Source organism: Armatimonadota bacterium (genome assembly GCA_031459765.1).
Classification (GTDB): domain Bacteria; phylum Sysuimicrobiota; class Sysuimicrobiia; order Sysuimicrobiales; family Kaftiobacteriaceae; genus Kaftiobacterium; species Kaftiobacterium secundum.
In genome coordinates, this window is the sequence record JAVKHY010000002.1 from 227,206 (window position 1) to 337,964 (window position 110,759).

General features: G+C 70.3%; 121 protein-coding genes and 1 riboswitch (2 of these 122 only partly in view). Of the genes, 48 read left to right on the plus strand and 73 right to left on the minus strand.

Annotated features, from left to right (window positions below):
• The 10 genes in view from QN141_03830 to QN141_03875 are tightly spaced (at most 10 nt apart) and all read left to right on the plus strand, a layout consistent with a single transcriptional unit that may run on beyond the window.
• Positions 1–337: the 3' portion of a hydrogenase iron-sulfur subunit gene (locus QN141_03830; GenBank protein MDR7557597.1), read on the plus strand. Its footprint begins 194 nt before the window's first position; the window shows 337 of its 531 coding nt (coding positions 195–531); its start codon lies beyond the left edge, outside the window; its stop codon occupies positions 335–337.
• Between the two features lie 5 nt (positions 338–342).
• Entirely contained in the window at positions 343–1,356 is a 1,014-nt protein-coding gene (locus tag QN141_03835; GenBank protein ID MDR7557598.1) for an oxidoreductase, read from the plus strand.
• 10 nt (positions 1,357–1,366) lie between these two features.
• Positions 1,367–3,397 (plus strand): cache domain-containing protein, encoded by a 2,031-nt coding sequence (locus tag QN141_03840; protein MDR7557599.1) that lies wholly within the window; start codon positions 1,367–1,369, stop codon positions 3,395–3,397.
• The gene (locus QN141_03845; GenBank protein MDR7557600.1) at positions 3,394–4,551 is read left to right on the plus strand and encodes a response regulator; all 1,158 of its coding nucleotides are present in this window, start codon (positions 3,394–3,396) and stop codon (positions 4,549–4,551) included. The genes QN141_03840 and QN141_03845 overlap by 4 nt, the downstream gene beginning before the upstream one ends.
• A complete protein-coding gene (locus tag QN141_03850) occupies positions 4,548–4,988 on the plus strand; it encodes a response regulator (GenBank protein ID MDR7557601.1) in 441 nt (146 codons plus the stop codon). Before QN141_03845 ends, QN141_03850 begins: the two co-directional genes overlap by 4 nt.
• A gap of 9 nt (positions 4,989–4,997) precedes the next feature.
• Positions 4,998–5,561: a 4Fe-4S dicluster domain-containing protein gene (locus QN141_03855; protein MDR7557602.1), complete on the plus strand. Its 564-nt coding sequence runs from the start codon at positions 4,998–5,000 to the stop codon at positions 5,559–5,561.
• Positions 5,558–6,529: a CoB--CoM heterodisulfide reductase iron-sulfur subunit B family protein gene (locus QN141_03860; protein MDR7557603.1), complete on the plus strand. Its 972-nt coding sequence runs from the start codon at positions 5,558–5,560 to the stop codon at positions 6,527–6,529. Before QN141_03855 ends, QN141_03860 begins: the two co-directional genes overlap by 4 nt.
• A 5-nt stretch (positions 6,530–6,534) precedes the next feature.
• Positions 6,535–8,034, plus strand: coding sequence for a Ni/Fe hydrogenase subunit alpha (locus QN141_03865; GenBank protein MDR7557604.1), 1,500 nt, complete (start codon positions 6,535–6,537; stop codon positions 8,032–8,034).
• Complete coding sequence (locus tag QN141_03870) at positions 8,027–8,638, plus strand: hydrogenase maturation protease (protein ID MDR7557605.1); 612 nt, start codon at positions 8,027–8,029, stop codon at positions 8,636–8,638. Before QN141_03865 ends, QN141_03870 begins: the two co-directional genes overlap by 8 nt.
• Positions 8,589–8,939, plus strand: coding sequence for a hydrogenase maturation nickel metallochaperone HypA (locus tag QN141_03875; GenBank protein MDR7557606.1), 351 nt, complete (start codon positions 8,589–8,591; stop codon positions 8,937–8,939). Before QN141_03870 ends, QN141_03875 begins: the two co-directional genes overlap by 50 nt.
• Before the next feature lie 24 nt (positions 8,940–8,963).
• Here the strand turns inward: QN141_03875 and QN141_03880 are convergent, their stop codons facing one another.
• The 9 genes from QN141_03880 to QN141_03920 all read right to left on the minus strand — a co-directional run bounded on the left by QN141_03880 (position 8,964) and on the right by QN141_03920 (position 16,650).
• Positions 8,964–9,620 carry a response regulator transcription factor gene (locus QN141_03880; GenBank protein ID MDR7557607.1) on the minus strand — a complete coding sequence of 219 codons (657 nt, stop codon included), beginning with the start codon at positions 9,618–9,620 and terminating at the stop codon, positions 8,964–8,966.
• Positions 9,621–9,654: 34 nt separating this feature from the next.
• A complete protein-coding gene (locus tag QN141_03885) occupies positions 9,655–11,565 on the minus strand; it encodes a histidine kinase (protein ID MDR7557608.1) in 1,911 nt (636 codons plus the stop codon).
• An 8-nt stretch (positions 11,566–11,573) separates the two neighbouring features.
• Positions 11,574–12,320, minus strand: coding sequence for a cytochrome C (locus tag QN141_03890; GenBank protein ID MDR7557609.1), 747 nt, complete (start codon positions 12,318–12,320; stop codon positions 11,574–11,576).
• Positions 12,317–13,240 carry a cytochrome c3 family protein gene (locus QN141_03895; protein ID MDR7557610.1) on the minus strand — a complete coding sequence of 308 codons (924 nt, stop codon included), beginning with the start codon at positions 13,238–13,240 and terminating at the stop codon, positions 12,317–12,319. Before QN141_03895 ends, QN141_03890 begins: the two co-directional genes overlap by 4 nt.
• 150 nt (positions 13,241–13,390) lie before the next feature.
• Entirely contained in the window at positions 13,391–13,549 is a 159-nt protein-coding gene (locus QN141_03900; GenBank protein ID MDR7557611.1) for a hypothetical protein, read from the minus strand.
• Positions 13,550–13,555: 6 nt separating this feature from the next.
• Positions 13,556–13,804, minus strand: coding sequence for a hypothetical protein (locus QN141_03905; GenBank protein MDR7557612.1), 249 nt, complete (start codon positions 13,802–13,804; stop codon positions 13,556–13,558).
• A 15-nt stretch (positions 13,805–13,819) separates the two neighbouring features.
• Complete coding sequence (locus QN141_03910; protein ID MDR7557613.1) at positions 13,820–14,182, minus strand: hypothetical protein; 363 nt, start codon at positions 14,180–14,182, stop codon at positions 13,820–13,822.
• 252 nt (positions 14,183–14,434) lie between these two features.
• On the minus strand, positions 14,435–15,088 hold the full coding sequence (locus QN141_03915; protein ID MDR7557614.1) for a response regulator transcription factor: 654 nt from the start codon (positions 15,086–15,088) through the stop codon (positions 14,435–14,437).
• Positions 15,067–16,650 carry a sensor histidine kinase gene (locus QN141_03920; protein MDR7557615.1) on the minus strand — a complete coding sequence of 528 codons (1,584 nt, stop codon included), beginning with the start codon at positions 16,648–16,650 and terminating at the stop codon, positions 15,067–15,069. Before QN141_03920 ends, QN141_03915 begins: the two co-directional genes overlap by 22 nt.
• Before the next feature lie 159 nt (positions 16,651–16,809).
• Between QN141_03920 and QN141_03925 the strand changes: the two genes are divergently transcribed.
• From QN141_03925 to QN141_03935, 3 genes are read left to right on the plus strand one after another with little or no spacing between them, the layout of a single operon-like run.
• Positions 16,810–18,135 carry a citrate synthase gene (locus QN141_03925; GenBank protein MDR7557616.1) on the plus strand — a complete coding sequence of 442 codons (1,326 nt, stop codon included), beginning with the start codon at positions 16,810–16,812 and terminating at the stop codon, positions 18,133–18,135.
• Positions 18,136–18,141: 6 nt separating this feature from the next.
• Entirely contained in the window at positions 18,142–18,654 is a 513-nt protein-coding gene (locus QN141_03930) for a hypothetical protein (protein ID MDR7557617.1), read from the plus strand.
• A 10-nt stretch (positions 18,655–18,664) separates the two neighbouring features.
• On the plus strand, positions 18,665–19,534 hold the full coding sequence (locus QN141_03935; GenBank protein MDR7557618.1) for a cytochrome c3 family protein: 870 nt from the start codon (positions 18,665–18,667) through the stop codon (positions 19,532–19,534).
• 119 nt (positions 19,535–19,653) lie between these two features.
• Here QN141_03935 and QN141_03940 read toward each other — a convergent pair whose 3' ends face one another.
• Together QN141_03940 and QN141_03945 are read right to left on the minus strand one after the other, a co-directional pair.
• A complete protein-coding gene (locus QN141_03940; protein MDR7557619.1) occupies positions 19,654–20,331 on the minus strand; it encodes a CBS domain-containing protein in 678 nt (225 codons plus the stop codon).
• A 13-nt stretch (positions 20,332–20,344) separates the two neighbouring features.
• A complete protein-coding gene (locus tag QN141_03945) occupies positions 20,345–22,621 on the minus strand; it encodes an NADP-dependent malic enzyme (GenBank protein ID MDR7557620.1) in 2,277 nt (758 codons plus the stop codon).
• A 178-nt stretch (positions 22,622–22,799) separates the two neighbouring features.
• Between QN141_03945 and QN141_03950 the strand changes: the two genes are divergently transcribed.
• From QN141_03950 to QN141_03965, 4 genes are all read left to right on the plus strand, one after another.
• Positions 22,800–24,206: an NAD(P)-dependent oxidoreductase gene (locus QN141_03950; protein MDR7557621.1), complete on the plus strand. Its 1,407-nt coding sequence runs from the start codon at positions 22,800–22,802 to the stop codon at positions 24,204–24,206.
• A gap of 94 nt (positions 24,207–24,300) precedes the next feature.
• Complete coding sequence (locus tag QN141_03955) at positions 24,301–24,501, plus strand: hypothetical protein (protein MDR7557622.1); 201 nt, start codon at positions 24,301–24,303, stop codon at positions 24,499–24,501.
• A gap of 45 nt (positions 24,502–24,546) precedes the next feature.
• Positions 24,547–25,602, plus strand: a complete 1,056-nt coding sequence (locus QN141_03960) for a hypothetical protein (protein ID MDR7557623.1) — start codon at positions 24,547–24,549, stop codon at positions 25,600–25,602.
• 14 nt (positions 25,603–25,616) lie between these two features.
• Positions 25,617–26,060, plus strand: coding sequence for a rhodanese-like domain-containing protein (locus tag QN141_03965; GenBank protein MDR7557624.1), 444 nt, complete (start codon positions 25,617–25,619; stop codon positions 26,058–26,060).
• A 94-nt stretch (positions 26,061–26,154) separates the two neighbouring features.
• Here the strand turns inward: QN141_03965 and QN141_03970 are convergent, their stop codons facing one another.
• The 4 genes from QN141_03970 to QN141_03985 are packed head-to-tail and all read right to left on the minus strand — an operon-like array spanning position 26,155 to position 28,915.
• Positions 26,155–27,468, minus strand: a complete 1,314-nt coding sequence (locus QN141_03970; protein MDR7557625.1) for a (Fe-S)-binding protein — start codon at positions 27,466–27,468, stop codon at positions 26,155–26,157.
• Positions 27,461–28,087: a hypothetical protein gene (locus tag QN141_03975; GenBank protein MDR7557626.1), complete on the minus strand. Its 627-nt coding sequence runs from the start codon at positions 28,085–28,087 to the stop codon at positions 27,461–27,463. Before QN141_03975 ends, QN141_03970 begins: the two co-directional genes overlap by 8 nt.
• A gap of 1 nt (position 28,088) precedes the next feature.
• Entirely contained in the window at positions 28,089–28,328 is a 240-nt protein-coding gene (locus QN141_03980; GenBank protein ID MDR7557627.1) for a sulfurtransferase TusA family protein, read from the minus strand.
• Positions 28,329–28,381: 53 nt separating this feature from the next.
• Positions 28,382–28,915 (minus strand): DsrE/DsrF/DrsH-like family protein, encoded by a 534-nt coding sequence (locus tag QN141_03985; GenBank protein ID MDR7557628.1) that lies wholly within the window; start codon positions 28,913–28,915, stop codon positions 28,382–28,384.
• A gap of 208 nt (positions 28,916–29,123) precedes the next feature.
• On the opposite strand from QN141_03985, the gene QN141_03990 reads away from it, so the two are divergent.
• Positions 29,124–29,399 (plus strand): metal-sensitive transcriptional regulator, encoded by a 276-nt coding sequence (locus QN141_03990; GenBank protein MDR7557629.1) that lies wholly within the window; start codon positions 29,124–29,126, stop codon positions 29,397–29,399.
• Positions 29,400–29,425: 26 nt separating this feature from the next.
• Here QN141_03990 and QN141_03995 read toward each other — a convergent pair whose 3' ends face one another.
• Positions 29,426–30,133 carry an HAD family hydrolase gene (locus tag QN141_03995; protein MDR7557630.1) on the minus strand — a complete coding sequence of 236 codons (708 nt, stop codon included), beginning with the start codon at positions 30,131–30,133 and terminating at the stop codon, positions 29,426–29,428.
• Between the two features lie 155 nt (positions 30,134–30,288).
• Positions 30,289–30,403: riboswitch (TPP riboswitch) on the plus strand.
• Positions 30,404–30,469: 66 nt separating this feature from the next.
• Between QN141_03995 and thiW the strand changes: the two genes are divergently transcribed.
• The 7 genes from thiW to QN141_04030 are packed head-to-tail and all read left to right on the plus strand — an operon-like array spanning position 30,470 to position 36,250.
• Positions 30,470–30,973 carry an energy coupling factor transporter S component ThiW gene (gene thiW, locus QN141_04000; GenBank protein MDR7557631.1) on the plus strand — a complete coding sequence of 168 codons (504 nt, stop codon included), beginning with the start codon at positions 30,470–30,472 and terminating at the stop codon, positions 30,971–30,973.
• Between the two features lies 1 nt (position 30,974).
• Positions 30,975–32,411: a putative hydroxymethylpyrimidine transporter CytX gene (gene cytX / locus QN141_04005; protein MDR7557632.1), complete on the plus strand. Its 1,437-nt coding sequence runs from the start codon at positions 30,975–30,977 to the stop codon at positions 32,409–32,411.
• Positions 32,408–33,274 carry a hydroxyethylthiazole kinase gene (gene thiM / locus QN141_04010; GenBank protein ID MDR7557633.1) on the plus strand — a complete coding sequence of 289 codons (867 nt, stop codon included), beginning with the start codon at positions 32,408–32,410 and terminating at the stop codon, positions 33,272–33,274. The genes cytX and thiM overlap by 4 nt, the downstream gene beginning before the upstream one ends.
• The gene (gene thiE, locus QN141_04015; protein MDR7557634.1) at positions 33,261–33,911 is read left to right on the plus strand and encodes a thiamine phosphate synthase; all 651 of its coding nucleotides are present in this window, start codon (positions 33,261–33,263) and stop codon (positions 33,909–33,911) included. Before thiM ends, thiE begins: the two co-directional genes overlap by 14 nt.
• Positions 33,880–34,905 carry a thiamine-phosphate kinase gene (thiL, locus tag QN141_04020; protein ID MDR7557635.1) on the plus strand — a complete coding sequence of 342 codons (1,026 nt, stop codon included), beginning with the start codon at positions 33,880–33,882 and terminating at the stop codon, positions 34,903–34,905. The genes thiE and thiL overlap by 32 nt, the downstream gene beginning before the upstream one ends.
• Positions 34,905–35,753 (plus strand): bifunctional hydroxymethylpyrimidine kinase/phosphomethylpyrimidine kinase, encoded by an 849-nt coding sequence (gene thiD, locus QN141_04025; GenBank protein MDR7557636.1) that lies wholly within the window; start codon positions 34,905–34,907, stop codon positions 35,751–35,753. Before thiL ends, thiD begins: the two co-directional genes overlap by 1 nt.
• The gene (locus QN141_04030; GenBank protein ID MDR7557637.1) at positions 35,753–36,250 is read left to right on the plus strand and encodes an ECF transporter S component; all 498 of its coding nucleotides are present in this window, start codon (positions 35,753–35,755) and stop codon (positions 36,248–36,250) included. The genes thiD and QN141_04030 overlap by 1 nt, the downstream gene beginning before the upstream one ends.
• Positions 36,251–36,269: 19 nt before the next feature.
• Here QN141_04030 and acnA read toward each other — a convergent pair whose 3' ends face one another.
• The 10 genes from acnA to QN141_04080 form a co-directional block, all read right to left on the minus strand.
• Positions 36,270–38,975: an aconitate hydratase AcnA gene (gene acnA / locus QN141_04035; protein MDR7557638.1), complete on the minus strand. Its 2,706-nt coding sequence runs from the start codon at positions 38,973–38,975 to the stop codon at positions 36,270–36,272.
• Between the two features lie 103 nt (positions 38,976–39,078).
• Positions 39,079–39,480, minus strand: coding sequence for a response regulator transcription factor (locus tag QN141_04040; GenBank protein MDR7557639.1), 402 nt, complete (start codon positions 39,478–39,480; stop codon positions 39,079–39,081).
• Positions 39,481–39,740: 260 nt separating this feature from the next.
• Positions 39,741–41,120, minus strand: coding sequence for a tryptophanase (locus tag QN141_04045; protein ID MDR7557640.1), 1,380 nt, complete (start codon positions 41,118–41,120; stop codon positions 39,741–39,743).
• Positions 41,117–41,533, minus strand: coding sequence for a spore germination protein GerW family protein (locus QN141_04050; GenBank protein ID MDR7557641.1), 417 nt, complete (start codon positions 41,531–41,533; stop codon positions 41,117–41,119). Before QN141_04050 ends, QN141_04045 begins: the two co-directional genes overlap by 4 nt.
• A 245-nt stretch (positions 41,534–41,778) precedes the next feature.
• Positions 41,779–45,369 carry a pyruvate:ferredoxin (flavodoxin) oxidoreductase gene (nifJ, locus tag QN141_04055; GenBank protein MDR7557642.1) on the minus strand — a complete coding sequence of 1,197 codons (3,591 nt, stop codon included), beginning with the start codon at positions 45,367–45,369 and terminating at the stop codon, positions 41,779–41,781.
• Between the two features lie 11 nt (positions 45,370–45,380).
• Positions 45,381–46,040, minus strand: a complete 660-nt coding sequence (locus QN141_04060; GenBank protein MDR7557643.1) for a CBS domain-containing protein — start codon at positions 46,038–46,040, stop codon at positions 45,381–45,383.
• A 107-nt stretch (positions 46,041–46,147) separates the two neighbouring features.
• Positions 46,148–46,648 carry an OsmC family protein gene (locus QN141_04065; GenBank protein ID MDR7557644.1) on the minus strand — a complete coding sequence of 167 codons (501 nt, stop codon included), beginning with the start codon at positions 46,646–46,648 and terminating at the stop codon, positions 46,148–46,150.
• 9 nt (positions 46,649–46,657) lie between these two features.
• Positions 46,658–47,329 carry a deoxyribose-phosphate aldolase gene (deoC, locus tag QN141_04070; protein MDR7557645.1) on the minus strand — a complete coding sequence of 224 codons (672 nt, stop codon included), beginning with the start codon at positions 47,327–47,329 and terminating at the stop codon, positions 46,658–46,660.
• Positions 47,330–47,334: 5 nt separating this feature from the next.
• Entirely contained in the window at positions 47,335–48,033 is a 699-nt protein-coding gene (locus tag QN141_04075) for a CBS domain-containing protein (protein MDR7557646.1), read from the minus strand.
• Positions 48,030–48,503: a universal stress protein gene (locus tag QN141_04080; GenBank protein MDR7557647.1), complete on the minus strand. Its 474-nt coding sequence runs from the start codon at positions 48,501–48,503 to the stop codon at positions 48,030–48,032. The genes QN141_04075 and QN141_04080 overlap by 4 nt, the downstream gene beginning before the upstream one ends.
• Before the next feature lie 562 nt (positions 48,504–49,065).
• Here QN141_04080 and QN141_04085 point away from each other — a divergent pair.
• The 4 genes from QN141_04085 to QN141_04100 all read left to right on the plus strand — a co-directional run bounded on the left by QN141_04085 (position 49,066) and on the right by QN141_04100 (position 52,599).
• Positions 49,066–49,614: a GNAT family N-acetyltransferase gene (locus QN141_04085; GenBank protein ID MDR7557648.1), complete on the plus strand. Its 549-nt coding sequence runs from the start codon at positions 49,066–49,068 to the stop codon at positions 49,612–49,614.
• Positions 49,615–49,627: 13 nt separating this feature from the next.
• On the plus strand, positions 49,628–50,086 hold the full coding sequence (locus tag QN141_04090; protein ID MDR7557649.1) for a universal stress protein: 459 nt from the start codon (positions 49,628–49,630) through the stop codon (positions 50,084–50,086).
• 210 nt (positions 50,087–50,296) lie between these two features.
• Positions 50,297–51,286, plus strand: coding sequence for a TerC family protein (locus QN141_04095; protein MDR7557650.1), 990 nt, complete (start codon positions 50,297–50,299; stop codon positions 51,284–51,286).
• A gap of 44 nt (positions 51,287–51,330) precedes the next feature.
• The gene (locus QN141_04100; GenBank protein MDR7557651.1) at positions 51,331–52,599 is read left to right on the plus strand and encodes a Glu/Leu/Phe/Val dehydrogenase; all 1,269 of its coding nucleotides are present in this window, start codon (positions 51,331–51,333) and stop codon (positions 52,597–52,599) included.
• 3 nt (positions 52,600–52,602) lie between these two features.
• On the opposite strand, the gene QN141_04105 is transcribed toward QN141_04100, so the two are convergent.
• A complete protein-coding gene (locus tag QN141_04105; GenBank protein MDR7557652.1) occupies positions 52,603–52,833 on the minus strand; it encodes a DUF2892 domain-containing protein in 231 nt (76 codons plus the stop codon).
• 73 nt (positions 52,834–52,906) lie between these two features.
• Entirely contained in the window at positions 52,907–53,581 is a 675-nt protein-coding gene (locus QN141_04110) for a Crp/Fnr family transcriptional regulator (protein MDR7557653.1), read from the minus strand.
• Between the two features lie 148 nt (positions 53,582–53,729).
• Between QN141_04110 and QN141_04115 the strand changes: the two genes are divergently transcribed.
• The gene (locus QN141_04115) at positions 53,730–54,152 is read left to right on the plus strand and encodes a universal stress protein (GenBank protein ID MDR7557654.1); all 423 of its coding nucleotides are present in this window, start codon (positions 53,730–53,732) and stop codon (positions 54,150–54,152) included.
• 16 nt (positions 54,153–54,168) lie between these two features.
• Here the strand turns inward: QN141_04115 and QN141_04120 are convergent, their stop codons facing one another.
• The 12 genes from QN141_04120 to QN141_04175 form a co-directional block, all read right to left on the minus strand.
• The gene (locus QN141_04120) at positions 54,169–54,552 is read right to left on the minus strand and encodes a FixH family protein (protein ID MDR7557655.1); all 384 of its coding nucleotides are present in this window, start codon (positions 54,550–54,552) and stop codon (positions 54,169–54,171) included.
• A complete protein-coding gene (locus tag QN141_04125) occupies positions 54,549–55,373 on the minus strand; it encodes an ABC transporter permease subunit (GenBank protein MDR7557656.1) in 825 nt (274 codons plus the stop codon). The genes QN141_04120 and QN141_04125 overlap by 4 nt, the downstream gene beginning before the upstream one ends.
• Positions 55,370–56,215 (minus strand): ABC transporter ATP-binding protein, encoded by an 846-nt coding sequence (locus QN141_04130; GenBank protein MDR7557657.1) that lies wholly within the window; start codon positions 56,213–56,215, stop codon positions 55,370–55,372. The genes QN141_04125 and QN141_04130 overlap by 4 nt, the downstream gene beginning before the upstream one ends.
• Complete coding sequence (gene nosD / locus QN141_04135) at positions 56,212–57,576, minus strand: nitrous oxide reductase family maturation protein NosD (protein ID MDR7557658.1); 1,365 nt, start codon at positions 57,574–57,576, stop codon at positions 56,212–56,214. Before nosD ends, QN141_04130 begins: the two co-directional genes overlap by 4 nt.
• The gene (locus QN141_04140; protein MDR7557659.1) at positions 57,573–58,160 is read right to left on the minus strand and encodes a cytochrome C; all 588 of its coding nucleotides are present in this window, start codon (positions 58,158–58,160) and stop codon (positions 57,573–57,575) included. The genes nosD and QN141_04140 overlap by 4 nt, the downstream gene beginning before the upstream one ends.
• A 64-nt stretch (positions 58,161–58,224) precedes the next feature.
• Positions 58,225–60,201, minus strand: a complete 1,977-nt coding sequence (gene nosZ, locus QN141_04145; GenBank protein MDR7557660.1) for a Sec-dependent nitrous-oxide reductase — start codon at positions 60,199–60,201, stop codon at positions 58,225–58,227.
• 26 nt (positions 60,202–60,227) lie between these two features.
• Positions 60,228–60,626, minus strand: coding sequence for a cupredoxin domain-containing protein (locus QN141_04150; protein MDR7557661.1), 399 nt, complete (start codon positions 60,624–60,626; stop codon positions 60,228–60,230).
• Positions 60,627–60,663: 37 nt separating this feature from the next.
• Positions 60,664–61,101, minus strand: a complete 438-nt coding sequence (locus QN141_04155; GenBank protein MDR7557662.1) for an Rrf2 family transcriptional regulator — start codon at positions 61,099–61,101, stop codon at positions 60,664–60,666.
• A gap of 131 nt (positions 61,102–61,232) precedes the next feature.
• Positions 61,233–61,646 carry an aspartyl protease family protein gene (locus QN141_04160; protein ID MDR7557663.1) on the minus strand — a complete coding sequence of 138 codons (414 nt, stop codon included), beginning with the start codon at positions 61,644–61,646 and terminating at the stop codon, positions 61,233–61,235.
• Between the two features lie 39 nt (positions 61,647–61,685).
• Entirely contained in the window at positions 61,686–62,585 is a 900-nt protein-coding gene (locus tag QN141_04165; protein ID MDR7557664.1) for a universal stress protein, read from the minus strand.
• Position 62,586: 1 nt separating this feature from the next.
• On the minus strand, positions 62,587–63,870 hold the full coding sequence (locus QN141_04170) for an Nramp family divalent metal transporter (protein MDR7557665.1): 1,284 nt from the start codon (positions 63,868–63,870) through the stop codon (positions 62,587–62,589).
• 27 nt (positions 63,871–63,897) lie between these two features.
• Positions 63,898–64,536: a helix-turn-helix domain-containing protein gene (locus QN141_04175; protein MDR7557666.1), complete on the minus strand. Its 639-nt coding sequence runs from the start codon at positions 64,534–64,536 to the stop codon at positions 63,898–63,900.
• Between the two features lie 116 nt (positions 64,537–64,652).
• On the opposite strand from QN141_04175, the gene QN141_04180 reads away from it, so the two are divergent.
• Positions 64,653–65,234: a TlpA disulfide reductase family protein gene (locus QN141_04180; GenBank protein MDR7557667.1), complete on the plus strand. Its 582-nt coding sequence runs from the start codon at positions 64,653–64,655 to the stop codon at positions 65,232–65,234.
• Positions 65,235–65,281: 47 nt separating this feature from the next.
• On the opposite strand, the gene QN141_04185 is transcribed toward QN141_04180, so the two are convergent.
• The 15 genes from QN141_04185 to QN141_04255 form a co-directional block, all read right to left on the minus strand.
• Complete coding sequence (locus tag QN141_04185) at positions 65,282–65,671, minus strand: CueP family metal-binding protein (GenBank protein ID MDR7557668.1); 390 nt, start codon at positions 65,669–65,671, stop codon at positions 65,282–65,284.
• A 179-nt stretch (positions 65,672–65,850) separates the two neighbouring features.
• Positions 65,851–66,897, minus strand: a complete 1,047-nt coding sequence (hypE, locus tag QN141_04190; protein MDR7557669.1) for a hydrogenase expression/formation protein HypE — start codon at positions 66,895–66,897, stop codon at positions 65,851–65,853.
• Positions 66,881–67,999 carry a hydrogenase formation protein HypD gene (gene hypD, locus QN141_04195; GenBank protein MDR7557670.1) on the minus strand — a complete coding sequence of 373 codons (1,119 nt, stop codon included), beginning with the start codon at positions 67,997–67,999 and terminating at the stop codon, positions 66,881–66,883. Before hypD ends, hypE begins: the two co-directional genes overlap by 17 nt.
• Complete coding sequence (locus tag QN141_04200) at positions 67,996–68,274, minus strand: HypC/HybG/HupF family hydrogenase formation chaperone (GenBank protein MDR7557671.1); 279 nt, start codon at positions 68,272–68,274, stop codon at positions 67,996–67,998. The genes hypD and QN141_04200 overlap by 4 nt, the downstream gene beginning before the upstream one ends.
• A gap of 5 nt (positions 68,275–68,279) precedes the next feature.
• Entirely contained in the window at positions 68,280–70,562 is a 2,283-nt protein-coding gene (gene hypF / locus QN141_04205) for a carbamoyltransferase HypF (protein MDR7557672.1), read from the minus strand.
• Between the two features lie 260 nt (positions 70,563–70,822).
• Positions 70,823–72,184, minus strand: coding sequence for a hypothetical protein (locus tag QN141_04210; GenBank protein ID MDR7557673.1), 1,362 nt, complete (start codon positions 72,182–72,184; stop codon positions 70,823–70,825).
• 91 nt (positions 72,185–72,275) lie between these two features.
• A complete protein-coding gene (locus QN141_04215) occupies positions 72,276–72,809 on the minus strand; it encodes an Ig-like domain-containing protein (GenBank protein MDR7557674.1) in 534 nt (177 codons plus the stop codon).
• Positions 72,793–74,361, minus strand: coding sequence for an NrfD/PsrC family molybdoenzyme membrane anchor subunit (nrfD, locus tag QN141_04220; GenBank protein ID MDR7557675.1), 1,569 nt, complete (start codon positions 74,359–74,361; stop codon positions 72,793–72,795). Before nrfD ends, QN141_04215 begins: the two co-directional genes overlap by 17 nt.
• The gene (locus QN141_04225; protein MDR7557676.1) at positions 74,358–75,290 is read right to left on the minus strand and encodes a 4Fe-4S dicluster domain-containing protein; all 933 of its coding nucleotides are present in this window, start codon (positions 75,288–75,290) and stop codon (positions 74,358–74,360) included. Before QN141_04225 ends, nrfD begins: the two co-directional genes overlap by 4 nt.
• 4 nt (positions 75,291–75,294) lie before the next feature.
• Positions 75,295–75,741, minus strand: coding sequence for a cupredoxin domain-containing protein (locus QN141_04230; GenBank protein MDR7557677.1), 447 nt, complete (start codon positions 75,739–75,741; stop codon positions 75,295–75,297).
• Positions 75,741–76,208, minus strand: coding sequence for a cupredoxin domain-containing protein (locus QN141_04235; protein MDR7557678.1), 468 nt, complete (start codon positions 76,206–76,208; stop codon positions 75,741–75,743). Before QN141_04235 ends, QN141_04230 begins: the two co-directional genes overlap by 1 nt.
• Before the next feature lie 161 nt (positions 76,209–76,369).
• Positions 76,370–77,011 (minus strand): response regulator transcription factor, encoded by a 642-nt coding sequence (locus tag QN141_04240; protein ID MDR7557679.1) that lies wholly within the window; start codon positions 77,009–77,011, stop codon positions 76,370–76,372.
• A complete protein-coding gene (locus QN141_04245) occupies positions 76,992–78,755 on the minus strand; it encodes a HAMP domain-containing protein (GenBank protein MDR7557680.1) in 1,764 nt (587 codons plus the stop codon). Before QN141_04245 ends, QN141_04240 begins: the two co-directional genes overlap by 20 nt.
• 15 nt (positions 78,756–78,770) lie before the next feature.
• On the minus strand, positions 78,771–79,220 hold the full coding sequence (locus tag QN141_04250) for a cupredoxin domain-containing protein (GenBank protein MDR7557681.1): 450 nt from the start codon (positions 79,218–79,220) through the stop codon (positions 78,771–78,773).
• Positions 79,221–79,224: 4 nt separating this feature from the next.
• Positions 79,225–79,662, minus strand: a complete 438-nt coding sequence (locus QN141_04255; GenBank protein MDR7557682.1) for a hypothetical protein — start codon at positions 79,660–79,662, stop codon at positions 79,225–79,227.
• Positions 79,663–79,912: 250 nt separating this feature from the next.
• Between QN141_04255 and QN141_04260 the strand changes: the two genes are divergently transcribed.
• The 8 genes from QN141_04260 to QN141_04295 all read left to right on the plus strand — a co-directional run bounded on the left by QN141_04260 (position 79,913) and on the right by QN141_04295 (position 86,918).
• Positions 79,913–80,500 (plus strand): DoxX family membrane protein, encoded by a 588-nt coding sequence (locus tag QN141_04260; GenBank protein MDR7557683.1) that lies wholly within the window; start codon positions 79,913–79,915, stop codon positions 80,498–80,500.
• A gap of 155 nt (positions 80,501–80,655) precedes the next feature.
• Complete coding sequence (locus QN141_04265; GenBank protein ID MDR7557684.1) at positions 80,656–80,820, plus strand: hypothetical protein; 165 nt, start codon at positions 80,656–80,658, stop codon at positions 80,818–80,820.
• A 166-nt stretch (positions 80,821–80,986) separates the two neighbouring features.
• Complete coding sequence (locus QN141_04270; GenBank protein ID MDR7557685.1) at positions 80,987–81,337, plus strand: SPW repeat protein; 351 nt, start codon at positions 80,987–80,989, stop codon at positions 81,335–81,337.
• Positions 81,338–81,483: 146 nt separating this feature from the next.
• Complete coding sequence (locus tag QN141_04275; GenBank protein ID MDR7557686.1) at positions 81,484–83,019, plus strand: ABC transporter ATP-binding protein; 1,536 nt, start codon at positions 81,484–81,486, stop codon at positions 83,017–83,019.
• On the plus strand, positions 83,016–84,155 hold the full coding sequence (locus QN141_04280; protein MDR7557687.1) for an ABC transporter permease: 1,140 nt from the start codon (positions 83,016–83,018) through the stop codon (positions 84,153–84,155). Before QN141_04275 ends, QN141_04280 begins: the two co-directional genes overlap by 4 nt.
• On the plus strand, positions 84,155–85,018 hold the full coding sequence (locus tag QN141_04285) for an ABC transporter permease (GenBank protein ID MDR7557688.1): 864 nt from the start codon (positions 84,155–84,157) through the stop codon (positions 85,016–85,018). The genes QN141_04280 and QN141_04285 overlap by 1 nt, the downstream gene beginning before the upstream one ends.
• A gap of 61 nt (positions 85,019–85,079) precedes the next feature.
• Positions 85,080–86,228 (plus strand): BMP family ABC transporter substrate-binding protein, encoded by a 1,149-nt coding sequence (locus QN141_04290; GenBank protein ID MDR7557689.1) that lies wholly within the window; start codon positions 85,080–85,082, stop codon positions 86,226–86,228.
• Positions 86,229–86,282: 54 nt separating this feature from the next.
• Complete coding sequence (locus QN141_04295) at positions 86,283–86,918, plus strand: molybdenum cofactor guanylyltransferase (protein ID MDR7557690.1); 636 nt, start codon at positions 86,283–86,285, stop codon at positions 86,916–86,918.
• Here QN141_04295 and fdhF read toward each other — a convergent pair.
• The 3 genes from fdhF to QN141_04310 are packed head-to-tail and all read right to left on the minus strand — an operon-like array spanning position 86,890 to position 91,582.
• Positions 86,890–89,553, minus strand: a complete 2,664-nt coding sequence (gene fdhF, locus QN141_04300) for a formate dehydrogenase subunit alpha (GenBank protein ID MDR7557691.1) — start codon at positions 89,551–89,553, stop codon at positions 86,890–86,892. The genes QN141_04295 and fdhF overlap by 29 nt on opposite strands.
• Positions 89,535–91,004 carry an NADH-ubiquinone oxidoreductase-F iron-sulfur binding region domain-containing protein gene (locus QN141_04305; GenBank protein ID MDR7557692.1) on the minus strand — a complete coding sequence of 490 codons (1,470 nt, stop codon included), beginning with the start codon at positions 91,002–91,004 and terminating at the stop codon, positions 89,535–89,537. Before QN141_04305 ends, fdhF begins: the two co-directional genes overlap by 19 nt.
• Positions 91,001–91,582, minus strand: coding sequence for an FmdE family protein (locus QN141_04310; GenBank protein MDR7557693.1), 582 nt, complete (start codon positions 91,580–91,582; stop codon positions 91,001–91,003). Before QN141_04310 ends, QN141_04305 begins: the two co-directional genes overlap by 4 nt.
• Positions 91,583–91,682: 100 nt before the next feature.
• On the opposite strand from QN141_04310, the gene QN141_04315 reads away from it, so the two are divergent.
• Both QN141_04315 and QN141_04320 read left to right on the plus strand, forming a co-directional pair.
• Positions 91,683–92,243: a metallophosphoesterase family protein gene (locus tag QN141_04315; GenBank protein MDR7557694.1), complete on the plus strand. Its 561-nt coding sequence runs from the start codon at positions 91,683–91,685 to the stop codon at positions 92,241–92,243.
• Positions 92,243–92,926, plus strand: a complete 684-nt coding sequence (locus QN141_04320; GenBank protein MDR7557695.1) for an endonuclease V — start codon at positions 92,243–92,245, stop codon at positions 92,924–92,926. Before QN141_04315 ends, QN141_04320 begins: the two co-directional genes overlap by 1 nt.
• Before the next feature lie 36 nt (positions 92,927–92,962).
• Here the strand turns inward: QN141_04320 and QN141_04325 are convergent, their stop codons facing one another.
• From QN141_04325 to QN141_04335, 3 genes are all read right to left on the minus strand, one after another.
• Positions 92,963–93,373, minus strand: a complete 411-nt coding sequence (locus tag QN141_04325; GenBank protein MDR7557696.1) for a hypothetical protein — start codon at positions 93,371–93,373, stop codon at positions 92,963–92,965.
• A gap of 70 nt (positions 93,374–93,443) precedes the next feature.
• Positions 93,444–94,379, minus strand: coding sequence for an anion permease (locus tag QN141_04330; protein MDR7557697.1), 936 nt, complete (start codon positions 94,377–94,379; stop codon positions 93,444–93,446).
• Positions 94,380–94,381: 2 nt separating this feature from the next.
• Positions 94,382–95,086: a DUF47 family protein gene (locus QN141_04335; GenBank protein ID MDR7557698.1), complete on the minus strand. Its 705-nt coding sequence runs from the start codon at positions 95,084–95,086 to the stop codon at positions 94,382–94,384.
• A gap of 58 nt (positions 95,087–95,144) precedes the next feature.
• Here QN141_04335 and QN141_04340 point away from each other — a divergent pair, with 58 nt between their 5' ends.
• Both QN141_04340 and QN141_04345 read left to right on the plus strand, forming a co-directional pair.
• Positions 95,145–95,465 (plus strand): hypothetical protein, encoded by a 321-nt coding sequence (locus tag QN141_04340; protein ID MDR7557699.1) that lies wholly within the window; start codon positions 95,145–95,147, stop codon positions 95,463–95,465.
• 9 nt (positions 95,466–95,474) lie between these two features.
• On the plus strand, positions 95,475–96,560 hold the full coding sequence (locus QN141_04345; GenBank protein MDR7557700.1) for a hypothetical protein: 1,086 nt from the start codon (positions 95,475–95,477) through the stop codon (positions 96,558–96,560).
• Here the strand turns inward: QN141_04345 and pyrE are convergent.
• A complete protein-coding gene (gene pyrE, locus QN141_04350) occupies positions 96,557–97,129 on the minus strand; it encodes an orotate phosphoribosyltransferase (protein ID MDR7557701.1) in 573 nt (190 codons plus the stop codon). The genes QN141_04345 and pyrE overlap by 4 nt on opposite strands.
• 286 nt (positions 97,130–97,415) lie before the next feature.
• Between pyrE and QN141_04355 the strand changes: the two genes are divergently transcribed.
• The 5 genes from QN141_04355 to QN141_04375 all read left to right on the plus strand — a co-directional run bounded on the left by QN141_04355 (position 97,416) and on the right by QN141_04375 (position 100,797).
• Positions 97,416–97,937 carry a serine protease gene (locus QN141_04355; protein ID MDR7557702.1) on the plus strand — a complete coding sequence of 174 codons (522 nt, stop codon included), beginning with the start codon at positions 97,416–97,418 and terminating at the stop codon, positions 97,935–97,937.
• A 232-nt stretch (positions 97,938–98,169) separates the two neighbouring features.
• Complete coding sequence (locus tag QN141_04360) at positions 98,170–98,547, plus strand: MBL fold metallo-hydrolase RNA specificity domain-containing protein (protein ID MDR7557703.1); 378 nt, start codon at positions 98,170–98,172, stop codon at positions 98,545–98,547.
• A 62-nt stretch (positions 98,548–98,609) separates the two neighbouring features.
• Positions 98,610–99,122: a hypothetical protein gene (locus tag QN141_04365; GenBank protein MDR7557704.1), complete on the plus strand. Its 513-nt coding sequence runs from the start codon at positions 98,610–98,612 to the stop codon at positions 99,120–99,122.
• A gap of 11 nt (positions 99,123–99,133) precedes the next feature.
• Positions 99,134–99,460, plus strand: coding sequence for a hypothetical protein (locus tag QN141_04370; protein ID MDR7557705.1), 327 nt, complete (start codon positions 99,134–99,136; stop codon positions 99,458–99,460).
• Positions 99,461–99,669: 209 nt separating this feature from the next.
• A complete protein-coding gene (locus QN141_04375; GenBank protein ID MDR7557706.1) occupies positions 99,670–100,797 on the plus strand; it encodes a cytochrome c3 family protein in 1,128 nt (375 codons plus the stop codon).
• Positions 100,798–100,891: 94 nt separating this feature from the next.
• On the opposite strand, the gene QN141_04380 is transcribed toward QN141_04375, so the two are convergent.
• From QN141_04380 to QN141_04430, 11 genes are all read right to left on the minus strand, one after another.
• Complete coding sequence (locus QN141_04380; protein ID MDR7557707.1) at positions 100,892–101,368, minus strand: hypothetical protein; 477 nt, start codon at positions 101,366–101,368, stop codon at positions 100,892–100,894.
• A 209-nt stretch (positions 101,369–101,577) separates the two neighbouring features.
• Entirely contained in the window at positions 101,578–101,700 is a 123-nt protein-coding gene (locus QN141_04385; GenBank protein ID MDR7557708.1) for a hypothetical protein, read from the minus strand.
• A gap of 528 nt (positions 101,701–102,228) precedes the next feature.
• Positions 102,229–102,645 (minus strand): PIN domain-containing protein, encoded by a 417-nt coding sequence (locus QN141_04390; GenBank protein ID MDR7557709.1) that lies wholly within the window; start codon positions 102,643–102,645, stop codon positions 102,229–102,231.
• On the minus strand, positions 102,626–102,916 hold the full coding sequence (locus QN141_04395) for a hypothetical protein (protein ID MDR7557710.1): 291 nt from the start codon (positions 102,914–102,916) through the stop codon (positions 102,626–102,628). The genes QN141_04390 and QN141_04395 overlap by 20 nt, the downstream gene beginning before the upstream one ends.
• Before the next feature lie 52 nt (positions 102,917–102,968).
• Positions 102,969–103,316 carry a winged helix-turn-helix transcriptional regulator gene (locus QN141_04400; protein MDR7557711.1) on the minus strand — a complete coding sequence of 116 codons (348 nt, stop codon included), beginning with the start codon at positions 103,314–103,316 and terminating at the stop codon, positions 102,969–102,971.
• A gap of 63 nt (positions 103,317–103,379) precedes the next feature.
• A complete protein-coding gene (locus QN141_04405) occupies positions 103,380–104,282 on the minus strand; it encodes a DUF882 domain-containing protein (GenBank protein ID MDR7557712.1) in 903 nt (300 codons plus the stop codon).
• A gap of 74 nt (positions 104,283–104,356) precedes the next feature.
• Complete coding sequence (locus tag QN141_04410) at positions 104,357–106,159, minus strand: CocE/NonD family hydrolase (protein ID MDR7557713.1); 1,803 nt, start codon at positions 106,157–106,159, stop codon at positions 104,357–104,359.
• 21 nt (positions 106,160–106,180) lie between these two features.
• Positions 106,181–107,527: a dihydroorotase family protein gene (locus QN141_04415; protein MDR7557714.1), complete on the minus strand. Its 1,347-nt coding sequence runs from the start codon at positions 107,525–107,527 to the stop codon at positions 106,181–106,183.
• Entirely contained in the window at positions 107,527–108,510 is a 984-nt protein-coding gene (locus QN141_04420; GenBank protein MDR7557715.1) for a D-glycerate dehydrogenase, read from the minus strand. The genes QN141_04415 and QN141_04420 overlap by 1 nt, the downstream gene beginning before the upstream one ends.
• A 35-nt stretch (positions 108,511–108,545) precedes the next feature.
• Entirely contained in the window at positions 108,546–109,775 is a 1,230-nt protein-coding gene (locus tag QN141_04425) for a Xaa-Pro peptidase family protein (GenBank protein MDR7557716.1), read from the minus strand.
• Positions 109,775–110,759, minus strand: partial view of an alcohol dehydrogenase catalytic domain-containing protein gene (locus tag QN141_04430; GenBank protein ID MDR7557717.1) — the 3' portion only. Its footprint extends 62 nt past the window's final position; only the last 985 of its 1,047 coding nucleotides appear in the window; its start codon lies beyond the right edge, outside the window — the gene reads right to left on this strand; its stop codon occupies positions 109,775–109,777. The genes QN141_04425 and QN141_04430 overlap by 1 nt, the downstream gene beginning before the upstream one ends.

Below are 110,759 nucleotides of genomic sequence, written 5' to 3' on the forward strand. Positions count from 1 at the left end.
GGTGGAAGCCTTCGCCCGCGGCGCGGACGGGGTGCTCATCGGGGGCTGCCATCCCGGCGACTGCCACTATCAGGAGGGGAACTACAAGACGCTGCGCCGCGTGGCCCTGCTGCGCCGCGTCCTCGGGGAGATGGGGATCGAAGACGGCCGCCTGCGGCTGGAGTGGATCTCCGCCTCCGAAGGGGAGAAGGTGGCGCGGGTGATCACGGAGATGGTCGAGACCCTTCGCGCGCTGGGCCCGCTCGCCCTCCCGGCCCGGCGCGCCGCCTGGGATGCCGAAGTCGCGCCCGGGACCGTCGAGGCCGTGCCGGCGGCGGCCGCCGGAGGAGAGAGGTGAGTCCGATGGCCCAGAGTGGCAAGCCCCGGGTAGCCTTCTACTGGTGCGCCTCCTGCGGCGGGTGTGAGGAGGCCGTCGTCGATCTGGCCGAGGACATCCTCGGGGTCGTCGAGGCCGCGGACATCGCCTTCTGGCCCGTAGCCCTGGACGTCAAGCGCCGCGATCTGGAAGGCCTCGCCGACGGCTCCCTCGCCGCCGCCTTCATCAACGGCGCGATCCGCACCGCCGAACAGGAAGAGATGGCCCACCTCCTCCGGCGGAAGGCGCAACTGCTGATCGCTTTCGGCGCCTGCGCACACCTGGGCGGCGTCCCGGCCCTGGCCAATCTCTGGGACCGCGCCGCGATCTTCCGGAAGGTGTACGAAGACGCGCCGTCGGTGGTCAATGAGCAGGGCACCCGCCCCCAGGAGGTGGTGCCGGTCGACGGGGAGCGTCTCACTCTGCCCGCCTTCCGCGACACCGTGCGTGCCTTGAACCAGGTCGTGGACGTCGACTACTACCTCCCCGGGTGCCCGCCCACGCCGAAAATCATCAAGGAGGCCCTGGAGGCCATCCTCTCCGGCCGTCTGCCGCCCAGGGGCAGCGTGCTGGCCCCCGATGTGGCTTTGTGCGAGCAATGCCCGCTCAAAGACACCAAACCTGAGCAGTTGCTCCTGAAGGAGTTCAGGCGACCGCACGAGGTCCTGATCGATCCGAAGACCTGTTTGCTGGCCCAGGGCATCCTCTGCCTGGGGCCGGCCACGCGCGGCGGCTGCGAGGCGCTGTGCCCCAGAGCGCACATGCCGTGCACAGGCTGCTTCGGCCCGACCTCCCGGGTGGTGGACGTCGGGGCCAAGATGATCTCGGCGGTGGCCTCCATGGTGGACGCCACGGACCCCCAGGCGGCGGAAGCGATCCTGAACACGATCCCCGACCCGGTGGGCACCTTCTACCGGTACTCGCTGGCGGCCTCGCGCCTGCGCCGCCGCATCCAGACCCCACCACCCGAGGCGGTCCGGGCGCAGGCCGCCGGCGGCTAGAACGGTTCCCATGCGCGCGGCCGGACATCCCATCGCCTGGATCGGGTCGATCCGACGCCGCGCGGAACCGGGGGGCGCCGGTCGGAGACCGCGGTTCGTTCCCCTGGCCACGAAACTCGTCCTCAGCCATCTGCTCATCGTGGCGGTGACGGCCGCCCTCTTCGGGCTGGTGGGGACCCGCATGATCGGCGACCTGATCATGTCGGAGGCCCGTTCCACGGTGCGCAACGATTTGAACGCCGCGCGCGAGATTCTCCATGGCCAGCTCAACCACGTCACCTACGCGGTCCGATTCACCGCGGCCCGCTTCTTCCTCCGTGACGCCCTCCTGGCCGGCCGGACGGACCATCTCCTGGCCGAACTCCGACGGGTGCGCGAGCAGGAGGGGTTGGATTTCCTGACCCTCGCCGACGGCACCGGGCATGTGCTGCTGCGCACCACCGGCGGGAACAGACGCGGGGATACGGTCGCCGGCGACCCGGTGATCCGGGAAGCCCTGGGAGCCAGGACGGCGGTGAGTGCGGCGGCGATCATGCCCGAAGAGGCGCTGTGGCTGGAGGCGCCCGCCCTCGCCGAGCGCGCGCGCATTCGGGTCGTCCCGACCCCCCGGGCGCGTCCCGGAGCCGAGCCCGACCTGACCTCGGGTCTGGTCCTGGAAGCCGCCGCGCCGATCCTCGAGGACAGCGGGGCGGTGCTGGGGGTACTGTACGGAGGCATCCTCCTGAATCGCAACTTCGCCCTTGTGGACAAGATCAAGGCAACGGTCTTCCAGGGGGTGCAGCACCAGGGACGGGACATCGGCACGGCCACCGTGTTCCTGGACGACGTGCGGATCACCACCAACGTGACCTATCCGGACGGTTCCCGGGCCATCGGTACCCGCATCGCCGCGGACGTGTACGACCAGGTCGTAGGGCGAGGACGGCCCTGGATCGGTCGGGCCTACGTCGTCAGGGACTGGTACATCGCGGCGTACGAGCCGATCGTCGGCATCGGGAACCGCACCGTCGGCATTCTCTACGTCGGAGTCCTCGAGCAGAAGTACCTGGACATCCGCCGCCGGGCGGTGATCGGGTTCCTGGGGATCATGCTCGGCGGTGCCATCCTGGTCACCGCACTCTCCACCTGGATCACGCACCAGGTGTCCCGGGCCACCCGGGCCCTGGTCTTCGCCGCCCACGACGTGGCCGCGGGCAATCTGAACGCGCGGGTGAAGGTGCGGACGAACGACGAACTGGCCGTCCTGGCCGATACGTTCAACAGGATGGCCACAGCGCTTCGGGAACGTGACGAGCGCCTCAAGGAGGCGGCGCGCAGACGGATGATGGAGTCCGAGCGCCTGGCCGTGATCGGCCAGCTCGCCGCGGGCGTGGCCCACGAACTGAACAACCCTCTGCAGGGGATCGTCACCTACGCGCACCTGCTCCTGGAACGCACTCCTGCCGCGGATCCCGCCAGGGACGCCCTGCAGAAGATCGCCGCGCAGGCCGACCGCTGCCGCGAGATCATCCGCAGCCTGCTGGACTTCTCCCGCCCGCGCAAGCCCCAGCTGCGGCCGACGAATCTCAACACGGTTCTGCGGGAATGTCTGGGGCTGGTGGAACGCCAGGCCCTGTTTCACAACATCACCGTCGTCACCGACTTCGCGCCAGACCTGCCTGAAGCGATCCTGGACCCGGCACAGGTTCAGCAGGTCTTCATGAACCTGATCATCAATGCCGCCGAGGCGATGGGAGGAGCGGGAACGCTGACCCTGGTCACGCGGGCCGACCCCGCCGGCGGGATGGTCGAGGCCCGGGTGACCGATACCGGACACGGGATTGCGCCGGAGGATCTGGACCGCATCTTCGACCCCTTCTTCACGACCAAGGGGATCGGCCACGGCACGGGGCTCGGCCTGTCCATCAGCTACGGCATTGTCAAGGAGCACCGGGGCACCATCGCCGTGGAGAGCGAGGTGGGCCGGGGCACGACGTTCACCGTCCGCTTCCCGGTCACGGTGACGCCGGCGGCAGAGGGAGTCAAGGAGGCGGTGGCGTGATCGAGACCGACGGACGGCCGCGCATTCTGATCATCGACGATGAGGAGGTCGTCCTGGACGCCTGCGCGCAGATCCTCGGCACCCAGGAGTTCGATCTGGCCGTGGCCCGCGACGGGACGACGGGGCTGGATCGGGTTGGGGAGTTCCATCCGGATCTGGTCTTCGTCGATCTGAAGATGCCGGGCATCTCGGGGTTCGAGGTCCTGGAGGGCATCCGGGCCCGTGACCCCTCGATCGTGACCATCGTCATCACAGGCTACGCCACCCTCAGCTCTGCCGTGGAGGCGATGCAGAAAGGGGCCTATGACTTCCTGCCCAAGCCCTTCACCCCCGAGGAGTTCCGCCTGGTCACGCGCCGGGGGCTGGAGAGGCGTCGCCTGGCCCGGGAGGCGGCGCGCCTGCGCGCCGAACGCGATCTGCTGCGCGAGCAGTTCGCCTCAATCGTCTCTCACGAATTGAAGGCGCCGCTGGCCGCCGTCCAGCAGCAGCTGATGCTGCTGGCCCACGAGCTGGCCGGTGTGCTCAGCGAGGCCCAGCAGGAGCGACTGCGGCGCCTGCAGGGGCGGATTGCCGACCTGCTGGCGCTGATCGCCACCTGGCTGCGCGCCATCTCCTCAGACCTGGAGAGCCTCCGGGCATCGTTCCGGCCGGTGCCGATCCCCACCGTTGTGGAGAAGGCCGTGGACAGCATGCGGGTCCTGGCGGAGAGGAAGGACATCACCCTCGAAACCGATGTCCCCACAGCGGTGCCACCGGTCCTTGGCGATGAAGGGACGCTGGTCGAGGCCCTGGTGAACCTCGTCGGCAACGCGATCAAGTACTCGCCTGCGGGATCGCGCGTGATCGTCAGCGCCGGAGCGCGGGAGGGGACGGTGTCCCTTGCCGTCAGGGACTTCGGCGTGGGGATCCCTCCCGAGGATCTGCCTCGCATCCTGGGAGGCCTGAGCCGGGCGGTGGGCACGGCGGGGGAGACCGGCGCGGGATTGGGATTGGTCATCACCAGGCGCATCGTGGAGGTCCACGGCGGGACCTTGACCGTGGCCAGCACGCCGGGAACGGGCACCACCGTCACCATCTCACTGCCGGCCGCGGGCCCCTCCGCTGCGGAGGCGGTCGGAGGAGCGGAACGCCAGAAGGAGGTTGGTGTGCGATGACTGCGGGAAAGCGGCTGCTGATCGTCGACGACGATCCGGAGTTCGTGGAGGGAATCCGCGGGATCCTGGAGGGCGCGGGCTACGCCGTGGAGGCGGCCTACAACCCGGCGGACGGGTTCGTGGCGCTGCGCAAGGGACGCTTCGACCTGCTCCTGCTCGACATCCTGATGGGGCGCGGGGCGGAGGGTGTGATGTTCGCGCGGAAGATGCGCAAGGATCCGGCGTTGCGCGATATCCCCGTGCTGATCATCACCGGCATCCGGGAGCAGATCGCCTTCCTCTTCCCTGGAGAACCCCTGCACCCCCATCTCGTGCCGGTGGACGAACTGATGGAAAAGCCGGTGGAACCCGCCCTGCTGCTGGAGAAGGTCGCCGCGTTGCTCGCGGCCGCGGAACGGCGGAAAGCATCCGGAGGGCAGAAGGCGGCCGGGGCGTAGGAGGGCATGATGGCCGGACCGGTGTCCTTCACGGCGGAGATCCGTCACGCCCTGTACGCCCTGACGCCGAACCCCGTGGAAGCCTGCATCCAGTGCGGGACCTGCTCGGCGAGCTGCCCCCTGGCGGACTTCATGGACCACTCGCCGCGGCAATTGATCGCGATGATCCGCGCCGGCCAGCGCCGGGCGGTCCTGGCCAGCAACACCTTCTGGATCTGCGCCTCGTGCTACCAGTGCACGGTGCGGTGCCCGGCCGAGATCGACGTGGCCCGGATGATGTACGCCCTGAAGCGGTACGCGATCTGGCGGAACCAGTGCGAGCGTGAAGCGGTGACGCGGGACTTCTCACGGCGCTTCATGCGCATGGTCGTGCGCACGGGCCGATCGTGGGAACCGGCGCTGGCGCCCGCTTATCTGGGGCGCCGCGGCCTCCGGGGCGTGCTGGACGAGGCCCGCGTGGCCGCCGGTCTGCTCTGGCACGGACGGCTGCCCCTGTGGCCACGCCGGATCCGCCGGCGCCAGGCGCTGCGCAGGGTGCTGCGCCATATCGTCCCGGTCGGAGGACGCTCGTGAAGACCTACGCGTACTATCCCGGCTGCTCGCTGGAGACGATGGCCCGATCCTACCACTGCTCGGCGGTGGAGACGGCCCGGGTGCTCGGCCTCGAGTTGCAGGAAATCCAGGACTGGAACTGCTGCGGGGCCACCGCCTATTTCCACATCGACGAACTCCTGGCCTACACGCTGTGCGCGAGGACCCTGGCCATCGCCGAGCGGACGGGACTGGACCTGGTGGCCCCCTGCGCCGGATGCTTCAAGAACCTGCACAGCGCCGCCGACGCCCTGCGGAAGGACCCGGATCTGGCGGAGCACATCAACGAGGCGCTGGCCGAAGACGACCTGCACCTGTCCGGGACGACCCGCGTACGGCACCTGATCGAGGTGTTCGTGGAGGACGTGGGGCTGGAGGCGATCCGGGCCCGCGTGACGCGTTCCCTGAGGGGCCTCCGGGTCGCCCCGTACTACGGCTGCCAGGTTGTGCGTCCGCAGAAGACCGGCGAGGCGGCCGAGCGGGTCACGTTCTTCGAGGACCTCATCAGCGCGCTGGGGGCGACGGCGGTGCCGTATCCCGCGCGGCTGCGCTGCTGCGGGGGATCGCTGATCGCCACGCAGCGCGAGGCGGCGCTGGCCCTCGTGCACGACCTGCTGAAAAGCGCGGTCGAGCAGAAGGCGCAGGTCGTCGCCACGCTGTGTCCGCTGTGCCAGACGAATCTGGAGGCCTATCAGGGCCTGGTCCGCCGCGCCTACCCGGACCTGCCGGCGGTGCCCGTCCTGTACTTCACGCAGGTGATGGGCCTGGCCCTGGGGATCTCCCCCCGCCGACTGGGGATCGGCCGGGAACTCGTCAGCGCGGCGCAGGTCGTGCAGTTCTGCCGGCGCGGTACGGCGGCGGACAGTGAACACGCGCCCGGGGAAGCGGCGCGGGCAGGACAGGCGGGTGAGGAAGGCAGCCGCCCGCTGGCGGCGGGAAGGATGCGGTGAGGACCATGACAGAGACGGTGCGTCGGCACGTCGTGATCGATCCGATTACCCGACTCGAGGGGCACGGCAAGATCGACATCATCCTGGACGAGGCGGGGCAGGTCGATCGGGCCTACTTCCAGGTGCCCGAGTTGCGCGGCTTCGAGAAGTTCGCGGAGGGCCGGCCGGCGGAGGAGATGCCGCAGATCACCTCGCGCATCTGCGGGGTCTGCCCCACCGCGCACCATGTGGCCTCGACCAAGACCCTGGACGACCTCTACCGGGTCACCCCGCCTCCGGGGGCGCGCAAGATCCGGGAGCTCCTCTACAACATCTTCATGGTGGAAGACCACGCCCTGCACTTCTACTTCCTGGGCGGTCCGGATTTCGTGGTCGGCCCGCAGGCGCCGGCGGCGGAGCGCAACGTGCTGGGCGTCATTGCCAGGGTCGGGGTGGAGACGGGCCGGCGCGTCATCGCCATGCGCCGCCGGTTGCGCGACCTCATCGCCCTGGTCGGCGGGAAGACCGTCCACCCGGTGTTTGGCCTGCCGGGCGGGGTGGCCCGGGGCATCTCTCCCGACGAGCAGGCGGAGTTCGTCCGCACCGCGGAGGACGCCGTCGAGTTTGCGCGCTTCACCCTGGACCTCTTCCACCAGGTGGTGCTCGCCAACCCCGAGTACGTCAGGCTCATCACCTCGGAAACCTTCACCCACCGCACCCATTACATGGGGCTGGTCGACGACCAGAACCGGGTCAACTTCTACGACGGGATGGTCCGCGTCGTGGGACCCGACGCCCGGGAGGTGGCCCGGTTCTCCGCCCGGGAGTACCTGGACTACGTCGCGGAACACGTGGAACCCTGGAGCTACGTGAAGTTCTGCTACCTGAAACCGCTGGGGTGGCAGGGCTTCACCGACGGCGCCGCCAGCGGCGTGTACTGCGTGGCGCCGCTGGCCCGCCTCAACGCCGCCGACGGCATGGCCACCCCGCTGGCCCAGGCCGCCTACGAGGAGTTCTTCACCGTCCTGGGCGGCCGTCCGGTCCACCACACCCTGGCCAACCACTGGGCCCGGGTGATCGAGCTGCTCTACGCCGCAGAGCGGATGCGGGAGCTGAGCGGTGATCCGGAGATCACCTCCCCGGAGATCCGCGCCCTGCCCACCGCCACCCCGACGGAGGGCATGGGGGTGGTCGAGGCGCCGCGGGGCACGCTCTTCCATCACTACGAGACGGACGACCGCGGGGTCATCCGCAGGGCCAACCTGATCGTGGCCACGCAGAACAACGCGGCGCGCATCGCCATGAGCGTGGAGAAGGCGGCGAAGGGATTGCTCTCCGGCCGCGAGATCTCCCCCGGGCTGCTGAACATGGTGGAGATGGCGTTCCGGGCCTACGACCCCTGCCACGGCTGCGCCACGCACGCCCTGCCGGGCAGCATGCCGCTGCTGGTCCGGCTGCGCGACCATACGGGAAGCGTGGTGGCCACGTTGAGGCGGGATCTCGACGGGAGCCTGCACTATGCCTGAGGGCTTCGCGGCGCCGACGGCCGGGGGGTCGGCGGCGGGGCAGCCCTCCGCGGCGCGTCCCCGCGTCCGGCTGCTCGCGCTGGGCAACGAACTGCTGGCCGACGACGCCTTTGGCCTGCTCGTGGCGCAGGCGGCGCGGGCCGCCCGGCCCGACCTGGAGGTGGCGGACGCCGCGGCGGGCGGATTCGGACTGCTCGACCTGATCCTCGACGTCGATCGTCTCCTCGTCGTGGATACCGTGGCCAGCGGCACCGCCGCCCCCGGGACGATCCACGTCGTGCGCGCGGACGACGTGCTGCCGGCCGCCGGCGGTCCCTCCCCCCACTACGCGGGGCTGGGGGAGGTCCTGGCGCTGGGACGCGCCCTCGGTTTGGCGATGCCCCGGGAGGTCATCATCATCGCCGTGGAGGCCGCCGACGGCGCGACGGTCGGAGGATCGATGCACCCCGCGGTCCGCGCGGCCATTCCTGAGGCCGTCCGCATGATCGGCGACCTCGTCGATGCCGGGTGGTGCAGACCCGGGGCAGACCACCCGGCGGCGGGAGGTGATGGAGATGCACGAACTCGGGCTGACCGAGAGCATCCTGAAGACCGCGCTCGATGAGGCCGCACGGGCCGGGGCCACGGCCGTGCGGGGGCTCCACCTGGTGCTGAGCAGCGCCTCGCACATCGAACCGGAGACGGTCCGCCAGCACTTTGCCGTGATCAGCCGCGGGACGCCGGCGGAAGGCGCCGAACTCTCCTTCACCATCCGGGAGGTGGTGGAAACCTGCCGCATCTGCGGCCGCACCTTCGTCGTCCACCACGACGAGGGCTGTCCGCACTGCGGCACACCGGCTCTGGCGGTCGATCAAGAGGACGAACTCCGCCTGGAAAGCCTCGACCTGGACGTCCCCGCGGCCTGACGTCCGCTCCTGCCGCAGGCGGCCTCAGGCGTCGGCCTCGACGAGGCCCTTGCGGATGGCGTACTTGATGAGCTCGGCCGGCCGGTGCAGATCGAGTTTCTCCATGATGCGCTGGCGGTGGGCGGAGACCGTCTTCACCGAGAGGTGGAGCATCTCGGCGATCTCCGGGCTGGTGTACCCCTCCGCCAGGAGCTTGAGGATCTCGCGTTCCCGCGTGGTCAGCTGCGCGTAGGAGGTGGCCTCCTCTCCCGCTTCGACCCGGCGCAGGTAGTCGCCGACCAGGGACTTGGCCATGGACGGGAAGAGGTAGGTCTCCCCTCGCGAAGCGGCCTCGATGGCGTCCACGAGCTCGGCCGGGCGGGCCTTCTTCAGCACGTAACCGCAGGCCCCGGCGCGCAGCATCTGGAACAGATACTCCTCGTTCTCGTGCACGGTGAGGGCGAGCACCTGGACATCGGGGAACTCCTCCTTGATGCGCCGTGTCGCCTCGACCCCCCCGACCTTCGGCATGGCGATGTCCATGAGGACGACGTCGGGGCGCAGCCGCCGCACCTGCTCCAGCGCCGCCAGTCCGTCCTCCGCTTCACCCACGACTTCCATGTTGGGCGCGGACTCCAGCAGCGCGCGCAGGCCGGCCCGGACCAGGGTGTGGTCATCCACGATCAGCAGACGCAGAGCCATGCGACCCCCTCCCCGGCCGACAACGCCGGCCGGTTCACGCCGCCGCCTCCGCCGGCACGGGCACGGTCATCGCCACCACCGTCCCCCGCCCGGGCGCGGAGGCGATCTCGAGCCGGCCGCCCAGCAGCGTCACGCGCTCCTCCATCCCGGCGATCCCCAGGCGCCGCCGATCCGGGGAGGCGCGCAGGGCCGCGGCCTCGAACCCGACCCCGTCGTCGGCCACCTGCAGGCGTACCGCGCCGCCCTCCAGCGTCAGAGAGATGGCCACGGTCCTGGCGTGGGCATGGCGGGCCACGTTGGTGATCGCCTCCTGGGCCACCCGGAAGACGGTCGTCTCGACGGCGGAGGGGAGGCGGCCCGTGCCGAAGCCCGCCGCCGCGAAGCGCACCTCGATGCCCTGCGCCTCCAGCAGCGTCCTGGCGTAGTGGCGGACGGCCGGCACCAGCCCCAGATCGTCCAGTAGCGTCGGGCGGAGAGCGAAGACGATCTTGCGAACCTCCTCCAGCGTGGACTCGGCGACGGTGCGGATCGTCCCCAGCGCGCGCTGAAGCCGGGCGGGATCCGTCGCGCCCTCATGCTCCACGGCGTTGAGACTCATCATCAGGCTCGTCAGCGACTGGCTGACTTCGTCGTGCAGCTCGCGGGCGATCCGGAAGCGTTCCTCCTCGTGCGCCCGGATAAGGCGGGCCAGCAGCTCGCCGCGCAACCGTTCCTTGTCCCGCAACTCCTCGAAGAGCCTCCGGTTCTCCAGGGCCGTGGCCAGATGGCCGGCCGCGGTGGTGAAGAGCGTCAGATCCGCTTCCTCGAACGCCACGGGCCGCTCGCGGGCGACGATGATCCCGCCGAAGGTCTGCTCCCTGGTCCGCACCGGCACGGCCAGCCCCGCGCCCGGGGGGACGACCTCGCAGCACACCTCGGCGGGACCGACGGGATAGCACAGCGCCCGGCCGGTCTCCGCCGCGCGGACGACGATGCGCGCGCCGGTGGCTTCGAGCAGGGACGTCGCCCCCGCGCCCGCCAGCAACGTGGCCTGCCCCCCGTCCACGCCGTAGATGGCGCAGGCGTCCGCCCCCACGATCTCCATGAAGACCGCCGCCGCCTCCGCCAGTCCCGCGCGCAGATCCGGCGCTTCGATCAGGGTGCGGCTAAAGATGGTGAGCGTGGACAGGCGCCGGGTGAGGTCCTCGATGCGGGCGCGCTGGGCGCGGGTGTACCGCTCGATCCGGCCGCTCATGTCGTTGAAGGCGGCGGCGAGCATCCCCAGTTCGTCCGAGGTCTGCACCGAGGAGCGCGCCCCGTAGTTGCCCCGAGAGATCTCCTTGACGGTGGCGACGATGTCGGAGAGCGGATCCAGCACGAACCGGCCGAGCAGCACGCTCAGCGTGCCCAACGCCAGCAGAAAGGTGAACCCCACCAGTCCCGTCAGGAGCCGCGCGCTGCCCCGCAGGTGCGACTCGACGTGGGCCGTGTCCAGCGAGACGACGGTCGCCCCCAGGATGCGCGGGCCGGCGGTGTGGCAGCCCCGGCACTCTTCCCGGTTGGGGATCGGCGTGAACACCACCAGCTCGCTGTCCTCGGGCCGCTCCTCGGTGCGCGGCGTCCCGGTGGCGATGACCTGGGCCAGCAGCGTCGACGGCTGCAGGGTGCCGATCTCGTCGGGGTTGCTGCTCGCCCACACCCGGCTGTCCGGGGCGTAGATGGCCACCCGTTCGATCATCGGCGCCCGCTCGATGTGCCGGATGATCTGTCGCATCTCGGTGGGGTTGTTGTTCACCATCGTCGTGGTCAGGCTGTGCAGGATGGTCTCCGTCAGCGTCCTGGCCATCGTTTCAAACTGCGCCAGCCCCGCCGCCCGCTGGAAGAGCAGGAGCGCGTAGATCGAGGTCCCCCCCACGCCGAGGAAGATGACCACGATCCAGAGGGTAATCTTGAGGTGGAGGCGCATCGCCGTCGCTACGCCCGGGACGGCGGCTCGGGCAAGGTGTCCTCCGGCCCGCCGACGCCGGCCGCGTCCTCGTCGACGATCAGCCCCGCCTCCAGCAGGCGCAGGTACTCCGCCCGGTGGTCGTGCCGCAGGCGCTCCAGCGGAATGGCGCCGGTCCACATCGCCGGGTCCAGGGGAAAGACGTCCGGACGGAAGTGGGCGTTGTAGAAGTGCCAGATGATCACGGCCAGGACGGCCAGCAGCGCCTCGCCGCCGTGGGCGACCCGGGCGGCCGGCACCAGCACGCCGGGCAGGACGCGGGCCAGGGCCTCCGGAAACCACATGATCAGCCCGCTGGTGGCCATCACCGCCGTGCCCCACACCACGGCCCAGTACTCCAGCTTCTGGCGGTAGTCGAAGCGGGCGAAGGCCGGCTTCGTCGGACGCAGCCCCACCAGGTAGGCGATGTCGCCGACGACGTCGCGCACATCCTGGAAGCTCACGTTCATCTCCCCGCGCTCCCGGCCCCGGCGCCGGGCGACGATGACGGCGCCGACGTGAAAGACGGCCTCGGCGATCAGGATCACGGCGAAGGTGCGGTGGATGAACCGCACCTGCTCGATGCCGCCCAGGACCTGGATGATCCGCTCCGCCCACGCGGCCTGGAAGTACTTCTGAGGCAGACCCGTCAGGGCCAGCACGTTGAAGGAGATGATGAGCACGAAGTGCTCGATCCGCTGGGCCAGGGTGAACCGCGGGACCATCCGGACGCTCACCCCGTCCGCCCCCTTCGCAGCTGGTCGGTGGCCCAGCGGCCCAGGTCCAGGACAGTGAGCACCCCCAGGAACCCCACCGTGGCCGGGATGAGAATCCGGTAGAAGATCTGCACGTAGTAGACGAGCGGCGAAGCGTCCGGCGACGGCGTCCGGTGCTCCGTCCAGGCTGTGGCGAAGAACCGCCCCGCGGTGGGATGGCAGCGGCGGCAGGTGGCCAGAACGTTGGCCGGATGGACCATCGAGGCGGGGTCGGAGGCGGCGCGGATGCCATGCCCCCCGTGGCAGTCGGTACAGATCGCGGCCGGGGTGGGGCTCTGCGGTCTGGTCAGTTTGTACAGGGTCGTGGTCACGCCGTGGAACTCGCTGATGTAGGTGGTGTAGACCGCCCGCAGCCCGTACTTCCCCATGATCGCCGGATCGGCGTGACAGGTCCCGCACAGCTGGGGGATGTTGTTGCGGAAGACCGGGGTCTTCACCCGGGCGGCGTCGTGGGGATTGTGGCAGGTGGTGCAGTTCGGCGTATCCCCGAAGCCCATCCGTCCGGCCCGGCCGTGTACGCTGGCCCCGAAGGTTTCGGCGGCATCGGCATGACAGGTGGCGCAGACCCGGGCCCGCGCCTCGCGGTACTCCCGCATCGTCGTCGCCCGCACCGCCGGATGGGGCACGGCGACGTTGGCGGGGTGGCACGCGGTGCAGGCCAGGGCCCGGCCGTGGGCGGAGGCGTTGAAGCGCGCGGCGTCGATGGTGACGGAGATGACTTCCGTGCTGGGAAGTTGCAGGACCATGCCGGGGGCGGTGTGGCAGGCCAGGCAGGCCTCGTTTTCCTGCCGGGTGTCCTGCGCCAGCACCGCCGGCGGGCGGGCCGCGGCGGCGCCGAGCAGCGTCCCGCCCAAGACGGCGCCGAGAACGATTGGGACCAACCGCGCAGAGCTCACAAGAGGTCCCACTCCCACTATAGGAATCGACCCGAACCTCCTCATCGGGCGGGGAACCGATTTGCCCTCGCGCCCCTGCCGGATCGCCGAACCGGCATCAGGGGCGCGGGGGCGGACAAGATCAGGCGGGGGGTGCTAGCGGCACACGGTGTGGATCAGCGAGACGATGAACGTCGCCACGAACGCCGTGACGAGGATCATCACGATCCCGCTGAGCAGTTCAAGCCTGCTGTTGCGCTCGTCCACGGCCGCCTCCTCCTCGACGTCCGTCTCTGCCGGGTCGCGTCCTGCCACCCGGCCCTACGGGGCGAGCAGGACGACGTACGTCGCGTAGACGCCGGCCGCCACCATGGCCAGCCCGAGCCCTGCGGTCAACAGGTGCAGGGCCGCGGCGACTCCCTGGGCCGGGTCCAGGTGGGCGATCTCGCCCGCCATCCGCCGCACGGCGAGCGTCCGCAGGCGCCGTCCCGCGGAGAGCGCCAGGAACGCCCCGGCCGCGACCAGCGACCAGAACACCAGGAAGGCCAGCGCGATGCCAACCGGATGCATCGATCCTCCTCCTCCTCAACCGGCCCGGGCCAGGGGTGGGTGTTCCACCGCCTCCTCGATCGCCCTGATGATCGAGGTCAGCCTGGCCGCCCCCTGGCCCATGCCGTCGTAGATCCGCATCTCATCCTCGATGAGATCGAGCACCAGGACCCGCACCCGGGCGCTGCCCCGGATGATTTCGGAGATCCCCAGCGGGTGCTCGCGCTCCACGATGCGGTCGGTGAGGACGACGTCGGGACGGGCCGCGAGAATGGCGGGCACGGCCGCGGCGGCGTCCGACGCGATGCCGACGACCTCCATTCCCTCCCGCCTCAGGACCGGCTCCATCACCTTGGCGAAGAGGTGGTGCCCGTACCAGATGAAAACCCGCGGCTTCACCGCTATCGCCTCCGCCTTCACCGTACCTGAGGAGGGAGAGGGCGCCCATCGAGTCTGCGGGCGATCGGGGATGCCCAAAGCCGACCAGAAACCCGCGGCGGGACGGATCAGGCGCGGTAGCCCCGCCGATCAGGATCTCCGGGCCGGGACGGATCAGGCGCGGACGTCCGGACGGCTAGACGCCTCTGGCCCGTTGGGACTAGTGCGGCAGGGTGGAAGACGCGCCGCCTCGGCACCGCGGCGCGGGCGGGCTCAGCGCCGCTCCGGAGGACGGTCGGCCAGGCCCATCCGCACGGCGTAGAGGGCGGCCTGGACGCGGTTCTGCAGGTGCAGCTTCTCGAGGATGTTGCGGAGATGATTCTTCACCGTATTCTCCGAGATCTTCAACTGGAAGGCGATCTCCTTGTTGGCCAGGCCCGCGGCCAGCAGCTCCAGGACCTGCCGTTCCCGTGCGGTGAGCGTCTCCACCGCCGGCTCAGCGGGGGCGGCCAGTTCCCGCAGGATCTTCGCCGCCATCGTCGGCGCGATCGGCACCTCGCCGCGCTGCACCTGCAGGATCGCGGCCACGAGCTGGTCGGGATCGACGTTCTTCAGCAGGTAGCCGGAGGCCCCCGCTTTGATGGCCTCGAAGAGGTCCTCGTCGGTCTCCGAGACCGTCAGCATCATGATGCGGATATAGGGCATCTCCGCCTTGAGCTGCTTCGCCGCGGCCAGGCCGTCCATACCCGGCATCTTGATGTCCATCAACACGACGTCGGGCATCACGTCCCGCGCGCGCTCGATGGCCTCCTTGCCGTTGCCGGCCTCGCCCACCACCTCGAACTGCTCGTGCTCGCGGAGCAACGAGCTCACGCCGCGGCGAAAGAGCTCGTGGTCGTCGACGATCAGAACGCGGATGGGATCCACAACGTCACCCTGGTGCCCTGCCCGGGGGCCGAGGTCACCTCCAGCCTCCCGCCGATGCTCTCCGCGCGTTCCTTCATGGTCAGCAGGCCGAAGTGCATCCCTTTCGCGCCTTCGACGGCGGCCACGTCGAACCCCCTGCCGTCGTCGGCGATGGAGACGACGGCGGTGGCGCCCTCCCGGGAGAAGCGGATCTCCACGGAACGCGCCCGGGCGTGCTTGCGCACGTTGGTCAGCGCCTCCTGCACGATCCGGATGACCTGGGCCTCCACCGCCGGCGGCAGGCGCAACTCCTCCGGGGCCTCCAGGCGGATGGCCAGGCCGGTCTGCTCGCGCAGACGCTGTACGTACTCCTGCAGCCCAGCCACCAGACCCCTGGCCTGCGGTGCGGAGCGCAGGCTGAGGATCGCCTGCCGGACATCCTCATAGGCCTCCTGGACCGCGGCGCGCATCTGGCGCAGCTCCGCACCGGCGTCCTCCGGCCGGCCGCGGGCGATGAGGTCCTCGGCCACCTTGGCCTTGAGGTTGACAAACCCGAGCACCTGGCCGAGGCTGTCGTGCATCTCCCGGGCCAGACGGTCCCGCTCCTCCAGGATGGCCAGACGGCGCACCTGCTGGAACAACTCTTCGGTGCGGTCCCTCACCTTCTCCTCGAGTTCTTCCGCCGCCCGCCGCGCCACTTCCAGGGCTTCGTTCTTGGCCCGCAGCTCTCCCTCGCGCGCCGCGGCCAGGGCGCGCGCGTATTCCAGGTCGAAGACGCGCAGGATGCGCACGCCGAAGAAGGCGATGAGCACGGCCAGGGCGGCGCGGAAGACCTGGGGGGGCAGGCCCACCACGGAAAGGAACTGGTCGTAGTTCAGCCAGCGGGCCAGTCCGGAGTGCGCCGGGGGGACGACCAACCCGGCGACGAGGCCGTTGGCCAGGAAGGCGGCGGCCATCCACCGGCAGTCCCGGGCCGGGCGCTGGTACCCGCTCTTCGCGAACAGCCGCCCCTGGACCCACAGGGCCGCCGTGGCGAAGGCGGAAGCCGGGAGGTAGATCAGGTAGCGGACCCAGATGTCGCCGACGGCCGTCGAGGGGACCCAGGTGATGGCCGCGGCAGCCGGTGCCGCCGTGGACAGGTCGTGGCAGCGCAGGCAGGAGGCCTCGGTGGGCGTCCAGCGCGCCGTGGCCAGGGGATTCAGGTGGGGCCCCACGGCCCAGTAGGCCAGCCAGAAGAGGAAGAGGGCGGCCGGGATCCAGCGGACCCCCCGGTACCGCGGGACCAGGGCGCCCAGGAGCGAGGTGCCGAAGACCGCCAGCAACACGGTGGAGGCGGCGAAGAGCGTCAGGCGGGCGACACGGGCCACCGCGGCCGCCGCCGGTTGCAGGGGCCAGGGCAGGAGCAGCCACATGTCGATCCACTCCACGACGCCGTGCAACAGGCCGAAGCCCGCCAGGTACTTCAGCGAGGCCGCCAGGCGCAGTTCGGTGGTCCGCCGCGCCTCCAGGGCGATGGCCAGGCCCATGGCGAAGAAGGCCAGGCCGTAAACGAAAAACACACCCACCAGCCGCGGCGTGGGCATCGACGCAGTCCACCCGCTCCCATCCTATGGGCGCCCTTCGCCCACCCGCCATAGGCCACGGGACCGAGCGGAATCGGGCGCCTGCCTGATGCCCGTTCCCGCGCGGGGGCGCCTACAATGAGCATACGACCACCGCCTGAGGGGAAAGGGGCGACCAGCGTGCCAAAGGACACCCTGACCATCATTGACAACCGCACGGGCAAGACCTACGAGGTGCCGATCATCTACGGCACCTATGCGAACTACGGGGCCGCCATCCGGACGGCGGACCTGCGCCAGATCAAAGTCAGCGACGACGACTTCGGGCTGATGGGCTACGATCCGGCCTTCGCCAACACGGCGTCGTGCCGCAGCGCCATCACCCACATCGACGGAGAGCGCGGCATCCTGCGCTATCGCGGCTACCCCATCGAGCAGCTGGCGGAATCCTCCACCTACCTGGAAACGGCCTACCTGATCCTGTACGGGGAACTGCCGACGCGGCAGCAGCTCGAGGAGTGGACCTGGGAGATCACGCACCACACCATGATCCACGAATCCATCAAGAAGTTCCTCGACGGCTTCCACTACGACGCCCACCCCATGGGCATGCTCGTGGGCACCGTCGGGGCCCTCTCCACCTTCTATCCCGACGCCAAGAACATCAGGGACAAAGCGGTGCGGCGCAAGCAGGTGGTGCGGCTCATCGCCAAGATGCCCACCCTGGCCGCCTTCGCCTACCGCCACAGCCTGGGCCGGCCCTACGTCTATCCGGACAACGACCTCTCCTACACCGGCAACTTCCTGAACATGCTGTTCAAGACCACGGAGTTGAAGTACAAGCCCAATCCCGTGCTGGAGCGGGCCCTGGACGTCCTGTTCATCCTGCACGCCGACCACGAGCAGAACTGCAGCGCCAACGCCATGCGCAGCATCGGCTCCTCGCATGTCGATCCCTACTCCGCCCTGGCCGGGGCGGCGGCGGCCCTGTACGGCCCGCTCCACGGCGGGGCCAACGAACAGGTCCTGCGCATGCTGACCGAGATCGGCAGCAAGGCCAATGTCCCGGCCTACATCGAGCGGGTGAAGAGGGGCGAGGTCCTGCTCATGGGCTTCGGGCACCGCGTCTACAAGAACTACGACCCGCGGGCCAAGATCATCAAGCGCATCGCCAGCGAGGTCTTCGAGGTCACCGGGACCAACCCGCTGCTGGAGATCGCACTGGAACTGGAGCGCATCGCCCTGCAGGACGAGTATTTCGTGAAGCGCCGGCTCTATCCGAACGTCGACTTCTATTCCGGAATCATCTACCAGGCGATGGGGTTCCCGGTGGAGATGTTCCCGGTGCTCTTCGCCATCCCGCGCACCAGCGGCTGGCTGGCGCAGTGGGAAGAGATGCTGGATGATCCCGAGCAGCGGATCAGCCGGCCGCGCCAGATCTACACCGGCGCGGACGTCCGGGACTACGTGCCGCTGGCGCAGCGGGAGCGCGGCAAGGCGGCGTAGGAGGTGATGGGGACCGGCCGGGTGCTCTCCGGGGCGGGGCTCGCCGCCGTTCTGGCGGCAGTGACGGTGGCTCTCCTCGCCAACACCAGCAATCCCCCGAGTGGGCAGAGCGCCTCCCCAGAGCTCCGCATCCCGGCGGCCCTGGCCGGTACCCCATTGATCTCGACCCTCCGGGGGACGGAGGCCCTCGAGGCGATTGCGCGGCTGCACGGCCGGAAGATCGATGCCGTGGACGCGGCCGTCGTCCGCTATGCCGGCGGGATCACGGTCTGGATCGGCGCTTCCTCCTCTCCGCTCCGGGCGGCCGCGCTCCTGTGGCGCATGAACCGCAGCATGGCCGGCGGCACGCAGGGGTTCAGCGCTCCCCGCCCGCAGCAGCGGAGAGGCCGGACCGTCTTCGTGACGGACGGACTGGACCGGCGGCACGCCTACTACCAGTCCGGGCGATTCGTCCTGTGGATTGCCTCCGCCGCCGACGTCGGTGAGGCGCTGGAGGACCTGCTGGACTTCTACCCTTAGGGCCGAGGAGATGAACAGCGCCAGATCGGGTGGGTGGCGACAACGTTGGCGCACCGTCTGGGCCCGACTGACCGACCTCCCTCGCGGCTGGCTGATCGCGCTCGTCGCCGCGGCAGCCTCGAGCGCCGCGCTGCTGGTCTACGGCGGGGTCACCGTCTACGACTACACCATGAACAACCCGGCCTTCTGCCGGTCGTGCCACACCATGGAGGCGGCGTGGAACCGCTGGGCCACCAGCGAGCACCGGAAGGTGGACTGCCACGCCTGTCATGAGCAGAGCGTCATCGAATCCGCCCGCCAGGTCATCACCTTCGCCCTGCGGCGCCCAGAGCGGGTGGGCAAGCACGCCGTCGTGCCCTCAGCCCGCTGCGCCACCTGCCATACCAGCGGCAATCCGGCCTGGAAGCAAGTGGCGGCCACCGCCGGTCATCAGGTCCATGCCGAGGTCAGGAAGATCGCCTGCGTCACCTGCCACAGCGTGGCTATCCACCGGCTGGTCCGCCCTCCGGAGGTCTGCGGCACCTGCCACGAAGCCCAGGTGGCCGGCCCCCGGGCGATCAAGATCGCGGCCATGGCCGACTTTCACTGCGTGGACTGCCATCAGTTCCTGCGGCCGAACAGCCCCCTGCGGCCGACGGCCCAGACGTGCCTGGAATGTCATCAGGCGCTGCCCGCGAAGACCACCGTGGGTTGGCCGGAGGGCCGCGCCCACAGCGCGCTGAGCTGCGCCGCCTGCCACCGGCCTCATGAGCGCGCCGCCCCCATCGTGAACTGCACCTCCTGCCACGCCGCACCCACGCCGGAGATCCACGCGCCGATCCTGCGGAGCAGGACGGCCTGCACCACGTGCCATCAGCCCCACTACTGGAAGGTGCGGTAGCGGAGAGCCGGGCGCGCCGGCTTCCCCGGGGTCAGGGGGCGCAGGGATCTCCAAGGCCGTGGGGCCCGGTATGTCCGCCGGGCCCCACGGCCTGTCCCGCCGGTCCGCCAGGTTCCGGCCTATTCCCACATCGCCGTTTCGCGCAGGGCCTCGCGCAGGTCATGGTCCTCGATGGCCACGACCCCGTCGATGGTCCACAGCCGGCGCAGCAGCGCCTGCCGACGGCCCGGGCTGCCCACGGTCCCCCGCAGGTGGAGCACGCCCTGCTCCGCAGAGACTCCGACCTCCTCGCCGTGGGCGAGGAAGTCGTCGAGGATCTGGCGCGCCTCCCGCTCCAGGATCTCGTCGCTGCGCTGGAAGACCTTCAGCACGTCGGCCCGGGTGACGATGCCCACCACCTGGCGGCCCCGAACGATCGGAATCCGGTTCACGCCGTAACGCACCATGAGGGCGGCCAGGACCTGCACCGGCGTGTCTTCCTCGGCGGTGATGACGTTGTGGGTCATCACCTCGCCCACGGTGCGTCCTTCCGCCTTGCGGGCGGCACCGGTCAGACGCTCCAGCCACAGCGACCGGCCGAACCACCGCAGCAGCGGCTCAGACGGCTTCGGCGTGGCTTCCTTGTAGAGAAAGTCGGCTTCGGTGACGATGCCCACCAGGCAGCCGTTCTCGTCCACCACCGGCAGGCCGCTGATGTGCCGTTCCACGAGCAGCCGCGCCGCCTCCCGCACGGGCGTCTGCGGCGTCACGGTGATCACCGGCGCGGTCATGATCGTCTTGGCCGGCAGCGGGCTCATCGACACCACCTCCTCAGGCCACCACCCGGGTGCGATCCCGCAGGCGGGCCACCTCCTGGGCATCCACCACGGCGATGGCCGCGATGTTGACGATGTCGGCAACCTCGGCACCGCGGCTGAGCACATGCACGGGCTGGGCCATCCCCATCAGGATGGGCCCGATGGCGGTGGCGCCGCCCAGCCGCTGCAGCAGCTTGTAGGCCGTATTGGCCGCCTCCAGGCTGGGGAAGATCAGCACGTTGGCCTCGCCGACCAGCGTGCTGAAGGGATAGTCGGCCCGCCGCAGATCGGGGTCCAGGGCCACGTCCGCCATCACCTCTCCGTCCACCATCAGGTCGGGCCGGCGGCGCTTGACCAGAGCGGTGGCCTGGGCCACCTTCTCCGTCCGCGGATGACGTGTGCTGCCGAAGTTGCTGAAGGAGAGCATGGCGATGCGCGGCGTGAGGTCGAACTCGCGGGCCTTGTCCGCGGCCATGATGGCGATCTCCGCCAGTTCCTCCGCCGTGGGGTCGATGTTCACCGTAGGATCGGCGATGATGTAGGCTTTGCCGTCCAGCACCATCAGGTACAGCCCGGCGACGCGCGAGACGTCGGGACCGGGGCCGATGACCTGCAGGGCGGGGCGGATCACGTCGGGATAGTGATAGGTCAGGCCGGCGACGAAGGCGTCGGCGTCCCCGGCGCGCACCATCATCGCGCCGAAGTAGTTGGGCTGGCGCAGCAGGGCCCGGGCCTCCCGCTTCGTGATCCCCTTGCGCTGCCGGGCCTCAAAGAGCACGGTGGCGTAGGCCTCCAGCTTCGGCGAGGTCTCCGGGTTGATCACCTCCACAGACAGGGCGAGGTGCATCTCCTCCATCCGCGTGCGGACCACAGGTTCCCGGCCGAGCAGGATCGGCACGGCCAGGCCCTCCCGGGAGAGTTCCGCCGCGGCCCGCAGGATCTTGGGCTCCTCGCCTTCGGAGAAGACCACGCGCCGCGGAGCGGCTCTGGCCTTGCTGAACACCACGCTCATCGCCTCGCGGCCGCGCACCAGCCGGCGGGCCAGTTCTTCGCGATAGGCGGCGAGATCGACGGTGCGCCGGGCGACGCCGCTGGCCATGGCCGCTTCCGCCACGGCCGGCGCCTCCCACAGCGGCACACGGGGGTCGATGGGCTTCGGGATCACGTAATCCGGACCGAAGCGCAGCGACTCCAGGCCGTAGGCCCGGAGGACCACGTCGGGGACCTCCTCCTTGGCCAGGGCGGCCAGGGCGCGGCTGGCGGCGATCTTCATCTCGTCGTTGATGGCCCGGGCGCGGACGTCCAGCGCCCCGCGGAAGATGAAGGGGAACCCCAGCACGTTGTTCACCTGGTTCGGAAAGTCCGACCGCCCCGTGGCGACGATGGCGTCGGGCCGCGCGGCCTTGGCTTCGTCATAGGGGATCTCGGGGTCGGGGTTGGCCATGGCGCAGATGAAGGGCCGCTCCGCCATGGACTGCACCATCTCCCGGCTGACGATGTTGGCCACGGAGAGGCCGATGAACACGTCAACCCCGCGCATCGCCTCGGCCAGGGTGCGGGCCTCGGTGTCCACGGCAAAGCGCGCCTTGTAGGGATTCATCCCCTCGCTGCGGCCCTTGTAGATGACACCCTTGGTGTCCACCAGCATGATGTGCTCGCGGCGCACCCCGAGCTTGACGAAGTGCTCGCCGCTGGCGATGGCGGAGGCTCCGGCGCCGCTGATCACGACCCGCAGGTCCTCCAGGCGCTTGCCCGTCAGCTCGGCGTAGTTGAGCAGTGCCGCGCCCGAGATGATGGCCGTCCCGTGCTGGTCGTCGTGGAAAACCGGAATCTCCATGATTTCCTTCAGCTTCTCCTCGATGTAGAAGCACTCGGGGGCCTTGATGTCCTCGAGGTTGATCCCGCCGAAAGTCGGCTCCAGCGCCTTGACGATGCGTACGATCTCGTCTGGATCGGTGCTGTCCACCTCGATGTCGAAGACGTCGACGTCGGCGAACCGCTTGAACAGCAGGGCCTTGCCTTCCATGACCGGCTTGCTGGCCAGGGCTCCCAGGTTCCCCAGACCCAGGATGGCGGTGCCGTTGCTCACGACGGCAACCAGGTTCCCCCGGGCCGTGTACTTGAAGGCCTCGAAGGGATCGCGGTGGATCTCCCGCACCGGCTCGGCGACCCCCGGCGTATAGGCCAGGGAGAGGTCCCGCTGGGTGACGCAGGGCTTCGTCAGCTGAAGCGCGATCTTTCCCGGCCGGCCTCGGGAGTGGTACTCGAGGGCATCCTCACGCAGGCTCACGGCTCTCACCCCGGTGGCACGATGTCATCCCACAGGCCAGCCTAACACCGGAGGCCGGGGCCTCCATCAGGCCCCCGCCCTATTCAGAACCCCTCCCCCGCCTGATACGGTCGGGCGCGCGGGCGCCGCTATACTGCAGGCGACAACCGACAGTCCGATCCCCGGTGCGGAGGCGCCTATGCCCACCCTGGAGAAGCGCGAGCGGCTGAAGCTCCCTCACATTCCCATTCCCAAGCGCCCGCCAGCCGAGCGGATCCGGGACTTCGGCGAGGTCACGTTGACCTACAGCCCGGAGCAGGCGGTCGCCGAGGCCTCCCGCTGCGTCGAGTGCACCAAACCGCCCTGCGTCAAGGCCTGCCCCCTGCACAACCCCATCAAGGACTGGCTGGTCCTCACCGCCGCGGGCCGGTTCCTGGAGGCGGCCCACCTCTCTCGGACCACGAGCAACATGCCGGAAATCTGCGGCCGGATCTGCCCTCAGGACCGACTCTGCGAGGAGGCCTGCATCGTCGGCGTCAAGCACCCGCCGGTGGCGATCGGCGCCATCGAGAAGTTCATCAACGAGTACGCCATTGCGCAGGAGGGGCTTCCGCTGCCCGAGGTGGCCCCGCCCAACGGGCTCCGCGTGGCCGTCGTGGGGTCGGGGCCGGCGGGGCTGGCCTGCGCCGAGGAACTGGTCCGGCGCGGCTACGGCGTGACCGTGTATGAGGCGGCCCCAAAACCCGGCGGGCTGCTCCGCTACGGCATCCCGGGATTCAAACTGGAGAAGACCGTCGTGGACCGGCGGATCGACTACCTGCGTCGGTTGGGGGTGGAATTCCGTTGCTCCACGAGGGTCGGGGAAGATCCCACGCTGGACGGCCTGCGGCGGGACGGCTTCCGGGCCGTCTTCCTGGCCACGGGGGCGACCGTCCCGAAGCACCCGAAGCTGCCGGGGATGGAGCTGGAGGGGATCGAGGACGCCCTGCCCTTCCTGATCCGCAACAACACCGAAGCAGGCGTGCCGGAAGACGACCTGACCGGCATGCGGGTGGTGGTCCTCGGCGGCGGCGACACCGCCATGGACTGCCTGCGGACGGCCCGGCGCCTGGGGGCGGCGTCGGTCACCTGCGTCTACCGGCGGGACGAAGCGAATATGCCGGGCAGTCGCCGTGAAGTCCAGGCGGCGAAGGAGGAAGGGGTGGTCTTCGAGTGGCTGAAGGCTCCCGTCCGCTTCCTGGACAACGGCGCCGGCGGCGTGCGCGGGATCGAGTGCGTCCACATGGAGCTCGGCGAGCCCGACGAGGAAGGACGGCGCCGGCCCGTGCCCATCGAGGGCAGCAACTTCGAGATCGAGGCCGATCTCGTCATTCTCGCCTTCGGCTTCGACGGGAGCCCGGTCCCCGCCGGCGACGGGCCCAGGGTCACGCCCTGGGGCACCTACGTCGTCGACGAGGATGGGATGACGAGCATTCCCGGCGTCTTCGCCGGCGGCGATGTGGTCCGCGGCGCGGACCTGGTGACGACCGCGCTGGCCGACGGCCGTCGGGCGGCGGAGGCCATCCACCGCTACCTGCAAAGCCGCGTCGGGCAGGACGCCGCCTGAGGATCCCGTAGCCGCATCGGACTACCGGCTTTCCACCTCCGGCCGGATTCCAGAGGGGAGTATCCTCCGGTTGATAATCATCGCTGGGATTCTCATGGCACGTGCGCTCGCTGTGTGCGCAGTGATCGGGGTGATCGCCCTCGTCGGGATCCGGCCGCCGATGACCGCGGCGCCGCCTGCCGCCTCCGCCCCTGCTCCGGCCCAGAATTCCTGTGTGACCTGCCACACCAGCGCCACGGCCCTGGCCCCCCTGGTGCGACCCTTTCCGGCCCTCCCGGCGGAAGGCGAGGGCTGAGCGGGCCCGCTGCCCCCGTCGGGGGCGCCCGATGAGCGGAAGCTGGTGGACCCGAAGTTCCTGACCACGACCCACGGCCAGATCGGCTGCACCACCTGCCACGCCGGCGATGCCTCGGCCGCCGACCCGGCCGGCGCGCACCGCGGGCTGATCGCCCGTCCCTCCGACAACCCGCAGCGGGCCTGCGGGAACTGCCATCCCGACATCGTCGCCACCTTCACCCGGAGCCTGCACTTCACCGCCCGGGGAATGGAGAACGGCCTGCGCGCCCTGATCGGAGCGGCCCGGTGGAGTATGGCCAAGGCGACGTTCCAGAAGGCCTGCGCCTCCTGCCACGCCACCTGCGGGGACTGCCACGTGAGCAAACCGCCCTTCAGCACCAACCCCGTGATCCTCGGCGGGCTCCAGCAGGGCCATCGGTTTGCGAAGACCCCGCCGATGAACCTGACCTGTGCCGGCTGTCACGGCGGGCGGGTGGCGGCGGAGTACACCGGTCAGTACGAAGGCTTCCCGGCCGACGTGCACTTCTCCAAGGCCCGGATGAGCTGCACGGACTGCCACCCCGGCGCCCAGATGCACGGCCAGGGCAGTGTGACCGCTCCCAACCGCTTCGCCGTCGCCGGCGGCCCGTCGTGCCTGGACTGCCACCCGCAGGCGCGGGCCGGGGCCAGCCCCCTCCGGGCGCACAACGTCCACGGCGGCGCCCTGTCCTGCCAGGTCTGCCACGGCGGGGTCAGCAGGTCGTGCCGTAGCTGCCACGCCGGGAGGGGCGCGACCTCCTTCCCGGCCCTGAAGATCGGCCTGAACCTGCGGCCGGAGCGGCCGGAGAAGGTCACGCTCCTGCGGCACGTGCCGACCACGCGGAAGATGATCGACCACCTCACCGGATTGGTCGATACGCTGGTCCACTTCGACCGCGTGCCGACGTGGAAGACGGCGACCCCGCACTCCATCCAGCGTATCACGGCGCGGAATCGGAGTTGCAGCGCCTGTCACAACAATCCGAACCTGTTTCTGCGCCTGAGCGATCTCGATCCGAATGACTCGCAGGCCAACGGAAAGGTCGTGACGGCTCCACCGATGCCGATCCCAACACGATGAGGAGGAGGGAGATTATGAGCCGGCGATGGATTGCCGTGCTGGCCGTGGTCACCGCCCTGGCCGTGGCGGCGCCCGCCCTGGGGCAGGCGCCGGCGGTCGTCCAGGAGGCGCTGCTGAACTACCTGGCCAACATCGCCCAGGACTTCAACAGCATCTCCGTGCAGGCGGTCAAGGCGCGGCTCGATTCCGGGGAGAAGACCTTCATCCTGGACGTGCGGGAGGAGTCGGAGTTCGCCGCCGGGCACATCCCGGGCGCCGTGAACATCCCGATCCGCACCCTGGGGAAGAATCTGGACAGGCTGCCGCCCAAGGATGCGATGATCATCGTGGTGTGCCGGTCGGGGATGCGCGCCGCCTACGTGACGATGACGCTGAACCTGCTGGGCTGGACCACGGTCAAGGATATGGCCTTCGGCATGGCGGAGTGGGAGAAGCAGGGCTTCCCCATGGTCAGGTAGGCGGGCCCCGCCTTTGATGCGGACACGGGAGGGGTCCCCCGCCAGCCCCTCCCGCGCCGCCCCTCCCGACTGAGGGGAGCCCAGGGTCGGGAGGTTATGCCGCCTCCGGCAGCGGCACGGCGTGCCGCCGCCTGGCTTTCAGCAACGCGTTGACGACGAGTTCCATGAGCCCCACCACCTGCACGTTCAGGTCATAGTAGCCGTTCAGATCGGTGAGCTGCAGGTTGCAGTTCTCGCAGGAGGTGGCCACGACGGGCGCGCCCGCGGCGCGGATCTGCTCCGCCTTCTTCCGCCCCGCCCGCATGCGCGTTTCGAACCACTCCGGGATCGCGACCAGTCCCCCGCCTCCGCCGCAGCAGAAGTTCTCCTTCCCGTGCGGATTCATCTCCACGAAGTTCTGCACCGCCGCCCGCAGGACGATCCTGGGCGCCTCGATCAGCCCGCCGTTTCGGGCTAGGTTGCAGGAGTCGTGGTAGGTGACCGGCTCCGGGTTCGCGGTGGGATCGAGTGCCAGCCGGCCGTCCCGCACGTAGTCCGCCAGGACCTCGACGATGCTGCGCACCTTGAAGGGGAACTCGCCGCCGAACCAGTTGGGCGCCTCCCAGCGCAGGGCGGCATAGGCGTGGCCGCACTCGGTCAACACGACTTCTTTGACGCCCAGCCGCACGGCCTCGTCCACGATGCGCCGGGCGATGGCCTTGGCCCTGGCCGGGTCGCCCAGGAACAGGCCGTAGTTGCTGGCCTCGAACATGCTCAGCGTCCAGCTGGCGTTGGCCTCGTGGAAGATGATGGCCGCCGGCAGGATGGTGTGCGCGCCGGAGAGTCCGACGTAGAGGATCTCCGCCCCCTGTTGGTCGAGCGGAATGCGCAGGGTGGGATCGCCCAGGCGCTCCTGCGCCTCATGCTCCAGCCCGGCCACGATCTCCCGGTAGATCTCACGGAACTCCTCGGCGTGCTCTCCGCGCGCGATCGCCGCGTCCGCCAGCATCACCAGCATCTCCGGAGCCCTGTCCGTGGCGGTGAGCATGGCGCGTGCGGCGCGCATGATCAGCGCCGTATCCACGCCGAAGGGGCAGTTGATCGTGCAGCGACGGCACAGCGTGCAGGAGGCAAAGGCGGGCTCGGCCAGCGCGTCGAGGTCCGGTTCGGTGAGGTCTTTGGCGCCGACCAACCAGGGGAAGAGTTTCCCGAGCGGATCGTGCTGCCGCCGGTAGACGGCGCGCACCCGCTCGGCCCGGGCCGCCGGCACGTGCTCCGGCCTGGGATCCGAGGCGTACACGTGGCAGGCCTCGGCACAGATCCCGCATCGGGCACAGACTTCCAGCGCCGCCACCAGCCGCCGATCCAGGACGCGCTCCAGGGCGCCCAGCGCGGTGTTGATCGTCTCCGTCCTCACCGTCTCACTCATGCTGCACGCCTCCGACGACCCCCCGGCGGCCGTAGAACAGTCCAAAAAAGTACCGCGAGAAGAAGAAGTAGAAGCAGTGGCGGATCTTGGTCAGCGGGATCGCCACCAGGGTGAGGGCACCGAGGGCCAGGTACGGGGCCGTCCAGCGCGGCCCCCACCAGGCGCCCGCCCCGGCGCTCAGGAACGCGCTAACCAGAGCCACGGAGAAGAGGTCGTCCGGCGTGCTGACCGCCCGCAGGTTGTGCTCCGTCACGCGGACGAGCAGCCCGCCCCAGCCGGCCACCGCGCCCGCGGCCGCGGCGACGGCGATCGCCCCTTCCCCGGCCGCCGGGACGGCCGCTCTCCAGGGGATTAACGCCAGCCCGGCCAGTCCCGCGGCAATCCCGACGTGGAACACGACGCCCCGCAGGTAGGCCAGGAGGTGGAGCCGGGTGCTCTCCTTGGCCCAGGGCGCCATCCCCCAGGTGAAGGCGTAGATCACGCCGCGCCCGGGTGAGCCCGCTGCGCGGGACAGCTCGGGCCGCCACGGGCGGGCCAGTGTCCGGCGCAGATGCCCCCACAGCCCCCACACCGACACGGCCAGCGCTCCCAGGAGGATGATCGCCCAGGCCGGCGTCACGCTACTTCACCCGCCGCACCGCGAACGAGATGACCCCGTTCTCGCGGGTGATCCGGACCAGCTCCTGGCCGGTGGTCCGGCACCAGGCGGGGATGTCCGCCATCACGCCGGGGTCGGTGGCCGTCGCCTCGATCACCTCGCCCACCGCCACCGTCTTGATCGCCTGGGCCATCTTCACCACCGGGATCGGGCACAGCAACCCCTTGAGGTCCAGCGTCTTGTTCACCTGCACAGCGTCCATCGCGCTCCCCTCCCCGTGGCGTCGGTTCAGCGTCGTCGTTTTCTCCTGCCTGACTAGATGAACAGCGTCGCTTTGGACTGCCGGGCCAGTTCCAGCATGGCGGCGACGCCGACCACGTCCTGGACCTCGTCGATCAGGTCTTCGCGCCTCAGCTCCATCACCTCCAGGCTGGTCTGGCAGGCCTGGAACTTCACGCCCAGATCCACGGCCATCTGGCGCAGCTCGGGCAGTGTGGGCACGCGGTGGGCGCGCATCATCTGCTTGAACATCCACCGCCCCAGGCCGCCCAGGTTCAGCTTGCTGGGCCCGATGCCGTTGATGTCCTTGAGAAACAGCGAAAGCATCCGACCGAACAGACTGCGTCCGGTGCGCCGGGGCTTGCGGATCGCCTGCAGTCCCCAGAAGGTGAAAAACATCGTCACGTCCATCCCGGAGGCGGCGGCACCCGTGGCGATCGTGAAGGCCGCGAAGACCTTGTCCATGTCGCCGCTCAGGACGATCATCGTCAGCTTGTTGGCCGCGGCCGGCTCGCCCGCCGCGGCCGGCTGCTGGGCGGTCTGCGGCGACGGCGTCGTCAGCACTGCCATCTCCCCTCACTCCCCTCGCTCTGCTCGCTCCCGAGAGGACTGTACTCCCGGGAGTATCTTTCGGCTTCACCCTACGGCGAGGAGGTCGCGTTCACAATCAGGCGCTCCTCCGATCCCCATCGGGCGCCCGCCCGATAGGCTCGAGCAGGCAGATCGCCATATACTCCCCGGTAGTATCGATCTCGACGCCGACCCGGGAGGGTGGACGATGGCTCAGTTCGGTCCGGAGGTCGCCCGAGCCGCGGGCCGTCGGCTGCGGCGGATCGAGGGCCAGATCAAGGGGCTCCTGCGCATGCTGGACGAGGAGCGGGACTGCACCGAGATCGTCCAGCAGATCGCTGCGGCGCGGGGCGCCCTCGACCGCGTCGCCCTCGACCTCATTTCAGCCGGCCTGGAGAACTGCCTGCGACAGGAACTGACCGGCCGACCCAACGGTCAGCACACCCTGCAGAAGCTGCAGCGCACCTTCCTCATGCTCAGGTAAAGGGATCCCGAGACAACCTCGCGGCGCTACAGGACAGCGGCGAGGAAATCGGGCAACTCGGCCAGCCCTCCCCTGGCCGCGGTCTCGGCCCGGGCGCTGCCCGGGTTGACGAGGTGGTCGGTGACCAGATAGGTCTGCATCCCCACCTCTGTCGCCACCCTGTCCTCCACGCCGTCGTTCCCCACGAAGAGGCACTCCTGGGGATCGCATCCCACGGCGCGGGCCACCTCCAGAAAGTACTCGCGGTGGGGCTTGCAGAAGTGCGCGGTCTCGTAGGTGGTCACGAGGGCGAAGGGCAGGTCGGCGATGCCCGCCCACGCCATGCGCTGGCGCACCGCCACGTCGGGAAAGATGGGGTTGGTGGCGAGGACGGCCCGGCGGCCGCGGTCCAGGACCACCTGGACCGCGCGTCGCGCCGCCGGGTCCGCCGCGGCCAGCGAGCGCAGCGCGGGATGGGCGCGCTCGTAGAACTGGGCGATGAACGGCGCCATCGCCGCGGCGTCCAGTCCCAGCGCCGGGTAGAAGGCTTCGTCGAAGACCTCCTTGGTCGTCTTGGCGGGGTCGCGGTTGTCGAGCATCCGTCGGGTTGCCGCCAGCAGGCGGGGTACGAAGCGCTCGGGAGGGATGCGGGGAGAGAACCACTGGGCGAGGAGGCGGACGTAGGCCTCGATGAAGCGGCCGGTGTCCAGGCGCAGCAGCGTCCCATCCAGGTCGAATAACACGGCTCGAATCATCTGTTGCTTCCCCTCAGGCGCGGTGACCACGGGCGGAGGCGTCGACACCTGCAGGATGACTGTACCACGAGGATTGTCCCGGCGGCGGCCCGAAGCCGGGAATGCTTCGACCGCCGGGGCGTGTCTGGTATAATCTCTTGGTAGACAACTGCATAGGCATGTCTCCGGGGAGCTCGGGAGAGCCGGGCTGAGAGGGCATCCAGATCCGATGCCGACCCTTCGGACCCGATCCAGGTAATGCTGGCGTGGGGAAGTTGCAGCGATCTCGCCGACCGCCGGCCCGGACTCGGGCCGGCGGTTTCCTTTCCCCGCGACCGACTTCAGGAGGGGAGAGCGATGTCCGCCCGCAGGCTGGTCCTCAGCGCGCTGTTTGCCGCGCTGCCGGTGGTCTTTTCCTTCGTCCCCGGCGCGATCCCCGTGGCCGGGGCCAAGGTGCTTCCCTGGCAACACATGGTCAACGCCATCGCCGGAGTGCTCGTGGGGCCGTGGTACGCAGCGGTGAGCGCCACCATCGCCGCGATCCTGCGCAACGCCCTGGGCGTGGGAACCCTGCTCGCCTTCCCCGGCGGGATCCCCGGGGCGCTGGTCGTGGGTTTCGCCTATCGGTACTGGAAGCGTGAGTGGACGGGGCTGCTGGAGCCCCTCGGCACCGGGCCGGTCGGGGCGACGATCGGTGCCCTCCTGGTCGCACCGGCCCTGATGGGCCGGGCCATCCCGCTGGCGGCGCTGCTGCCGGCATTCCTCGCCAGCTCGATCCCCGGAGCCGTCCTCGGCGTGATCGTCCTGAAGGTCCTGCAGCGGGCCGGCGCGCTCCGCTGGGCCGTTGAGGGAGGACACTAGGGTGGCGGTGCAGACGCGGGCCCGGCCGTGGATTCAGGCCCCGCCGGAGTGGGGGATCGAACCCGTTCCGGCCGTCCACCGCCAACTCGGCCTGCTGGATTACTTCGCGCTGTGGTCGAGCCTCGGCGTGGGCCTGCTCGTCCTGCTGGCCGGGACGCTCCTTGTGCCCGGGCTGGGATTCCGGGACGCGCTGGCCGCGATCGTCGTCGGCACGCTGGCCGGGAACCTCCTGCTGGCGCTGGCCGGCGTCATCGGCAGCGCCACCGCGGTACCCACGATGGTCCTCCTGCGCCCCGCGCTCGGGGTGCGCGGGTCGTACCTGCCGACGGTCCTCAACGTCGTGCAGCTCATCGGCTGGGGATCCTTTGAGGTCTTCATCATGGCCCGCGCCGCCGACGGGATCAGCAGGGCGCTCTTCGGCCTGGAGAACTTCGTGGGCTGGGCCTTCGTCTTCGCCGCCTTCTGCACGCTGCTGGCCATCGGCGGCCCGCTGGTGGTGGTCCGGCGCTGGCTGGAGCGGTTTGCGATCTGGCTGGTGTACCTCAGCACCGGCTACCTCACCTGGTACCTGATCACCCACGCCGACCTGGCCGCGATCCTGGCCCGGCCGGGCGACGGCAGCCTGTCCTTCTGGCTGGCCGTCGATCTGGTGATCGCGATGCCGGTCTCGTGGCTGCCGCTGGTCGCGGACTACAACCGGTTCGCCCGCCGTCCGGGGGCGGCATTCGCGGGGACCTATGCCGGCTATCTGGTGGCGAACGTCTGGTTCTACGCCCTGGGGGCCCTCTTCGTCCTGGCGCTCCACACCACCGACCTCGTCCCGGCGATCATGAGCCTGACCGGCGGGTGGGCGGCCCTGGTGCTGCTGCTGGTGGACGAGACCGACAACGCCTTCGCCAACATCTACTCCACGGCGGTCAGCCTGCAGAACATCTTCCCCCGCGCCCGGCAGCGGTGGCTGGCCGTGCTCGTCGGCGCCCTCTGCTTCCTGCTGGCGATCCGGGTGAACGTCCTGCAGTATGAGAGCTTCCTGTTCCTCATCGGAGCCTTCTTCGTCCCGCTCTTCGGTGTGCTGGCCGCGGACTTCTTCGTGGTGCGCCGGCAGCGTTACGACATCCCCGCCCTGTACCGGGAGCACGGCCCCTACTGGTACCGGACCGGCATCAACGGGTGGGCGCTGGCGGCCTGGCTGGCCGGTTTCGTGGTCTACCAGTGGATCGTGCCCACGGAAATTCCCGGCTGGAAGGCGTTGCTCCAGAGCCTCTTCAGTGCCGTCGGCCTGCCCTTTCCGTTGAGCGCGCGCTATCCGTGGCTCGGGGCGTCGATCCCCGGGTTCCTCCTCGCCGCCGCGCTGTATCTGGTCGCCACACCTGCCGTGCGGCGCCGTGATCTGGTGCAGGCGGCCGCCGCGGGGCCAGATGCGCCGGATTCCCGATGACCCCCTCCCCGTCGCCCGAAGCGGTGTTCGGTGGCCGGCTGCTCGATGAGATCCGCCGCCGCCGTCCCATCATCCACCACCTGGCGAACTTCGTGACGATGAACGATGTGGCCGCGGCCACGCGCGCCGTCGGGGCGATGCCCATCATGGCGATGAGTCCGGCGGAGGTTGAGGAGGTCGCGGGCCGGGCCGACGCGCTGGTCATCAGCCTGGGGACGCCGACCGACGACCGTCTAAAGGCCATCGACCTGGCCGTCACCGTGGCCCGAAGGCGCGGCATCCCCGTGATCATCGACCCCGTGGGCGCGGGGGCGTCCGGACTGCGCACGGAGCGGGCGTTGGCCGTGATCCGCGCCATCCCCCGGCCGATCATCCGGGCCAACCCGGCCGAAGCCGCGGCGCTGGTGGGCGAGGCCGCGGACCTCCGGGGGGTGGAGTCCATCGGTGCGGCCGACCCCGCGGCCCTGGCCCTCAAACTGGTCCGGGAAGGCGGTGTGGCGGTGATCACGGGACGGCGCGACATCATCACCGACGGCAGGCGGACGCTGGCCGTCGACAACGGCCATGCCTGGCTGGCCGCCCTGCCGGGCGCGGGCTGCATGGCCACGGCGGTTGTCGGGGCCTTCGCCGCGGTCGGGAGCGGGGACGCTGTAACCGCGGCCGCCGCGGGGATCGCCTCGTTCGGCCTGGCCGCCGAACAGGCCGCCGGCCGGGCCCGGGGACCGGGGACGCTCAAGCCCGCCCTTCTCGATGCGCTGTTTGCGATGACGGGGAGGGAACTGGCGGCCGGGATGCGGTGCGTGCCCGTGACCTCACCGGCCGCACCTCCTGCTCCGCGGAGGACAACCCGTGCGCCGCGTTGACTACAGCGTCTATGTGATCACCGACCGCAGCATCGGGGGCGGCCGCAGCCACGAGGAGATGGTTGCCGCCGCCATCGCCGGCGGGGCCACGATCGTCCAGGTGCGAGAAAAGCGCCTGCCCACGCGGGCCTTCGTCGAGGCGGTGGCGCGTGCGCGCGCCGTCGCCGTCGCGGCGGGGATCCCCCTGATCGTCAACGACCGGGTCGATGTGGCGCTGGCGGTCGATGCGGACGGCGTCCACGTCGGTCCCGACGACCTCCCGGTGGCGGTGGCACGGCGGCTGCTGGGTCGGCACAAGATCGTGGGCGCCTCGGCGGGGACGGTGGAAGAAGCGGTGGCCGCCGAGCGCGACGGCGCCACCTACCTGGGGGTCGGCAGCGTCTTTGCCACATCGTCGAAACCCGATGCCGGCGCGCCGATCGGCGTCGCCGCGCTGCAGGAGATTGTCCGCGCCGTCCGCATCCCCGTTGTCGGCATCGGCGGGATCACCGCGGCCAATGCTTCCCGGGTGATCGCCGCCGGCGCATCCGGCGTGGCCGTGATCTCGTCGGTCGTGGGTGCAGACGACATCACCGCGGCAACGCGACGGCTCGTGGAGGTGGTCCGTGCGGCCCGACACGCAACTGCGTCTGGCTGAACTGGGGGAAGCAGGAGTGCTGGAGGCGATCCGGCGCATCGCGACCACCACCGATCCCGACGTCATCGTCGGCGTGGGGGACGATGGGGCGGTGGTGCGCTGTCCTGCCGGCCGCCACTTGGTCGCCACCTGCGACATCCAGATCGACGGCGTGCACTTCCGACGGGCCACCGCCGCGGCCTTCGACATCGGCTGGAAGGCGATGGCCATCAACCTCAGCGATGTGGCAGCGATGGGGGGCATCCCGCGGTTCGCCCTGGTCTCGCTGGCCCTGCCGACGGACTTGGCCCTGGCCTGGGTGGAAGAGCTGTACCACGGGTTGACCGGGATCGGCGGCCGGCACGGGGTCTCCGTGATCGGCGGAAACCTCTCCCGCACCGCGGGGCCGCTCACTGTGGACGTGACGGTTCTGGGAGAGGTCGAGCCCCACGCCCTCGTCCGTCGCACCGGGGCGCGGCCCGGGGACGCCGTGCTGGTCACCGGGGATCTGGGGGCCTCCGGAGCGGGACGGCGGCTCGCCGAGCGGGGCCTCCGCTTTCCCGGCAGCGACCGCCTGATCGCCGCGCACCTGCGGCCCTCCCCCCGGATGGACGAAGGGCGGGTGGCCGCGCTGTCGGGGTGGGCCACGGCGATGATCGACCTCTCCGACGGCCTGGCCCTGGACCTGAGCCGACTGTGCGATGCCGGAGGCCTCGGCGTCCGCCTCGACGCCCGGGCCCTCCCCATCGGCGAGGATGTGCGGCGCGCCGCGGCGCTCCTGGGAATGGAGGCCCTTGAGCTCGCGCTGTTCGGCGGGGAGGACTACGAACTGCTCATCGCCTCGCCGCCGACCCGCGCCGCGGATCTGGCCCGACGCATCACCGCGCAGACGGGGACGCCGGTGACGGCCATCGGGACCTTCGTGCCCCCGGAGGACGGACGGCAGCTGATCACCGCCGACGGGCCGACCCCGATCCTCGCCCGGGGCTGGGACCACTTCGGGGAGGCGCGGTGATGGTCATCCCGAGGGCGCTGACGATCGCCGGCTCGGATTCCGGGGGCGGCGCGGGCATCCAGGCCGACCTGAAGACCTTCGCCGCCCTGGGTGTCTTCGGGACCAGCGCCATCACGGCGCTGACGGCGCAGAATACCTGCGCCGTCACGGCGGTCGTGGAACTGGACCCGCAGTTCGTGGCGGCACAGATCGACGCCGTGGCCGGGGACATCGGCGTGGATGCAGCGAAGACCGGGATGCTGGCCAACGCCGCCATCATCGAGACCGTAGCGCAAAAGGTCCGAGAGCACCGCATCGAGCGCCTGGTGGTCGATCCCGTGATGGTGGCGAAGAGCGGCGCCTCCCTCCTGCGTCCGGAGGCGGTGGAGGCCCTCCGTCGGCTGCTGCTGCCGCTGGCCCTGGTGGTCACGCCCAATCTCCCCGAGGCCTCGGTTCTGGTCGGACACCCGATCCGGACCGAGGCGGAGATGGAGGCGGCGGCGCGCCGCATCCTGACGCTGGGACCCCGGACCGTGGTGGTGAAGGGCGGCCACCTGCAGGGAAGCGCCGAGGCGCTGGACCTGTTCTTCGACGGGCAGCGATTCCGCCGCTTCGTCGCCCCGCGCATCCCGACCACGAACACCCACGGGACCGGATGCGTGTTCTCGGCGGCGATCGCCGCAGGGCTGGCGCAGGGACTGGCCCCGGCGGAGGCCGTGGCGCGGGCGAAGCGATTTGTGACCCTGGCGATCAAAGGCGGCCTGCCGCTGGGACGAGGGCACGGCCCGGCCAACCCCATGGCCGGATGGCCGCGAGCCGGTCCCGGACGGCGCCGCGCAAGAAGCGAAAAACCGAAGGAGGCCGGCTGATGAAACCCCGGGAGATTGCCGTCGGCGGGTTGCTCACGGCGCTGGCGCTGCTCATTCCCTTCGCCTTCCGCGGGACGCCGCTGCAGCTGTTCATTCCCACGTTGCAGTACTCCGCGACCTTCGCCTCCCACGTGCCCTCGATGCTGGCCATGCTGGTCGGTCCCGCGGTGGCGGCGATGGTCGGCGTGGGGTCGGCCCTGGGATTCACCATCACATTGAATCCGGTTATCGGCGCGCGCGCCTTCACCCATGCCGTCTGGGGCGTGCTGGGGGCGGTGATGATCCGGCGCCGCGCGTCCTTCTGGCTGGCCCTGCTGGCCGCCCTGCCGGTCCACGCTCTGGGGGAAGGCGCGGTCGTCTGGTGGTTGGGCCCCGGGCTTCAGGCCGGCACCCTGGTCGCCGCCGGCACGGTGGCCCACCACACGATCGATTCCATCATCAGCCTGGCCGTCTTTCGGCTGGTCCTGCCGGCCCTGCGCCCGCAGCCGGCAGAGTGAGCTGGGGGAAGCACCCGCCCTACCCGATCAGCTTCCGCACCACGTAGGGCAGGATGCCGCCGTGCCGGTAGTATTCCACCTCGATCGGGAGATCGAGGCGGGAGAGCACCTGGAAGGTGCGCTCCGCTCCGTCGGCCCGCACCGCGCGCACCGTGAGTTTTTGTCCGGGCCGCAGACCTTCGGCGATCCCCAGGATATCGAAGGTCTCGGTGCCGTCCAGGCCGAGGGCCTCCGGTCCCTCGCCGGGCAGGAACTCCAGGGGCAGGATGCCCATCTGCACCAGGTTGGCGCGGTGAATGCGCTCGAAACTCTGGGCGATCACCGCGCGGACACCCAGCAGCAGCGGCCCCTTGGCCGCCCAGTCGCGTGAGCTGCCCGAGCCGTACTCCCTGCCGGCGAGCACCAGCAGCGGCGTTCCCTCCGCCCGGTAGTGCATCGCGGCGTCGTAGACCGGCAGCACCTCTCCCGAGGGGAGATGGGTCGTCCACCCGCCCTCCCGGCCGCCGGCCAGGCGGTTGCGCAGGCGGACGTTGGCGAAGGTTCCGCGGACCAGCACGTCGTGGGCCCCGCGCCGCGCGCCGTAGGTGTTGAAGTCGGCGGGAGCCACCCCGCGCTCGGTGAGGAAGCGACCGGCCGGCGTGTCTCGGGAGAAGGTTCCGGCCGGAGAGATGTGGTCGGTCGTGACCGAGTCGCCGAGCCAGACCAGCACGCGCGCCCCGCGGATGTCGGCGGGCTCGCCGGGTGTCGCGGCGACCTGCTCGAGGAACGGCGGACGCTGCACATAGGTGGAGTGGGGATCCCACCGATACACGGTACTCGTCGGTACCGGCAGCGTCCGCCAGGTCTCGTCGCCCCGGAACACCTCGCGGTACCGTTCCGCAAACAACTCCGCCGACACGGCGCTGCGGATCACGGCGCGGATCTCCTCCTTCCGCGGCCACAGGTCGCGCAGGAAGACCGGACGGCCGGCACGATCGGTGCCGAGAGGCTCTCGGGTCAGATCAATGTTCACCGTTCCGGCCAGGGCGAAGGCCACGACCAGAGGCGGGGAGGCTAGGTAGCTGGCGCGCACCAGCGGATGAATCCGTCCCTCGAAGTTGCGGTTGCCGCTCAGGACGGCGACGGCCACCAGGTTCTGGGCCTGGATGGCCTCGGCCACAGGCTGCGGCAGCGGCCCGCTGTTTCCGATGCAGGTGGTGCAGCCGTACCCGACGGTGTAGAAGCCCAGCGCCTCCAGGTAGCGCGTCAGCCCGGCGCGCTGGAGGTAGGCGCTGACCACCGCCGATCCCGGCGCCAGGCTCGTCTTCACGGCGGGACTCACCGAGAGGCCGCGTTCCACGGCCTTCTTCGCCAGCAGCCCCGCGGCGATCATCACCTCCGGGTTCGAGGTGTTCGTGCAGGAGGTGATCGCGGCGATCACGACAGAACCGTGCGTGAGTTCCGCGGTGCGATCACCGATGCGCACCTGGGTGGCCGGCGGACGCTCGGCGACGGCGACGCCAGTGCCGGAGGCGCCGGAGGGACCTTCTGGGGCGGCGATCCGGTCGGCGAAGGCGGCGCGAAAGCTCGGGCCGCTGCCGGCCAGCGGCACGCGGTCCTGGGGCCGCCGCGGGCCGGCCAGGCTCGGCTCGACCGTGGCCAGGTCCAGTTCGACCACCTGATCGAATACGGGCTCAGGCCCTCCGGCTGTGCGGAACATCCCCTGGGCGCGGGCGTAGGCTTCCACGAGCCGCACCTGCGGCTCGGGGCGCCCCGTCAGCCGGAGGTAGGCCAGCGTCTCCTCGTCGATGGGGAAGAGGGCGCTGGTGGCCCCGTACTCCGGGCACATGTTGGCGATCGTCGCCCGGTCCGGCAGCGACAGCGCGCGGAGGCCGGGCCCGAAGAACTCCACAAACTTGCCCACCACGCCCACCGAACGCAGCCGTTGTGTGATCGTCAGCACCAGATCGGTGGCGGTCACCCCCTCGGCCAGCTCGCCGACCAGCCGGACGCCGACCACCTCGGGGCGGGTGAGGAAGATCGGCTGGCCCAGCAGCACGGCTTCGGCCTCGATGCCGCCGACTCCCCAGCCCAGCACCCCCAGGCCGTTGATCATCGTGGTGTGCGAGTCCGTCCCGACGACCGTGTCCGGGAATGCGACGAGGGCACCGTCTGCGGCCCGGGTCCCCACGACCGTGGCCAGGTACTCCAGGTTCACCTGATGCACGATGCCCGTTCCGGGGGGGACGACGCGCAGGTTGTCGAAGGCGCTCTGCGCCCACCGCAGCAGCATGTAGCGCTCCCGATTCCGCTCGTATTCCAGGGCCACGTTGCGCTCGAAGGCCAGCGGTGTGCCGTAGACGTCCACCTGGACGGAGTGGTCGATGACCAGGTCGGCGGGGACGACCGGATTCACCCGGGCCGGGTCCCCGCCGAGACGCTGTACGGCATCGCGCATCGCCGCCAGATCGACCACCACCGGTACGCCGGTGAAGTCCTGCAGCAACACCCGCGCGGGCAGGAAGGGAAACTCCCCGTCCAGGGTCCGGCCGGGCTCCCAAGCCGCCAGGCGCGCCGCGTGCCCGGCCGCAAACGCCCCGCTCCCGGCATGGCGCAGGAGGTTCTCCAGCAGCACCTTCACGGTGAAGGGCAGCCGCTCCAGCCCCACCGCAACCCGCCCCTCCAGGGCGGCGAGCGGGACGTACTCGAGCGTTCTATCGTCGAGACGAAGCACCTGACGCGTCACGGACATCCTCCCGGCGGACAGGGATCAACCATCACGAGTATACAACCCGCCGACCGGGACGGTCTGCGGCCGAGCGGATCGGGACCGGGATCCGCCACCGGCCCTACGCGGACCGGTCCAGCGCGGCGTGAATCGCGGCGATGAGGTCCCTGCCGACGCGGTTCTTGGGAACGACCCCGTCGGCGCCCATGGCCCGGGCCGCCTTCACGTAGTCGTCCCCCAGGTCGCCGGGCAGCAGGGCGATAATGACGAGGTTCGGATTGAGTTTCTTCGCCGCGAGGCAGCCGGGCAGTCCCGCGGCGCCGAACAGCCACGGGTCGACGACCAGCACGTCCGGCCGGCGCTCGCGGATCAGGCGGATGGTCTCCTCGATCGTCCCCGCGGTGCCGGCGACTTCAAACCGTTGGTCGCCGACCAGGACCATCCCGATGGCCTCGCGCGCCGCAGCATGCGGGTCGGCGACGAGGACCCGATACGGTCGGGGAGATGCCTGCGCAGCGGACATAGCCACAGTCGATATGGCGGGCACCGCGCATCGGCCCCCTGTAGAAGTCACGCCCCTGCGGGACGTCTGGACGCCCCACGCCTCCGAGGCGGTGCCCGCGCGCCTTTGCAGGCATGGTAGCAGCGAACCGGCCCGGCCACTATCCGCCCCGCGGCTGATTCCCCTCGGGCCTGGGCCCTATGGGCACGAGCAAACTGAATGGCTGAGGCCGAAGGCGTCGAAGCGGTTCGGCTCGGCGGGCCGGCCAGGACACCGGCGAACTACGCCGGCAGCGGCTCGAAGCGGGCCAGGAAATGCCGCAGGGCGGGGGGTTCGGAGACGATCCGCAACCCACGCACCGTCTCGCGGCGGGCAAAAGTCGCGGCGGCGGTGGCGGCGACGACGGCCAAATGCGACTGGGTATAGACGCGGCGGGGAACGGCCAGGCGCACCAGTTCCAGGCGCGGGAAGCGCTCCTCCCCGGTGCGCGGATCCCGGCCGGCCATGACTGCGCCGATCTCGACGCCACGCACCCCGCCGTCTTCGTACAGCGCGCAGGCCAGGGCCTGTCCGGGGTACTGCCGCCGCGGGAGGTGGGGCAGGAAGCGCAGCGCGTCCAGGAAGACGGCGTGTCCGCCGATCGGCTCGACGATGGGAATCCCGCGCTCCAGCATCTGCCCGCCCAGCCACCGGACCTGGCCGATGCGCCAGGCCAGATAGTGCTCGTCGGTGACCTCGCGGAGACCCTGCGCCATCGCCTCCAGGTCCCGTCCGGCCAGCCCCCCATAGGTGGGGAAGCCTTCGAAGAGAACGCCCCAGGGCGCGGCCTGCTCGTAGAGGGCGGGGTGGCGAAGGGCGAGAAAGCCGCCGATGTTGACCAGCGCGTCCTTCTTCCCGCTGAAGGTGCATCCGTCGGCCAGGTCACAGATTTCGCGGATGATCGAGGCCACGGACCGCCCGGCATATCCGGGCTCCTGTTCCTTGATAAAGAAGGCGTTCTCGGCGATCCGGCAGGCGTCCAGGAAGAACGGCAGCCCGTGGCGGTCGGCCAGATTCCGCACCGCGCGCAGGTTGGCCAGCGAGACCGGCTGCCCGCCGCCGCTGTTGCAGGTCACCGTCATGTGGAGGAAGGCCACCTGCTCGCGCCCCACGTCGCCGATCAGGGCCTCGGCCCTGGCGATGTCGAGGTCGCCTTTGAACGGGAGCCGGGCGGTCGGGTCGTGGATGGCTTCCACCGCCAGGTCGTCGGCGATCCCCCCGCGGTGCTCGATGTGGGCCCGGGTGGTGTCGAAATGCATGTTGCCGATGACGTGCTGGCCGGGACGCACCAACAGAATGCAGAGGATGTGTTCCGCGCCGCGGCCCTGGTGGGTGGGCAGGACGTGGGGGAAGCCGAAGAGATCCTCCACGGTCTCGCGCAGACGATAGAAGGAGCGGCTCCCGGCGTAGGCTTCGTCGCCCATCATCAGCGCCGCCCACTGGCGGTCGCTCATCGCGCCGGTCCCGCTGTCCGTGAGGAGGTCGATGCTGACGTCCTCGGCGCGCAGACGGAACAGGTTCCACCCGGCCTCCGCGAGCAGCCGGGCGCGCTCTTCCCGGGTCGTCCACCGGATCGGTTCGACGACCTTGATGCGGTAGGGTTCGGCGGGAGGAATCGTCACCGGCGCGCCGCCATCACCCGCGCTGTGCGTGTCCCCCAGAAGATGGCCCAGGCGGCCAGGAAGGCCACGAGGCCCGCAAGCCGCGTCACGTTGATGATGGGCTGCACCTTGATCTTGCCGTCGACCACCTCGACCAGGGCAATCGGCTCGACGCGCGCCATCCCTCCGCCCCCGCCGCCGCCGGGCACCTGGTCCCCCTCGCCCCTGGCGGGGCCCATGCCCCCGCCCATCCCGAAGGCATAGCGCATGGAGGCCACGGGGATCACGGTGCGGCCGTCGATGGAGATCGGCTCGCCGAAGACGGCGGAGATGCCCGTCCTGGTCTGCATCTCCGCAAACCGCTTCTGGAGCTCATCGAGAAACATCGACCTCCCCCTCTCCTCCCCCACCTTCTCCCGCCTGGGCGTCGGCATGGCTGTTCTCCTCCTGACACCAGGACGTACAGATCGGTCCCCAGGGCTTCCGCCTTCTGCAGATGCCCGTCAGGATCCTCGACACCACAGTGACATCATCTGCACAGATCTCAACGTCTACCCACTGGGTGCGCGGCCGCGGCGGCCATAGACACACGGGGGATCGCCTGGCGCACCGCCGGATCCTTCGATCGCAACAGCCACCCGGCGGCTGGATCGGCGGTGCGCATAGGGTGCGTCGGCAGCTACGCTTCCCCGCTGCCTCCTGCCGCCGCCAGCTCGGCAGGACGGGGCGGCGCGGCCTTGGCCAGCTGCTCGTAGAGCGCGTAGCGCGCCCGGACCTCCCGGCGCGCCGCCTCCAGCAGTGCCTGCGCCCGGTCGGGATCGGCGCGCTGCACCATCTGGAAGCGCGTCTCTTGCGCCAAAAACTCCGCCAGGTCTACCTTGGGCGGGGGCGAGTCCAGCTGCAGGGGCGGCAGTCCGCGCTCGGCCCGGCGCGGGTCGTACCGGAGCAGCGGCCAGTAGCCGGACTCCACAGCGAGCTTCTCATGGTCCGCGCCCAGGCGCAGGTCGTAGCCGTGCTCGATGCACGGGCTGTAGGCGATGATCAGCGAGGTGCCCGGGAAGCTGTCCGCCTCACGGAAAGCCTGAACGGTCTGGAGGTCCTTGGCCCCCAGGGCCACGCGGGCCACATAGACCGAGCCGTAGGTCATGGCCAGCAGGGCCAGGTCCTTCTTCGGGATGGCCTTGCCGGCGATGGCGAACTTCGCCGCGGCCCCCAGCGGCGTGGCCTTGGACTGCTGTCCTCCCGTGTTCGAGTAGACCTCGGTGTCCAGGACCAGGATGTTCACATCCTGCCCCATGGCCAGGACGTGGTCCAGCCCGCCGTAGCCGATGTCGTAGGCCCAGCCGTCGCCGCCGATGATCCAGACGCTGCGCCGGACCAGGAAGTCGGCCAGGAGTTCCAGCCGCCGGGCCTCGGGATCGGGAAGAGCGGCGAGGCGGCGGCGCAGGATCTGCACGCGCTCCCGCTGCGCGGCAATTCCCGCCTCGGTGCTCTGATCGGCGTTGAGGATGGCGTCCACCAGCGGCTCGCCGACCTGGCCGGCGAGGGTCTTCAGCAGGCGACGGGCCTGCTCCGCCTGCATGTCCACCGCCAGGCGGAATCCGAAGCCGAACTCAGCGTTGTCCTCGAACAGCGAGTTGGCCCAGGCCGGGCCCCGGCCGAAGGCATCCACGGTGTAGGGCGTGGTCGGCAGGTTGCCGCCGTAGATCGAGGAGCAGCCGGTGGCGTTGGCGATGAGCAGGCGGTCGCCGTAGAGCTGGGTGAGCAGCTTGATATAGGGGGTCTCCCCGCAGCCGGCGCAGGCCCCGGAAAACTCGAACAGCGGGCGGAGGAACTGGGTGCCCTTGACGTCTGAGCGCACCTTGGTGCGGTCGGGATCCGGGAGCGACATGAAGAAGGCGAAATTCTCCGCCTCGGCCAAGCGCAGCGGCGCCTGGGGCTGCATGTCAATCGCCTTGTGGGAGGGATCCTTCTTGTCCGTCACCGGGCAGACCTCGACGCAGAGACTGCAGCCCGTGCAGTCCTCCGGGGCCACCTGGAGCAGGTAGTGCATCCCCTTGAACTCGGGCCCGCGGTAGGGCGTGGACTTCAGGGTCGGAGGCGCGCCGGCCAGCAGGGCCGGCTCCACCACCTTCGCCCGAATCGCAGCATGGGGGCAGATCAGGGTGCACTTGTTGCACTGGATGCAAAGCTGCGGATCCCACACCGGGATCTGATCGGCGATGTTGCGCTTCTCCCACCGGCTGGTGGCCGTGGGCCAGGTGCCATCCGGCGGGAAGGCGCTGACCGGCAACAGGTCGCCCTTTCGGGCGATCATCACGGCCGTGACCCGCTGGACGAAGTCCGGCGCCTCCGCGCTGACGATCGGCGGGAGCGTCCGAGTGGACGTCGGGGCGCCGGGGACCGGCACCTCGTGCAGGTTGGCCAGCGTGGCGTCCACCGCCTCGAAGTTGGCCCGCACGACGTCCTCGCCCTTGCGGCCATAGGTCTTGCGGATCGCGTCCTTGATCTTGGCGATGGCTTCTTCGCGCGGCAGCACGCCGGAGATGGCGAAGAAAGCCGTCTGCATGATGGAGTTGATGCGGCCGCCCATCCCGGTCTGCTTCGCCACGGCCGCCGCGTCGATCACGTAGACGCGCAGGCGCTTGCGGATGATCTCCTCCTGCACCTCCCGGGCCAGGTGGTCGAAGACCTCGTCCGGTCCGTAGGGCGCGTTCAGGAGGAACACCGCCCCCGGCGCGGCTGTCTCCAGCACGGGGATGCGGTCCATGAACACCCACTGGTGGCAGGCCACGAAGTTGGCCTGCGCGATCAGATAGCTGCTGCGGATCGGGCGCGGCCCGAAGCGGAGGTGCGAGACCGTGACCGCACCCGCCTTCTTCGAGTCGTAGACAAAGTAGCCCTGAGCGTAATAGGGGGTCTCCTCGCCGATAATCTTGATCGAGTTCTTGTTGGCCCCGACCGTCCCGTCGGCCCCCAGGCCGTAGAAGACGCAACGCGTGACGTCGTCGGGTTCGATGGAGAACTCCCGGTCATAGGGCAGCGACGTCCCGGTCACGTCGTCCACGATCCCCACGGTGAAGTGGTTCTTGGGTTGCGGGCAGGCCAGCTGGTCGAAGACGGCCTTGACCATCGCCGGGGTGAACTCCTTGCTGGACAGGCCGTAGCGGCCGCCGATGACCCGCGGCATCCGGGGAAGCGCCCCGCCGTCGGCCATGGCCTCGCCGAGGGCGGTGAGCACGTCCTGGTACAGCGGCTCGCCCGGCGCGCCGGGCTCCTTGGTCCGGTCCAGGACGGCGATGGCCTGCACCGAGGGGGGCAGCGCCCCAATGAAATCGCTCACCGAGAAGGGCCGGTACAGCCGCACCTTGATCACGCCGACGCGCTCCCCGCGCGCGGTCAGCCACTCCACCGTCTCATGGGCGACTTCCGCGCCCGAACCCATGAGCACGATGACCCGTTCCGCCTCTGGGTGACCGACGTAGTCGAACAAGTGATATTGCCGTCCGGTCAGCTCGGCCAAGCGGTCCATCGTCTGCTGCACAATCACCGGCGCGGCCAGGTAGAACGGGTTGGCCGCCTCACGGGCCTGGAAGAAGGTGTCGGGGTTCTGGGCCGTGCCGCGGATGACCGGTCGTTCCGGCGAGAGCGCCCGCTCGCGATGGGCCCGGATCAGGGCCTCGTCCAGCATCGCCCGCAGGTCGTCGTCGGTGAGCTCCTCGATCTTCGCCACCTCGTGGCTGGTCCGGAAGCCGTCGAAGAAGTGCAGGAAGGGGACCCGCGCGGCCAGGGTCGCGGCGTGGGCGATCAGGGCCAGGTCGTGCACCTCCTGCACCGAGCCGCTGGCCAGCAGGGCGAACCCGGTCTGCCGCGCGGCCATGACGTCGGAGTGGTCGCCGAAGATGGACAGGGCGTGAGTGGCCACGGTGCGCGCGGAGACATGCATGGCGAAGGCGGTCAACTCCCCCGCAATTTTGTAGAGATTGGGGATCATGAGGAGCAGACCCTGACTGGCGGTGAAGGTCGTCGTCAGGGCGCCGGCCTGCAGCGCGCCGTGGACCGCCCCCGCCGCGCCGCCCTCGGACTGCATCTCCACGACCCGGGGGACGATCCCCCAGAGGTTGGGGCGCCCGTGCGCCGCCCACTCGTCGGCGAGTTCCCCCATGGGGGAGGAGGGCGTGATGGGGTAGATGGCGATGACCTCGCTGGCCCGATAGGCCACCGAGGCCGCCGCTTCGTTTCCATCGATCGTGATCAACCGCCGTGCCATGCGCCCCCCTCCTACGCCGCGCCCGTCTCCGCCTCAGGCAGCGGAGCCAGGTGCGTCACCTTGATCCCGTGCTCGCTCAGGGTCTGCACCAGGTGCAGCGGATACGGCGTGTCCACGCGGACGACCACCTGCCCGATGCCGTCCAGCGGATAGGCGGCCAGGCTGCGGATGTTGACGTCGCAGTCGCGGATCGTCCGCACCACCTCTTCCAGGGCGCCGATGCGATCCTGGAGTTCGATGGTCAGGCGGGCGCCGCCCCGGCGCAGCCCCATCAAGTCGATAAAGGCGTCGAAGATGTCGCTCTCGGTGATCACGCCGATCACGCTCCCGCCCTCCACCACCGGCATCCCGCCGATCTTGTGCCGGCGCATCAGGACCGCGGCCTCCTCGACCGTCGTGGAGGGGTCCACCGTGATGACGGTCTTCGTCATCACCTCGGCCACCGGCGCCTTCATCAGGAGGTAGGGGATCTCCCAGACCGTCAGCGAGGTGGCCGGCGAGGGCGAGGCGCGCATGAGATCGGTCCAGGTGACGATCCCGACCAGCCGGCGCCCTTTGACGATTGGCAGCCGGCGGATCCGCCGCTCCTTCATCAGCGCCAGCGCGTCATAGATCGAGGTCTTGGGCTCGACGGTGATGGCCGGTGCCGACATCCGGTCGCGCACGAGCATGGCACACCCTCCTCACATCCACCGCTGGCTTCACACTACCCCCGCCCTGCCACGGGAGGCATCGGGCCCAGGCCTTATTTGGCCGTCAGGCCCGGCCTGAGCTGCCTCTAAGCACCGCCGAAAGTCGGCTCCGGGGCTGAGGCCGGGCCCATTCCTCCGGCCAGACGTTCCGCCCGGCCGGCCGGGCGATCGAAGAGGACGATCTCGTAGGTCAGGGCCGCCGTGGGCCGGAGCATCGCGGCCACCGAGCAGTACTTCTCCTGGGAGAGCCGGACGGCGCGTTCCACCTGCCGGGGGGTCAACCCTTTCCCCCGCACCTCATAGCGAAGGTGGATTCTGGTGAAAACCTTGGGATGCGTCTCGGCGCGCTCGCCGGTGACGGTGATCGTGAGCCCTTCCAGCGGCGCGCGCATCTTCTCCAGGATCCCGACCACATCGGCCCCGGTGCACCCGCCCAGGGCGATGAGCAGGGTCTCCATGGGCGTTGGAGCGCTGCCCTCTCCCCCCGCGTCCGGCCGCGTGTCCATCGGCACGACGGCCGGCGTCGGGCTGCACCCCTCGAATCGCCGCCGACCGATCCAGCTGGTCGTGACGGACCACGCACTCACGGCGAGGCGTCAGGCCGCCACCGCCACTCCGGCGTCGCGCAGGATCGCCTCGGTGTGACTCGTCCCGATGACGTCCGCGCCGGCCTGGAGCAGGGCCAGGGCATCGGCGTAGGTCTTGATCCCCCCCGCGGCCTTGATCTTCATTCCCCGGGGCAGGATGCGGCGCAGCAGGGCCACGTCGGCGGCGGTGGCGCCCCTGGGCGCGAACCCCGTGCTGGTCTTCACGTAGGCCGCGCCGGCCCGGGCGGCGAGCCGGCAGGCCAGGCGCTTCTCCGCATCCGTGAGGTAGGCGGTCTCGATGATGGCCTTCACCGGTCGGCCCTCCGCCGCCTCAACCACGCTGCGGAGGTCGAAGAAAACTGTCCCCGTCTGCCGCCCGCGCAGAGCCCCGATGTCGATGACCACGTCGATCTCGTCGGCGCCGTGGGCCACGGCCTGCCGCGTCTCCGCCACCTTGGTGGCCGTCGTGCTCCCTCCGTGGGGGAACCCGACCACGGCGACGGTCTTGATCCCGGTCCCGAAGAGCTGCCGGGCCGCCTCCGCCACGTGGCAGGGTTTCACGACCAGCGCGCGGACCTTCCACCGCGTGGCCACCTGCACCCCTGCCTCCAGGTCCTGCCTCGTGGCCTGCGGGGCCAGCACCGCATGTTCAAGACGGGCGGCCAGCTCGCTGGCATCCATGCCGATCACCTCGCTGGCGGCCAGGGCGCGGCCAGGGTCACGTCGCGGTCGTCGTATTCGAAGGTCAGGCGGTTCTCCACGGCGACGACGCCGTCGAGGGCGGCGACCCACCGGCCGGCGAGTTCGCGCTCCGACCGGCGTTCCACCGTCCCCTCCAGCGTGACGACCCCGTCGCGCACCGCGACCGTAATCCTGTGGACATCCAGCCACAGGTCGTGCAGAAGCGCCTCGCGCACCGCCCGGGCCAGTTCCTCATCGTCCCGGGTGAGGGCGCGCAGGACGTCGGCGCGGCTGACAATGCCGACGAGCCGGCCGTCGCGGATCACCGGCACCCGGTTGATCCTGCGGCGCACCATGAGGGCGGCCACTTCGCGGAGCGGCGTTGCTTCCCCGACGGTGACGACAGGAGCGGTCATGACGTCCTGTGCCCTCACCCCTTCGGCCTTGCGCACCGCCTCGGCCGCGCGCCCGAGGGGAAGCAACCCGCGCCGGGGACGGCCGCCCTCGGATTCGGGGGGTGTCTCCTTGTACAGGAGGTCGGCCTCGGTGACGATGCCGACCAGTTCCCCGGTCAAGGTCACCACGGGCAGGCCGCTGACCCGGTGGGTGAGCATCAGGCCGGCCACCTCTTTGACCGGCGTCTCCGGGCGGACGGTGATCACCTGGCGTGTCATGACGTCGCGCGCGCACAGTCGCCCGATCATGCGGCGTGCACCTCCGTCGTCCTCAGTTCCTCCAGCGCGGCGAGGGGGACGATCAACACCGGCGTGCGGGCGTGGCGGAGGACCTCCTCGGCCACACTGCCCTCAAGCGCCCGGCGCAGCCCCGTGCGCCCGTGTGTGGCCATGACGATCAGCGCGGCCCGCTCCTGCCCGGCACGGTCGAGGATCGCCTCCGGCACCGACCAGCTTTCCGCCACCTCGCAACGCACGCGGCCGGCCGGCAGGCCGGCCCGGTCGGCCTGGAACCGCATCTCGGCTTTCAGGTTGGCCACGTATTGATCCACCGGCATCCCGGTCTCGCGATGGACCTCCAGGTAGTCCTCCGGCGAGTAGACGTGCAGGGCCACGATCTCGGCGTCCGGGCCGCCCAGACGTCGGGCGACCGCGAACAGCCCGGCCGCCTGCGAAGAGAGATCCGTGGCGACGAGAATGGGCCGTCCACCCTCTCCCATACCGGTCACGCTCCCGGTGGCGCGCTCTTGCCCAGTGCCCAGCATACGCCCCCTCCCGGGAGGGGCCCATCGGGCGCGGGCCGGATTGGCCGGTCCGTTTTGGGACTGAACCGGAAATCGGCCCGGGCCGGCGAATCCACTGCGTGGCATGGGGAGGGCCCGGCAGCGGCGATGTCCCTGAAGAAGACGGTCGGCCTGAGTACTACCGGGTTCCGGTCGGAACACCTGCCGCGGCGGGCAGATAAACTGCGGACAGACACGAAGGAGGAGCGCTTGCTTTCTCCAGCTTTTCACCGTCTTCCACCGCGCCGCCGGTTTCTACCGCCTGTTGGTATCCTCCGGGATTACTCCCGGAGTAATCGCGAGGCTCTCGAAGTCCACGTGCGCGGTATTTGAATCGGCTACTTTGCTGTTAGGCTTGCGCTCCTCCTGCTCCTTACCCTACGCGCCTTGGCCCTTCCGGTCAATCCTGAACATCTGTTCACGCCGAAAGCCGGACGCCCCCCTGCCTTGTGTTGTGGCAACCGGGGCCAGGGGACGGTACACTGGGAAGGAGGGTGCCGTGGACCTGCCCCGATTGCTGAAGCGTTATCCGCGCCCCGCCGAGCTCCGCGACGGCACGACCGTCATCCTGCGGCCTCTCGTGGCCGCGGACGAACCGGCGCTGGTGGACCTCTTCAGGGGGATCCCTGCGGACGAGGTCGTCAATCTCCGGGACAACGTGGCCGAACCCGCCGTGATCCGGGCCTGGTGCCGCCACATCAACTACGAACGGGTCCTGCCCATCGTGGCCGAGGCCAACGGCGTCATCGTCGCCGATGCCACCCTCCACCGCCGCCGGGTGGGGCTCCTGCGCGACGTCGGACGGCTGCGCGGCTACGTGCACCCCCGCTACCGCCGGCGGGGCCTGGGCGCCGTCCTCCTGCACGAACTCCTCGAGGTCGGCCGGCTGCTCGGGCTGGCCCAGGTGGTTGTCGAACTGGTTGAGGACCAGCACGTGCTGGTGCAGATGTTCCGGCGCTACGGGTTCCGCATCGACGGGCACCTCCCCGTCTACCACATGGTCATCCTCGTCCGCGATATCGCCCCGGCCCAGCGGGCCACGGCGTGACGGAGGCCAGGTCGTGACGGCCCAGGTCGCTCCCCGGCGCATCCTCGTCCCCACCGACTTCTCCCCCGGGGCGGAAGGCGCGCTGGCCTGGGCCCAGGCGCTGGGATCGGCCTTCGGCGCCGAGGTGGTGCTGTTGCACGTGCTGGACCTCAGCATCGCCGCGCTGGCGGGGTTTCCCAGCAGCCTGGCCATGGTCCCCGCGGCGGGCGAGCTGCTCGACCGCATTCGGGGGGAGACCGCCCGGGAGATGGCCAACCTCGCCGCCCGCCTGCCCGGCGCCCGTTCCATCATCCGGGAGGGGACCCCGCGCACGGTGATCCTCGAGGTGGCCGGCGAAATCCAGGCCGACCTCATCGTGATGGGCACCCACGGACGCACGGGCCTGACCCATCTGTTCTTCGGCAGTGTCGCCGAGCACGTCGTCCGGCACAGCCGCATCCCCGTCCTCATCGTCCGGCAGCGCAGCGATTGACGCGGCGGCCGCGATCCGCTAGGCTCTGTCCCGAAGGGGAGTAGCCGCGGGCGTCTATCCCGCTGGTCGGGCCGTCAGCACGATCACGAAGGTGATCCGGCCCGTCCACCCATGTCCTGCGGGGGCGAGACCTTCGCCTGACCGTCCATCACGGCGAGGGCCTCGCCCCTTTTGTGTCGGCGACCCTCCCCCAGGAGGTTGACGCACTCCATGTCGTCGATCGGCACCCCCCTGTTGTGGGCCGCGTTCCTCCTCTTCGTCGCGGCGATGCTCGCCCTCGACCTCGGCGTCTTCCACCGGCGGGCCCATACTATCCGTCCCCGCGAAGCGCTGGGCTGGAGCATCTTCTGGATCGTCCTGGCCCTGGTGTTCGCCGTCGGGATGTGGCGCTGGTTCGGCCCGCAGCGCGGGCTCGAGTTCCTGACCGGCTACCTGATCGAGAAGGCCCTCAGCGTGGACAACATCTTCGTCTTCCTCGTCATCTTCTCGTACTTCGGGGTGCCCACCGCCTACCAGCACCGCGTCCTGTTCTGGGGCATCGTCGGCGCCGTCGTCTTCCGCCTGGCCTTCATCCTGGCCGGGGCGGCCCTGCTCGCCGCCTTCCACTGGATCATCTATGTCTTCGGAGGCCTGCTCATCGTCACCGGCCTGCGCATGCTGCGCAGCGGCGAGGAGGTCCATCCTGAGCGCAACCGTCTGGTGGGGCTCGCCCGGCGGCTTCTGCCTGTGGTCCCGCGCTATCACGGCGCGGCGTTCTTCGTGCGCGAAGGCGGGCGCCGGGCGGCGACGCCGCTGATGATCGCCCTGCTCACCGTGGAGGCGACCGACATCGTGTTCGCCGTGGACTCCATCCCCGCCATCTTCGCCATCACCACGGACCCGTTCATCGTCTTCACCTCCAACCTCTTCGCCATCCTGGGGTTGCGCGCGCTGTACTTCCTGCTGGCCGGCCTGCTGCACCGCTTCCACTACCTCAAGGTGGGGCTCAGCCTGGTCCTGGTCTTCGTGGGACTGAAGATGCTGATCAGCCCCGTCCTGAGGATCCCGATCGTGCTCTCCCTGGGCGTGGTGGCGTTGCTGATCGGGGTCTCCGTGGCGGCGTCGCTGCTGCGCAGGCCGCCGCTCCCGGGCCCGGTGCCCGTGGGGGAACCCTCTGCGGCGCCCTCGTCATCCTGGACGCCGCAGGACCCCGTCGGGTAGCATCGAAGGTGGCTCGACAACAGAGCGAGACCGCCGGGGGAGCCATGGCCCACGCCAAGATCGCCGTGACGCGGGAGAATCCCTGGGAGATGGCGCTGCGGCAATTCAACCGCGCTGCAGACCACCTCCCCCTCAAGCGCGGCATCCGCGACTTCCTCGTCTATCCCCACCGCGAACTCACCGTCAACTTCCCGGTGAAGATGGACGACGGCTCGGTGCGCATCTTCACCGGCTACCGCGTCCACCACAGCACGGTGCTGGGCCCCACCAAGGGCGGCCTCCGGTACGCCCCCCAGGTGGACCTGGACGAGGTCCGGGCCCTGGCCATGTGGATGACCTGGAAGTGCGCGCTCATGCACCTCCCCTACGGCGGCGCCAAGGGCGGCGTCGCCGTGGACCCGACGGCGCTCTCCCCGGCCGAGCTGGAGCGCCTGACCCGGCGCTTCGCCACCGAGATCAGCGTGGTCATGGGTCCCCAGAGCGACATCCCTGCCCCCGACGTAGGCACCAACGAGCAGATCATGGCCTGGGTCATGGACACCTACAGCATGCACCGCGGCCACTCCGTGCCCGCCGTCGTGACCGGCAAACCGGTCAGCATCGGCGGCTCGGCGGGGCGGCGTGAGGCTACCGGTCGGGGCGTGATGATCGTCGCGCGGGAAGCGGCACGGCGGTGGGAGCGACCCTTCGCCGGCGCCTCCGTGGTCGTGCAGGGCTTCGGCAACGTCGGTTCGGTAGCCGCCACGTTGCTCCACGATCAGGGCTGCCGGATCGTCGCCCTGAGCGACATCCACGGCGGCGTCTACAACCCCCGGGGCCTCGACCCGCGGCGGGTGCTGGCCCACGTCCGGGACACCGGACGCATCGCCGGCTTCCCGGAGGGGGAAGCCGTCACGAACCAGGAACTCCTGGAGCTACCCTGCGACATCCTCGTCCCCGCGGCCATCGAGGGCCAGATCACCCGCGCCAACGCCTCGCGGATCCAGGCGAAGATCGTCGTCGAAGGCGCCAACGGTCCCACCACCCCCGACGCCGACGACATCCTCACCGACCGCGGCGTCCTCGTCGTCCCCGACATCCTGGCCAACGCCGGCGGGGTGATCGTCTCCTACTTCGAGTGGGTCCAGGACCTCAGCTCGCTGTTCTGGAGCGAGGAGGAGATCACCGCGCGCCTGGAACCCATCATGATCAACGCCTTCGACCGCGTCGTCCGCACCGCGCAGGAGCATGAGGTCGATCTGCGCACCGGCGCGATGATCTGCGCCGTGCGCCGTGTCGCCGACGCGCTGATGACGAGGGGCATCTACCCCTGACGGTCACTCCCTCGCGGCCCGGATCTTCGTCCCGCGGAATGGCCCCCCGAACAGCGGGGCGAACAGGCAGACATCGAAGAGACCGGCCAGCAGGGGGACGACCCCGACGACGGTCACCACGATCCCCGCGGTGCCCCTGAGCCCCAGCAGCCCCCAGCCCATCAGCGCCAGACCCGCGACGATGCGGACCAGGCGACCGGCGGCCGAGGCCATGAACCTGACGAACGGATTCATCTTCTCCTCCCCCCTTCAAACCTGCTGCTCATCCTCATGATGGGACAGGGAGGAGTCCCTGTCGGTGACAAGGTCACCGAGCCGCACGCGCCTCCAGCCCCGCGGCGTCCAGCACCCGGATCTCCCTCCGGCCGACCCGCAGCAACCCGGCGCGGGCGAACTCTTCCAGCAGGCGGCTGACAACCTCGCGGGAGCTGCCCAGCTCCGAAGCGATCTGCTGATGGGTCATGCGCACCGGGTTCTGCAGGCGCGCCTGCGCCAGCAGCAGGGCGGCCAGGCGGCTGTCCAGGCGGCGGAAGACCGCCTCGTCCAGGGTCTCCATCACGCGGGCCAACCGCTGCAGGAGCATCTCGAAGACGAAATCCTGCCACAGATCAACATGGCGGACCCAGCGCCGGAAGGTCTCGGCGGGAATGAACAGGGCCTCGGCGTCCTGCTCGACCGTGGCCACGGCAGGGAACGCCCTCCGGTTCAGGATGGCGCCGGCCGTGAGCACGCAGGACTGGCCCGTCCCGAACCGGTAGAGGGTAATCTCCCGGCCGCCCGACCCGATGGCGTAGACGCGGACCACACCCGAGAGGAGCAGCGCGATTCCTTCCACCCGGTCGCCTTCGACGAAGATATCGCGGCCCGCCCGGAGGCGGACAAGGGAGGCGGCCTCGCGGATCTCCTCGGCCAGCCGGGGGTCGGCGCGCCGCAGGAGGGGCAGCGACTGGAGGACCCGGTCGTAGCTCTGCTCGTCAAGCATCGGCGCGTCTATCGTTCCATCCATGGGGACCGCTTCCCTGGAGGCGGCCGGGGTCCGACCCACCCCAGGCGGGAGGGGCCGGAAGACGGCCGAAGAGGAGAAGGCGGCGCGGGCGTCGGATAGCGTCACGTCCTCACGGAGGTGCGGCATGGAGATCGCGTGCATCCTCTACGCCACCGACGGATCGTCCCACGCGCGAAAAGCGCTGGACTGGGTGGTGGACATCGCCCGGCGTCGGCGGGCCCGGGTGATCGTGGTCACGGCCTATGAGCCGATTCCGCGGGAGCTGGGGTCGCCATACCTGGAGGAGTTGATGGCCCGTCGCCCGGCGGAAGCCCGGGCCACCGCGGCGGAGGCCGAGGCCGTGCTGCGCCGCGAAGGGATTGACCATGAGCTGGAAGTGCTGGAGGGACCCGCCGCCGACGCCATCCTGAGGGTGGCACGCACCCGCCGCTGCGACCTCATCGTCATGGGCTCCCGGGGACTGGGACGGCTGGAGGTCGCCCTGCTGGGCTCGGTGAGCCAGCGTGTCGTGCAGGAAGCCCCCTGCCCCGTCCTGATCGTGCGCTGACCTCAGACGCGGCGGGTTACTCTATGCCGACATGGATCGGGATTTGGGCGGCGAACGCCCGCCCTCCGACGACCCCCCGGATCTGCAGTTGCCACACCCCGTCCATGGAGAAGGTGTGCGAGGCCTCGTACCGCCCCGCCCCCGCCGGGTGCAGGACGATGCGCTCCGCGCCGTGGGACATCTCCGGCATCGCGAGGCGTGCCTCGCTGATCCGCACGGCCACGGGGCGGCCGGCGCGATCCCGACAGCGCACCACAAGCGTGACCGGACGCAGCGCCGCGACCGCCCTCGGCACCGTGGATACCTCCACCGTGATGTCGTCGGAGGCCGCGGCCTGCGGGCGGCCGCCGCACCCGGCGGCCAGGACCGCGATCGCGGCGAGCACGACGAGGCGGCTCATCCCTCCACCGCCGCGAGAAACCGGGCCCGTCCGGCCAGGTAGGCGACTGCCGTCCACAGGATCAGGACCAGGACGAGCGCGGCCGCGAGCCCCGCCGACCCGAGACGGTCCACGGCGTAGAGACCCACGGGACCGGTGAGGTCTGCGCTGCCGGTGATTCCGACGATGGCGGCCAGCCGGTAGGCGCCGACCGGGTTCAGGGACCCCAGGATGAGGAGCGCCGGCGCCGGCAGACGCAGCACCATCGCCGTCCCCAGCAGGCCGAGATCGCTGAGGACCACCAGCCCCAGCCACGCGCCCAGCGCCGCTCCGAGCGCGCGGCTCCGCGACGGGGAGGCGGCCGAGATCAAGAAGCCCGTGGCCAGCATGGCCAGCGCCAGCAGGACGGACAGCGCCACCAGCCAGAGGAAGGCCGGGATTCGCTCCGTCCCGGCGCGGAGGGCGAGGAGCAGGCCGGCCGCGCCGAATCCCACGACGACCGCCGCCGTCATGCCCCAGGCCACGCCGCAGAACTTCCCGGAGAAGACGATCCGGCGGTCCACAGGCTGACTGAGGACCAGGGTCAGCGACCCGCTCTCACGCTCGCCGGCGATCCACACCGCCCCGACCGTGAGCCCGATCAGCGGAATGAAGAGCATGCCCAGGTGGATCAGCGTGGCGGCGGCGCGACCGAAGGCCGAAACGCCCAGGACGTCCACGGCGGCCAGGGCGACCAAGGCGGAAGCCAGGACGAGCAGGCCGAAGGCACCGGCCGCCGCCAGGAACCACCGGTCGCGCAGCACGGCGCGCGCCTCCCAGCGGGCAACCGCTGGCAGGCTCATCGGGTCGCCTCCCGCAGCACGTCGAGGAGCGCCGGCTCGTGGATGTCCACGGGACGACGGCCGAGGGCCTCGAGCACGGCGCCCAACGCGCCGTCGCGCACCCGCAGGTGGTGTGTCCCGTTACTGCCGGACACGACGATGACGCCGTCCGGTAGCACCGGCAACGGCCCGGAGGTCGTGAGCTCCAGCCAGCGGGCCGACCGCACCGTCTCCATCGCCGCGTCCGCGCGGACCGCGCCCTCCTCCAGCAGCACGACGCGGTCGACGAGCGACTGGAGGCCGTTCAGGTGATGCGTGGCCACCAGCACGGTGCGCCCCTCGGCCTGCGCCTCTTCGAGCCACGCTCGGAGCAGTCCCTCCCCGCCGGCATCCAGATGGCTGGCCGGCTCGTCCATCAAGATCACGGGGGGATCCCCGACCCGGGCCACGGCCAGCGCCAGTCGTCGTCCCATCCCCCCGGACAGGTGCCCCACGGGCGTGGCCGCCTCCCGATCGAGGCCGACCCTGGCCAGCACCGGCAGCGGATCGGCCGGAAGGCCCCTGATTTCCTGGACGTAGGCGACGACCTCGCCCGTCGTGAGATGGGGCGGGAACGCCGGCGTCTGCGGGACATAGCCCACCAGCGCCCGGGCCCGCAGCCCCTCGGCGCGGGCGTCGTGTCCGCCGATGGCGACCGCGCCCTCGTAAGGGATGAGGGCCAGCAACGCGCGCAGCAGCGTGGTCTTGCCGGCCCCGTTCGGGCCGACCAGGGCCACCCGCTGTCCGGCCGGAACGGTCAGGGTCACAAACCGCAGCGCCTCGCGTTCGCCGAATCGCACCGTCAGGTCACGGACCGTGATCATGCCGCCGACCTCCGGGAAGCCGTCGACCCCCGGAAAGATGAGCGCGCCGCGCCCATCGCCGCCAGGCCGGCGGCGGTCAGGGCCAGCGAGACGAGGGCAAAGGGCAGGCTGGCTCCGGCGCCGCGGAAGGCCCGGGGGACGTCGGGACGCATGAGGGGGGAGGGGTCCTCGAGCAGGACCTCCGGGGCGAAGATCGGCAGCGCCCGCGCGGCGAAGTCCACGGCCGCCGCGGCAATGCTCCCGCGCAGCCAGGCCAGTTCCGGAATGCGGTCGCCCAGCGCTTCGAACCACTGGCGGGCCCGGTAGGGGGTGTCGCCGACGCCGTCACCCCGGAGGTCCAGTCCGGCGTAATCGCTCCAGTAGTTCCCGCGCCCGCCCCGGCTCCAGCGGTGCGCGCCGGACCGGCCGCCGTCGATCCGCACCTGGAGGACGTTCCCGTCCAGAACGTTGCCCGCGACGACGTTCCCTCCGGCGCTGCCCAGCACCTGCAGCCCGATCTCGTTGCCAGCGATGACGTTGTCGATGATCTCGCTCCGCGCGGTGAGCAGGCGGGGCGTGCCGTCGATGTACAGACCGACGTGGTTGCCGGCCAGCAGGTTGGACCGGATCAGCACGTCGTCAGACTCCTTGAGGGCCAGACCGACGCCCGTGCTCCCCCGGTGGCGCAGGAAACGGTTCCCTTCCACCCGCACGCCGGTGCTGTACATGATGTAGGCCCCGACGGCGTTGTCCTCAAAGTGGCCGTCCAGCAGCCGCGCCGCGTCCGCGTACATCAGGTGCACGCCGTAGCGGGAGCGCCGGATGTCGGCGGCGTACAGCGTGGTGCCCCGGGCAAACCACAGCAACAGGTCGCGCACCCGCTCCAGGCGCAGCTCCGACAGCGTCACCCCGTGGCTGTACCAGAGCCGGATGCCGTCGCCGCGGCGGCTGAGGGGAAGGTCGTACCCGCGCACCGCCACTCGCCGGATCACGGCTCCGTGCGCCTGCTTCAGATTCACCCCGAAGAGCACCTCCTCCAGGGCGAGGTCTTCCAGCACGACGCCCGGGGCGCCGACGAAGATCCCGGCATCCTCGGTGTTGAGGTCGCGGCCGCTGCGGCGCAGGGTCAGCCGGCTGAGGACCACATCCGGCGCTTCGATCCGGACGATCGTGCCCCGCCCCCCGCCGTCGATCACCGCGCCGGGTGCCCCGACGATCCGCAGCGGCTTGCGGATGACCACCGGCCCCGCGGCCACGCCGGCGACCACGATCTCGCTCCCGGGCGGCGCCCGATCGATGCGGGCCTGCAGCGCATCGGCGGCGGCGGCCGGAGGGGAGCTGGTCAGGACGCCCAGGATGGCCAGGAGCAGGAGGGGCCTCATCTCCGTCGCCACCGGACCAGGTTGTACAGGGCCAGCAGGGCCGTCGCCGCCGCACAGAGGAAGCCCCAGCTGAACATCGCGTAGGTGGAGAACTGCATCACCGTCCCCCTGCCGACAATCGCCGGCATGAAGGGGTCCACCCGAATGGGCGCGGCGGGATCGAGGGAGTGGCCGAAGGTCCACAACCAGTAGGCCAGATCGCCGACCACGCCCAGGGGAAAGACCACCGCCGGCGCCTGGAGCAGCGGGCCGAGCCGGCCCAGGAACGGCGAGGCGCCCACGGCCAGCACCCCGCCGAGGACGATCGGGACGGCCAGGCGGCGCTCCAGCGGCGCGGCCACCTCGAGAGGCTTCATCCCGATGTAGTGGTTGAGAATGCTGATCTCCGACGATTCGCCGGTCACTCGGGTCAGGTAGACTGAGGCGCGCAGGCCGCCCGGATACTGGGGGGCATACAGGGTGATCCGCCAGTAGGGGAGGATCAGCGACAGGCCCAGCAGCGCCGCCGCCACCCAGGAGCGGAGGTGAAGGCCCGTGGGGCGGCGGGCCTGCGCCAGTTCGCTCCGAACGACGGCGAGTGTCACCACAGTTCGCGTCCTCCCGCCGAAGAAGATTCTGGACAGGGGGCCGGACTCCGGCCCCCTGCCGTCACGGCGCCACTTCCAGGTACCCGGCCATCTCCAGGTGCAGCGCCGAGCAGAACTCGGTGCAGTAGAAGGGGAACACCCCGGGCTTATCCGCGACGAACTTCACCGTTTCGAACTTCCCGGGCTCCAGGCTCAGGTTGATGTTGTAGCGGTCGATGGCGAAGCCGTGGATCGCGTCCTTGGCCCGCTCGATGTTCGTGATGTGCAGAATCACGGTGTCCCCGCGCCTGACCTGGATGCGGTCCGGCGTGAAGTGGCTGCGCATCGCGGTCATCCAGACCTCGACGGTGGTGCCCTTACGCACGATGCGCTCCTTCCCGGCGCCTGTCGTGTTGGGGTCCACCTTCATGGTCAGAGGGTTGGTGCCGACCTCGGGGTAGACCGCCCAGGACTTCACCCTGTCCAGAGGGATGATCTGCGCCAGGTGCGGTTCGGCCAGCCCCACCGGGGTGTCGCTGAGGAGCACCATCTTCTCCCCGCTGATGTCGATGAGCTGGAGGTTCTGCGGGAACAGCGGGCCGACGTTGCTGTACCGGTCCACCGACCACTTGTTCAGGGCTACCAGGTACCTGCCGCCCGGCTTCGCCGTATCCCCGGTCACCGCGGCCAGGTGCCCGATGTTGTAGTGCACGGGCAGCTTGTCCACGAGCTTCCAGGCCTCCCCGCCCTTCTTGTAGGGGGCGCCCAGCGTCCACTTGGCCACCGCGCTGTCCAGGAACAGGCTGGTGTAGGCGTTGCCCTTGTCATCGAACTGGGTGTGCAGCGGCCCCAGGCCGATCTTCACCTGCGCCTCGACGACCCGGTCGAAGGCCAGGATCGGCACCCCGTAGGGGTCGGTCCCGCTGAAGGCCTTGTCCTTGATCGCCTGCTGGATCTTGCGGTGACTGTAGATGGTGACGTTGGGATCGAGCTTGCCGCCGACGACGATGTAGTCTCCCCGCGGGGCGATGTCGTTCCCGTGCGGGCTCTTCGGCTCCGGCGCAAAATAGAGGACCCCGTTGGCCACCGCGTCCTTCAGGGAGAGGACCTTCATCCCGTTGACCACGGTCCCCCGGCCCTGGGCGATGAGCTGGGCGGCCTTCTTGTAGTGGATGATGTGCAGGTAGTCCATGTCCCGGGCCGAGGCCCCGATCTCCACCGGGGGCTGCTTGGCCAGGGTGCCGCCGATGGCGCGCTCCGTGTTGAAGGAGTTCATGTACACCCAGCCGTCGCTCTCGAACTTGCCGAAGTCGGCCAGGTCCTGCCAGTAGGGCGGGAGCTCGATCTGGAAGGACTGGGCCGGGTCGATGCGCCCCCGGGCGCGGTCGAACTTCCAGAAGGTGGCCAGGCCGCGGTAGTGCTGGTTGTAGTTCTCCTGGGTCAGCGGCACGTAGCGGAACGGGAAGGGGGCCGCGTACTGTGTGGCCTCCAGGACGTACTCGGTGTTGGGGCTGACCACCGCCCCGTGGTTGCTGGCGGCGTTGGGGTTGCGCACGATCTGCTTGGTGGAGAAGTCCCGCAGATCGATCACCGCCATCCGGGCGTTGGCCTTATCGTTGATGAACAGGAACTGGCCGTCGTACTCGGCGTTGGTCTCGCTGATCGCCGGGTGGTGCGTGTCCCCCCAGCTCAGGGCGTCGCGGAGCTCCGCCTGCTCGCGGAGGATCTCCGCCGTTTCCTTGCTGAAACCGTAGCCCTGCCAGGATTCGGGGCTGAAGACGCCGATCACGCGCAGGAGGCGCATCGACGGCAACCCGAAGACCAGCACCTGCCCGGACTGCCCGCCGGAACTGAACATGAGGTAGTCGTCGTACTTGCCCGGCGGCACATAGGTCTGGACCGCGGCGCGGACCTGGTCGGGGGTCAGCCCCTTGGCCTTGATCAGTTGCTCCAGGCTCGGCGCCGTCGTGGCCGTGGACACCGTGAACCGCCCCCCCGCGGCCGCCAGGACCAGCAGGACCAGTGCCGCTCCTCCTGCCACCAGCCATCGTCTCCTCATGGTGACCTCCCCTCTCGAGATGCCGGTTACTTTACGACCAGCTGGATGTGCATGCCCGCTTCCTTATGGCCGGCCACCTTGCAGAAGATGGTGTACGTGCCGGGTTTGAGATCCACGGTGAGCGTGGTGGACTGTCCGGGGCGCAGCGCCTCGGTGCCCTTGTCCAGCCCCTCGATCAGGAAGTCGTGCTCCACGGTGCCCACGTTCTCGATCCGGAAGGTGACGGGGCCGGCGGAGACCTCCGTGGGCTGCATCTCGTACTTGAACTCGCTCATCTTCACCGTGACGGTCTGACCGGCCGCCGTGGGCGCGGCCGGGGGCTGCGCGGCCGGCGGGGTCGGCTGCTGGGCCGGCTGCTTTCCTCCGCAGGCCGCCGCCAGCAGGGCGACCATCACCATCAGGATCACCGCACCATACCTCACCATTCCTCACCTCCGTGTTCTGTGCCGTTCCTGCGTGCCGCTACCCCGCCGCGCGCGCCTGAGGCGCCCGCCTGCCGCGGCCGTTCTCCGGCAGCTGCGCGGCCAGCTCCGCGACCGTCACCGCCAGTTCCCGTTCCACCGCGGCCTCGGCGCGCGCCAGGGTCGCCCGCACGGGGCACGGCTGCTGGCACGGGCAGTCCCCCCACAGCGCACACAGGTTGAGGGCCAGCGGGCCCTCGGCCGCCTCCAGCACGGCGCGCAGGGTCAGGCCGGCCGCAGGCCGGGCCAGTTCCACTCCGCCCCGGATCCCCCGGAACGTGCGCAGGATGCCGGCCCGGCCCAGACCCTGGACGACCTTGGCCATGTAGGCCGGCGGGATCCCCTGACGCCGCGCGATCTCCGACGAGCGGGCCCGCCCGTGGCGGGCAAGGTCCAGCACGGTGCGGAAGGCGTAGTGGGCGTTGCGGCTGAGTCGCATGGAGAAATTGGACAAAGTCTCTATCTTTGTCGGATTGAGCCTACAGGAGGCGCGGCCGGGCGGGTATCAGGCGGGCGTCCGAATTGCATCGGGCCTGCGCCCGATAGAACCGATCAGAGCGGGAGGAGGCTTCAAAGGGATTGCAGGCGGCAAAGACGGCGGGGACCGGGATCAGACCGCCGGAGGCCACCCGTAGCGCCGACGAATCCCTCGACGGAAACGAGCCGTTTGGCCACCGGATCGACGGCCAGGAACAGGCTCTCCAGGGCCACGGCTCCCAGCAGCGGCGGGCCAGCCGGAGCTACGAAGCAGGGCGTCGTGACCTCCTGACCGTCCAACGCCAGTCGCACCTCGGCCACCGGCCAGATCTCCCGCCGCCCCCCGGCGATGACAACGGGATGGCGGCGGTGCGGCGCGAGCCCGAGGGCGCTGGCGAGATCCTGAGGCACCACGAGCAAAGTGGCTCCCGTGTCCACCAGGAGTTCGACCTCCTGGCTGGACCCGGTGGGCCCCGTCAGCCGCCCGCGCACGCGAAAGAGACCCATCGCAATCTATCCTACCACGAAGGGTGCGCGGGACGCGGGCTATCGCCGCGGGACGCGGACGAGGAGCACCGGGCGGGTGCTGTGCCCGACGATGCGCGCCGCGACGCTGCCGGCCCACATCGCGTCCACCCCGGAGCGGCCGTGGGTCGCCATCACAATGAGATCCACCGCCCGCCGCGCCGCGACATCCAGCAGGGTCCCGACGGGCTCGCCCCGCTCGACGAGGACCTGGCTCCTCGCCCCGACCGCCTTCGCCGCCGCTGTGGACTGCAGGTAGTCCACGGCATCGGCGGCCTCCGAGTCGAGCAGGGCGGCGGCCGCGGTGGGCATGAGCCGGGTGGAGGCGGCCCGTTCGCCGGAGATGGTCTGCACCGTCGGCACCACCATCACCAGGAGGAGCTCCGCATCGCAGGCCCGCCCGATCTCGACCGCCGCAGGGAGGGCGGCCTCGGCCGTGGGGCTGCCGTCCAGGGGCACCATGATCCGCCGGCAGGCAAAGGGTTGCTCCCGCCCGGCCGGCGTGGGCCGCACCAGGAGGATCGGGATCTGGCCGCGTCGCAGCACCTGTTCGGCGACGCGGCCGAACAACAGGCCGCGCAGCCCGCCGCGGCCGTGCGTGCACAGCACCACCAGGTCGGCGGCCTCCTCGGCGCCGCCGCTCACGATGCTGGCGGCCACGTCGTCCGTGGAGGCATCGAGGTGCGTGCGGACGGCGACGCCGCCTGCGCGCAGCCAGGAGGCCACCTCCGCGAGGTACGCGGCGGCCTCGGCTTCGGCGGTGAGGTGCCGCTGACCGTGGATCGTCACGGGCGCGCCCCGCTCCACGGCATGGAACAGGGTGATCTCCGCCCCCAGATGCCGGGCCAGGGCGAGGGTGGCGGGGAGGGCCGCTTCTGCCAGAGGGGAACCGTCCAGGGGCACCAGCAGGCGCCGGAACATCCTATCCTCCCACCGCCAGCCGTACCAGGAGGAAGATGTTGAGGGCGATGATCACCGTCGTGGCAAAGACGGCCGCCGTCGTCGTGATACGCCGGTTGACCAGCGGCCCCATGATCTCCTTCCGGCTGGTGAACAGGACCAGGGGGACGAGGGCGAAGGGCAGCCCGAAGCTCAACACCACCTGACTGATCACCAGGGTGCGCGTCGGGTCCAGCCCCAGGCCGATCACGATCAGCGCGGGCAGCATGGTCACCAGCCGGCGGATCCAGATCGGAATCTGGCGGTGCAGAAACCCCTGCATGATCACCTGTCCCGACATCGTGCCCACCGTGGAGGAGGAAAGACCCGAAGCCAGCAGCGAGACGGCAAAGACCGTGCTGGACAGGGGGCCCAGCAGCGGCTGGAGCGTCCGGTGCGCTTCCTCGATGCTGGCCACGTGAACCAGCCCGGTGCGGTGAAAGGTGGACGCCGCCATGATCAGCATCGCGGCGTTCACCAGGCCGGCCAGCCCCATGGCGATCACCACGTCGAGCACCTCGTAGCGGAACAGGCGCGCCGCCTGCTCTGGATCCCGGGGAATGATGCGTCGCTGGGTCAGCGCGGAGTGGAGGAAGACCACATGGGGCATGACGGTGGCGCCGAGGATCCCGGTGGCCAGCAGGACGCTCTCCGTGCCGGCAAAACGTGGGACCACCGCGGAGAGGGCCACGGCCCGCCAGTCGGGCCGGTCCAGGATCGTTTCGATGACGTACGAGGCGGCGATGATCCCGACGAAGCCCGTGATGACCGCCTCCACCGGCCGGTAGCCGTACCGTTCCAGGGCCAGGATGACCATCGTCACCACGCCGGTGAGCAGTGCGGCCAGGAACAGCGGCAGGTGGAAGAGCAGGTACAGCCCCAGCGCCGCCCCCAGGAATTCCGCCAGGTCGGTGGCCATGGCGACCAGCTCACTGATCACCCACATCCCCCAGACGACGGGCGGGGAGAATTGTTCCCGGCACATCTCCGCGAGGTTGCGGCCGGTGGCAATGCCCAGTTTGGCGGAGAGGGCCTGCACCAGCATCGCCGTGAGGTTGCTGGCGGCGATCACCCACAGGAGCATGTAGCCGAACTCCGCGCCGCCCTGGATGTTCGTGGCGAAGTTGCCCGGATCGATGTAGGCGACACAGGCGACGAAGGCCGGTCCCAGGAAGGGGAGGATCCGGGCCAGGCCGCGCCGGCCGCGGCCTTCCAGCACCGCCCGGGCGGCTTCCACCGTCGCAGCGGGATCCAGACGATCCTTCATCCCGGAAGGCTCGGGATACCGGAGGGATCAGGCGATCCTGGCCTGCTCGCCGGACGCCGGCGCGCGCAGCTCGAAGGTACAGCGCGGGTCGCCCCGGAGGATCCACTCCGTCTGACCGATCTCGGCACCGGTCATCCGCTCCAGGACGCCCCGGGCCAGGCAGCACAGATCGCGGAACTCCATCGCCACCGCGGCCAGGGGGCAGGTGTACAGGGAGAACTGATAGCCCGCCTCCGTCTGCTCCACCGCGGTGGATTCGGCGTCCGGGAAGAAAATCCGCCGCGCCGCCTCCAGCCGCGCACCCGGGTCGGGCAGGCGGCGGATCTCCGGATGTCGCGCGGCCAGATGCTCGCCCATCTCGTCGAAAACCTCCTCGATGCGCGACCGATCCCCCATGGCCGCGAACAGCGCCCGCAGGAAGGCGGCATAGGTCTGGGGCGCGGCGAGTTCCGCCCTCGGGGTGAGACGGTAGAGCAGCGGCGGTCGTCCGGTGCGCTGCCGGATGAACTGCGCCGTGACCAGTCCGTCACGGGCCAGGACGCTGAGGTGCTGGCGCAGCGTCGAGCGCGACAGGCCCGTCTGCCGGCGCAGCTCGCTCAGGGTGATCCCCCCGCTGCCCCTGATCAGCCTGAGGATGCGCGTTCGCGTGGGATGCATCTCGGCCATGGTCGCCTCCCGCCGGCTTTCGGTGGCCTTTACCGTCAAATCTACCGTACCGCGGTCGGAGGGACCCCGGTATCGGGCCGCTGCCCTATTTCGCCGTCTTCGGGTATAGTAACGGCGTGTCGATCCGCCGCCTCCGGCCCTGGCCGGTCACCGTCCTGCTCCTGACCGCTGCGGCGATTACTTTCGGGCTCTGGACGCGCAGCCCCCAGGCTCCGCGGGGTCCCGGCCCCGGCCCCGGTCCTGCGCCGGCCGTCCCGGCCCCCGCCGCCCGCCCGGCGCCGGAGTTCCGCCTGCGGGGATTCGACAACCGGCTGATCGCCCTCTCCGACTACCGCGGGAAGATCGTGGTGCTGAACTTCTGGGCCTCGTGGTGCGCGCCGTGCCGGCAGGAGATGCCCAATCTCGAACGCGTCTGGCGGGAGTTCCGCGCCCGGGGCGTGGTGGTGCTGGGCGTGGACGTGCTGGACGACCCCGACGAGGCCAGGGCGTTTGTGGAAGCGTTGCGGATCACCTACCCCAACGTCTACGATCCCGAGCAGACCCGGATGACCGCCTACCGCGTCACCGGGCTGCCCACGACGATCTTCATCGACCGACGCGGGCGCATCCGCGGCCGGTTCGTCGGCGGCTACCTCGGCCCGGAGGGCCACGCCGCGCTTCGACGCCAGGTGCTCGAGTTGCTCTCCGAACCTCCCTAACCTCCGCGGGGCGAGACCCTGGAGCCCGATCGGGCGTCATCGTCCGCCTAGTTCACCGGCTTCAGCTGTGTCGTCGTGATACAGGTACGGTCCTTAGGAAAGGTGCTGATGGTGTCCGTGCCCCGCAGAGACCCGAAGGCGAAGGTCACCACGTAGGTCTTGTTGGCGGGCAGCCACCACTCGATGAATCCGTCGGCCCCGGTGCGCGCGAGCCCGGCGCGGTTCACGGTGCCGTCGGTGGAGCGGAGCCAGAATCGGAGGGTGGTGTTCTTCAACTCGGCCTGGCAGGAGCCCTTGACGTGATAGGTGCAGGGATGTGTCGTCGTGATGTATGGGGCGACGGCCACATAGAATTCCTGCCCGGCCGTGGCCGGGACGGCGGGAAGAACGGTCACCAGCAGCAGACTCAGCGCTGCGGTCAACGCCAGACGGGTCATCGAAGGCACCTCCTCGGTGCGGCGACTTTGAGATGAATGCTACCCGCTGCCGCCGACGCCGCGCATCGGGCGGCGGCCCGAATCGGTCTCGGGAAACTGCCGGATGCTTCGGCGGCCGGGGATCCCCCTGCCCCGTCCTGCCGGGCACCGGGGACCGGCGGCGGAGACCCCGCCGACCCTCAGCAGATCCTGGGCAGCTGTTCGCCGCTGGGCAGGTCGATGACGCGGGTGGTCCCCAGCACGCCGGTGGCCACCACCTCCGGCACTCCCGTCACGACGCGCCCGAGGACGACGGCGTCGGCGCTGACGGCGTGGGTGCGCAGCAGTCCCAGGGCGCGGTCGGCGTCCTGGGGCTCGACGAAGGCAATGAAGCGGCCCTCGTTGGCGACATAGAGGGGGTCCAGCCCGAGGAGCTCGCACGCCGCCTGGACCTCCGGCCGCACCGGAATGGCCGCCTCGTCGATCTCGATCCTCTGCCCGGCGCCGCGGGCGATCTCGACGAGCGCCGCGCCCAACCCGCCGCGGGTGAGGTCCCGCAGGCAGTGCACGCGGACGCCTTCCTGCAGCAGATGCAGGACCGGCCCGGTCAGCGGCGCGCAGTCGCTCTCCACCGCCGTCTCGAAGGCCAGCCCCTCGCGGCTGGCCATGATCGCGATGCCGTGGCGGCCGATGTCTCCGCTGAGCAGGACGACGTCGCCCGGTCGCACGCTGGAGGGTCCGATCGGATCCGAAGCCTCGACAATGCCGATGCCGGCGGTGTTGATGAAGATGCCGTCGCCCTTCCCCCGATCCACCACCTTGGTGTCGCCGGTGACGATCACCACCCCCGCCTCCGCGGCGGCGCGACCGAGGGACTGCATGAGCTCCCCGAGCAGGTCCATCCCCAGCCCCTCTTCCAGGATCAGCCCTGCGCTCAGGACCAGCGGGCGGGCCCCGCACATCGCCAGGTCGTTGACGGTGCCGTTGACGGCCAGACGGGCGATGTCGCCGCCCGGGAACTTCAGGGGACGGACGACGTAGGAGTCGGTCGTAAAGGCCAGCCTCGTTCCGCCAACTTCCACCACGGCGCCGTCGTGGAGCGCCGCCAGGATCGGGTTGCCGACCGCAGGGAGGATGAGGTGCTCGATCAGGCGGTGCATCAGGCGCCCCCCGCCCCCGTGGGCCAGGATGACCTGCGAGGCGGCCGGCGCCGGCAGCGGGCAGGTGATCTCATCGATAATCGCCATCGCGACCCCTCCCTTCGGGGGGACCCCGGAAGCGGTAATAGGCGGCGCAGGCCCCCTCCGCAGAAACCATCGGCGCGCCGAGCGGCGTTTCCGGCGTGCAGCGCGTGCCGAAGGCCGGGCACTCCGGCGGGGTGTGCACGCCCTGCAGCACCAGCCCGGCGATGCACTCCGCCGGTTCCGCCGCACACCGGACCGTCAGGCCGAACCGGCGCTCGGCGTCGAACATCCGGTAGGGCGCGCGCAGGGCGAGCCCGCTCTGGGGGATCTCGCCGATCCCGCGCCACTGCCGGTCGCTCACCTCGAAGACCTCGGCCATCACCCGCTGCGCTTCCGTGTTCCCTTCCCGGCGCACCGAGCGGGCGTACTGGTTCTCCACCTCCGCGCGGCCCTCTTCCAGTTGCCGCACGCACATATAGATCCCCTGCAGCAGGTCGAGGGGCTCGAACCCGGTGACGACGATGGGGACGCGATAGGTGCGGGCCAGCCGGTCGTACCCCGCGTACCCGGTCACCGTGCAGACGTGGCCCGCGGCCAGGAAGCCCTGGACGCGGCAGCGCGGGGAGGCCAGGATCGCCTCCATCGCCGGCGGCACCAGGACGTGCGCCACCAGGATCGAGAAGTTCCGCAGCCCCAGGGATCGGGCCCGGAGCACGGCCATGGCGTTGGCCGGCGCGGTCGTCTCGAAGCCGACGGCGAAGAAGACCACCTCGCGTTCGGGGAGACGCTGGGCGAGGGCGACCGCGTCCAGGGGCGAGTAGACGACGCGCACATCGCCTCCTAAGGCCTTCACGCCCTGAAGGTCGCCGGAACTCCCCGGGACGCGCAACATGTCGCCGAAGGAGCAGAACACCACTTCCGGCCGGCGGGCGATGGCCAGCGCCTTGTCGATCAGTTCCAGGGGCGTGACGCAGACCGGGCAGCCCGGGCCGTGAATCAATGTGATCTCGGGCGGCAGGAGCCTGTCGATCCCGAAGCGCAGGATGGCGTGGGTCTGGCCGCCGCAGACCTCCATCAGCGTCCACGGCCGGGTGGTGATCGCCGCGATGGCCCGGGCGTAGCGGCGGGCCGCGCTCCCCTCGCGGAACTCCTGGACGAACTTCATTGCCTTCCCGGCCCCTCCGGTCCTGGCTCCCGGACCTCCAGCTCCCGCAGCCCCTCGATTTCGGTGAGATATTCGAAGACCCGGGCCGCTTCGCGTTCGTCCACGACGGAGAGGGCCACGCCCACATGGACGATCACATAGTCGCCCACCCTCGCCTCCGGCACGAAGGCCAGGCTGACCTCTTTGACGATGCCGCCGAAATCCACCCGCCCGCGCCGCGTGAGCTCGCCGTCGTCGGCGATGGTGAGGATCCGGCCGGGGATGGCCAGGCACATCGCCGCTACCCCCCCTCTCCCGCGGCCAGCGCCTGCCCGACGGCCAGTCCGCCGTCATTGGGCGGGACGCGCCGCGGGCAGAACACCGCGAAGCCGGCACGCCGCAGCTCCGCGGCCGCGGAGCGGACCAGCCGGGCGTTCTGAAAGCACCCGCCGCTGAGGACCACTTGCGATTCGTCCACCATCCGGGCAGCCAGGACGATCATCCGGGCCAGGGTGTTGTGGAACCGGGCGGCGATGGTCGACCGCGGCGTTCCGCAGCGGAGGTCGGCGAGAATTTCCTCAATCATCGGCCCCCAGTCCAGGACGGCCGGCGCCCCCAGGGGCGTCTGCACCGCGAAGGGGTAGATCCCGTCGTCGTCGCACCCGTACGCGGCGTCCTCCACGGCGGCCGCCGCCTGCCCTTCGTAGCCGGCGCGCTGGCGCAGGTCGAGCAGCGAGGCCACAGCGTCGAAGAGCCGCCCGGCGCTGCTGGTCCGCGGCGTGTTGAGCCCGCCCCGTGATCCAGCCCCGCGCAGCAGCGCGGAGAAGATCCGTCGCTCGGCGGCGGAGCAGGCGCGGACCGGCGCCAGGTCGTCGCGGCCCCACACCCCGTCTCCGTATAGCTCATAGAGCATGCCGAGCGCCGCCCGCCGCGGTTCCCGGACCGCCGCCTCGCCGCCGGGGAGGCCGAAGGTCCGCAGGTGCGCCGTCCGCTCGCATCCGCGGCCGGTCAGGCGCAGAAACTCGCCGCCCCAGACCGTTCCGTCCGGCCCGTAGCCCGTCCCATCCCAGGCCACGCCGAAGACCGGCGGCCGCAGGCGGTGCTCGGCCATCACCGCCAGAAGATGCGCCTGATGATGCTGGACCGCATGCCGGGGCAGCCCGGAGGCCTCGGCGACCTGCGTAGAGGCGTAGTCGGGATGCAGGTCGCACACGACCTTTGTCGGGCGGAGGTCATAGAGGGTGGTCAGCGCCTCGAGCGTCCCACGGTGGACCTGGCGGGAGCGGGCGCTGTCCAGGTCGCCCACATGCTGGCTCAGGATGATCTCGCCGCCGCGCGCCACGGCCACGGAGTTCTTCAGGTGCCCGCCGACGGCCACGAGCGGGGAGAGTTCGACTTCGATGGACAGGGACAGGGGGGCGTATCCCCGGGCGGCGCGCAGGACGACGGGCTCGCCGTCCATCACCCGCACCACGGAGTCGTCCACCGGCCGGGCGATGGGCCGGTCGTGGATGAGGAAGAGGTCGGCCACGCCGGCCAGGCGTGCGCACGCTTCGCCGTTGTCGGTGCAGATCGGTTCGTCGGAGAGGTTGCCGCTGGTGGCCACCACCGGAGTCTGCAGCTCCGCCATCAGGAGCACGTGCAGCGGCGTGTAGGGCAGCATGATGCCCAGCGTGGCCCGGCCGGGCGCCACGGAAGGCGCAAGATCGTTGTCCGCCTCCGGCCGCCGACCCAGCAGCACGATCGGCGCCGCGGCCGAGGTGAGGAGGGCCTCCTCCGGCGGCGAGACGACGGCGTGGCGGACGGCCAGCTCGAGCGAGGGGTACATCAGGGCGAACGGTTTCTCCTCGCGTCCCTTGCGGGTCCGCAACCGCCGGACGGCATCCTCATTGCCTGCGTCCACGAGCAGCTGGAAGCCCCCGAGCCCCTTGAGCGCGACAATGAGGCCGTCCCGCACGGCCCGGGCGGCGATGTGAAGAGCCTGGTCGCCTTCGGCCAGGACGGCTCCGCCGGGGTCCCACAGCTCGAGGTGCGGACCGCAGGCCGGGCAGGCGATGGGCTCGGCGTGGAAGCGGCGGTTGCCGGGATCGTCATATTCCGCCCGGCACCGGGCGCACATCACGAAGGCCGCCATCGTGGTGCGCGCGCGGTCGTAGGGCAACGCCGTGATGATGGAGTATCGCGGCCCGCAGCGGGTGCAGTTGATAAAGGGGTAGCGGTAGCGGCGGTCGGCGGGGTCGCGGAGTTCGCGCAGACAGTCGGGACAGACGGCCAGATCCACGGGGACTACGACCGTCGGGGCGCCGTCGCGCTCGCTCGGGGCGATGACGAAGACGCCGTCCCCCACCGCCGGGACGACGGTGCGATCGATCTCCAGGATGCGCGCGTGAGGCGGCGCCTCGCGTATCAGACGCTCGACGAACGCCTCCACAGACTCCGGCTGCCCCTCGACCTCGATGCGTACGCCGGCCGGACCGTTCCGCACCCATCCGGACAGGCCCAACTCGGTGGCCAGCCGATAGACAAAGGGGCGGAAGCCCACCCCCTGCACGGCCCCGCGGACGTCGAGCGCCAGCCGGGTCATGCTTCCGCAACCTCCACCTCGACGCTGTCCGGCCCCACGTCGTAGGCGAAGAGCGCCCGGTCCTCGCGGCGGCGGAGGCGGTAGGTCTCACCCGAGCGCTCACAAGCGTACCGCATCCGAGATTAGCCTACTCTCGGGACGGCAAGCCCTTCATCAGGCCTCCGCCCGATTCGGCACCCCGTAGCGCCTACATTGGACGTACGGCTCGCTCGTGGGCGATGATCGCGGCCGTCATGCCGGCTCTCTCGGCGCGTCCACCTTCACACCGGCTCCTGTTGCACCGCAGCGGCCCGCCGGGCCCGCACCGTGGCCCAGGCCAGGCGGGCGACTAGGCGCGGGTCGACGGCCCGGAGGAAGATGCTGCGGTACGGCGCGCTGCCGGAGAACATGTCCCAGAGGACGCCGCTGAGCCGCGGGTCGCGGTCGCGGCCGGTTTGTTCCGCCGCCGTGGTATGGAGGACCGCTCCGCGGAGAAGGCGGACGGTCTTCAGCAGCCCGGCGAGGAGGAACATCACCCGGCCGAAGCGGTTGTCCCAGGCGATGGAGCGGTAGACGGGTCCGAAGTGTCGGCGGAACGCCCGGGCCGAGATCCCATGGAACACCGCCGTCTGCGCGGCGGCCCGTGCGGTGCGGTAGGCGGCGCCGATGCCGTCCTTGTACAGCCTGGTCACACCGCAGTCCCCTACGAGGACGACCCGGTCGGCGAAGGGCCGGGCGGCCTCCCGCACGTTGATGTTGGGCCGGCAGTGGCAGACGCCTTCGTGGGACGTCCCGGGCGGCAGCCACCGGGTCACGGCCGGATGGGCGAAGAAGACCCGGATCAGCAGGTGGTCGATGTTGCGGCCGAGCAGGCAGACGGTCACGAAGTCGCCCTTGGGGATGATGGCCGCAAACTCCAACCGGGGAATATCGAGGAGAAAGATGTGCATCGCGGCGCCGAAGATGCGCGTCACCGTTTCGAACCCGAGCCGGATCTCCGTGATGTAGGCGCGGCTGGTTTCCGCCGGCCGGTGTCGCAGGCCGAGACCCGCGAAGAGCGGCTCGGAGGCCACGTTGACGCCGGTGGCGACGACGATGAGATCGTAGACCGTCGACGCTCCCCGCACCTGCAGCGACGGCCGTCCCCCCTGCCACCGGGCACCGGTGACGCGGGCGGGGATGACGCGGGCCCCCAGGCGCTGCGCCTCGGAGAGCAGGAAGCCGTCCAGCCCGCCCCAGCGCAGCACGCTCAGATCGCGCGGCCCGCCCCCGCGGTGGAGGGTCGCAATCCGTGCCTCACGCCGCGGGGTGCGGATTCTCACCGACCCCTCGTCGGTGTTCAGGACGTAGGCCGCGATGCCGCGCTGCACGACCGTGGCCGGGAGGTCGATCCCTTCCGCCGCCAAGCCTTGCACCAGCGCCTCGGAGACCACGCCCCCGCACATGTTGCACCCGCGAGGACCGGTCGCCGCGAAGTCTCTGGGTTCGTAGATGTCGACGGCCAGCCGGAGATTCTGCTGCTCGGCGAAACGGAGGAGGAAATACGCAGACAACGATCCGGCGGGGCCGCCCCCGATAACGGCGACGCGGCTCCCGTCCTGCAGGCGCATCGGCCCCCGGGCCGGAGGGGCTCTGGCGATCATCCCCGGTCCTCCCCTGGGCGATTTCTCAGGCTCTTCTCGACCAGCTCGAAGGGCCCTGCCATCGCGCCGCAGGGGCGCCCCGTTCCCCCTGCTACGACGCCCGGCGAATGCCCATGAGCAATGCGACCAGGTAGGCGTACGTCGTCCAGATTCCGCCGAGCAGCACAGCAACGACCAGAATCTGGACAGGGGGATAGGGACTGATGAACCCCGGTTGCGGGCTCATCCCGCGAAGCACATCCAGTCCGGGGCGTCGCTGCGGATCCCGCACTCTGGGCGAGAGGAGCTGGAGGCCGGCCTGGAGGGTCGCGCTCTCGCCGGCGACCGCCCGCACCTCGGTGTAGCGCGGCGGGTCGTTCAGCGTGACGGACGCCGTCCCGGCGGCGTCCGCCTCCACCTCTGCCAGCTCCAGCCATCCGAAGGCCGTCCGGGCCAGGAACGTCACCGCCGTCCCGCCGGCGGGCGCTCCCGCGTCGTCCTGCACGGTAGCCACGACGCGCGTCGAGCCGTCGGCGCGGACCTCCTTGAGCAGTGAGATCCTGGCCGGCTCCGCCCCGTCCGCGGCGGAGGCGCCGCCCGCGACGAGCAACAGGCCCAGGACCGCGAGGCTACGGAACAGGCGCATGCGCCACCTCTCCGGCACTGGCCTCAGTCCCCCGCTCTTCCCGCGTCTCCCAGATCGAGACGATCGGGAACAGTTTGCTGAACAGGATGTAAATGAGTGCAAAGCCCGCCAGGGCCGCCGCCGTGATCGACCACTCCACCCACGTCGGCCGGTAGACCGCCCAGCCCACTGGAGCACGCCGGATCGGTAAGAACGGATACTGAAGGGTGGGCACGATGATGACGAAGCGCTTCAGCCAGGCTCCGACGTTGACCAGGAGCGAGGCCACGACCGCGGCCGCGATCGGGCGCGCTCGGAAAAACGGCAGCAGCGCGACAAAGAGCCAGATGCCAGCGGCGGTCAACACCCACGGCAGCAGCGCACGCAGGGCGGCGACGTCGCCCAGGGCCGCGGCGGGCGACCCCGAGGACGAGACGAAGACGCGCAGGCCGAGGGTGGCGGCCAGCGCGGCCAGCGCCGGTCTGGGCTGAAGCAGGGGGGCGCTCTGCAGGCGCGGCACCCAGGAGATCGTCGGCAGTGTGAGGAGCAGCACGGGGACCAGCAGTCCGCCGATCTGTGTAAACCAGAAGATGCGCGCATAGGGCCCGCTGACCACCGCGCTCAGGTAGCCGCGCTCGTGTGTCGCCAGTTTGTACAGCGGCGTCCAGTACTCGTTGAAGGTGAAGTAGGCGTAGATCAGGCCCAGCGCGATAAGAAGATAGCCCATCCGCTTGAAGTGGCGCACCGTAATGTAGTCCTCCAGATGGTACGCCCACCGGAAGGCGGCCATCGCGGTGATCACGGCGGCTGCGCCGCTGAACAAGGCCCCCGAGACGAAGTACGGCCCGAAGATCGTACTGTTCCATCCCGCGCGCAGCGTCATCGCCATGATCCAGGACACCACCGTGTGCACCGAGATCGCCACGGGGATGATCAGCACCGCCAGCACGCCGATGATCGTTTCCAACTGGTGCTTCTGCCCGGGCGTCCCGCGCCACCCTAGGGCCAGGATCGTGTACAATCGCCGCCGCCACGCCGGCCCCCGCGCATAGTGCTCCCGCAGCAGCGCGATGTCCGGGATCATGGGCACGTACAGGAACAGCGTGCTGCCGGTCAGGTACGTCGTGATCGACATGATGTCCCACAGGATGGGCGACTGCAGCCGGCCGTGCAGGAGGAGATTCAGGATGCGGTCCGGCCGCCCCATGTCCACGAAGGGCATCAGCGCTCCCATCAGCAGCGAGGCGAAGGTAATCGCCTCGGCCATCCGCGTGATCGGCCGCCGCCACTCCGCCCCGGTGAGGCGCAGGATGGCGGACATCAGCGCACCGACGTGGCTGACGCCGATGAAAAAGACGAAGTTGGTGATGTAGACGCCCCACATGAAATTGTCGCGCAGCCCGGTCACGCCCAGCCCGTAACGCAGCTGCACGCCGTAGGCGATGAGCCCCCAGAGGATGATGGCCACGAGCCCGCCGACCAGCGCGTAGTAGCGCGGGCCGGTCGCCTGCAGCGAGTCGAGCAGGCGCTGCTCGCGAGGTGCGAACGCCTGACGGCGGCGCCCGTCGATCACGGGTGGACCCCCCTGGTCGCCGGCTGCGGCTCATCCGGCGGCGCCGGATAGACCCGCTTGCGCGGCGGCAGGTAGTATACGCGCGGCTCGGTGCCCAGCTCTTCCAGGAACCGATAACCGGCGTTCTGGCGGATCAGCTCGGAAAACCGCACCGTCTCCCCCTGGGAGTTGGTTACGGCATCCTCCTCCTGGTCGCCGAAGTAGATGGCGCCCATCGGACAGGCCGCCACACAGGCCGGCAGCCTTCCCTCTTTGACGAGCCCCGGACAGAAGATGCACTTCTCGGTGGTGCCCTTGCGGTGGCGTTGGTTCCATTCGTCGGAGTACGGGAGGCTCTGCTGCGCCTCGGTCTCGGGCGGCTGGACCCAGTTGAAACTCCGTGCCCCGTACGGACAGGCGGCGATGCAGAAGCGGCAGCCGATGCAGCGCGAGGTGTCCTGCATCACGATCCCGTCCTCGCGCTTCCAGGCCGCGCTGACCGGACAGACCTTGACGCACGGCGCGTTGTCGCACTGCATGCAGGGCCGGGGAAACCAGTACGGGGCGGCGACCTCATTGTCCCGCAGCTCGTAGACGCGGATCCACTCCTGCCCGGCGGGGGTGAAGTGCATCCCCTGGCAGGCACGGGTGCACTCCCGGCACCCGTCGCACCTGGCGAGGTCGATAACCATCACCCACCGCCGCCCCGGGATGCCCGGCCCCGTGGGCTGCGGGGGCGATGCGGCGTAGGCCACCGCTGCCGCCCCGGCCCCGCCGGTCAGACCGTTCAGCTCGACCAGCGTGCGGTCCACCGTGGGCGCGGCGACGAGCGCGGGCACCGGCGACCTTCGGCCAAGGGGCAGGCGGCGGAGGAAGCGGCCGCCGCCCAGCGGGACGAGGGTCGCGGCGCCCGCCGCCAGCGTCCGCAGGAAGGTCCGCCGGGTGAGCATGGGCTCACCGGCCGGGCAGGACGACGAACTGCCCGATCTGATCGGGATGATCCCGGGCGCATCCGGCCAGAGTGCACGCATAGTGGTAGATGCCGGGCCGGGCGGCCACAAACCGCAGCGTAACGGTCTCCCCCGGCGCGATGGTCGGAACGGCGACGTTCAACGCCCCCAGACCGAAGCCGTGGGAATCCTCCTCGTCGGTGTTGGTGACCCGCAGGATGACGGTGTCGCCGGCGTTGACGACAATCACATCGGGTATCCAGTGGTGGACTTTCCGCTCGCCCGCCTCGAAGGAGTGCAGGTAGAGGCCGACCTGCCGGACCTCGGGCGTGACCGGCGCCGTGGCCGAGACCGGAGGCACGTAAATCTGGAAGACGACATACGCGCCCCCGATGGCCAGCAGCGCGGCGAGCAGGACCGCCCCGAAGATCGTCCATCCGCCGCTATTCATCACTTCACCACGACCACGCCCTTCATGCCCTGCTCGTAGTGGCCTTCCACCATGCAGCCCATCTCAAAGGTGCCGGTGCGCCTGGGGGTGAACGTCAGCTCGGCCGACCGGCCGGGGCCGACCTCCACCTCGAAGATCTCCTCCCCTTCGACGGCAATGCCGCCACCTTCCACCTCGACCTCAACCCCCTTGAAGTACGAGTGCTCCTCCGCCCAGGCGTGCATCTCGCTCTCGTCCATCTTGCCCGCGGGCGTGTCGTAAACCATGAACTCGTGCTTGACCTTGCCCTTGTTGAGGAGCGTAATCTGCGTCTTGGTCCCGGCCTGCAGCGTGACCCTGGCGGGAGTGAAGCTCATCTCGCGCAGGGTGATGGTCAGCTTCTGCGCCTTCGCCGCGCCCAGCGCGCTGCCCACCGGCAGCGTCGCCAGAAGCACGGTCACCGCCAGGAGACCCGTCCACCACCGCATCGTCCTCACCTCCGCTCGTCGTCACACCACCCCCAGGGTACGATCCGGGCGGACGCCGCGACAACGCACCGGCGGGTAGTCTTGGCGGGGCCGCACCTACCCGTCCGGGTAGGCGGAGACGGGCGGGCAGAACGTTGGCCAGCTCCAAAGACGCGCCGCGGTCAGCCGGGATCCTCCGGCAGCAACCCCCGGCGCGCCGCGTAGGCGATGACCTCGGCGCGGCTGCGGAGGTGGAGCTTGTCCAGGATGTTCTTCATGTGGAACTTGACGGTGTTCTCCGAAATGTGCAGGGCCGCGGCCACCTCGCGGTTGCTGGCCCCCCGGCTCACGGCCTGCAGCACCTCGCGCTCCCGGTCGGTCAGCGCCTCCGGAGGTGGCGCCTGCGGCTGCTGTCCGGCGAACTCCTCGAGGATCCGCGCGGCGAGGGTGCGGGTGATCGGCGCCTCCCCGCGCTCCACCCCGCTCAACAGGTCGAAGAACTCCCCGGCCCGGAGGTTCTTGAGCAGGTAGCCCTGTGCTCCGCTCTTGATCGCTTCGAACACCATCCGGTCTTCATCGGAAACGGTGAGCATGACGATCTTGATTTGCGGGGCCTGGGCCTTGATCAGCCGCGTTGCCTCGAGGCCGCTCATGCGTGGCATGGCGATGTCCATGAGCACGACATCCGGGCGCAGGCGCAGCGCCGCCTCCACCGCCTGCAGGCCGTCGCCGGCCTCGCCCACGACCTCCACTCCCCGCGTGGCCAGCAGGCTGCGCACCCCGTCGCGGAAGAGGGCGTGATCGTCAACCAGCAGCACGCGCACGCCGGCCCTCCTCCATTCCCGGGAGCACCACCTCGACGACGGTGCCTCCGCCAGCTCGGACGCCGACGGTCATCGTGCCGCCGATGGCTTCCGCCCGCTCCCGCATCGTCTGCAAGCCGAACCCTGCGGTCGGGGGCGCGGCCTTCCCGCCAATCCCCACGCCGTCGTCTTCCACGGCGACCACAATCGCCCCGCCCCGCGCCGCCAGCCGGACCACCGCGTGGCGCGCTGCGGCGTGCTTGCGGACGTTGGTCAACGCCTCCTGGACGATGCGAATGAGGTGGACTTCCGTCGTGGGCGGGAATTCGACCTCGTCGATCTCGACGACGAGCCGGGTGTCGACGCCGCTGAGCTCGGTGAACCGCCGGGTGTAATCGGCCAGGACCGGAATCAGGCGGCGATCCGGCCCCGTGGTGGTGCGCAGGCTCAGGATGGCTTCCCGCAGGTCGGCGTAGACCGAGCGCGCAGCCAGCTCCAGCTCCTCCAGGTGGGCCAGGGCCTCCGGGATCTGGCCCTGGCTCACCAGCGCATGGACCGCCTGCACCTTGGTGTTTACGTAGCCCAGCACCTGCCCGACGCTGTCGTGCATCTCCCGGGCAATACGCTCCCGTTCCTCCACCATGGCCACGGATCGCAGGCGCTCCTGCAGACGGGCGTTCTCCTCCAGGGAGCGGAGCAGCCGGAGGCGCATCGTCTCGAAGCTCTGGCCGAGCGCGCCGAGCTCGTCCCCCCGACGCACCTCGATGCGCTGCGCCAGATCGCCTGCGGCGATACGCTCCGCCCCCCGCTGCAGGAGCCGCAGCGGGGCCACCACCGCTCCGGTGTCGAGCCAGGCGAAGAGCAGGGCCACGGCGAGCACGACGACCTCAAAGAGGAGGACGCGGTCGCGCAGACGCCAGAGCGGGCCAAAGGTTTCGGCCTCACTCTGTCCGATCCCAAGCCCCCACGGCGCCGACGCCAGGGGCGCAAAGGCCATGAGGTGAAGGGGACTGCGGCCCTTCGGCTCACGCCGCTCCTCGCTCGCCCCCACCAGCGGCCGGCCCTCGGCGATCAAGCGGGCAAAAAAGTCGGGATGCTCGTTCCGGGAGAACACCTCATCAGGGTCGGTCCCGGCAAGTACGATGCCGTCCGGGCCCACGAGGACGGCATGGCCGGTTTCCCCGATGGGCAATCCCCTGATAAACGTGAACAGCGCCGGTGTGGTGAGGTCGATCGCCCCGAGCAATGCTCCGGCGATCCACTGCGGACCGTCGAAGACTGGCACGGCGAAGAAGACCACAGGCCTGCCGTCGGCCCGCCGGATGAGGCTGCTCGCCTGCGGCCGGCCCGAAGTCAGCACCTGCTGCAGCAGGGGGGAGCGCGCCAGAGGCTCGAACAGGACCGCCTCCTCCGGTTCGGCGACCCGGATCTTCGATCCTCGATCGAGGTAGGCGATCCCCCCGGAGAACAGCGGCATCTGCAGGTAGGAGACCGCCAGCTCGCGCCGGAGGGCCCGGAAGTCGGACCGCGCCAGGTGCGGGCTGAGGCGCGCGCTCAACCCGTTCAGGGACCGCCAGCCCTGGGCCAGTTCCTGATCGATGTGTTCGGCGGTGGTGCGCGCCATGACCAGGCGTTCGGCCAGCACCCGGTCGGTCGCGGCCCGCACCATCGCCAGACCCATCACCCCCAGCGGGGCGGTGGCGACGAGCACCCCCAGCGCCACGAGGAGCATGATGCGGTTGCGCAATCCCACCGCGACCACCACCCTCGCAGACATCATCTAGCGCGGCGGCGCGTCGAGGACGACCAGGTGCCCGATCATTCGCTCATGGTCCGGCGAGCAGGACCCGGCGGCCGGGTCGTAGGGCAGATAGCACCGGTATTCGAAGATCCCCGCGCGGTCCGCGCGGAAGGTCACCTCATCCACGTCCCCGCCGGCCAGGACCTTCGTGCGGACGTTGAGGCCCCTGAACTCGATGGCGTGGCTGAACAGAGACTGGTTCATCACGCGCAGGCGGACCGTGTCGCCCCGGCGCACGACGAGCATCTGGGGATCATAGAGGTGGCTGGTGGCCGGGCCGCCGATGCCCCCCTGCCCGGTGATGAGCATCGCCAGGTCGATGGTCGGGGCGCCGGAGGGGCGCCGTTCCGCCGGGCGAAGCGCGAACAGACCGACCGCGATCGCCGCCGCCGACACCATCGTCGCCGTCCACGCGACCATCTTGCTCATCCCGTCACTCCGTGACGAGGAGATAGCCGCGCATCAGATCGTGATCGGGCGTGCAGTCGCCCGTGGCGGGGTTGTGGGGCAGTGCGCACCGGAAGAGAAACACCCCCGTCCGGTCGGCGACGAAACGCAGAGACCGGCTGCTGCCCGGCCTGAGTTTCCCGGTCCTGAGGTTGTACCCCGTCAGTTCGAAGTCGTGGTTGTACCTGTCGGGGTTGCCGACGGCGAGATCGACGGTGTCCCCGCGGCGCACGACGAGCATCGTCGGGTACCAGCGGTGGGCGGCCACCCCCTGCCCCGAGAAGGTGGCGACAACCATGGACAGGGTCAGCGTGGCGGGGGGCCGGGGGCCGACCGCCTCGGGCGGACCCTGTCCCCGTCCGGCCAGGGCCGCCACACTGACGACCAGCGCCAGGACGCTCAGGACGAGGGCGATCCGCTCCATGGACGCCGCCTCCCCTTGTAGGAATTACTCTACGCGCGCTCTGCGCGCATCGACTATAGGGTGTGGAACGGATTCGACGCCCGGCCGGAGCCCGAGGACAAGATGCCGCCGCAGCCCGATAGCCCCCGGATCATCCGGACCATAGGCTGGCAGTGGACCAAGGAAACGCAGCGTTCAGAGTGAACACGCTGTGTACAGGGTGAACACCGCGGGCGAGACGACCGCCCGGACCCAAAGGAGGGGAGCACAAATGGCGAAGGTAGAGTCGGCGCTGGTCGAGGTCTACAGCGACCCGCCCTTCGCACGGACCCTGTTCAGCACCACCCGGTTCGCCTGGCTGTGGGCGGCCGTCCGGATCTGGCTCGGCTGGCAGTGGATCGAGGCCGCCCGGCACAAGGTCGGGGTGGAGGCCTGGACGGGCACCGGCATGGCCCTGAAGGGATTCTGGGAGCGGGCGATCCAGGTGCCGCCGCCTCCGGCACGGCCGCCGATCGCCTTCGACTGGTACCGCACCTTCATCCAGTACCTGCTGGACACGCAGTCCTACACCTGGTTCGCCAAGCTGGTGGCCTACGGGGAGCTGGCCGTCGGCATCGCCCTCATCGTCGGCGCCTTCGTGGGCATCGCCGCCTTCTTCGGCGCCTTCATGAACTGGAACTTCATGATGGCGGGAACGGCCAGCACCAACCCGCTGCTCTTCACGGCCGCGATGCTGCTGATCCTGTCCTGGAAGGTCGCGGGGCACTACGGGCTCGACCGGGTGCTCCTGCCGCTCCTGGGCACGCCCTGGAGGCCGGGGAAGGCGTTCATCGGTCGCACCGCTTCCGCCGCATCCTAGCGGAGCGGTCGATCACCGGGAGGGACCCCGGGGGGGCGGGGTCCCTTTCCTCTTTCTTGAGGCAGGAATGGGGCCGGCCTGTGGAATAGTGTAAGACCTTCGACGGGTATGAACTGACCGGTGATTCCACCATCGTCTGTGGGTGAGGTTCAGAGATGGTCCTGTTCGTGCTGGTGAACTGCCTGATCGTCCTCCCCCTGACCTGGATGTCGCTGCGCTGGCTGGGCGTTCCGGACCGGCACGAACTGGTCGCCGGGATCTTCCTGACGATCGTGTACGCCCTGTTTGCCTCGACGCTGTTCGGCATCTTTTCAGGGTAGGAAAAAATAAATTAACGGCGACAAGCCTGCCTGCCATTCCCTTTCCTCCCCAGCGCGGCCCGCCTCCGGGCGCGCGACGGGATTGACCTCGCCCGTCCGCGGAGGAACACTAGAGGGTGGAGCGGAAGGCGCTGTCCGGTTGGGTGCAGACCGGAGGTGACGGACGATGGTGTGGGCAAACGTGGTCAATGCCCTGCTCGGACTCTGGTTCGTCGTGGCGCCGTTCGCGCTCGGCTTCCAGAATCGCCCCGGCCCGATGTGGGCCAGTATCATCGGCGGGGCGGTGCTGTTCATCCTGGCGGGCTGGGCGGCGCTGGACAAGCGGATGCGCCTCCAGGCCTGGGTGCAGTATGTAAACGGTCTGGTAGGCATCTGGTTCATCATCTTTACCTATGTCTTCGCGGACGTCGCCGGGGTCGCCCATGCGCGCTGGACCACCGTGCTCGGTGGCCTCATCGCGCTGGTGCTCGCGGCCTGGCTGGCGTTCGGCGCCCTTCCGAAGGAGGCCAAGGCCTGACCGGAAGACCGGGCGCCTTCCGCTCCCCGTTTACAGGATCCCGTCGTCCGCACGAAAAGTCCTGACCATCGGCCGGAAGACCGACAGGGAGCCGGCGGGACCCTGCTGAATCCGTCTACATCCACCAACCTCGACGTCCGGCGTTGATGTCAAGCGCATCGCGGCCTGCAGGGTCCGCTCCCCCGCTCCTGCTGCTGAAGGAGATCACCAAACAGTTTCCGGGGGTGGTGGCCAACGACCGCGTGACGGTTGACGTCCAGGCGGGCGAAGTGCACGCGCTGTTGGGCGAGAACGGCGCCGGCAAGACCACGCTGGTCAAGGTGCTGTACGGAATCCACCAGCCCGACGCCGGCGAGATCCTCCTGCGCGGCCGGCCGGTACGGATCCGGGCCCCCCGCGACGCCCTGCGCCTGGGCATCGGCATGGTTCCCCAGCACTTCCTCCTGGTCCGCCGGCACACGGTGGCGGAGAACGTGTGCCTGGGGCTGGAGGGGACTCCGGCCCTGTTCCCGGCCCGTCAGGTGGAACGGCGCATCAGGGAACTGGGCGACCGGTACGGTCTGGTCGTGGATCCCCGCGCCCCGGTCTGGAGCCTCTCCATCAGCGAGCAGCAGCGGGTGGAGATCCTCAAGGCGCTGATGCGCGGCGCGGAGATTCTCGTCCTGGACGAGCCAACGAGCGTGCTCACCCCGCAGGAGGCGCAGGGCCTCTTCGCCGTGATGCGCCGGATGACGGAGGAAGGCCACGCCGTGATCTTCATCACCCACAAGCTGGACGAGGTCCTGGCCGTGGCCGACCGCATCACCGTGCTGCGCAAGGGCCGGGTGGTGGAGACGCTGGCCGCCGGGAGCGCCGACAAGCGCCTGCTGGCGCGGATGATGGTCGGGCGCGATGTGGAGTTCCGGCTCACCCGGGCCCCGGCCGCGCCCCGGGGCGAGGGCCTCCGGCTCGAGGAGGTCTGGGCGCTGAACGACCGCGGCCTGCCGGCACTGCGGGGCGCGTCCTTCACCGTGCAGCGGGGGGAGATCGTCGGGGTGGCGGGCGTGGCCGGGAACGGCCAGCGGGAACTGGTCGAGGTGATCACCGGGCTGCGCCGGATCCTGCGGGGCCGGGTATGGGTGCTGGGGCGGGACGTCACCAACGGCGACGCCCGGATGGTCCTGGAGACCGGGGCGGCCCACATTCCGGAAGAACGGATGCGGGCGGGGATCGTGGGCGCGATGTCGGTGGCCGAGAACCTGGTGCTGCGCCGCTACCGCGAGGCACCCTTTTCCCGCGGCCCGCTGCTCAACCCTCAGGCCATCCACGGCTTCGCCCTGCGCATGATGAGCGCCTACGGCATCGCCGCGCCGTCCCCGCGCGCCCCGGCGCGGACCCTCTCCGGCGGCAATGTCCAGCGGCTGATCCTGGCGCGGGAACTGTCCGGAGAGCCGGGCCTTGTGATCGCCGCCCACCCCACCTCGGGGCTGGACATCAGCGCCACGGAGCAGATCCACACGCTGCTGCTCCGCCGGCGCGAGGAGGGCGCCGGGATCCTCCTGGTCTCGGAGGACCTGGACGAGATCCTTACCCTCTCCGACCGCATTGTGGTCATGTTCGGCGGCCAGGTCGTGGCCGTCGTGCCCGCCGCCGAGGCCGACCGGGAACGGATCGGACTGATGATGACGGGACAGCGGCCGTGAGAGTCGGGCCCGTGGTCGTCGAGCGTCGGGACGCCCCCTCCTGGAGCTGGACGTTGGCGATCTCCGCCCTGGCCGTGGGGATGGCCCTGACCCTGGCCGGCGCCATCTTCTGGAGTTACGGCGTCCCGCCGCTGCGGGCCTACGGCGTCATCGTCCGGGGCACCCTGTTCAATGCGCGCGCCGCGCCGGAGATCGTGCGCAACGCCATCCCTCTGCTGCTGGCCGGGGTGGGGCTGGTGCTGGCCTTTCGCGCGCTGTTCTGGAACATCGGCGCGGAGGGCCAGATCCTCCTGGGGGCCACGGCCGCCACCTGGGTGGCGCTCTTCTCCCCGGTCCCCGACGCCTGGAAGCTCCCGGCGATGTTCGCCGCCGGCTTCGTCGGCGGCGCGCTGTGGGGGCTGATCCCCGCGCTCCTCAAGCTGCGCTTCGCGGTGAACGAGGTCATCTCCACGCTGATGATGAACTACATCGCCCTGTACCTGGTGTCGTGGCTGGTGCACGGTCCGTGGAAGGGCCCGGAGATGCGGGGCTTCGCCTTCACCAACGCCTTCCCCGCCGCGGCCCGGATCCCGACGATCGCCGACACGCGCGTCCACTGGCCCACGCTGATGCTGGGGCTCCTGCTGGCTGCGGCGGTGGCGTACCTGCTGGCCCGGACGCGGGCCGGCTTCGAGATCCGGATGCAGGGGGAGAACCCCGAGGCGGCCCGCTACGCCGGGGTCGACCCGCTGCGGACCACGATGCTGGTGATGGTGATCGCCGGAGGGGCGGCGGGCCTGGCCGGCGTGGGGGAGGTGGGCGGCATCCATCACCGACTGCTCGACCCCACCCAGATCTCCCTGGGATTCGGCTACGCGGCGATCATTGTCGCCTGGCTGGCCCGCGGGAGCCCCCTGGCGGCAATCGGGACGGCCGCATTCCTGGGCCTGATTTTCGCCAGCGGCGACGTGATGCGCGTGGCGCTGCAGATGCCGGCCCGCGTCACCGACGTCTTCAACGGACTGATCCTGTTCTGCCTCATCGGCAGCGAGCGCGCCCTCTCCTGGCGGCTGCGCTGGGCCCCCGGGGGGGCCCGGCAGCCCGCGGCCGCCCCGCCCGAGACCGTCGCCTCCGAGGCGCCGGGGAGTGATCGCTGATGGCCGGCGAGTGGATCCTCAACACGATCGTGCGCGGGATCGCCCTGGGCACGCCCCTGCTCTGGGCGGCGCTGGGGGAGGTCTACGCGGAACGCTCCGGGGTGGTCAACCTCGGGGTCGAAGGGATGATGGTCCTCGGCGCCTTCGCCGCCTTCGCCCTGGCCCAGGCCAGCGGGCTTCCCTACCTGGGTCTGCTGCTCGCCGCAGGCGTGGGGGCGCTGGCCGCCCTGCTGCACGCCTTCGTCGTGATCACCCTTCGGGCCAACCAGTACGTCTCCGGTCTAGCCCTGACGATGCTCGGCCTGGGCCTCTCCGCCCTGCTGGGACGGCGCTGGGAGGGGCTGCCGCTGCTGAACACGCTGCCGGAGATTTCCCCGCTCACCTACGGCGGCCTGCTGCTGGCCGGGATGCTGTGGCTCGTCCTGTATCACACGCGCTGGGGCATCATCCTCCGCTCCACGGGGGAGTCGCCGGCCGCCGTGGACACCATGGGGTTGAACGTCTTCTTGGTGCGCTACTTGGCCGTCGTCTTCGGCGGCGCCCTGGCCGGCGTGGGCGGAGGCCTGCTCTCCGTGGCCTACCGGCCGTCGTGGACGGAGGGGATGACCGTGGGGTTGGGCTGGATCGCCATCGCCATCACGATCTTCGCCTCCTGGGATCCGCTGCGGGCCGCGACCGGCGCCTTCCTGTTCGGGGCGCTGTTCCACCTCTCGTTTCGCCTCCAGACCTGGGTGGCTCCGGAACCGCTGCAGATGATGCCCTTCGCCGTCACCATCCTGGTGCTGGCTGTGGTCACCCGGCGGGGCGGCGCCCAGGGCGTCCCGGAGGCGCTGGGGATCCCCTACACGCGCGGAGAATCTTGAAGAAGGAGGTGCAGAGGCGGGCGAGGTAGGATAGTGCAGCGTCGGACGGGGGAGGGAAACGATGCGAGTGCTCAGAGCGTTGCTCGTCGTGGTGGTGATCCTCACCTTCGCCGCATCCGGGGGGGCTCAGGCGAAGCTGAAGGTGGGCTTCATCTACGTCGGACCGATCGGCGACTACGGCTGGACGCACGCCCACGACCAGGGCCGGAAGATCGCCGAAAAACAGCTGCCCATCGAAACGCTCTACGTCGAATCGGTGCCTGAGGCGCAGGTCGAGCCCTTCATCGACAAGCTGATCCAGCAGGGCGCCCGGGTCGTGCTGACGACCAGCTTCGGCTTCATGGACGGCACCCTGGCCATGGCCAAGCGCTACCCCAACATCATCTTCGGCCACGCCAGCGGGTTCAAGCGCAACCACAATATGTTCACCTACATGGCCGACTTCTACCAGGTCTACTACCTGAACGGGCTGATGGCCGGCGCGCTGACCCGAAGCGGCAAGGTAGGGTACGTGGGGGCCTTCCCCATCCCCGAGGTCAAACGGCACATGGGCGCCTTCGCCCTGGGCGTGCGGGCCGTCAATCCCCGGGCCACCGTGCATGTCCGCTGGCTGTTCTCCTGGTTCGACCCGGCGAAGGCCAAGGAGGCCACCGAGGCGCTGATCGCCGAGGGCGTCGACGTCTTCGCCTTCACGGAAGACTCGCCCACCGTGGTGCAGGTCGCCAGCAAGCGCAACCTTCCCAGCTTCGGCCACTACTCGCCGATGCAACGCTTCGCCCCGCGCCACGTCGTCTCGGGACAGCTGGTGCACTGGGAGCGCATCTACATCGACTTCCTCTCCAAGGTGCTGGCCGGCAGATACACCGCGGAGAACCTGCAGAACGTCGACTACTGGTGGCTGCTGGCGGAGAAGGCGGTGGAACTCGGCGGCGACTTCGGCGTGCCCGTCAACCCCGTCTGGATCCCGAAACTGCAGGCGGTGAAGGTGCAGACCCGGGAGTTCGGCCAGATCTCCGTCTACGACCTGGTGAACCGCCGCCTGGCGCAGATGTCGAGGACGCCGGTGGCCTTCGACCCCTTCACCGGACCGATCCGGGACCGCAAGGGGCGCCTGGTGGTCCCGGCGGGGAAGACGATGACCGTCGCGGAACTGACCACGATGGAATGGGCCGCGCCGGGTATCGTCGGTCCCTGGCCCAAGGAACCGTAAAGTTCGCGCACCCGTAACGGAGGCACGGCGGGATTCCCGGTGGGGAGGCCCGCCGTGCCTGCCCCCATGGCAGACGTCTCTGGCATCATCCTGGCCGGGGGACGGAGCCGCCGCCTGGGCCGGGACAAGCGCGACGTCATCGTGGGCGGCGTGGCGCTGCTGGATCGGGCCGTAGCCCTGTGCGCGCCGCTCGTCGACGGGCTCCTGATCGTGGCCCGCGAGGCCGGTCCGCCCCGCCGCGGCGTCCCCGTCGTCGCCGACGAGATATCCGATCGCGGGCCGATGGCCGGCGTGCTGACCGGCCTGCGCCGCAGCCGGCACCCCAGGATGCTGGTCATCCCGGTGGACATGCCGCTGCTGACGGCGGAGTTTCTGCGCTTTCTGATCCGGATCGCCCCCGAGGCCGAGATCACCGTCCCCAGGTGGGAGCGGGGGATCGAACCGCTCGTCGCGGTCTACACGCGGTCCTGTCTCGGCCCGCTCGCCGACGCCCTGGCCCGCGGCGCGACCGCCCTGCACGCCTTCATCCAGTCCGCGGGCCGCTCCGTGCGGTTCGTGGACGCCTCGGAGATCGCACCCTTCGGCCGGCCGGAACGGCTGTTCTTCAACATCAACACGGCGGAGGAGGTCGCCGCGGCGGAGGCGATGCTGGCGGAGGAGATCAGGCCTTCGCGATCTGCACCGCCGTGACTTTGTACTCCGGGGTGGCGGTCTGGGGATCGCGGTGCGGGCCGGTGACGCGGTTCAGGAAGATCTCCGCCGTGTGAAAGGTGGCGAAGACCACACCCGGTCCGACGGCCGTGGTCAGGCGTACGGGGAGGACGGCGGCGCCGTAGCGGCTGCGGACCGCGGCCCGCTCGCCGTCCCGCAGCCCCAGCGCCCGGGCGTCCTCCGGGTGGAGATCCAGCACGTCGGAGGGACGCAGCTCGCTGTTGGCCGTACGGGCGGTCATCGTGCCGGCGTTGAATTGATAGAGATTCCGGCCGGTGATCAGCACAAAGGGGAACTCCGCGCTCGGCGCTTCGGGGGTCGGCCGGTACGCGATGCGGCGCAGCGTCGCCCGCGCCCCGATCGGGAAACCCCGGCCGTGGAGCAGGGGCGTGCCGGGATGGTCCTCCGAAGGGCACGGCCACTGCAACCCGCCCTGCTCCAGCCGGGCAAAGGAGATGCCGGCGCCGGCGGGCCAGACCCTGCGGATCTCATTCCAGATCTCCTCGGCGGACCGAAAGGCAAAGTGCTCCCCCTTCCCCATCGCCGCGGCCACGGCGCAGAGGATCTGCCAGTCGGGCCGGGACTGGCCGACCGGCGGCAGCGCCTGCCGGATCCGCTGCACGCGCCGTTCCGAGTTCATGAACGTGCCGTCCTTCTCGAACGACGAGGCGCAGGGGAAGAAGACCGTGCCGTACCGGCGGGCCGTCTCCTGGAGGAAAAGGTCCTGGACGATGACCAGGTCCATCGCGGCGAAGGCCTGCTCCGTCGTCCCGGCGTCGGGATTGGTGAGGAGGACGTCCCAGCCGATGACCCACAGCGCCCGGAACGCGCCGGCCCGGGCGGCGTCCAGCATCTGCATCGCGTTCAGGCCTCCGGCCGCGGGGATCGGCGCCCCCCAGACCTGCTCGAACAGCGCCCGGCCGTCCGCGACCGGCACGAACCCGGTCAGGTTGTCCGGCTCGCAGCCCATATGGGCCGCGCCCTGCACGTTGTTCTGCCCCCGCAGCGGATTGATCCCCGTGCCGGGCCGGCCGACGTTGCCGGTGAGCAGGGCCAGATTCGCCAGGCACATCACACCCTCCGTGCCCTGCGTGTGCTCGGTGACGCCCAGCCCGTGAAACATGAGCGACGGCTTCTCGGTCGCATACAGGCGCGCGGCGTCCCGGATGGACCGCGCCTCGACGCCGCACAGGTCCGCCACCCGCTCCGGCGCGTAGGTCCGGATGAACTCCCGGTAGGCCTCCACGCCGTCGGCCCGCAGCGCCAGGAAGGCCTCGTCGGCCAGCCCCTCTTCCAGGACGGCGGCGGCCATGGCGTTGAGCAGCGGCACGTTCGTGCCCGGCCGCAGCTGCAGGTGGTAATCGGCGTAGTCGGCCAGCTCGATCCGGCGCGGGTCGATCACGATCAGCCGGGCGCCGCGCAACACGGCCTGCTTGATGCGCGCGCCCACGATGGGGTGGTTCTCGGTGGCGTTGGTCCCGCAGAGCAGGATCGTTCGGGCGCGCTCAATGTCGTCGAAGGAGGAGGTGGCCGCCCCCGTGCCCAGCATCGCCCGGAGGGCCGCGGCGCTGGGCGCGTGGCAGACGCGGGCGCAGCAGTCCACGTTGTTGGTCTGCAGCACGACCCGCGCGAACTTCTGGGCCAGGTAGTTCTCCTCGTTGGTGGCGCGCGCCGACCCCAGCACCCCGACGCTTGGCGGGCCGTGCTGCGCCGCGATCTCCCGCAGCCGCCGGGCGGCAAAGGAGATCGCCTCATCCCACGAGGTCTCGCGCCAGCGCGCACCCTCTCGAATCAGCGGTGTGGTGATCCGGTCCGGCGCGTGCACGAAGGTGAAGGCATAGCGCCCTTTCACGCACAGATGCCCCTTGTTCACCGGCGCCTCCAGGACGGGTTTCACCTGGACGAGACGGCCATTCCGCGTGCCGGCGAGCAGCTCGCAGCCCACACCGCAATAGGGGCAGGTCGTCCGGGTCCACGTCGTCGGCGCGCCCTCGGCCAGCACCGACCGGTCCTCAAGGGCCCCGGTCGGACAGGTATCGACGCAGGCCCCGCAGCTCACGCAGGTGCTGTCGGCGAAGGCGCCGCCGGAGTCGGGGACGATCTTACTGCGGTCTCCACGCTCCCACACCTGCCAGACGAACTGCCCCTGCACCTCCTCGCAGATCCGCACACAGCGGTAGCACGAAATACACTGCGCCATGTCCACCCGGAGATACGGGTGTGACTCGTCCACCTCAGGGGCCACAGACCCGGGCAGCTCGTCCGTGAGCCCGTAGGCTCGCAGGTAGCGATGGAACTCCTTGTCCGGATCCCGCAGGACGGCGTCCCGAGGGTACCGGCGGGCCAGCATCCGCAGGAGGCTGCGGCGCAGCGACTCCACTTCCGGCGCGTGGCTCTCGATCACCATGCCGTCGGCGAGCGGCGTGGTGCAGGCCGTCGGGGGGCGCGGGAAGCCGTCGATCTTCACCGCGCAGAGCCGGCACCCCCCGTAGGGCGCGAGCCGGGGATCAAAACACACCTGCGGAACGTGGACGCCGATGGACTCCAGCGCAGCCAGCACGGTCAGACCGTCCCGGAACTCGCAGGTCCGACCGTTTACCGTGACCCGAACCACGAGGCCACATCCTTTCCGTAGTAGCGCACGATGCTCTCGACGAACTCCCCCAGCCCGATTCCGTGGCCGCACAGGCTGGTCTGGCGCAGCGCCGGGACGATCGCCTCGAACTCGGCACGCGCCGCCGCCGGCAGGCGGCCCTGCATCCCCTCTGCCAGCATGCGCTCCACCGCGGCGGAGCCCACCCGGCAGGGCGTGCACTTGCCGCAGGACTCAAAGGCCGCGAAGCGGAAGACGTGGTGGACGAGCTCCAGGATCGAGGTGTGGCCGTCGAAGGCCACCACGCCCCCGTGCCCCACGGCCGCGCCGGCCGCCCGCAGTTCCTCGAAGCCGAAGGGCGTGTCGAACTGCTCCGGCGGGAGCACCCCGGCCAGCGGGCCGCCGATGATGACGCCGCGGACCGGCCCGGTCGTCAACCCGCCCCCCAGTTCCTCGACGATGTGGCGCACCGAGACCCCGAACTCGATTTCGTACAGTCCCGGCCGCCGGAACAGGGAGTTGAGCGAGACGACCTTCGTGCCGCGGCTGCGCGAGAATCCCAGGCGCCGATAGGCCTCGGGGCCGTGGCGGACGATCCAGGGGATGCTGGCCAGCGTCTCCACGTTGTTGACGAGCGTGGGACGGCCAAAGAGACCGGAGGTGGCGGGATAGGGCGGACGCGTGCGGACTTCCGGCCGTTTCCCCTCGATCGCGTTCAGCAGGGCCGTCTCTTCCCCGCAGACGTAGCTCCCCTGGCCGAGGACGAGCTCCACCTCGAAGGAGAACGGCGAGCCCAGAATCCGGTCCCCGAGCAGCCCGGCGCGCCGCGCCTCGTCGAGCGCCCTGACGAGAACTTCGCGGGCCTGAGGATATTCCTTGCGCAGGTAGATGTAGCCCCGACGCGCGCCGGTGGCGTGCCCGGCGATGGTCATCGCTTCGATCAGGCAGAAGGGATCCTCCTCGAGGATGAACCGGTCGATATAGGCGCCCGGATCGCCCTCATCGGCGTTGGCCACGACGTACTTGACGGACCCGGGCTCCGCCGCGACGGCACGCCACTTCCTTCCCGTCGGAAAGCCGGCGCCGCCGCGGCCGCGCAGGTCCGCGCGTTCCACCGCCTGCACCACCTCCACGGGAGGCTGTCGCAGCGCCGCCTCCAGCGCGGCGTAGCCGCCCCCGGCGGTGTAGGAGGCCAGCGTCGTCGCCCCGCCCTCGACGAGGCGCTCCAGGACAATCGTCTGCGGGGCCCGGGCTTCGATCCGCGGCCGCAGGCTGTCCTCGTTCGCGGCGGGGGCCAGGTAGCACTTGCCCAGGCAATAGACCCGTGCGATCCCGGAGGTGGCCGCGGCCCACCGGGCGGCATTGAGGTGCCGGGCCACGAAACAGGCCGTGCCCTGGCAGGCCCGACCGTCGAGCGAGAGGTCTCGCAGGTGATAGAAGGACTCGACGGGCCGGCGGGCGCCGCGGCTCACGCGATCTCCTCGTGGTAGTAGGTGTCCCCGGCGCAGGCCCGGCACAGGATCCGACCGTTTACGACGACTTCACGCCCGTTGATGACCTCCTCTTCGCACCCCGCGCATGTCACCCGTGCGCTGGCCCGGCCGAGGAGGTCGTCCAGCGCGACCGTGAGGGCCACCGGTCGTACCGTGAGTAACTCCTCCACCGGCAGGCGCTGGTAGGCGTCCAGTTGAGCGTGCCAGCCGCTGCGCGCCCCCGGCGACACCTCCAGGGCCCGCTGGCGGATCTGCGGGCGCGGGGCGGCGCGCACCGCCCGCCGGGTGCGCAGATCGACCACCGTCGCCGCCACCCGGCCGAGGTCTACCAGGCGCATCGTCCGATGGCCGAGGGTGCAGCCGGTCGCCGCCGCGATCCCGTCCGCGAAGCAGCCGTCGGTCTCCACGAAGACATACAGGCGCCGGCGCGGCGGCGGCAGTGACACCCCCAGCGCCTCTGCCGCGGCCAGCCCGATCCGCGCGCCGAGCACCTGACGGGGGCAGAGGTGCCGATGTTGGGAGGCCGACCGAGCGAGGATCTCCTGTAACAGTGCCATGGTGCTCACCCCGTATTGCGGACTTTCCTCTCGACGGCACGGCCTCCTCTCCCGGGCTGCCAGGGGACGGCCCCGGACTGCTACAATGGCTGGTGCAGCTATGCGCATTCTGGCCTGTGCCGATCTCCACGGGCGAGCGGAGCGGATCGCCCGCGTCCGGAGCCTCGTGGCGCAGCATTCGCCTGCGGTGGTCCTCCTGCCGGGGGATCTGACCCATGCCGGTTTCGGCAAGGAGGCCCTGGCCCTGTTGCACGATCTCCCCGTCCCGGTTCTGGCGGTGCCGGGCAACATGGATGCGCCCTTCGCCGCAGGCGAGATCCGGCGGGCCGGCGGACTGGCCGGCGCGGAGCCGATCACGATCGGAGGCGTCACCTTCGGCGGGCCGTCGGTGAACGGCGCGGTAGACGTGCTGGTGGTGCACGAGCCTCCCCGGGGCACGCTCGACCTCGTGCCCACCGGCCGGCACATCGGCTCGGCGCAGGTGCTGGAAATGATGACGCGCCTGCGCCCGCGGGTGCTGACCTGCGGGCATGTGCACGAGTCGCCCGGGATCGTGCGGGTTGGTCCCACCCTCGTCGTCAACTGCACGATGGGCGATGGGAAGACGCAGGGGGCGCTGATCGAGATCACCGCGGAGGAGGTCGGCGCGCGGCTGCTCTGATGGAGCCCTGGCCGGCCACGTCGGAGGAACTGGAAGAGGTGCAGCGGGAGCTGGCCGCGCTCGCGCCGCCGCCCTGGCGGCCTCCGGAAGACCACTGGTCAGCGGCGGGATGCTTCGTCTGCTTCGTCCGCGGCACCCGCGGCCCGGGGTCGGCAGGCGATCGCGGCTGGGCGGCGGCGGCCCTGGTGCGGGGCGACGAGGTCGTCGTGGGGCCCGTCATCCGGCAGCTGGCGGGATATGCCTACATTCCGGGACTGCTGGCGTTACGCCAGGGGCCCCTGCTGGAAGCGGCGGTGCGCGCCCTCCCCGGGCGGCCCGACGTCCTCCTCGTCGACGCCACCGGCCGCGACCATCCCCGCCGGGCCGGCCTGGCCCTGCACCTGGGAGCGCGCCTGGACCTGCCGTCGGTGGGGGTGACACACCGGCCGCTGCTGGCCGACGGCCCCCCGCCCGCCGACGACGACGGAGCGACAACTCCGCTGTGCATCGGCGACGAAGTCGTGGCCTCCTGGGTGCGCCCGCGGCGCGGCCTCCGCCCCCTCGTCGCCCACGCCGCGTGGCGCACCAGCGCCGAGGTCGCCGCCGCCGTCGTCCTCGCGCTGGGGCGCGGGCGAAGAACCCCCGAGCCTCTGCGCGCGGCCCGGCGGGCGGCGCGCGCCGCACGCGCGCATGACGAGCGCTGACCGGCCGGGCCGCCCGCCGGCGGCCGTCGGCGGGGTTCAGACCGCGCCCAGGATCTGCGCCGCCTTCTTCACGTCACGCGGGCCGACCCACAGGATCGCGCCGTAGTACCCGCTCACGGCAACGGCGTCCGTGGCGACGACGTTGATCTTTGCCTGCGCCAGTTTGTTGTAGTGGTCCACCAGCGCGCCGGTGCGGTCGTCGCCGGTGAGCAGGAATGCCTTCTTCGGGCCCACCAGCTTCCACTTCGCCTTCCGCGCGGCGGCCCGCAGCGCCGCCGCATCCGACGGCACCAGGTTCAACTGCGCCCGTCGGCCGCTGGGGAAGGCGTGAAAGGCCAGCAGGTTGACGCCGGCATCCTTGAGGTGGCCGAGGACCCGGGCACCTTCGCCGGGCCGGTCCGCGGTCATGACATAGTAATAGTCAACCAGACGGATCGTGTCTGGCATCTGGCATCCCCCCCGATGCGCACTGTTCCGTGCGGCCCGCCCGGTCTCCTTGATCCGCCGGCGCCGACCCCTACCGCAGCGCGGCGGATCCCCCCGCCAGCACCGCCGCGACCAGCGCCGAGGCGAGGATGGAAATCAGCCACCCGGCGGGGATGATCCAGACCATCCGGCGGTCAATCCCGGCGAGTCCTTTGGACAGGCCGACCCCGATGACCGCGCCGACGATCGACTGGGATGTCGAGACCGGGACGCCGACCTGGGTGAACAGATGGGCGGTGATGGCGGTGGCGGCCGAGGCCACCAGCGCGCTGTAGGGCCCCAGCGGGGTGATCTGCTTGCCGACGAGCATGATCACCCGGTGGCTGAAGGTCAGCGCCCCCGCCGCGATGGCCGCCCCGCCCAGCGCCGCCCCCACCCCGGGGCCGACCACCCCGACGGCGACAAAGGGGGCCATGGCGTTGCCCACGTTGTTTGCGCCCAGGGCGTAGGAAGCATAACAGCCCACGACCACTCCCGCGGCGCGCACGACCCCGGGGTAGAAGATGATTGTGCCGAACCTCCTGGCCCCCGTCCTGGCCAGCAGGCGGTAGAGGAGGTTGGCGATCACGGCGGCGGCCAGCGGGGCCGTGACGATGGCCACGCTAAGTTTGGCCAGGGCGGCCGTCTGGATCCCCCTCCCCGCCGCCAGCCCCTGGGCCGCGAGTGCTCCAACGATGGCGTGCGAGGTCGAGATGGGCAGGCCGAAGGCGGTGAGGATGTTGACGGTCAGGCCTGCGGCCAGCGCTGCGATCACGCTCCGCTCCAGCGTCAGCGGGGTCAGGCTGCCCAGGATGGGGAACACCTTCGGCCCCTCGATGACGGCGCCGGCGAAGGCGAAGACTGCGGTGAGGACGGTCGCCGCGCGGAAGCCGACCACGCCCGCCCCCACCTGGGGTCCAAAGGTGTTGGCCGCATCGTTGGCCCCCACGCCCCAGCCCAGGTACAGCCCCGCCAGCAGGCCGAGCATCGTCAGATCTTCAGGCCGAGGAGGAGCACTTCGAGCCGGTCGCCGGCGTCCTCGATGTCGTCCGAGATCTCAGTCAAAGTCTCCAGAAAACCCTTCAGGTGGATGCGCGCCCCGATCGCCAGAGGGGAGGTGAAAATCTGGCGTGTCAGCTTCCACTCGATGTCGTCGATGGTGGACTCGATAACTCCCACGGTCTTCAGGCGGTCGCGGATCAGGCCCTCGTCGGCGGCGGCGAAGAAGTTGACCACCGCCTCCTGCAGGACGGAAAACATCTCGACGGTGTGCTGATAAATCTGGCGCATCGGCTCCGCGTATTCGGCGGGGATCTCCGGACGCTGACCGAGCAGGAAATCGCAGGTGTTTTCGGCGGCGTCGGCGATCAGGTCCGCATGCTCCACCCAGTCGTGAAGGTCGGGACGGACGATGGGCAGGAAGGCCCCGCGGTAGAGCAGGTCGATCACCGCGCGCCGCGTGTTGTCGGCGTCGGTTTCGAGGTGGTCCACTTCGATGGCCCCGGTCTTGGCCTCCTCGATGCGACCGGCCAGGTAATCCTCCAGGACCACCCGTGAGCGGGCCACGCAGTGGCCCACCTTCTCCAGGTGTTCCAGCAGCAGGGTTCGGGCCTGCGCTTCCCGGCCCGTACCGAACAGGAACCGCATCACGCGCGCCACCGCCGTCCACCCCCTGTCGCCGCTCCCCAGATCCATCGTCCCCTGTGGCCTTCGGGGAGGATGAAGGAGCATTCCTCCGCGAAAGGACGCTGCGATGAGCCTCTTCCGCAGGCTCCGGGAGCGCTGGAGCGGCGCCGCGTCGCCGGCCGATGCGCACGCCGTGGTGTTCTATGTGCGCTGCGACCGGTGCGGCGAGGTGGTGCGGGTGCGGGCCGACCGCCGGTGGGACCTGGTCCAGGAACTGGAGGACGGCGTGACCGGCTACACCCTGTACAAGGACGTTCTGGGCACACGGTGCAACCAGCTGATGCGCATGGTCGTTCGCTTCGACCGGGAGTACCGCATCACGCACCAGGACGTCGAAGGCGGCCGCTTCGCCACCGCGGCGGAGTACGCGGCCGAGCCGTCCGGGTGAAACCGCAGAATGGGCACCGTCACGGCAGCCGCTCCGTGGGCCCTCGCTGTCGTCGCCGCCGTCGTGATGGCCACCGCGGCGATGCCCGCCGTCGGTGCGGCGCCGGCGGGCCGCCTCGCCTTCCTCGCCTTCCAGGACGGGGCGCTGCGCATCGCCTCCGTCCGCGTAACCGGCGGTGCCCCGCGGTACCTGACCCCGGCGAGCACCACGGCGCATTCTCCGGGGTGGTCGCCCGACGGGCGCCGCATCGTCCACGCGGCGACGCGGAACGGACGATGGCGCATCTACGTGATGAACGCGGACGGCAGCCACCGGAGGGTGTTGACGTCGGGGGATGGAGATGACATCTTCCCCGCCGTCTCGCCGGACGGCCGGCGCATCGCGTTCGTCCGGCGCCGGGGAGACGACACGCAAATCTACGTGATGTCCGGCGACGGCTTCGGGATACGGCGGGTCACCCGGACACCGGGCCGCCACATGGTGCCCACCTGGTCCCCGGACGGCCGGTGGATCGCCTTTGTCTCCACGCGCGACCGCGGGGTGCCGCAGTTGTTCGTGATGCGTCCCGACGGAAGCCGCGTGCGCCAGCTCACCCGGCCCGAGACTTACGTGGGCAACGCCCACGGCCGGGAAGAGAAGACACTCGAGCTGAGCGGCGTGCTGCTCCGGCCCGGCATGCTCCATCCGGCCTGGTCGCCGGACAGCCGGTCGCTCGCCTACGTTACCCGCGTGGGCCGCGCGGAGCAGCAGATCATGATCGTGAACGCGACCGGGGGAGCGCCGCGGCGGCTGTCCACTGGGTACGCGCCCGCGTGGTCGCCCGACGGGAAGCGCATCGCCTTCGTCGTCGCGCGGGTCGGCGATTCCCAGATCTACACCGTGAACGCCGACGGTACCCATCTCCGGCGGCTCACCGCCCACGGCGCCAATATGCTCCCGACCTGGTCTCCCGACGGCCGGTGGCTGGCCTTCCTGTTCGCCGGCCGCGGCGGCCTCGGTCTGTACGCGATGCGCCCGGACGGAACGGATCGCCGCCGCCTCGCCGACGCTGGCGGCGACCTCTCGATGGGACCGGTGATCGCCTGGCAGCCCTAAACCGGTTCCTTCGGCTCGATCAGCGCCACGCCCGCCCGGCACAACGGGCAGTGCTCCGGCTCCCACGCCTTGACGTCTAGTGTCAGCAGGGCGCGAACCGGGACGCCGAGGTCCAGCCGACCGCCGGAGCGATCGACGAGCACCGAGGCGCCCACGATCTCCGCCTCCGCGGCGCGGACCAGTTCCAGCACCCTGCGCAGCGACCCCCCGGTCGTCAGGGCGTCCTCGACGGCCAGCACCCGCTCCCCGCGGCGCAGGACAAATCCCCGGCGCAGCACCATGCCTTCCGCCCCGCCCTTCTCCGCAAAGACGGCCCGGGCGCCGAGCCGGCGCGCCACCTCGTGGGCCAGGATGATTCCGCCGACGGCCGGACCGATGACGACATCGATGCGGGTGCGGGCGTAGGGTTCGGCCATCGCCCCGGCCAGGCGCGCCGCCTGTTCGGGATACTGCAGGACCTGCGCGCAGAGCACGAACAGGTCGCTGTGCCGCCCCGAGGTGAGGAGAAAGTGGCCGCGGCGCACCGCTCCGGCGGCCTCGAGGATCCTCAGCACCTCATCGGGAGTCATCGGATGGTTCTTCGCACACGAGCCCCAGGGGCCTGCCGGACTCCACGTTCGCCTGGCCGCGCCTCTCTGCGGGGAAACGCGCTCAAGATCCCCCGACCCGCCCGACTGCTCCGCTCGACCTCCGGGCATGCTCGGGCCTGAGATGCGGTGGCACCGCCTGGCCGGCCCGATCCTGTGCGGCCTGCTACTGACAGGCCTCCTCGCCCCGGGCCCACTCCCTGCGCCACCTCCCGCCCCGGTCTACGGCGGCGCGGCGCCGGGAGGAATCGACCGCCGGGCGATTCCCATGCTGGTCACCCGGGGCGGCGACCTCGTCCGGTACGGAACGGGCGTCGTGGTCGGACCGTCGACGATCCTGACGGCGAAGCACGCGGTGGGCGCCGCACCCGAGATCGTGCTCCCCACAGGGATGAGGGTGAAGGGCCGGACGGTCTGCCGCGCCCGCGTCGAAGACCTGGCCGTCGTCCGGGCCCGGTTGCCGACGGGGACGCCGTCCTATGCGCTCTCCTCGAGGCCGCCCGCCGTGGGTGAATCGGTCCGCGTCGCCGGTTATCCCGGCCGGCGCTGGACCACGGCCGGCGGGCGCGTGACCTATATCATCTCATCCGCGGTCCTCGGCGGCCGGAGGATCCACTCCCCGATGATCGTCTTCCGCCCCGCCCTCAGCCAGGGCGCGAGCGGCGCTCCGGTCTTCAACCGCCGCAACCAGGTCGTCGGGATTTTCGTCGCCAGCAACCGCAGCGAGAACTACAGCATCGCCTTCCCCGCGGCCACGGCGCTCCGGGTCTGCCGCAGCCACCTAAAGTAGCCCGCGGCGCAACCTCCGCCCGGGGCAGCCGCGGTCGGGCTTCAGCGGCCGGGCCGAGGGAAGTCCGCACGCGGCGAGAAGTCAAAGCCAGCACCCATGCGCGTCACCCCCTACGGCGCGGTCCGGACGGTCACCGGCTCGATGCACCTCGTCGAGACCGGCGGGATCCGCCTGCTGCTGGACTGCGGGCTGTTCCAGGGCCGGCGCGCGGAGTCCTACGCGGTCAACAGCCATCGCCACGTCGGGGATGTGCGAGTCCGGCCGCATCCTCCATCACCTGCGCCACCACATCGGCGATCCCCGCTCGCAGCTGCTGATCGTCTCCTTCCAGGCGGCGCACACCCTGGGGCGGCGATTGGCCGACGCGGTGTCGCCGGTGAACATCTTCGGAGAACCCCACGACGTGCGGCTCCAGGTGGGCGTGCTCCATGCCTTCAGCGCGCACGCCGACCGCGACGAGTTGCTGGGCTGGGTCGGCCGGCTCCCCCGCATGGGACAGATCGTCTGCATCCACGGCGAGGAGCGGCGCGCTCTGGCCTTTGTGGAGCGGCTCGCCGTCCTCGGCCTGACCGCGCACGTTCCAGAGCGCGGGAGGGGGTTCACTGTTTAGGCAGGGAGTCCCACGGATCTGGCCGAACACAGTGCGCAACGCCGAGTCCAGAAGGTCCAGCTATGCGGCTTGGTGTGCGGGAACTCTGGACGGTGATCCACGGCCTCGTCCTTGGCACGCTCTTCCTCCTGGCCTTCGCCGGCGGCTTCGCCGGCTTTTACAGCCTCCGCCCCGAATGGGTCACCGTGGCCGGTATCCGGGAGCGCCTGCGCCGGCTCCTCGCCGGGTCATGGATCATGGCCCTCGTGGCCTGGCTCACCGTGATCACCGGGACCTGGATCGTCTATCCCTGGTATCGCGCGGCCGATCCGAGCAGCCCCCGGTCGAGGCTCCTGGCCGACCCGGCCACCGCGGGCTGGCACGTCTTCGGCATGGAGTGGAAAGAGCACGTGGCCTGGATCGCGCCGATCCTGGCCACCGCCGTGGCCTACGCCGTGACCTACTACCGCGAGGACCTGGCCCACCGCCAGGACGTTCGCCGAGCCGCGCTGGTCCTGTTCACGGTGGCATTCCTGACCGCGGGCGTGGCCGGGATCTTCGGAGCCTTCATCAACAAGGTCGCTGCCATTCGCTAGGGGGGTGTGTGATGGCACAGGCGAGGACCAAGCCCAACGGACCCGTAGCCGCCGCGTTCCTGGCCTCCGGCATCGGCTCGTTCGCCCTCGGCCTCCTCACCACGGGGGCCGCGGCGTCTGAAGGCCTGGCCAACGCCCTCCGCTGGTCTCGCCCCGTGGGGCCGCTCTCCGGAAAGAGCACGCTGGCCGTGATCGTCTGGCTCGCGGCCTGGATCGTCCTTGGATCGGTGTGGCGGAGGAAGGAAGTGCGCTTCGCCCCCGCCTTCCTCTGGACGCTCATCCTCCTCGGCCTCGGGTTGCTGCTGACCTTCCCTCCCTTCTTCGAAGCCTTCGAATAGTACGCACGTTCCGCCCCCTTCGCCCGTCGGGTGCGCATCGACCCGGCGGGCACGTTGGTTCCCATCCGGCGAGCGCCTGAGAGCTGTGGGTCTCTTTCTGCCTAGTGCATCCTGCGGGTCAATGGTACGCCTGCATCATGTACGTTCCCTACGACACGGTCATACGCTGGCCCCCAGGGGAGACTGATCTCCTTCCTGGAGGTCCGCCCATGCGTGCCATCTTTGCGCTTCTTGCCGGGCTGGTGATCGTTGCCTTCGCCTTGATCGTCTCGCCGCGCCATCCGCCGGTGGCCGAGGCCCAGGTCGGGAGAACGTATGTCGGTAGCGAGAGGTGCGCCACCTGCCACGCCGACGTGGCCGCGAAGTGGAAGCGCACCCTCCACAGCAAGATGGTCCGGCCGGCCACGCGCGACCAGATCCATGGGAATCTCCAGGCGCCGAACGCGCCGAACCTGGCCGAGTTCGACTTCGCCTACGTGCTGGGAGGGTGGTACAAGGAGGAGCGGTACGTGATCCGGCGCGGCGGCGAACTGCTGGTAACGCCGCACGAATGGAACCATGTTCTGAAGACCTACACGATCCGCCGGACGGCGAGCGGGGACCTCGAGTTCAGCAACTGGCGTACGGCATGCATCGGCTGCCACACCACGGGGTATGATCCCCAGACGCGCACCTGGGCCGAGCTCAACATCGGCTGTGAGTCGTGCCACGGACCGGGATCGGCCCATGTCGCGCAGCCGGCCAAAGCCACTATCATCATCGATCGTACCGCGGAAGCCTGCGGCTCCTGCCACATTCGTGGGACCGACAACGCCACCAGATTCGGCTTCCCGACCACGTACGTCCTCGGACGGCCGGATACGCTGCTCGCCGGATTCACGCCGATCCCGATGACAGACGCCGCGTCGATCTTCCCGGACCAACGCACCAGTAGCCGGCACCGCCAGCAGTTCATCGACTACACGAAGAGCAAGCACTACACCCATGCCAGGATGGGATGCGTGGTCTGCCATGACGCGCACGCCGGCACGGAGGTCGCCTATTCCCAGCTGAAGAAACCGAAGGCTTCGCTGTGCACCTCCTGCCACCAGGATCAGGCCCGCCGGTTCGTGGCGCACACCGGCCATCAGAAGTGGCAGGTGACGTGCACCGACTGCCACACCCCGCGTGTGATCGCGAACGGCACGGTCTCCACACATACCTTCAAGACCCTGCCGCCCGCCGACACCCTGCGGCTCGGCCCGCGTCAGGCCAACTCCTGCACGTACAAGTGCCATACCACGCAGAGCGCGGAGTGGGCGCAGCAGTACGTCGTCCAGAAGGGCATCGGGAAGTAGTGCACAGGATGTAGCCGGACCGACCGGCTGGAACGCGAGTGCCCGGGATGCCGCGCATCTCGGGCACTCGTCATCTCCGATGCGGCTGTGCGGGCTACTTTCCCTGGGCCACCTGCTGCATCAACGTAGCGACCTGCTGCGCGGAGGTCTTGATCTTGGCCAGGTCCGTGCTCTTCATCCCGGCCACCGCCGCGGCGTCCGCGTCCTTCGCCTTGGCCATCAGCGCCGCGCTGGCGTTGGCCCGCCGGAGATCGGCCAGGACGCCGTTGCCCATCCCCTGACAGGGGTTGTCCCAGGCGGCGTTCACGTTCTCACCTTTGGCTCCCTCGATGCAGACCAACGCATGACCGAGATGCTCTTTCGCCGCCCCCACCGCATTGCTGCCCGCCGCGTATCCCGCGTGCGCGGCGGCGGTCTTCGCCTGCGCGATGGCCGCGGCCAGACTCGAGGAGCCGGAGTCTCCCGAGGGAGGCGGAGTGGGCTGGGTGTGATAGGGCGCGTAGGCCACGCCGGCCGCCAGACCCAGAACCGCAACGGACACCATCGTCAACACCGTTACCTTCCGAGGCATCGCAGATCACCTCCCTCGCCAAGTTTCCCCCGGCATCGTCACGGCTGTGTAAGGCCGATGTTGCGGTTATGGTGTGGGTCAGGTCAGGCGGAGGCCGAGAGCGAAGGTTCCGGCGTAGCCCTGCCCTCCCGTCTGACCGGGAGGATCAGGTGCGACCCGCCGGTGCGGAAGACGCCGTCGGTGGCGTTTGTCGTGTCCCGGCGGCCTCTCTAGTTGTAGGGCGGCTGCGCGTGTACCTGGTCTGTGACGGCGTCATCGAAGGACGGCTGCGAGGTGAACTCGAATCCCGGCACCGACCCGGGGTCGGTGCGGATCTTGAAGTGCGTGTGCACTGGATCCCCGCTCCAGGGCCGCCGGACCTTCTCCTCTACGAAGGCGCTACGCCGTCGGGATACGCACCCCTCCGATCACCATCCGACCGGCGCGGCTCCGGGGATGCGTTCCGTACGTGGCCTCGGCGCAGACGCGGGAGCAGAAGGGATCCCCGTGCCTGCGAGCCGCGGGCGGAATCGGCCTGCCGCAGCGCTGACAGGCGGTGCGGACCCGCCGCCGAGCCGTATGCTTGCGCGCGTCCATCATGGTCGTCTCCGATCGACAGCCCGACTCAGGAACAGGAGGACCCTCTGCGTCCGAAAGTCCTCTCTCTTCGAGGCTCTTCGAGGCCGGTACCCGTCTAATTCATAAACAACGGACAATTGGTCGGCATCATTCCTCCAGCCACCGAGGGAGCCCCTGGAGCGTCGTCCACGGCCTTCCGGCCGTGCTGCTGGTCGCGCCCCTGACCCGGGCGGCGGTGGCATGCCTGGGGCCCGCACCCGGGAAGCCGGCACCCGATGCGCCGCCGGAGGGCCCTCCCGCGGTCAGATGCCCCGCACGGTGAGCCCGCGCGAGAGGGCGGCCGTGGCCTGACGGTCGTCGTGGGTCCAGAATTCCAAAGGCTCCTCCGGGGCTTCCGCGGCCAGGATCTCCGCGGTCGCCACATGGATCGCGTCCAGCGCTCGAACGGGGATGGCGAAGGAGCTCTTCGCTCCCGCGATGACCCGATCGTCGACGCCGGCCAGATCCAGCATCGCCAGCAGGTCGGTCAGCTCCTTGCGCTTGATCGCGGTCTGCGTGTCGTTGAGGTGGCCCAGCAGCCGCGCGCGGTCAATCGCCCGGAACGTCTCCACCTCCACCACCCGGGAGGAGACCACCCGGCCCGCGCCGCCGAGCGGAACCGTCGGTCCCGGCTCCATGAACACGACGCGCAGCACCGCGCTAGCGTCGACGTACTTCACCGGGATCCTCGCGCACGGCGCGCAGCGCCTCCTGGATATCCACCGGTCGGTCCAGGGGGGAGATGCGGAGCGCGCTCCAGTTCTGTGTCCCCGGCCGGAGTCGGCCCTCCCGCGCCAGCCGGTCGTGCCAGGCCAGCGCGCCCGCGGCCGGCGGTCCCAATTCCGCAATCGGCTCGTTCCTGTCCTTCACGGTGATGCGCATCCCGCGCCCGGCCATCCGGAGGTATTTGCTCAGATGAGCCTTGAGCTCGCTGACATTGATGTCCTTCATGGGCTTATCATAGGACCATAAAGGTCAAGTGCGCAAGGTTTCAGACGGCCGGTCAGGATCTGGGGCGCGGGAGCCAGCGGTGGGCCCACCGTTCGACTTCGGCCAGGATGCGTTCGAGATCGCGTCCGCGCCGGGTGAGGGCATACTCGATGCGCACCGGCGTGTGGGGATAGATCCGCCGCTCCACGATCCGCTCCGCCTCCAGTTCCTTCAGGCGTGCGGAAAGCAGGCGGTCGTGCAGATCCGGGATCGCCTCCAGGATCTCCCCGAACCGGCGCGGCCGGTCCATCAGGGCCCGGATCACCGCTCCGGTCCACCGCTTGCCCACCAGCTCGATGGCCCGATGGAACCGGGGACAGACCTGTTGTCCGTGCTCGCGCCGCGCTCTGCTCTTCGCCATGATCGGCCCACCCATTGACTCTACCACAGCGTCGGGAACCGGAACCAGGAGCGGCGGCCGGGGCTACCGGACGGAGATCGGGTTGGAGTCGGTCGCTTCCGGCATCTCCGGGAAGAGCCGCTGACAGAAGGAGAGGCGGATCCGAGCCCGGGTCGTGGGGGGGACCGCCTTCGGAATCGTCCAGACCAGGGCCCGGGCGGCGCCAGGGCTCCGCAGCAGGAGACAGTCGGTCTGCACCCCGTCCAGCCGAACACCGGCAACCGCCCCACCGGCGTGGACCAGCTGCCCGTCGCGACGCACGCCGACGGGGTAATCCGTGATGCGGCCCAACGTCAGCCGGACCTCTTCGCCGGGCCGGTAGCGATCCCACTCCGTGCGCAGGAGGAGGAGTCTGTTCTTGGCCCCCAGGTCTTGCTCCACCCTCGTCGTCGTCTCGTCCCAGAAGCGGCTGGGACCCACGTCGAGGTGCACAACCTGCGTCTGGCGGTAGTACCCGGCTCCGCAACAGTCCAGGCTTCGGACGAAGGTCCACAGCCGGTGCCCGCTCACTCCTTCCATCGCGATGTCGGCGGCCATGCCCTCGAGGTGCAGGCTGGTCCGCGCCGCCAGCCGACCCTGGCGGCGGAGCGCCTCGTTGTCGCCGGGACTCCGGTACCCGGAGATGATCCGGATCCTTCCCCCGTGCAGGCGATCCTGCAGATAGTCGAGGAGGGCGATGAGTCGGAGGGCCATCCCTACGGGAGCGTCCGGGGGGACCCCAAAGATCTCGTTGAGCCGCTTCCGGGCCGACGGCGGGTAGTCGCCCCGGGGCGTCCGGTAGCGGATCGCGCCGCCGGCGCCGGTCCGCACGTTGATCAGATGCACCGTCCCGTCGCCCTCCAGGAAGAAGCGCCCCGCCGGAGCGGCGACGGTGGAACACGAAAGCAGCAGGACAGCCCCGACGGCCCCGACGATCCTTCGACGCACGAATGGCCTATACGCTGGAGGCCGTCCGCTCACCTTGAGGAGGTCCCTGCCCGCGTCCGGGAAGGCCTCCGGCCTCACCCGCGCCCCCCGTGGCGGTCAGGGACGACGGGCAGGAGCAGGAAGGACGGCGTCGCGCCGCCGCCGTAGACGGTCACCCGGCCGCCGTAGATCTCCGGACGCCGATCCCACGGATGGTTGTGCACGAACGGCCCGGAGCCCCGCATCGCCTGCCAGGGTCCGAGGGTCTCTCCCGAGACCGGACGCTCCAGGTCCCGGCCCTGCACCGTGAGCGTCAACCGGTACCCGGGGGGAATTACAATGCAGGTCGGCCAGATCTCCACATCGACTTCATAGACCTGTCCGGGCACCAGCGGCTGCCGTTCGTCGTGCGCATGATAGGGACGGTAGGGCGTGGAGCGCTGCCGGTCCAGTTTGCGGTGGGAAGCCCGCAGCCAGCCCTGGGCGATGGGCGCCCGCGGCTCCACCGCGCCCGGAAAGGTCACCTCCCTGCCGTGCGGGTCGAAGAGCTGCAGGACCAGGAACAGGTCGGCGTCCGCGGTCGAGGAGGCGATGAAGAGCTTCGCCGCCACGGGACCGGTGACTTCAGTCGGCGCCTCGAAGGGCGCCGTGGAGAAGGTAACACCCTCCTCCAGCGCCCGGTACGTCGCTGCGGCCTGGGCCGCGGGGGGGTCGGGCCGCAGGGTGCGGTCGGCGGGTGAGAGGTAGAAGCGGGTCCATCGGGTGCCGTCCAGCGGCCAGGCGGTCTCCTTCCGAGGTTCGAACCCGTCGACGTGGCGGATCTGGAGCAACACGGGCGGTTCCCGGTCCCAGCCGTTGTCCAGACCTTTGAGGAAGTGGTCGAAGAACCGCTTCTGGAGGGCGAGGCCGTAGTGGGTCGAAAAGTGGGTCCAATGCTCGAGCCCGTGGATCTCCAGCCACTTCCGGTTCGATGCCGCCTGCGCGAACGCCTCAACGTTGCCGCGCAGGTGCAGGCCCTGTCCGCCCCAGTTGCCCGCGGACAAAAACGGCACGGTGACCCGTGACCAGTCGGCGGACCGCTCGCGGTACCAGGAATCGTCCAGCTCGCGCCGCAGCGCCTCGCGCTGGGGATCCACCCGGTTCAGCGCCAGCACGCTGTCGGGCAGGGTGTCGGGGCCGGCCACCAGTTCGCCGGTGTTGGGATCGACCGCTCCCCGCGTCCCGACACCGTGCTGCACCGTTTCCACCTGGGCCTTGAACCACGACCCGGTGAAGGTGCAGAGGATGCCGCCGTGCCGGTGCCAGTCGCGGTAGTAGTCGGCGGCCCCCTCCCAGGCGCACATCGCGGCAAGGTGCGGCGGCTGCAGCCCGGCCACCAGCCACTGATTGATCGCGTAGTAGGAGATCCCGTTCAGCCCGATCTTCCCGTTGCACCAGGAGCGGGCCGCCACCCACTCGATGCACGCGGCGAAGTCCTGCGTCTCGCGCGGGGAGAAGATGTCGAGGAGGCCGGGGGACCGCCCCGCCCCGCGCGAGTCCACCCGCACGCAGGCGTAGCCGTCGGGGACCCACTTCTCCGGATCGACCACCTCCCAGTTCTGATACCGGCACGACGATCCCTCGGCGACTTCGGGGAAGGCCCGGATGAGGGCCCGCCACTGGTCCCGGTATCCCCACTGATACGGCAGGCCCTTGCCGTACGGCCCGTAGCTCACGATGGCCGGATAGCGTCCGGGGGCGGCGGGCCGGAAGACATCGGCGCGGAGCACCACGCCGTCGTCCATCGGCACGGGCACGTCGTACTCGATGCGCATGCCGGCGACCTCGACCGTTCGCCCCGGGGCCTCCTCGTCCGGTCGGCCCCTCCGCCGCCGGGCGCGCCCTGATCTCACCGCCATCGCTGCAGTACACCTCCTCCACTACAATGCCGGTACACGGCGCAGCCACTGCCCCCATCCCGGCTCACCGACGGGCCGACCATCGGCGGCGACCCGTCGGCCGCGGACGAACGTGGCCACCGGCCGGCCTCGCACCCGCCGCCCCGCATAGGGCGTCCATCCGGCCTTCGAGAGGATCTCCTCGTCGCGCAGCACCCGCTCCTGGCTCATGTCGACCAGCACCAGATCCGCATCCGCGCCGGGCTGCAGCGTGCCTTTCCTCGGATACAGCCCGTACAGCCGGGCCGGCGTCTCGGCCACCGCCTCCACCAGCCTCGGCAGCGTGAGGTGTCCTTCGTGTACGGCCTGCAGCAGCAACGACAGCGTCGTTTCCACGCCGGGCAGACCGAAGTGGACCTGCCAGATGTCGCCGTCCTGCTTCTGGGCCCGCGTCGCCGGCGCGTGGTCCGTGGCCACATAGGCGATCTCTCCCCCGCGCAGCAGGGCCCACATCGCCCGCTCGTCGTCGGCGCTGCGGGCCCGCGCCGGCGGCGTGAACTTCCGGAACGGCCCCAGCCGTTCCACCTCGTCCTCGCGCAGGTAGAAGTACTGGGGGCAGCTCTCCACCCACACCGCCCCGCCCCGACGACGCTCCCGCCCGGCCAGCTCGACGGTCTGAGGGTTGCTGGCGTGGGCGACGACGACCCGCGCGCCGGTCAGGCGGGCCAGCAGGGCCACGGTCGCCGCGGCGGTCCACTCCGCTTCCCGCGAGCGCCACAGGGGAATGACGGCGAAGTCGCGGCGGCCGGCCGCCCGCAGCTCCCGCTCCGCAAAGGCCGTAATGGCGTCGTCCTCGCAGTGCACCAGACAGATCGCGCCGTGCGCGGCCGCCGTCCTGAACACATGGAGCAGATCGGCCGCACTCAGGCCGGCAATGCCGTGCGTGGTGCAGGTGAAGACCTTGAGGTAGAGCGCTCCGGCCGCCCAGACCTCCGGGACTTCCTGCAGCCGGTCGGGAAGCACATGGGCCGCCAGTCCGAAGTCCACCAGCGAGCGCCGCGCCAGATGCGCGGCCTTGGCCCGCAGCGCAGCGGCGTCGCAGACCGGGTGGGCGTGGGTGTGCTCGATCACCGTGGTCACTCCCCCGGCCGCTGCCGCGGCACTGCCGGTGATGAAGTCCTCGCGGTCGGTCGCCCCGGGGTCCATGAAGTGGACGTGGGCGTCCACCATGCCCGGCAGGACATGCAGTCCGGCGGCGTCCACCACCTCGCGGGCCGGCAGACGCTCGGTGCTCACCGCCGCCACACGGCCCTCGTGAAGGTAGACGTGGGCCCGAAAGCTGGACAGCGGTGTCACCACCGTGCCGCCCAGCACCGCCAGATCCAGCATCAGCCCCTCCCGCCCGTCAGGACCTCGGGGTTGGCCACGAAGGGCGGCCGGCCGCCGCGCAGGAAGGTCAGGATGCTGTCCACGACCAGCGCGGCGATGCGCTCGCGGGTCTCGGCCGCGGCGCTCCCCAGGTGCGGGGTCAGCACCACCCGGTCGAGGTCCAGCAGTCCCGGATGCACCTCCGGCTCCCGTTCGTAGACGTCGAGCGCGGCGCCGGCGATGCGTCCGGCCCGCAGCGCCTCCACCAGCGCGGCCTCGTCCACAATGGGCCCGCGGGCGGTGTTGATCAGGTAGGCCGTGGGCTTCATCAGGCCGAGCTCCCGCGCGCCGATCAGGTGATGGGTGCCGGGGTGGTAGCTGGCGTTGATCGCGACGAAGTCGCTCTCTGCCAGCAGGGCGTCCAGCGGGCGATACTCCACCCCCAGCTGCCGTTCCTCGGCCACGCTCAGCCGGCCGCGCTTGGTGTAGAGCACGGTCATCCCGAACCCCGCGGCCCGGCGGGCGATCCCGCGCCCGATGGCGCCGAGGCCGATCGTCCCCAGGACCTTGCCGTTCACCTCGGCGCCCACAAAGTACATCGACTGCGAGCCGGGAAACAGCCCCCGCCGCACCGCCCGGTCGCCCTCGACGATGCGCCGGGCCACGGCGAGCAGCAACCCCCACTGCAGGTCGGCGGTGGCTTCCGAGACGATGTTGGGGATATGCGTGACGGGGATGCCGCGGGCCGTCGCCGCGGCGATGTCCACGTGCGCGGGCACGACGGCCGAACTGGCGATGAGCCGGAGGCGTCGACCGGCGGCAATGATCCCGGCATCGACCCGGTCGTGCAGCAGGCAGTACAGGATGTCGCAGCGGGCCACCTCTTCCCGCAACTGCTCGTAAGGCAGGATGCGGCTGCTGTCGGGATAGACGCGGACCGTGCCCACCTCCCGCAGCCGCGTCAGCGCCGTCTCGGGAACCGGCTGGGTGACAAAGATCTCCATCAGGACCTCCTCCGCTGCCGGGATGGTTCCGGCCGTCAGTCGTGCGTCTCCAGCAACCGTCGATCGTAGGGCAGGCGGGAGAGCCGTCGCGGGCCGTCCTCGGCGACCAGCACCATGTCCTCCAGCCGGACCCCGCCGCCGCCGGGCACTCCGGGGACCCAGATCAGCGGCTCCAGGGCGAAGAGCATGCCGGGCTGCAGTTCCACCTCGGCCGCGCCGGGAAACACCTCGCCCACATAGGGCGGCTCATTGGCGCCCGCGCCGATCCCGTGCCCGATGAACAGGTTCAGGAAGCGCTCCGCCAGCCCGTGCCCCACGGCCGCCTGTCGGACCGCCGCGGCCACCTGCCCCGTGGTGGCGCCGGGGCGCATCGCCTCGATGCCGGCCTGCTGCGCGGCGTGCACCGCCCGGTAGATCCGCCGCTGCTCGGCGGACGGCGTCCCGCAGATCACCGTCCGTCCGAGATCGGCGAAATATCCGTTCCACATCGCCCCGATGTCGATGAAGACCAGATCCCCGTGGCGGATCACCTTGTCCGTGGCCAGCCGCGTCGGCGGCGACATCCGCTCGCCCGAGGCGACGAAGGGCGTGATCACGTGGGCATACTCCCCGCCCAGACGGTAGAGGGCCTGCATCGCCTCCGCGGCGACGTCGCACTCCCGGCGGCCGGGACGCACCGCCTCAACCGCGGCCTGCGTCACCGCCTCGGCGATGGCGACGGCCTCCTCGACCAGGGCCAGTTCCTCAGGCAGTTTGATGAGCCGCGCCGCCTGCATCGCCGCGTCTCCGTCCACCCAGCGCACCCCGGGATGACGCGCGCGGAGGGCGTCGTGCATCGCCTGCGGAGCCAGATCGAGACCGATACGCGCGGCCTGCAGGCCGTGACGGCGCAGGACCCCGCCCAGGATCACTGCGACGACGTGATCGATCAACCCCTGCTCTTCGAGAATGGGAATGGGGTAGAACTCGGCGATCCAGGGCATGCCCTGCGCCGCCCGGTCGGCATCGCCGCCGGAGACGAACAGAATCGGATCGCCGGCGGGAAGGAGCAGCGCGCCGTTCAGCAGCCCGCTCTTTCCGGCGATGAGCTGGGGGCGCAGCCCGGTCAGATAGCGGACGTTCTCGTCCTTCCACACCAGGAGGGCGTCCAGCTCGCGGCGCCGCATCTGCTCCCGGACGCGGTTCAACCGGCCGGCCCGCAGCCGCGAAAACTCCACGCGCTGCTCGTAGTCGACGCCGAAGGCGCCGGGCGCCCAGGAACGCATCACGCCGCCCCCGCAACGCGCACCACGACGCGGCCGGCGGCGCGTCCCTCCCGGATCCGCTGCAGCGCCGTGTTGACCTCGGCCAGCTCCAGGACCTCGGAGATCACCGGACGCACCAGACCGCGCCCGACGAGGTCGATGGCCCGGGCCAGCTCCGGCCGGGTGAGGTAGCGGGAGCCGATGATGCTCACCTCGCGCAGGACGATCTGGTCGGTGGGGATCGTCGGCTGATGGGCCTCGTCGGTCGTGTAGCCCACCAGCACCATGCGCCCGCCCTTGCGCACCAGCCCCACGGCCAGGGCAGTGGAGGCGCCGCTGCCCACGCAGTCCACGACCAGGTCGGCCCCGCGTCCCCCGGTGACCTCCCGGCTCACCCCGGAGGCCTCCTCCGGTCGGACGGCGAGGTCCGCTCCCACCTGCCGCGCGGCGGCCAGCTGCGCCTGGCCGACGTCCACCGCCACGGTGCGGGCGCCGGCGGCACGGGCAAACTGGAGCGCGTGCAGCCCCACCCCGCCGGTGCCGATGACGACCACCGTCTCGCCGGCCCGAACCGCGCCCCGCGTCACCACGGCGCGGTAGCCCGTGCCCAGGGCGCAGGACATCGCCGCGCCTTGTGGATCCGTGACGTTGGGGGGCAGCGGCAGCAGGTAGCCTTCGGGCACCGTCAGATACTCCTGCAGCCCCCCGGGGGTGGTGAAACCCACCCATCCCCGCAGCGCGTCGCAGAGGTTCTCCTCGCCGGCCAGACAGTGGGGACAGCGTCCGCAGCCCCAGTAGTTGAACACGACGACCCGCTGGCCCACCGGCAGCGCCGTTCCCGGGCCGCGAGCGGCGACCTCCCCGACCACCTCGTGACCGGGGACGTGGGGAAGGACCTGTCGGGCCGAGAAGGGCATCCGTCCGTCAACGATCTTGAGGTCGGTGCGGCACAGGCCGCAGACCAGCACGCGGATCACGACCTCGCCGGGCCCCGGCACCGGCTCC

Bases quoted from the DNA above. Each gene is read 5' to 3' on its own strand.
- QN141_03920 (MDR7557615.1), bottom strand. From the start codon at position 16,650: ATGCCCACGCCGCGGCTGGTGGGTGTGTTTTTCGTTTACGGCCTGGCC.
- QN141_04320 (MDR7557695.1), top strand. From the start codon at position 92,243: ATGGAGCCCTGGCCGGCCACGTCGGAGGAACTGGAAGAGGTGCAGCGG.
- QN141_04290 (MDR7557689.1), top strand. From the start codon at position 85,080: ATGCGAGTGCTCAGAGCGTTGCTCGTCGTGGTGGTGATCCTCACCTTC.
- QN141_04185 (MDR7557668.1), bottom strand. From the start codon at position 65,671: ATGACCCGTCTGGCGTTGACCGCAGCGCTGAGTCTGCTGCTGGTGACC.
- nosZ (MDR7557660.1), bottom strand. From the start codon at position 60,201: ATGAGGAGACGATGGCTGGTGGCAGGAGGAGCGGCACTGGTCCTGCTG.
- QN141_03940 (MDR7557619.1), bottom strand. From the start codon at position 20,331: ATGAGCCCGCTGCCGGCCAAGACGATCATGACCGCGCCGGTGATCACC.
- QN141_04040 (MDR7557639.1), bottom strand. From the start codon at position 39,480: ATGTCCGCTGCGCAGGCATCTCCCCGACCGTATCGGGTCCTCGTCGCC.
- QN141_04285 (MDR7557688.1), top strand. From the start codon at position 84,155: ATGGCCGGCGAGTGGATCCTCAACACGATCGTGCGCGGGATCGCCCTG.
- QN141_03935 (MDR7557618.1), top strand. From the start codon at position 18,665: ATGAACAGCGCCAGATCGGGTGGGTGGCGACAACGTTGGCGCACCGTC.
- QN141_03980 (MDR7557627.1), bottom strand. From the start codon at position 28,328: ATGGACGCTGTGCAGGTGAACAAGACGCTGGACCTCAAGGGGTTGCTG.
- QN141_04380 (MDR7557707.1), bottom strand. From the start codon at position 101,368: ATGCCTCGGAAGGTAACGGTGTTGACGATGGTGTCCGTTGCGGTTCTG.
- QN141_04080 (MDR7557647.1), bottom strand. From the start codon at position 48,503: ATGGGAGAGGGTGGACGGCCCATTCTCGTCGCCACGGATCTCTCTTCG.
- QN141_04425 (MDR7557716.1), bottom strand. From the start codon at position 109,775: ATGCGTTCCTGGGCGCCCGGCGCCTTCGGCGTCGACTACGAGCAGCGC.
- QN141_04095 (MDR7557650.1), top strand. From the start codon at position 50,297: ATGTCGTCGATCGGCACCCCCCTGTTGTGGGCCGCGTTCCTCCTCTTC.
- QN141_04325 (MDR7557696.1), bottom strand. From the start codon at position 93,373: ATGCCAGACACGATCCGTCTGGTTGACTATTACTATGTCATGACCGCG.
- deoC (MDR7557645.1), bottom strand. From the start codon at position 47,329: ATGGATGCCAGCGAGCTGGCCGCCCGTCTTGAACATGCGGTGCTGGCC.
- QN141_04260 (MDR7557683.1), top strand. From the start codon at position 79,913: ATGGCGAAGGTAGAGTCGGCGCTGGTCGAGGTCTACAGCGACCCGCCC.
- QN141_03880 (MDR7557607.1), bottom strand. From the start codon at position 9,620: ATGGCTCTGCGTCTGCTGATCGTGGATGACCACACCCTGGTCCGGGCC.
- QN141_04275 (MDR7557686.1), top strand. From the start codon at position 81,484: ATGTCAAGCGCATCGCGGCCTGCAGGGTCCGCTCCCCCGCTCCTGCTG.
- QN141_04310 (MDR7557693.1), bottom strand. From the start codon at position 91,582: ATGGCACTGTTACAGGAGATCCTCGCTCGGTCGGCCTCCCAACATCGG.
- QN141_04375 (MDR7557706.1), top strand. From the start codon at position 99,670: ATGCGTGCCATCTTTGCGCTTCTTGCCGGGCTGGTGATCGTTGCCTTC.
- QN141_04395 (MDR7557710.1), bottom strand. From the start codon at position 102,916: ATGAAGGACATCAATGTCAGCGAGCTCAAGGCTCATCTGAGCAAATAC.
- QN141_04420 (MDR7557715.1), bottom strand. From the start codon at position 108,510: ATGGAGATCTTTGTCACCCAGCCGGTTCCCGAGACGGCGCTGACGCGG.
- nifJ (MDR7557642.1), bottom strand. From the start codon at position 45,369: ATGGCACGGCGGTTGATCACGATCGATGGAAACGAAGCGGCGGCCTCG.
- QN141_04115 (MDR7557654.1), top strand. From the start codon at position 53,730: ATGGAGATCGCGTGCATCCTCTACGCCACCGACGGATCGTCCCACGCG.
- QN141_04370 (MDR7557705.1), top strand. From the start codon at position 99,134: ATGGCACAGGCGAGGACCAAGCCCAACGGACCCGTAGCCGCCGCGTTC.
- QN141_04110 (MDR7557653.1), bottom strand. From the start codon at position 53,581: ATGCTTGACGAGCAGAGCTACGACCGGGTCCTCCAGTCGCTGCCCCTC.
- QN141_04340 (MDR7557699.1), top strand. From the start codon at position 95,145: ATGAGCCTCTTCCGCAGGCTCCGGGAGCGCTGGAGCGGCGCCGCGTCG.
- QN141_04235 (MDR7557678.1), bottom strand. From the start codon at position 76,208: ATGCGGTGGTGGACGGGTCTCCTGGCGGTGACCGTGCTTCTGGCGACG.
- QN141_03955 (MDR7557622.1), top strand. From the start codon at position 24,301: ATGGCACGTGCGCTCGCTGTGTGCGCAGTGATCGGGGTGATCGCCCTC.
- QN141_03840 (MDR7557599.1), top strand. From the start codon at position 1,367: ATGCGCGCGGCCGGACATCCCATCGCCTGGATCGGGTCGATCCGACGC.
- QN141_03875 (MDR7557606.1), top strand. From the start codon at position 8,589: ATGCACGAACTCGGGCTGACCGAGAGCATCCTGAAGACCGCGCTCGAT.
- QN141_04170 (MDR7557665.1), bottom strand. From the start codon at position 63,870: ATGAAGGATCGTCTGGATCCCGCTGCGACGGTGGAAGCCGCCCGGGCG.
- QN141_04270 (MDR7557685.1), top strand. From the start codon at position 80,987: ATGGTGTGGGCAAACGTGGTCAATGCCCTGCTCGGACTCTGGTTCGTC.
- QN141_03990 (MDR7557629.1), top strand. From the start codon at position 29,124: ATGGCTCAGTTCGGTCCGGAGGTCGCCCGAGCCGCGGGCCGTCGGCTG.
- QN141_04345 (MDR7557700.1), top strand. From the start codon at position 95,475: ATGGGCACCGTCACGGCAGCCGCTCCGTGGGCCCTCGCTGTCGTCGCC.
- QN141_04335 (MDR7557698.1), bottom strand. From the start codon at position 95,086: ATGGATCTGGGGAGCGGCGACAGGGGGTGGACGGCGGTGGCGCGCGTG.
- hypE (MDR7557669.1), bottom strand. From the start codon at position 66,897: ATGGCGATTATCGATGAGATCACCTGCCCGCTGCCGGCGCCGGCCGCC.
- QN141_04330 (MDR7557697.1), bottom strand. From the start codon at position 94,379: ATGCTCGGCCTGCTGGCGGGGCTGTACCTGGGCTGGGGCGTGGGGGCC.
- pyrE (MDR7557701.1), bottom strand. From the start codon at position 97,129: ATGACTCCCGATGAGGTGCTGAGGATCCTCGAGGCCGCCGGAGCGGTG.
- QN141_04210 (MDR7557673.1), bottom strand. From the start codon at position 72,184: ATGATCGCCAGAGCCCCTCCGGCCCGGGGGCCGATGCGCCTGCAGGAC.
- QN141_04160 (MDR7557663.1), bottom strand. From the start codon at position 61,646: ATGGGTCTCTTTCGCGTGCGCGGGCGGCTGACGGGGCCCACCGGGTCC.
- QN141_03835 (MDR7557598.1), top strand. From the start codon at position 343: ATGGCCCAGAGTGGCAAGCCCCGGGTAGCCTTCTACTGGTGCGCCTCC.
- QN141_03850 (MDR7557601.1), top strand. From the start codon at position 4,548: ATGACTGCGGGAAAGCGGCTGCTGATCGTCGACGACGATCCGGAGTTC.
- QN141_03950 (MDR7557621.1), top strand. From the start codon at position 22,800: ATGCCCACCCTGGAGAAGCGCGAGCGGCTGAAGCTCCCTCACATTCCC.
- QN141_03930 (MDR7557617.1), top strand. From the start codon at position 18,142: ATGGGGACCGGCCGGGTGCTCTCCGGGGCGGGGCTCGCCGCCGTTCTG.
- QN141_04030 (MDR7557637.1), top strand. From the start codon at position 35,753: ATGAAACCCCGGGAGATTGCCGTCGGCGGGTTGCTCACGGCGCTGGCG.
- QN141_04155 (MDR7557662.1), bottom strand. From the start codon at position 61,101: ATGCGACTCAGCCGCAACGCCCACTACGCCTTCCGCACCGTGCTGGAC.
- QN141_04365 (MDR7557704.1), top strand. From the start codon at position 98,610: ATGCGGCTTGGTGTGCGGGAACTCTGGACGGTGATCCACGGCCTCGTC.
- QN141_04050 (MDR7557641.1), bottom strand. From the start codon at position 41,533: ATGCCGACGCCCAGGCGGGAGAAGGTGGGGGAGGAGAGGGGGAGGTCG.
- QN141_04105 (MDR7557652.1), bottom strand. From the start codon at position 52,833: ATGAATCCGTTCGTCAGGTTCATGGCCTCGGCCGCCGGTCGCCTGGTC.
- QN141_03905 (MDR7557612.1), bottom strand. From the start codon at position 13,804: ATGCATCCGGTTGGCATCGCGCTGGCCTTCCTGGTGTTCTGGTCGCTG.
- QN141_04265 (MDR7557684.1), top strand. From the start codon at position 80,656: ATGGTCCTGTTCGTGCTGGTGAACTGCCTGATCGTCCTCCCCCTGACC.
- QN141_04125 (MDR7557656.1), bottom strand. From the start codon at position 55,373: ATGAGCCTGCCAGCGGTTGCCCGCTGGGAGGCGCGCGCCGTGCTGCGC.
- QN141_03855 (MDR7557602.1), top strand. From the start codon at position 4,998: ATGGCCGGACCGGTGTCCTTCACGGCGGAGATCCGTCACGCCCTGTAC.
- QN141_04100 (MDR7557651.1), top strand. From the start codon at position 51,331: ATGGCCCACGCCAAGATCGCCGTGACGCGGGAGAATCCCTGGGAGATG.
- QN141_04415 (MDR7557714.1), bottom strand. From the start codon at position 107,527: ATGCTGGATCTGGCGGTGCTGGGCGGCACGGTGGTGACACCGCTGTCC.
- QN141_03970 (MDR7557625.1), bottom strand. From the start codon at position 27,468: ATGAGTGAGACGGTGAGGACGGAGACGATCAACACCGCGCTGGGCGCC.
- QN141_04130 (MDR7557657.1), bottom strand. From the start codon at position 56,215: ATGATCACGGTCCGTGACCTGACGGTGCGATTCGGCGAACGCGAGGCG.
- QN141_04315 (MDR7557694.1), top strand. From the start codon at position 91,683: ATGCGCATTCTGGCCTGTGCCGATCTCCACGGGCGAGCGGAGCGGATC.
- nosD (MDR7557658.1), bottom strand. From the start codon at position 57,576: ATGAGGCCCCTCCTGCTCCTGGCCATCCTGGGCGTCCTGACCAGCTCC.
- QN141_03965 (MDR7557624.1), top strand. From the start codon at position 25,617: ATGAGCCGGCGATGGATTGCCGTGCTGGCCGTGGTCACCGCCCTGGCC.
- QN141_04225 (MDR7557676.1), bottom strand. From the start codon at position 75,290: ATGCTCACCCGGCGGACCTTCCTGCGGACGCTGGCGGCGGGCGCCGCG.
- QN141_04200 (MDR7557671.1), bottom strand. From the start codon at position 68,274: ATGTGCCTGGCCATCCCCGGCCGGATCCTCACCATCGCCGACGACGGC.
- QN141_04255 (MDR7557682.1), bottom strand. From the start codon at position 79,662: ATGGAGCGGATCGCCCTCGTCCTGAGCGTCCTGGCGCTGGTCGTCAGT.
- QN141_04175 (MDR7557666.1), bottom strand. From the start codon at position 64,536: ATGGCCGAGATGCATCCCACGCGAACGCGCATCCTCAGGCTGATCAGG.
- hypF (MDR7557672.1), bottom strand. From the start codon at position 70,562: ATGACCCGGCTGGCGCTCGACGTCCGCGGGGCCGTGCAGGGGGTGGGC.
- QN141_04355 (MDR7557702.1), top strand. From the start codon at position 97,416: ATGCTGGTCACCCGGGGCGGCGACCTCGTCCGGTACGGAACGGGCGTC.
- thiW (MDR7557631.1), top strand. From the start codon at position 30,470: ATGTCCGCCCGCAGGCTGGTCCTCAGCGCGCTGTTTGCCGCGCTGCCG.
- thiM (MDR7557633.1), top strand. From the start codon at position 32,408: ATGACCCCCTCCCCGTCGCCCGAAGCGGTGTTCGGTGGCCGGCTGCTC.
- thiD (MDR7557636.1), top strand. From the start codon at position 34,905: ATGGTCATCCCGAGGGCGCTGACGATCGCCGGCTCGGATTCCGGGGGC.
- QN141_04400 (MDR7557711.1), bottom strand. From the start codon at position 103,316: ATGGCGAAGAGCAGAGCGCGGCGCGAGCACGGACAACAGGTCTGTCCC.
- QN141_04215 (MDR7557674.1), bottom strand. From the start codon at position 72,809: ATGCGCCTGTTCCGTAGCCTCGCGGTCCTGGGCCTGTTGCTCGTCGCG.
- hypD (MDR7557670.1), bottom strand. From the start codon at position 67,999: ATGAAGTTCGTCCAGGAGTTCCGCGAGGGGAGCGCGGCCCGCCGCTAC.
- QN141_04075 (MDR7557646.1), bottom strand. From the start codon at position 48,033: ATGATCGGGCGACTGTGCGCGCGCGACGTCATGACACGCCAGGTGATC.
- QN141_04150 (MDR7557661.1), bottom strand. From the start codon at position 60,626: ATGGTGAGGTATGGTGCGGTGATCCTGATGGTGATGGTCGCCCTGCTG.
- QN141_03870 (MDR7557605.1), top strand. From the start codon at position 8,027: ATGCCTGAGGGCTTCGCGGCGCCGACGGCCGGGGGGTCGGCGGCGGGG.
- QN141_03865 (MDR7557604.1), top strand. From the start codon at position 6,535: ATGACAGAGACGGTGCGTCGGCACGTCGTGATCGATCCGATTACCCGA.
- QN141_03885 (MDR7557608.1), bottom strand. From the start codon at position 11,565: ATGCGCCTCCACCTCAAGATTACCCTCTGGATCGTGGTCATCTTCCTC.
- QN141_04230 (MDR7557677.1), bottom strand. From the start codon at position 75,741: ATGAATAGCGGCGGATGGACGATCTTCGGGGCGGTCCTGCTCGCCGCG.
- QN141_03985 (MDR7557628.1), bottom strand. From the start codon at position 28,915: ATGGCAGTGCTGACGACGCCGTCGCCGCAGACCGCCCAGCAGCCGGCC.
- QN141_04410 (MDR7557713.1), bottom strand. From the start codon at position 106,159: ATGGCGGTGAGATCAGGGCGCGCCCGGCGGCGGAGGGGCCGACCGGAC.
- QN141_04165 (MDR7557664.1), bottom strand. From the start codon at position 62,585: ATGTTCCGGCGCCTGCTGGTGCCCCTGGACGGTTCCCCTCTGGCAGAA.
- QN141_04060 (MDR7557643.1), bottom strand. From the start codon at position 46,040: ATGCTCGTGCGCGACCGGATGTCGGCACCGGCCATCACCGTCGAGCCC.
- QN141_04120 (MDR7557655.1), bottom strand. From the start codon at position 54,552: ATGAGCCGCCTCGTCGTGCTCGCCGCGATCGCGGTCCTGGCCGCCGGG.
- QN141_04250 (MDR7557681.1), bottom strand. From the start codon at position 79,220: ATGAGCAAGATGGTCGCGTGGACGGCGACGATGGTGTCGGCGGCGGCG.
- QN141_03995 (MDR7557630.1), bottom strand. From the start codon at position 30,133: ATGATTCGAGCCGTGTTATTCGACCTGGATGGGACGCTGCTGCGCCTG.